This is a genomic window from Lewinella cohaerens DSM 23179, assembly GCF_000379805.1.
GTDB classification, from domain to species: domain Bacteria; phylum Bacteroidota; class Bacteroidia; order Chitinophagales; family Saprospiraceae; genus Lewinella; species Lewinella cohaerens.
Genome location: NZ_KB903551.1, coordinates 1 through 96,823 on the forward strand (window position 1 = coordinate 1; position 96,823 = coordinate 96,823).

Genomic DNA, 96,823 nt, shown 5'->3' on the forward strand with positions numbered 1-96,823 from the left:
GGATTCGAAGTATACCAGAATACGCCTAACCCATTTGCTGCAGAGACCATGATTGGTTTCAACTTGCCAACAGATGAGGAAGCAACAGTAACGATCAGCGACGCAAGTGGCCGTGTACTCACAGTAGTACGTGGTGATTACGCAGCTGGTTACAACACNATCAACCTGACCAAGGAGATGATCCAAGGTGCAACAGGTGTGTTGACTTACACGGTAACTGCCGGTGAGTTCACTGCTACCAAGAAGATGATTGCTGTAAAATAATGATTGTGGATAAGGCGTATTCTTACGTCTCCGCAAACGTTGTTACAACAACATAAATAACGAGAGGGCTCCGGAATTTCCGGGGCCCTCTCTGTGTTATAGATACTAGAAGTATTTATTTAAGATGGAATACCTTTACCACTATATTCTTGGAGAAGGTCGATGTGTTTTCGATAAAATCATTAAAAACCATGAAGGCAACCTACGAAACTTTAATTTATCCCGAACTTGATAAGGTAAGACAGGCTGTTAGGCGATTAATGAACCTTGGAGAGAAGGAAATTACAGATATATTAAATGCGCTAGCTGATTTGTCAGAGGAAGAGACCCCCTTTTTACTCAAGGCCAATCAAGAGGATTTGGATCGGATGTCAAAAGAGGATCCTAAGTATGATAGGTTATTATTGACAGCGTCAAGGGTAGCAGCTATTGCCACTGATTTACGTAAAGTAGCCAGTTTACCATCTCCTTTAGGCAACCTTCTGGAGGAACGTATAGTGGAATCGGGATTGGCCTTGAAGAGAATTAGTGTACCCTTGGGCGTTGTGGGGATTATTTTTGAATCTCGCCCAAATGTAACTTTTGATGTCTTTTCCTTGTGTTTGAAATCAGGAAACGGAGTCGTCTTAAAAGGCAGTCGAGATGCCCATAGCTCGAACTTGGCAATTTTACAACTCATCAAAACGGTTTTAGCACCTTACGGGATAGAGGATTGTTGCTATCTTGCTCCAAGTGAACGGGAAGCATTACCCTCGATTTTGCAGGCTGATAAATATATTGATGTGGTCATTCCTCGTGGAAGTCAGGGCTTAATTAAGTTCGTTAGAGAAAACGCCAGGGTTCCTGTGATCGAAACAGGAGCTGGAATAGTTCATACATATCTGGATAAAACAGCGGATATTACCAAGGCAAAAGGCATTGTTACAAATGCAAAGGCACGTAGAGTGTCTGTTTGTAATGCACTTGATTGTTTATTGATTCATGAAGAGGTTGCGGAGCAATTACCATTTATCGTATCTGATCTTGGCAGCTTGTATGAGTGCAAGATTTTAGCGGATGAACAGGCTTATACGCTATTGATGGGCGCTTATCCAAAAGAGTTGTTATTTGCAGCTAATGCGGATAGTTTTGGAACGGAATTTTTAAGCATGCAACTTGCAATCAAAGTAGTTACAGATATAGAGGAAGCACTTGACCATATTGCAAAATACAGTTCCAAACATAGTGAAGCAATTGTTGGAGAAGACAACGCTACCTGCGATTATTTCCTCAAACAGGTAGATGCCGCAGTGGTATATGCAAATACAACTACCGCTTTCACTGATGGAGCACAGTTTGGAATGGGAGCAGAAATAGGCATTAGTACCCAAAAATTACATGCAAGAGGTCCAATGGCCTTAAGAGAATTGACTTCTTACAAATGGATTGTAAAAGGAGATGGCCAGATTAGAGAGTGATTTTCAGTAAACAACGCTGAAGAGCATTCCGCCAGTGTGGGATTTTAAGCCCACTGACTTGTTTGATTTTCGCTTTGTTAAGCACACTATAATGTGGACGTTGAGCAGGGGTTGGATACTCCCGGCTTTCAATAGGATCGACGTCGCATGATATTCCTGCAAGTTCAAAAATGGCAAGTGCAAAATCATACCAGCTACAAACACCCTCGTTGCTATAATGAAAAATGCCAGCCAGTTGATGAAGTTCTAATAAGCCACTTTCAACCTTTTCAATCAACTGTAAGGTAAATAACGCTAAGTCATAAGCGTAGGTAGGCGTTCCAACTTGGTCGAATACAACCCGTAATTCGGGACGTTCCTGACCCAGTCGGAGCATTGTTTTAACAAAATTATGCCCATAGCTACTATAGACCCATGAGGTCCGAATAATGGTAGCTACAGGAAGGATTTTACTTATTTTTTGATCACCGGCTAACTTCGAGGCTGCGTAAACACCTCTGGGGTGAGTGGGATCATTCTCTTTGAGTGGGCGATCAATTCCAGATTGGTAGACATAATCTGTACTATAGTGAACTAAGTGGGTATTATAAATCTTGCAAATAACCGCTAGTTCCTCCGCAGCGACGGCATTGATAGCAAAGGCATTCTCTTGCTCTTGCTCAGCAAGGTCTACAGCAGTGTATGCAGCAGTATTCAAACAATATTGTGGATGGTGAACAGTAAAAAAAGCCTCCACTTGTTCTGTGTTAGTAATATCTAGTTCTTGCCGGGTAGGCAATAGGAAGTCCCACTGCGGGAAAATAGCAGCTAAAGAAGCAAACTCTTTTCCGAGTTGACCGCCAGCACCAGTAATTAGGAGCTTAGGCATAGCTCAATAATTTTAAATGTACATAAGTAACGCACAAGATAGAGCTACAGAGAGTATTGAGCGATAAATTAACCAGCTATCTACTTCTTTGAGGAAATAAGAGTTGTTAAGAGACTAGCCCCATGATATTTTGTAGCAATGCTTCGGGCGAGCTGTTTTTTTCAAATTCCAGATCTTCCTCATCGGTTGAAGGAATTCCAGATTCTTTTACAATCAAGCGGTTACTGACGATTTGATAATCAGCAGGATCGTATTGATAGATACTCCATTGTCCCCATTGGTACTCAAGTGCGGTGAGGTTTTCAACCCAGTCACCTGAATTGAGGTAGGTAATTGGATGGCCATGAGCGTTGGTGGTTCTCATTTGGGGTAGGTGTATGTGTCCACAGATAACGTAGTCGTATTTTTGCTGGCCAGCTAGATCAATAGCTGTTTCCTCAAAGTCACTGATAAAACTGACGGCCTTTTTTACGCGTTGTTTAGCCTCTTTGGCTAAAGACATTGGCTGAAGACCAAAGACTTTACGGATTTTGTTGACAAAACGATTAAAGACAATAAGGTAATCGTAGCTTTTTCCGCCTAGCTTTGCAATAAAAGGGGAATAACGGACGGATAGATCAAAGATGTCACCATGAAAGATCCAGGCACGTTTGTCTTTTAATTGGAGAACCAACTTATCGCGTAAATGAATGTTACCAGTAGAGAAATCTGAGTAACGGCGCAGTATATCATCATGGTTGCCTGTAATGTAATAGACTTTTGTGCCTTTGGCTGCCATTTTTAATATACGCTGAATAACTTGCATGTGTTCCTTTGGAAAATAACGTTTCCTGAATTGCCAGATATCAATGAAATCTCCATTGATGACAAGGGTTTTCGGGCGAATACTTTTTAGGTAGGTAAGTAATTCCTTGGCGTGGCAGCCATAAGTGCCCAAGTGGACGTCAGAAATAACAACAATATCTGGCTCGCGCTTCATGGCGGGGTGGGCTTTGTTTTGATGCTGCAATTTCCTCAGATGGTGTGAAGTAGACATGAAGAAACGGTTATCTTTAATTTAATTTTGAGGTGTTTTATAATTCTTTATAAACGGAAGAGGATTAAATATTTTTTGAAGAGCTGATGATCAAAATTGCGTATTCCCCGATCTATAAGTACCAGTTGCCCGAAGGGCACCGATTTCCGATGGCCAAATATGAGTTGTTACCAGAGCAGTTGTTGTATGAAGGGACGGTAACGGAAGAACAGTTCTTTTCACCTGAGCGGTTATCTGAGGAAGTATTGCTTTGGACGCATACCAAAGCGTATTGGCAAAAACTTCGGGAACAAAAGCTAAATAGAAAGGAGGAGCGGGCTATTGGTTTTCCAATGAGGCTAGATTTGATTGAACGAGGTCGGCATATCTCGCAGGGAACGATTCAGTGTGCGCAGTATGCTCGTAGAAATGGCGTTGCACTAAATATAGCAGGAGGTACACACCATGCTTTTGCTGATAGGGGAGAAGGCTTTTGTGTTTTTAATGATTTTGCTATTGCTGCCAATTATTTGTTAAGAAACAAAGAGTCGGAACGCATCTTAATTGTCGATCTTGATGTCCATCAGGGGAATGGCACTGCCCGGATATTTAAAGATGATCCCCGTGTTTTTACCTTTAGCATGCACGGAGAACGAAACTATCCACTGAGGAAAGAACATTCCGATTTAGATATAGGCCTTCCTGATAAAACAGAAGGAGATGTGTATTTACAAAGATTGGAAGCGACGTTGCCTGATTTATTGAAGGATCATCAGCCAGATATGGTCTTTTACCTTGCGGGGGTAGATGTTTTGGCTACGGATCGTTTGGGGCGTTTGAGCCTGAGCTTACAAGCTTGTAAACAAAGAGATCAATATGTTTTTGAAACTTGTTATGCGGCTCGACTACCAGTTGCGGTCAGTATGGGAGGTGGTTATTCTCAGCGGATAGCTCAGATCATTGAAGCTCATGCAAATACCTATAGGGCGGCAAGTGATGTGTTTGGTTAGAAATATTGTCCAAGGCCTACTACAATTCCGTTGGTGCCAATAGGGTGAAGACCATAACCATAATCAACCCTTAGCACAGCCTGTTGCGACTTAGGAGAAATAATACGCAGCCCTCCACCCATGAAATACTTCAGGTTTTCTTGTTCCAAGATATCGTTGATCCCTCCCCCTGGGTTTCTCCAACTCCCAATATCCATAAATGCTACGGCCTGTAGGCTAAGCCAAGGCTTTTTGAATAATAAGTACCGGTATTCTAAATTAAAAACCACTGCAGCGGTACCCCTGTCAACACGGTTACCTGATCCACGGATATTTACTCGACTGTCAACTACAAATGGAGCAAAGGGAGTGTTTTTATTGGTTGAATATCCTAACGAAATACGGGTTGCAAACAGCCCTTTTTCGGCTACTGGATGATATCTTCTCCAAATTACTCTTAGTAAATAAAAAGGGAGGGACTCTTCTGGTTGTAAAACAATTTCACTGGATAAAGTGAGGTCGAAACCGGAGGTCTGGTAAAGGTCGTAGTGTAATTTTCGTAAATGGTATCCTAAACGGATTAATTGTTTTTGCTCGGTACGTGCTTCAGGCCCAGGAGTCTGCTCTGTATTCACCTTGGCATAATCTTCCTGGAAATAAGTATACCCGAATTGAATATCTTCTTCCGGGTTGAAGAAGTACCTCCAGTTTGCACCCAAATTGTGGTTGTCATAAAGGTAATCAATCTGTTCGTCGCCAAAATAGAGAGGTTCTTGGCTAGCATATCGTTCCAATTGGAGGCCAAAACCCCAGTTGTGATGACGGAAATAGTTTTGCCTATAGGCTATTTTACCACCAAGGCGGCCATCAACTTGTCGAGTCAGAAGGGTAACTGTATTGCCTTTTCCACGCCAATTTTGATCTTCGTAACCAAGTTCCCACCAGAAATTGTCTTCAAGCCCTCCAAGTAAAGCGATTGGGTATCGGGTAATCCCCTCGCGGAGTTCAATCACAATGTGAATACCATTCGGAAGGGTATCTAATGAATAACTCGCATGAAAAATACCCGCAGAATTAGATAATCTTCGCAAATCGGCAGAAAGTACCTCTAGTTGTAAGGGCTCACCTGGTTGTAGTAAGGTGAGCCGCTGTAAAGCCTCTATTTTACTCCGCTTTAATCCAGTATAAGTTATAGAGGCAACTTCTTGAGAGAAAACAAAATTACTTATTGATAAAAAAACTAATAGTAATAGGCGCATGAAAGGTTTTGATGGAGTTCCTTAAGAAACGCTAGGCCAAAGAATCTATTTCTCTATTAAAAGACAGAAACCCTAAGCCCAAAGTTCATGGTAGAAGCTGATCCATTGGTATCAAGGATAAATTGATTGCGAAATTGGGTATACAGGAGCTCTACTTCTAGTTTAGGGGTGATTTGATATTTTGCACCAACTCCTGCTTGATAGAAATAGTCAAACTCATCTTGCCAATAAGGTGAGAAAGATCCTAGCGAGTAAATGGTCGTTTTGCTATTTGGAAAGTAACTGAAAATTAGTTGAACAGGAGTAGAAAATCGATTAATANGCCCGTCTTCCTTTTTGCCAATATCTTCAAGGAGAATATCCAATTCTGTGAAAAAAGAAAAATTATCGCCTAATGAAAAGTCGTTGAAAATTTGGGTAAACCAAGTATCACCATTAAAGTCGATGAACGGCCGTTCAGCATTGCCTGCCAAATCCTCTCCAACTGCAAACCAGTAGGTAGATTGAATAGATAAATTAGGAAGTGCTACAAATGGAGCATATCTAATTTTAGGGCCAACACCAGTAAGTCCTTGTCTTGTACTTGAAGTTTGTTCCAGGTTGAAGACGTCAAAGCGAGAAATACTTTTTGGGCCAAAGCTTACTTGCCGATAACGAAGATCGAAACCAGCATTAAATCGATTATTGAGACCATAGAGCACGCTCAAGTTTTGGGTGAAAAAGGTAGCTTGGTCAGTAGGTGGGCCGTCGCCATTCCCTGTGATTTGGTTGTAGAGATTGGTAAAACCTTTTATTTCAAAACTCCCCTTTGGAATAGATGCACTGACAACATAGCGAGCTGCATTATTACCTCCGGGAGATAGCGTGGTAGGAGCTTCTCCGGAGTCTTGGGGACTTGGCGTTTGATTTAAAGTCCAGTCATAATTGTAAAAACGGACAGTAGATTTGGACAAGGGGCTGCTGCGGTAACGATTGATGAAATCTACTGCACTGTTTTTATTACCACCAAAATCTTTAGCATACCATTCGAATATTTGAGATAAAGCGACTTCTTCTCCGTCAACTTTGATAAATTCTTCATCGTTGAGTGCTAAACGTGTCTGCTGTTCGAGTTGGTTCTCCAAGGTATTGGGGAGGTAGGCACGATTGATAATAGGTGGGCAATCTAAAGCACCACAAACAAGCACAAAGTGAAAGCGTGAGTCTTGGTAAGTACCTAGCAGTTTATCTTTTTCCAGTTCATTGAGTGTAATCTGTTCACCCGCGATGGTGTACTTCTGACGCTCAAAGAAACCGCTTACTTTTAATGGAGAAGAAATAGGGTAGTTATCTATGACTTGCCCAATTACAAGAATGTTATAGGTATTGATGTAAAAGGCCTTCAGGGTACTATCGTCGGCATTGCTTAGGTTAGTATTAGCTATTTTCTGGCGAAGGTTATTTAGTGCGATAGGGTTTTGGTGAATATTTTGATAGTCAACAAGACCATTAATGACATTCGCCTGAAAAAATACATCAGCATCAGTGAAAAAGGAACTTACTTGAGCTTGAACAACAAAGCTGCTACCTAAAAAGAGTAGAATGTGAAAATTATTGAGAAGTCTCATATCAGAAGTATTTTTAGGCTTTATTTCAACAGGAGACTTGCTCATCTACATTGGTAGGCATTCTCGTTATTGACGATGAAATACTAACAACATGTAATGTGGATGGATGACTAGTTGATTGTCGAATCACGGACGTTCATCCAGATCGCACTTGAAAAAAGAAGAATATAAAAGTAGATAGAAGAATATCAATCTTAATAATAGCAAGAGCGCATTTGCTTAAAACAAAAAAAGTCATCCGCAGTACGGATGACTTTTTACTTATAATCCCATGAACATATCCAAAATAAGTAGCTCTTTTGAAAAAAAGAGGTCAGAAATTTTGCTGAACGATATCAGCGGACTATCTTCGTCCTCATAATCAGTCGAAAAACACGTACATAACCTTAACAAATTGTAATCTCACGACTGACTGAGTATAATCCCATGAATAACGACCTTTCGAAGGTGAGGAGAGCAATTCCTCACCTTTTTTTATTCTATAGTTAAAGGATTTAATCTGAGTAGCTGTAGTCCGTCCTGACAAAAGTTGTTGCCAGGACGTCCCACCACCAACAAATTATAATCCCATGAACATGTCAAATTTGAAATCGCAAAGGTTGCTTTCAATCTCTTTGCTTTGTTTGTGTGGGCCTTTCCTCCCGATCACATTACAAATATGGGGTAAAGATGGAGGGGGAACAAAGACAAAAAAGGTAATTTGTGAATTTTTTTTCAGGAATAATTAAATGTAAAGTGTTTGTTGTTAGTGGATTGTGTGTGTTTAAAGTGAATTTTATTTTTTTTGTACACTGCTGATAAGGCCAAAAAAAAGATGATTTTTCGCGTATTTTTTTTCTGAGTACTACAAAAAAAAGAAAAAGCCCTGCTGAAAATGTTTTCAGCAGGGCTTTTTATCAGTATGCTCAAGAAGTGTTTTACTCTTCTTCTTTCATTAAATCATTAAAGTCTTCTTTCAGGTCATCAACCTTCTCGTCAATTTTAGCCGAAACGACTTCTGCTACGGCTTTAACCGTATCAACAACATCTTCGAGAGATTCCCCAATGGTTGTGCCAATAGCATCAAGCAATGACTCCTCAGGAGCAGGAGGTGTCTCCACTTTAGGAGGTGTTTCTGCTTCAAGGCTATCTTTTTCAGGCGAAGGTTCGGCAACCTTTTTCTTACCTCCTTTTTGCTCATTGATGGCTTGAGCAGCGTTTGCCAATTGATCGCCGCTTTCCTGTTCGAGTTTTTCTTGTTGCTGACGAATGTCTTCGGCAATCTTTTCCTTGGCCTTGGCTTCTGCCTCCCGGCGTGCAGCTTCTTCCTGGCGTTTTGCCTGGCGTTGTGCTTCGCGAGATTTTTCCTTTTCTATTTTATCTTCCAGCTGGACCTTGGTCTTCATCATGTCTTCGTACTTCTCCTTTTTGGAGTTGACACGCTGTTCGATCATTTGAATTTTTGCCTGCCGAATCTGGGCTTCTAGTTGGCCATCTGTGCGATCAATTTTACGGGCCTGGAAAGCAAGATCGTCTTCATCTCGCTTGATAGACCTTTCCATCTTTTCAATAGCATTGAGTAGGCCATTGTAGCGGCTGGTGATTCGATTAAGCGGTGAGTTTCCACCACCTGAGCCTCCATCGCCACGGTCACCAAAACGTTTTTCTTTTACGTCTTTAAATGCATTATCAATACGCTGCCACAACTTATTACGATGTTCTTTGGTAAAAGTGGTGCCGCGTAGGTCTTTTTGTAAGCGCTTAAGCTCGTCAAAGATTTTATTGAGGTGTGTATTTTCTTTAATGCGCTTCTCTACATCTTCAATTGTTTCGCTAAAGCGCTGCATGTTTTCCTTAGAGCTTTCGCGAAACTGATCATCCATCTTACTACGTAGGGCCTTCAAGGTATCGAATGCCTTGTTGGTGCGCGCCTTGATTTCATCAGCGTGCTCTCTGAGTAAAGTCCGATCGCGCATTTGCTGCTGGACTTTACCCCAGAAGTTTTTCAAATTGCCCCATAGTTCTTTATCGTAATCCTTAAGGCTCGCTAGCTTTTCCTCAAGTTCTTTAAGCTCATTACGGTATGCGTCACTTAGCTTAGAGGAAAGTACAACGAAATGCCATTCCGTTTGCGCTCGTTGAATAAGGTCGGTCCTTTCTACTTTAATCTCTTCGGGGAGAATACTTTCCGTAATAGATAACTCGCGAGAAAAGGTCTGGTGACCTTCCGGGAAAATGACAGGTTCTTCCTTGTCATTGCGCCAGTTATCCATCATTTGCTGGTAGAAGTCATCCGTAGCCAGGGCTTCGGGAAAGGTGTAAATGATCACCTTGTTTTCATCAATCTTCAATTCGAGGGCTACGAGAATGCGTTCATCGGCAGCATCCGTTCCCCAAAGTACAATCTTATTTCTCATTACTTACGTGCTTGTTCACTGGTGTTAATGACAGTGATTTCGTGCAAAAAGAGACAGGATTACCTGCCCTTGTATTCCTATGTGCTGGTTAGCATATACTTAAGAGGATGCCGAACCTGCAAAGCAAAAGTAGGAAATTCTTACTATAGATAGGCTACCTCTCAAATTCGATTTGTTTGAGATACAACGCTATAGGCTAATCAGAACTCTTTAAGGCAAAGATTTCTAATATGAACTACTTCGGGAAGTTAGTGCTCATAGCACTACTGGGGCTGCCTATTGCTTTGAGTGCACAAGATGTCTTGGTCTATGAATTGGCTGATATTCAGGTGTATGGCTGTGAAAGAACCGCGCCAGCAATCGTTCGCCAAATGAGCGGTTTGAGGGCGGGGGATAAAATTCAACTTCCTGGAAGTACAATACCTCAGGCTGTACGCAGATTATTACAGCAACAGCTCTTTAGTGATGTCCAAATAGTTCAAGAAAAAACAGAGATGGATTTGGTTTGGCTTTCTATTACGGTGGAAGAGGCTCCACTGCTGGAAGCCGTTACCGTAAGTGGGCTTTCTCGCCGGGAAAACGAGGAATGGGTGGAATGGCTGAAGCTGCAGCACCCGCTTAAGACGTCTTGGTTGCCCGCTGGAGAAGCACAGCTTAAAAGTGCTATTTGCCAACGTTTAGAAGAGGAGGGCTATGCTCCCGAAGGCTATGTGCTGACGAGCGGTATAACAGCAGGTGGTATAGCGTTGGTCGTACAGTTTGATAAACCCCAAAAGCAAAAGCTCGTAGATATTCACTGGGATGGTGTGAGCCAGCAGCAAATCAAAGGTTTGAATAAAGCCATTGGGGTAAGCCGGTGGCGGAAAACGGTTTTCTCTTCTGTAGAGCAAGCTCGCATCCGGTCTGCAGTACTGCATTATTACCGTGATCAAGGTTATGTGGATGCCGCAATCACACAAGACAGTAGCTGGCAAAATGAGCGTCAGCAGTGGCATTGGCAGCTGAAAATTGAAGAAGGTGTACCTTATTATATAGGAACAATTGGCTGGAAAGGTGCTCATCGTTACGATACTTCTTTGTTGGCACAGGTATTGGAAATCGAAGCGGGCGACCCATACAGCCCTTCTTTTTTGGATAAAAAACTACATTTTGATCCGGAAAATGGTGATCTCAGTGGCTTGTATATGGATAATGGCCACTTGTTTTTTAAAGCAGAAGCCATTGTCACCAGCCTACGGGACCACACCGTGGATATTGAAATTCAACTCCAGGAGGGGCCTGTTGCTATTATCAGTGAAGTTAACATAACTGGCAACGAGCGTACCAATGAGCATGTGATTCGCCGAGAGCTGCGTACCCAGCCTGGTGAGCCTTTTAGTCGTGAGGAGGTTTTGCGCTCCCAACGAGCGCTCATCAACCTGGGCTACTTTAAGCTAGAAACCATGGGGATTCGTACGGATGTGGATCCGGAATCTGGTATGGTTGCAATTACTTACGATGTAGAGGAAGATCGCAATGACAAGTTCGAGTTGGCTGCAAGCCTCAATCCTGGCAGTGACAATGGTGTAGGTATGGTGGGAACCTTAGGGTTTACCTTCAATAATTTTTCACTTCGGCAATTGTTAGCTGGTGACTGGCGCTCGGCTCATGGTGATGGGCAACAACTTAGCATTCGGGCACAATCCAGTGGTTTGGGTTTTCAATCTTACAACCTCAGCTTTTTAGAGCCGTGGTTCAAGGGCAAGCCTCAGTCCTTGGGTTTCAGTGTGTTTCATCAGCGTTTTGCCGAACAGGATAGCCTGGAGAATTGGGAAACCTTGTCGGTGACGGGCGCCAATTTGCGTTTGGGACAACGACTCCCGTGGGGGAATGGCGGCTGGACACTCAATAGTGAATTAGGCTACCAATACATCCGCCTAGATAATTTGCTAAGTATTGATTTGGACGACGGTACTGCATTGAGTTCGGGGAAGTTTCAAAATATTTATACCCAGCTAAAATTGGCTTACCGCAACATCAATGATCCTTTCTTTCCACGCCAAGGTGGAAGTTTCGAGGCCTCTGGCCAATGGACGCCACCGTGGCAACGAACATTCGATAGAGAAGGCAATGAACAGTTTAGCCGTTTGGCTTACCATAAATACCGGATCCAAGGCGAGAAGTATTTTCCTTTAGGGCGCAAAGCCGTACTAAAGACAAGTGCCAAAATGGGGTGGCTGATGAATTACCGTGCCAACCAATCTACTTCTCCTTTTGAGCGCTTTGAACTTGGAGGAAATGGTATGACGGGTAGTCAACAGGCCGCTTTTGTCGGGAACGATCTATTGTCATTGCGCGGTTATGACCTCAATGATATTCCCGGTAGTGTTGGTGGGGGAGGCGCGGCCTTTAGCAAATTTACGGCTGAGGTTCGCTATCCGCTGTTTAATAGTGGCGCGGCGCGAGGATATGTACTTGGGTTCGCAGAAGCTGGCAACAGTTGGAAATCTGTTCAGGATTTTAATCCTTTTGATCTTTATCGTTCTGCGGGGCTAGGGGTACGTTTTCAGCTCCCTATGTTTGGCACCATTGGTTTTGATTATGGGCTAGGTTTCGATCAGCCGGGGTTCCAGTTGAAAGAATGGCAGCAGTATGGGACTTTTAACTTGATTCTGGGCTTTGAACCGGAGTAAGGTTTGTTTATTGTTTAATCCCTTAAGCCCGTTAATCATAAATGAGAATATTTCATGCCATTTCCAAACGACGGGAACGCTTATTTAATAGCCATATACTTGTTATATAGGTGTTAAATGAGCGCAGAAATCAATAGCATTTCAGCAGTTCATTTTACTTTAGTATCATGAAAAGTAAATGGATAACACTCGTTTTTGTGGTTTTGGTTTTTTCCACCCTTGGTTTTTCTCAAGAGGAGCGCAGTAGTACCTTTAGCTACGAGGTTAATAGGGTATACCCCTATCTTTCTGTGACCAGTGAAGAACTCAAAGAGGCTACTACTATTGTAGACCTTGATCACCGTTACAAACCATCGTGGGTAAAAGAATATATCTCTGTCGAGGTATCCGCTACTTGCCAAGGGCAGTTGCGTAAAGTGGTAGGCAAAAATGATCAGCTTACACCAGCACAAAAAAACATCTTGAATACGGCCGATGCCGGTACGGACATTTTCGTGAAGGTGATTTATCTCCCTCAAAATTCATTAGCTTATAATGAAGAAAAAGAAATGGAGATTGTGTTTACGGTAGATCCTGATACCGAAGCACACTATGCTAGCGGGCAGGAGCAATTGATGCTGTACTTAAAAGAAAATGTCATTGATAATATTCCGGTGGGGAGCTTCAAAGGTTACGATTTAGCAGCCATCAAATTTACCATTACAGAAGAAGGTGAAATTACCAATGCGCATATCTTCGAGAGCGCGAAGGATGATGAAATTGATGCATTGTTATTAACTGCAATCAACCGTATGCCTTGTTGGGAGCCTGCTGTTTACGCGGATGGCACCAAGGTGAAACAAGAATTTGCTTTTACGGTCGGGAATATGGAAAATTGTATGGTCCATCTTTTAAGGATTCGTCAGGAGCACTAACTTTTTGTGATTGATGCTTGTCCTTTGGGCAGCTGGCATCGCTCGTAGGCTCGCCACCGCGCTATCCACTCTTTCCACACCCCGCTTGGGCGGGGAATGCGGAACCGTTCCTATCACTGCTGCTGCTCTCGATTTTCAATCGGGATGCGCCGTGCTTCGCTATTCGCTACGCACCTTTAAAACAGTAAATGACGAGGATTAATCCCGCCCAAACTCTGCGGGCCCTAACTGCAGGGTGTTTCGGTAAATAGTCTCCATAGAGATATGGGTATCAAGGGTGTGGATATAGATTTCCTTATCCAGCCCAATGGTCGTTACCATCTTCCAGGAAGATTGATCTTCTCTGTACAGAATATCTACAACCGGCTTTTTAGAATCTATAAGGACGTATTCCTGAAAGGAAGGCAAAGAGCAATATTTGTGAAACTTGTCCCCACGGTCATAGCGTTCCGTAGATTTTGAAAGCACCTCGACGATCAAAATGGGGTTGGTGACCGCATGAGGGTCCACTTCCGAAATCTCGACTTCTCCGCAAACGATCATTCCGTCTGGGTAAACAAAAGAATTGGAAGCATCGACATAAACACGAACTTCACTGTTAATCGGGATGCAAGCAAGCTTTTTCTTATCAATAGCATTACCCAAGGCAATATTAGCATTCGAACCAATAATTCCATGATCAATAGTGCCACTACTCATGCCTACGATCCGCCCATTAAAGAATTCACTCTTTTCCAGAGCATTCTCCTCTATCTCAAGATATTCCTGGATAGTATACTCGTTAATTTTTTTAGCCATGATTAGGNACTAATTGTTGTAAATGTACTGCAATTAGCAACATTAATCAAGCTACTCTTTTTTAGGTAAGTCCTTTAGTAGGGCCTTTGCTTCCTCAGTTGGATAGGCACCATCGGCAACGATTTTCTCTAGCTTCTGGCGAGCTTCATAAACGTTATTAAATTCTACGTAATTCATCACCAGGTACCAGTTGCTGATCTCAAAGGCTTTGCCCATAGAAGACTGAATGCGCTGGAAGGTGTTGAAAGCGTCGAAATTTTTATTGGCCATCAATTGCGAGATACCGTGGTACAGTTGGATATAACCGGCTTGCTCTAGCGATCGTGCATTGTTGGGGAAAAGGTCAATAGCCTCCTCGTAGCGGCCGGCATTATAAGCTTCCATTGCAACTAAAATAGCCGAATCCTTTTCGTTTTGAGAAATTGCTGTCAATTCATCAGGATAAGCCTTGAGGTAGCGTTCCAGCAGGTGCCCCAAAGGCTTTTCAGAATGGTCAACAGTACTTGCTCCCGTGGCAGAACTGCCATCGTTTTTACAGGCTGTTGTGATAGTAAGGAGGCTCAGCGCTAAGAGCGCGAGCAGGGAAAAACGGTATATAGAATTCATAATAAAGATCATTTTCCGCAAAATTAATCCTAATCCGTTAATTAGCAAGTATCCGAGATGATTGTCAAAAGACTTACCTTGGTGCTAATGAGAAGGTATGCATTCATTTTAGGGCTACTATTGGGCAGTATCTCCAATACGGCAACACTAACGGGGCAAGGTCTGGATACGGACCTTGAGGTCTATGAGTTTTCTGATGGGCTCAGTCATCGTAATGTTTTTAAGATTCTTCAGGATACTACTGGCATGATCTGGCTGGCGACGATCAATGGCCTCAATAGTTTTGATGGTTATGCCTTTCGTACCTACAACCCTGGTTCTGTACAAGGAAAGTTGCCTGTTGAAATGGTGGCGGATATGGTGTTGGGGCCAGATCAAAATTTTATCCTTGCCAGTCCGGATTTTCTTACCTCCTTTGTGCCAGAAGAACGTAAAGCACTTGCCCAACAGATCAAGCCGGGGGAGCTGGTTCGTAGAGAATCGCTAGCTCCTCATAACCTGTGTTTTGTTGAGGATCAACTTTGGTGTACCGTTTATGACGAAAAAAATGGGCAAAACTGGTTAGCACGGCAGCAGCCGAATGGTTTAGAGCTGCTCCGTAGGTTGCCAGGGTCAGGAACCCAAAGAGCGATGGCTTCGTGGCAAGGCCAGCTCGTAATGGCCAATAGCGACAATAAACTGGATGTTTTGGCCAGTGATGGCACCCTGCTACGTACCCTGGAGATAGGTGGAGGCACTAGCCAGATTGCGGCGCTGTATGTGCATGGCGAAAAACTATGGGTTTTATTAGAAGATGGTCGGATTTATATCCAAGCCAGTGGGGAAGATGCTGCGGTGCGCTGGGGTACATTGCCCTTTACACATAGTGAAGCGCAACTAGGAGCACTGCTTGTAGAAGAGGATCAGGATGTATGGGTAGGAGGCTTTGGTACGCTTTGGTACTATGATCATTGGAAAAAGAGTTGGGTCGATTACGATCAGGCTATTCGACAGGAATTAAAGAATACTTGTACTTATCGTCAAGTTTACCAGGATTACTCTGGTGCAATTTGGTTGGCTACCGACTTTGGTGCGCTGAAGATTACGCAATCGGATCGCTTATTCGATCATTATCTCAGTGGAGGAAGTGAATATTGTAGCAATGTTTATTGCAGTATTCGTGGGATGACCGAAGATGAAGCCGGGAATATTTATATCTCTTACTATAACTCGCTGCACGTACTAGATCCGGAGGCCCAGGTATTGCGACCACTTTTCCCTAGGCAGGATTATTTTAATTATCCTTTTGGGATCGCCTACGCAAAGGGGGCACTTTTTACCGGCAATGGTATTCGCATTGATCTTGATAATTTGGAAACAGACACCCTTTTTGCTGGTAGCCGCGAAGACCGGGGGGCTGTTTTGGTTGATCCACAGGGAGATGTTTGGATAGGTTATGATCAGCAACTTTATCGCTACAACGAGGTGACGCAAAAGGCGGAGGCGGTTTTTATCAATGATAGTTTGCCCATCAGTGGAACGATTTCCCATTTGTATCAGTCACCTGAAAAGGACCGTATTTGGATTGCTACGCTGGATAATGGACTTTACAGCTGGGATCCGGGAGATGATGCTCCCAATGTTCATTATTCTACAGCACAAAATAGCCCTGTGATTTTGCCACATCAGCAAATCAACGCAGTACTTTCCCTAAAAGAAGGAGAGTTGTGGCTGGGTACTGCTCGAGGGCTGGCGAAGTTGAATGTTAATACCAATAAGTTACAAACGTTTACCCAACAGGAAGGCTTACCTAATGATTTTATCAATGGTGTTTTGTCGGAAGGAGATAGTTGTTTGTGGGTGAGTACAGATAATGGCTTGAGTAGGATCAACGTAAGAAACGGCCGAATTTTTAATTTTTCTGTTGCGGATGGCCTTTCTGCAAATGAGTTTAACCGAGCCTCGTTTTTCAAGGCAAAAAATGGGCGGTTTTATTTTGGAGGACTTAATGGTGTCAATACTTTTTTGCCAGATGAACGCTACCGGGCACAAAAAGATGCTCGCCGCTCGCTGGCACTCGTGCTCACCAGTTTTAGTTATTTGGATGGGCAGGGAGACAGTCTACGTACGTTTATCCGGCAACAACAAAACGGTATAGCACCTTTTACCCTTACGCATCGTGACCGAATGTTTACCGCAGAGTTTGCGCTGATGGATTATCGCAACCCTGCCGAGAATACTTTTCAGTATTACCTGGAGGGTTACGACGAGGAGTGGTCTAGCCCCAGCAATCTCCCAATGGTACGTTTTTCTGATCTTAAACCGGGCAACTATACCTTGCACGTTCGTGCTCGCAGTGGGCGGGAGGCTTGGGGGACACAGGAGATTATGGTTCCAATACTTATTCAGCCTGCACTTTATCAGCGGTTATGGTTTTGGCCCTTGTTGATTTTATTGGGTATCGTTCTTGCGGGAGGTTTGATGCAATACCGGGTCTATGCCTTGCAAAAAAGACGAGAAGAGTTGGAGGCGGAGGTTGCTAATCGTACCCAGGAACTAGAAGCCGAAAAAGAGAAAAGTGAAGAACTTTTACTAAATATTCTACCCGCAGAATTGGCTCAAGAACTGAAAGAAAATGGCTTTGCCAAGGCCAAGCGACATGAGCGAGTGACTGTTATGTTTAGCGATTTTAAGGGTTTTACAGCTATATCTGAACAATTGGAACCTGAAGAGCTAGTCGCAGAGATTGATCTTTGTTTTAGGGCTTTCGATGAAATAACGGAGCGACATGGATTAGAAAAGATCAAAACGATTGGTGATGCTTATTTAATGGTGGGCGGTATTAGCCAGAAAGCCGAAGATCAGGCTCGACGGGTCGTCATGGCTGCGCTGGAGATACAGGAATTTATGAAAGCTATCGCAGTAGAGCGAAGGTTGCACAACCGCCATTTTTTTGAGGCCCGAATTGGTATACACACTGGCCCATTGGTAGCAGGTATCGTGGGCATCAAAAAATTTGCCTACGACATTTGGGGAGATACCGTCAATATTGCTTCTCGTATGGAAACCAATGGCCTGGTAGGGGAGGTGAATCTTTCTGAAGCAACTTATAAGCTGGTAAAAGAGGATTTTCGCTGTAAGCCGTATGGCCAGTATTCTGAAAATACGACTGAACTGAAAATGTTTTTAGTAGAAGAGTACACGAGATAGGTTTTGTTCTAAAAATAAAATTAACAAACAAATGTTGTTTTAATTCCGTAACTTGCTACTAGTTATGGGTAACTAACTAGTATTGGTACCTGATAAACACTAATATTCTTTTATCAAAACCACTTGTTTATGAAAGTTTTAAAAACCTTAGGCCTTGTAGTTCTAGGCTTGTTGGCTATTGTCGCCTTGTTGGGACTGATTGCGCCCAATCAGGTTGTTATCAGCCGTTCCACGACGATTAATGCAGACCCTGCGACAGTTTATCAAGTTGTCAGTGAATTGCCTAGCTGGGAACGTTGGTCGCCCTGGCAGCGGCGTGATGCGACCATCAAAAATGAATATAGCGAAACCAAAGCTGGTGCCGGTGCCTATTACACCTGGACGAGTGAAGATAGTGGTGCCGGACAATTAACGATTACCGATGCCTGGGGCCCTGATAGCTTACACACTTTAATAGAATTTGATGGACAAGGGAATACCAATTCCAACTGGTATTTTAAACCAGCGGATAAAGGCACAGAAGTCACTTGGACTTTTGATTCCAAATTCCCTTTCCCATTCAATGCTATGCTCCTTTTTCAGGATTTTGAAGGGATGATTAGCAAGGACTATGAGGAAGGCTTGGCTTTTCTGAAAGAAGAAGTAGAAAGCATTTTACCCGCCGGACCAGATCTTACTATCCAGGAAGTTGATTTCCCAGCTACGCATTATCTCGTTAAACGAGCTACCGTTGCGATGAAAGATATGGGAGCGCATTTTCAGGAAGTAATGCCTGCAGTAGGGATGGCTTTTGGCGAGAGTGGAGTAGCGATGGCAGGTACACCTACTGGTTTGTTCTATACCTGGGATGAAGAAACACAAACATCAGATGTAGCTATAGGTATTCCTGCCGCTAGCGGTGCAACGATAGAAGGCCTTACTTCAATAGAGATTCCCGCCGGTCGTGCCCTTCAAATTAATTATGTCGGCCCTTATGAAGGAACGGGTGCTGCGCATGAGGCAATTGCAGCTTACATAGAAGCAAATGGCTTAATTGGTAAAGAGCCAGCAATTGAAAGATACATGGGTGATCCTGGCCCTGATACGGAAACAGACCCCAATAAATGGATGACGCAAGTCTTGTATATGTTGGACAAATAGAACAGTTTTGGTATTACGCTGAAAAGGTCCGAAAATGCTCACCTCATTACTAAAGAGGGAGCATTTTCGGGCTTCTTTTTTTAATAAGTTTGGCTAAAGCCAAGCTAAAAGTTTTGCCGACTTATGAACCATGAATTGTTTGAGCCGATTCCTTTAGACGAAAAGGCCAAAGTCTATGTTTCCAACACCGTTCCTCAATTCAATTTACCGTATGAAGCCTTTTTGCAACTTTGGGAAAGGCATCCGCCATCCTACCATCGGTTGATGATGCATGGTAAAGAGGTGCTTACGCCACGTTGGCAACAGGCTTATGGCAAAAATTACCGGTATACGGGATCTAAAAATAACGCGCTTGCAATTGGTCAGGATTTGAAGGGATACCTTGATTGGGCTTGTGAGCATATTGATCCGCGACTAAATGGTTTATTACTAAACTGGTACGATGGTCAACAAAACCATTATATTGGAGCACACCGCGACGACACTCGTGACTTGATGACCGGTAGCCCCATTGTCACGATTTCGCTAGGGCAAGAACGTGTTTTTAGGCTACGCCCACACGGCAGAAAAGGGTTTAAGGATTTTACGGTTAGAAATGGAGAAGTAATTGTTATTCCCTGGGAGACAAATCTTAGCTGGACGCACGAGGTTCCGGCTTTTAAGAAATACAATGGGAAAAGAATATCTATTACGATGCGGGCTTTTAAGTAATTAAGGTTATTAATTGAGAATGATATCTAGCTATGGGTAAAGTACTATTATTAAGTCTGGCGCTGATATACAGCTGTTCTTTTCTGAAAACAGCTACTGGTCCAGCTTATAAAGTGATTGAAGATGTCCATGTTGTTGATGTTGTCAATGGCGAATTGCTGAAGTCTCAAACGGTTGTTCTCAAAGATTCACTCATCCATTTTATAGGAAACGAATGGTTAGCACCCTCCAATGCCCAGATTGCTACTGTTGATGGTAGCGGTAAATACCTGATGCCCGGAATGTGGGATATGCACTTTCACCTTGCCTGGGATGCAGGCAATGATTCCCTTTTATTCGATGTTTTATTAGCACATGGAATTACAGGGGTGCGCGATATGGGGGGAGAATTAGCTATTCAGCAAGGAATGAAGCAAAAGGTTGCAATAGACCCAACGCGAGGGCCAGCGATATTTGGTGCTGGTCCTATACTGGATGGTAATCCGCCGGTGATGTACGATTTTACAATCCCGATAGATGGGACCTCTACGCCCATTGAATTTTTATTGGATAGCTTGGTAGCGGCGGGCTCCGATTTTTTTAAGACTTATTCCCTGATACAGGAGCCTGTAGTAGAGGCCATTGCCGCTTACGCAGATGAACACCAACTATCTTTTGCCGGGCACTTATCTGAATATATAGCACCTGAAAGGTCTATTCAGTTAGGCCAAAAAAGTATTGAGCACCTTAACCGCTTGGACGAGATTTGGCAAGCTGATACTGCTCGTATTATCCGTATTGCTGAGCTTATGAAAGGAGAGGGCTCTTGGCTATGTCCAACCCTTTTGATTTATGCGTTGAAAGCCGAGATGCGAGACAGTGCGCTGGTTCAGCCAGCTTACGAGCCATTTATCCATCCTTTTTTGCAGCAAGAATGGCAAAGCAGCCGAGCCCGTCGATTAGGCAAGAATACCCAGGCCGATTGGGAGGTACAGGAGCGCCTTTTCGAGCAACAAAAAGCACTGGTTGGTTTCCTGCACCAGCAAGGTGTTAGCATATTGGCAGGGACTGATTTTGCGGGGATGCCCTACGTGTATCCTGGTGTTGGGCTTCAGCAAGAGTTGCAGCTCCTCCACGATGCAGGCCTCAGTAATGCCGAAGTATTGGCCACCGCGACTATTAATCCGGCTCTTTTTATGGGGACCCAGGATATGTCTGGTACCGTAGCCGTTGGAAAGTATGCGGATTTATTGCTGCTTCGGGAAAATCCGTTGGAAGATATTAAGGCAGTAGCGCAGATCGATCAGGTGTTTCGGATGGGGAGAGGTGTGATTCCGGTAAATCGGAATGAGCACTCTCGTGAATAAAGATTGGCTTGCATCTTACCGGAAAAAGAACTTAACTTTAATAATTTTCCCTCGCTCGGCCGCGCTAGCTATCCTACGAATGGTAGCTAGCGCGGTTTCTCAACTTCAAGTTATGAAATTACAAAATGCCTTACTTTGCGTCTTACTAATTATAGTAGGGGATACTTTTACCTTATTTGCTCAAACGACTTTCAGTAAGCTGTATTCGACTACCGAAGCGTTAAGAGATCATTCCCAAGGAATGGTAGTAACTAGTAATAGTATCATAGTTAACGCTAAACAAAGTTGTTGGGAAACTGATAACGTTTTTCCTTCGTGTACAATTATTAATCAGTTTACTTATGAAGGAGAATTAGTACGGACCGTGACACTTGATACCCTTTTTCCGGAAGGAGCCAATCGACTGGTCTTCTACGATGATAAGTATTATCTCACAGGCCATCGCCATGGAGATGAAACTAATAGACCTACTTTACTATATGTGTTTGACGAAGATTTTAATCTTCTCAATGGCTTGGACGTGCCCAGTTTTAATCTTGGTGATCCAAATAGCGAAGGAATTATCGCGGGAGAAGAATTTCTTTACCTGTACGGTAATATACGTTTACCAGATATTACCCAAAGTCGTGCTCAAATAATCAAGCTAAATCGGAACACACTAGGAATAATTTGGGAACGCCTATTACCGCACGAACACAATCGAAATTACCTCTACGATCTCCAATTCACCCCCGAAGGCGATCTCGCAGTCCTACGTGAACGCTCGAACGGCCCCGGCGACGGGGGCGACCTCGGCCTGGACCTCCTCTTGCTGGATACCGCCGGGAATATTTTACAAAATCGCTTTTTAGGAGATGATAATATAAGTCGATTCCAAAGTCTTCACGTAGATGAGCAGGGCAATTTCTATTATGGTTCCCTACTCCTACCCGACGAGGAAATACTCGAATCAATGGGCGTGGTCAACCAGCTCAACCCTACGCTGGACAGTATACTTTGGAGTTATCGGCTGCCCGTCAATCGATTTGCTCTGGGGCGTCAGTATCAGGTTCGCGACATCCAACAGGCCGCTAACGGTGATTTGCTGGTCTGCGGTACGACTTGGGAGTTCAGTGGCGGTAATTATCAAAGTAATCATCAAACCTATCACGGCTACATCGCGCGCATCAGTCCGCAGGGCGAAAAGCGCTGGGTGCGGGTGTACCAGCACCCCAGCTACGCCGAACCCACCGATTCGCTGGGGCGCTACCGGCCTTCGTTTCTGAACAAAGTAGCCGAGACCGCCACTGGTGAGATCGTCGCGGCGGGCCACGTATGGTACGACGATCGGCAGGTCCAGGCCATCCCCGAAGCGGCGGCGGCCAGTCATCTGTGGCTGCTGTCGGTGGACGCGGACGGCTGCGTAGCCGGCGAGGAATGCAAGGAGCGCGTCCTGCTGGACAGCATCGGTCCGCCCGACCTGAGCCTGCACATCGGTGCCCGCTGGACGTACGAGGAGGTCGACGACGGCTACCGCGTGGTGCCCGCCGTGTACGAAATCGTGGACACTACGGTCCTCAACGACACTACCGCTTTCGTGGTCGAAAAAGTTGAGGGGGGCGCTGAAATAGGGCAACTCACCTACGTACACGTACGAGCGGACAGTGTTTACCACTATAACGCAATAGAGGACCGTTTCGAGTTGCGCTTTGTCTACGAGTCGCCTACCACCGAGTCGGATTTGCTCGACTTTACCGTCAACTACGAAGCCCCTTGGCACGGCCCGTGCGCTCCGGGCCCGGACCTTGCCCAGGTCTACGTCGACTCCCTGACGCTACGCAACATCGACGGCTATGCTTTTCCGATCCAAAACCTGCGCGTGGCCAACAACGGTTCGTTCGTACACGATCTGACTGGCAGGGTGTACACCGGCATCGGCAACGACAAGAGTTTTCGTTTGGGACTAGGTTACGGTCTGTGCGACTTCCCCTGGTACACTACCAAACTACGATGCTTCGAAGCCAACGGTCTGACGCACAACTTCGTGGACTATTCCTGTGATTCTACCTGGCTGGTTTCCAGTACCGAGGATTTGACTTTTGATACGCCGGTAGAGGTGTTTCCCAATCCTAGTCGGGGAGAGATTCACTTACGTGGCTTACCCGACAGACCGGTCCCCTACGTAGTGTATGATTTGCAAGGTAGGCTCAGGCAAGATGGCATGCTGCGGGATAATCAACTTAGGCTGGACACCCCGGGAGTCTACTTTTTGTACTTGACCGTACGGGATAAAGTGGTCGTTAGGAAATTGGTGATATTTTAAATTATAGTTCGTCAAGGTAGGATTTGTGAGAATTTAAAGACGCTATTTTTTCCATTCGCAAGGCGAAACCTCGAAGAAGCCGCGAAGCGAAACGCAGGCAATGTAGCGTGTTGGCGAGGCTTTTCAACGCAGCGAAGGGGGAAAAGAGCAGGTCAAAAATCACAAATCCTGCCTTGGAGAACTATTACGCAAGAAAACAACACGGTGCCCGTTACCACCCCCTCAACCCATCCATCCATTTCCACGGCATCAAATCTGTGATCAACAGCCGGAAAGCGAGTCGTTCCCCCAAGCCTCCTTGTTCTTTGAGGGGATTGATGATTTCCGGGGAACCGAAAAGAGGAGCATAGATGCCAACTTTGCCATCCAACCATTCGAGGGCCAGCCCGCCTGTCCAGAGAAATTTGTTTTCATCACCATTGAAGGTGGGGGCTACGTAGCTGCCAGCATCCAGATAAGGGCGCAGTGGTAACCAGCTCGGCGTAAAGGGGAGATCTATCGAAGTATTTACGCTGATCATTCTTTTGTTGCTACGTCCTACCTGGAAAGCAGTGGGGACGGGTGCGCGAAACCCACCTGCTCGCAAGCCAAGTTGCTGAGAGGTCAACCCATCGGTAGTAGTACGCCCCAGGTAAGCATTGTCAAATCGGTAATCATCGGTACCGCGATCAAAAAGACTGAAAGCCTGTGCAGGCGTGTAGGTCGTTGTTTGCAAGGAATTGCTCAAGAAGAAACCGGCGAACAAGCGCCAGTGGAATGCTTTTTGAGCCTGGTATAGAAACTTTCCCTTTCCCTCGAAGAGAAGCTTGTTGTGCATCTGGTTCCGACTGAAATCATCGGTGTAGTTGGCGTGTTCGTAGGTCAGGCGAAGATGGGCCGGGCTCAGTACCCAGTCGCGGTCCATTTCGAAACTAACCTGATAAATGTCCTGAAGTTGATCTTTGGTGCCTAGAAAGTCTCCTTCAATACTGAAATTTAGTTCTTCGGTGTTGATATATAAGCCTCTGGTGGTGAGGCTAGGCACCCACTTGCTGTTGGGCAATTCATGAAAGGTCAATGAAAATCCAGCAGTTCCGCGCTGAAAGGAAAGGGGTAATTCCTCCGGCTCATAGGTCGCGAAATGAAAACTACGGAGATTGCCAAAAAGCTTTATTTCCCTGAAGGTGCTATTTGCAGCTTGTTTGATCCTTACTTGTAGGCCCAGCATACCGTTGAGGGTTTTGCTTTCAAAACCATAGAAAGGGGCAGCTACCCATTCAATCGTTTGAGGAATGATGCCCCTATTATGTAAAACGACTCCTGGCAATAACCCATCGTCCTCGTTGTAACCAAGTAATGGGAAAGCAAAAAGTGTAGACTTGGTGTCGTTCTTGATACCGGTGAGCAAGCGGAGCTGAGGCGGTGCCAGCTTTCCCCAACCTTTCTGCCAGTCATTGTTTTGGCGATAGGATTCGAGGCTGTGGTGTGCTGGGTCAATGAGTAGCTGGGTGTATTTCTTGTTGGCTAAGCCTATTTGCTTATTGCCGATAAATCCAGGATGCCAGTTTAAGGTAGTATCACCATTGCTATCAATGGTTTGCAAGGCGAAAGGGCCGGCGATATTGCCCTTGTTGGTTAGGTTTAATTGTGGTTGCTCCCCTTGGTCTAACTTTTTGAGCTCGTAATCTTGTTGTTCTACAGACTGCATAAAGCCTTGGAATAACCAGCTAAGATCATCGTCGCCTTCTTTTTCAAGTGTCGCTTGCACATCCTGCGGACCAGGGTGCTTGAACTGCCATTCACGGAAGTAAGCTTGCATAGCTTGATCAAACCGATATTTTCCCCAGTAACCTTCGAGTTGGCGCAAAGCTTTGGCTGGGGTGCCGTAAGAACCTACCCAATAGTTGTAGAATTCCAGTTGCTCGGAGGGCGTGTCAGGAGCTTGGGTAAGCCGTTGGCAGGCATAATAGCGGTAGCCGATTTCGTCGAGATCAGTGGGTATGTTGTCGCTCATTGCTTTAGGGAGGAGCGTATCAGGCCCGTAATATTGATGGTCATAACGATGGTCGTAATAAGAGTTGAAACCTTCGTCCATCCAGGAGTGGGTACGTTCGTTACTGGCCAAGATGCCGTAAAACCAGTTGTGGCCTACCTCATGAGTGATGACATTGTCAAGTGCCCTGCCGTCGGCGGCAAGTCCGATCACGGTAATCATTGGGTATTCCATCCCGCCACCGGCACTTAGCGCACTTTGTACAGCGGTGACTTGTGGATAAAGGTAGGAGCCAATATGTTGACTATAAAAAGCCGTTGAGCGTTTGAGATACTCAAGGGAGTTTTGCCATAGATGGGCCTGTTCGTCAGTGAAAAAAGACCAGACTTTTATGGGCTGTGTCTTGCCGATGACGGTAACACTGTCGTGTAAAACATGGAAGCGCTTGTCTGCAAACCAGGCAAAATCGTGGACCCAATCGGCTTCATAATGGAGCGTTTTTTGTTCGGGTACACTTGCAGGGAAAGCTGGCGAAGTATAAACTGCAGGGTCATTGTCGGACCAGCTTTTCTGGGCAGTTGCCCGCGCTCTGTCGAGTAACCAAGCTTGTTCTTCCTTGGTTTGGAGTTCTCCCGTAGCTCCCACGAGGTAGTTAGCCGGAAGGGTGAGGGAAACATCATAGGAGCCAAACTCACTGTAATATTCACCGTAGTCGAGGTAGGCCATAGGATGCCAGCCATCACGGTCGTAGACGGCGGGTTTGGGGTACCATTGTGTGACTTGGTAAGACTGCCCTACATGCCCAAGCCGGGAAAACGAAGCGGGAAATTGGAGCCTAAACGGTGATTGGATGCGAATATGACCTTTGGGCGGAAGCGGTTCGTTAAGTACTACTTTAACCACATCGGGGCCAAGTTCGGTAGGGAGTACAGCCAGTGGTATACTGTGGTTAGTGAATTCCAAGCTGTCAATAAAGCCCAAGTCTTCTTCTGGTGCGAAATAAAAATCGACGGAGCCACTGGCCAATTCTTGTTGGGCAAAAGCCGTGCTTCGGTTTTGGTAGGCATTGGGCCAAAGGTGCAGATAAATAAAAGTAAGTGTGTCGGGAGAGTTGTTGTGATAGTCCATCGCCCATTGCCCTTTGAGTTGGTGAAGTTGATCATCTAGCTGCACCTGGATCGAAAAATTTACTTCTTGTTGGAAGTAATCATCTTGCCCCAGAAGAGGGGAAGTAGAAACGAGTAAGAGGCAAATGCTCAGGTGTGCTGAGATTGTAGTTTTGGTGAAAATGGGTAAGCTCATGAGGAGGAATAGCTTTTGACTGTACCAGGTGTGAAGCGATACTGTCATAGATGCACTTCTATTAGGTGGTATAGATAATCAAACTAAATTAGGGCTGTAATATAATAAGGTATTGTCTAAGTAAGAATACCCTGACAATCAGTTGCTGCTTAATTTAGTGGGTGTAAAACCATAGATATTGGAGGTTTTAGGAGTTGATTTATAAAAAGAGGCAGATTTAAGTGTTAAACACTTGTATCCTAAACGCCTAAATATTTTGTTATTAACAGTCAAAGCCTTTTCTTTGCATGGATTTTTCAGGGCGAGGTCGTATCTTTGCCCTCCTGCTTTTAAAGCAGGGTGTTTAAATAACTGATTACTAGGCTTTTATCTTTGTGCCCGTTTTATTGGGTACAGGCTCAAAATGCTGCAAAATTGACGATAGATGGCACTGATTGGTAAAATCAGAAATAATTCCTGGATACTGATCGTAGCGGTTGGCCTCGGTTTGGGCGGCTTCCTGGTCATGGATATGGTAAGCGCAGGACAAGGTCCTGGAGGGGGATTATCTCAACTCGTAGTGGGTAAAGTGAATGGTGAAAAGATTCGCCGGACGGAATTTGAACGCATCAATAGTTTGCGTTTCAATGGTTCTACACTTCCTAGCTACCAGAATAGAAATACATTATGGGACTGGTTTGTAGAAGATCAGCTTCTCAGAGACGAAGCAGAAGCAATTGGCTTGGGCATTAGTGAAGCTGAAGTTGCTGAACTTGAATTTGGTGCTAATCCTAGCCCAATCATTCGTCGTAACTTCCCTAATCCTCAGCAGCCCGGCGCGATCAACCGCCAGCAACTGGATTATTTCAAAGGCTTGATTGATGGCGGTACACTTCGTGACGAAATCGAGCAAGGGCGTATGAGTCCGCAATTCCCAGAGTTCTGGCGTATGCAGCGGGACATGATCAAAAAAGATCGCTTGCAAACCAAATTGCAAGCATTGGTTCAGAAGGGCATGTATACGCCTAACTGGATGGCTGAAATGGGTTATAATGAGCAGAACCAGAATGTAGATTTTGTCTACGTGAAAGTTCCTTATGATCAGATTCCTAATAGCGATGTAGCTATTTCTGACAGTGATCTGAGCAGCTACCTCAATGCCAATGCCGCTCGTTATGAGCGTAAGCAGGAAGAGCGAGTGCTCGATTACGTTGTTTTCGACGTGCTGCCTACCGCTGCTGACTCTGCGGCTATTCGTACCAAGATGGCAGAATTGATTCCTGAGTTCAGAAACGCTACAGACGGTGATTCTACTTTTGTACTGCGGTACGAAGGTGTTATTACACCAGCTTATGCTTCTAAAGATGATCTGAGCACAGATATTGCTGACACGGTAATGAACTTGCCAGTTGGTAGTGTTTACGGACCTTACGTAGAAAGCGGTGAATTCCGTTTACTAAAAGTAATTGACCGGGTTGTAATGGCGGATTCTGCTGATACCCGTCACATTTTATTGAGTGCTACTACTCCTGACCAGTTTGCTACTGCTGGAGCTCGTGCTGATAGTATTATCAATGTATTGAATGCCGGAACTACTGCGTTTGATTCACTGGTAGTGGCATTTAGCGAAGATCCAGGTAGTGTAAGCAATGGTGGTAAATACGAAGGCGTAACGCCTAACCAGTTTGTACCTGAATTTAATCGGGTACTCTTTATCACTGGTGTGCCTGGACAGCTTTATAAAGTACGAACTGCTTATGGTATCCATATCGTAGAAGTACTAAGCCGTACTGCTGCGACCACTGAGCGTGCGAATGTTGCCTTCATCCGTGAAGCCATCGTACCTAGCAAAGAAACGCAAGACAATGTGTTTCAGGATGCTTCTCAGTTTATTGCCAACAATCGTTCATTGGATGATATGAAGGCTGCTGCACAAGAAGCAGGTAACCTACGTGTTGTATCTACGCCTACTTTCAATAAGAATGCTTTTACCTTGGGTGATCTAGGGTTTAGTAATGATACCAAGGATGCTATTTGTTGGGCATTTTCAGCTGATCCTGGCGATGTTTCCCCTAGTGTTTACAGCTTTACTGACCAAGTTCGTTACTATGACAACAAGTATGTTGTAGTTGGTTTGCAGGACATCATGGAGCCAGGTACACCAAGTGTTGACGAAATTCGTACAGAACTAGAAGCTGAAGTATTGGCTGCTAAGAAGACCGAAATGGTTGCTAGCCAAACTCAGGGAATGGACCTACGTGCAATAGCAGGTAAGTATGGTACAAAAGTAGATACTATTCAGCGTGCTGCCTTTAGCCGGCCTTCTATGCCTGGTTTGGGATCTGAGCCTAAAGTAGTTGCTACTGCTGTTGGTTTGGGACAAGGACAAACTTCGGCTCCTATTCAGGGTGCAGGAGGGGTGTTTGTACTACAAGTAACCAATAAGCCAGCTGTTGGTCAGGCGACTAATCTGCCTCAGATTCGTCAGCAAATGAGCCGCACTGCTCAAGGTACTGTCGCTAGTTCCTTTATTTCTTTGTTCCGCGAAAGCGCAGACGTAGAAGATAATCGTGCTACTTACGAATGTAACTAAGTTACTCTCTTAGTAGCTTTTTTAAGGAAGGAGAACCTTTCTTAGCTATCCTCCCGAACTTTACCATCGTGTAAAGTTCGGGAGGATTTTTTTTGATAGTGTTTGAAGGAGCGTATCGGGCGACTTCTCCTGAGTAGTATTCGTCGTCGATGCGGTGATTGATCCCACTAGTGAGAAGCCACCTCCAACCACCCTCGACGCTGCGCATCGGTCCCGCCAGCGGGACACATAGCGGGCCGTGGCCCGAGAAGTGCGGAAGCAGTGTATTTGCTCAACGTTATGTTACTCGATGTCGATGGAGCTTACTAGTGCGCAGGCCAGTAGGCCGGAGCGCGGGGCGCGGAGCGACCAAGGACAAGCTGGCGTAGAGGTAGTGCGTAGCGCAGCAAAGCACTAAGAACGGAGCAAGCGGTAGCGCGCGCAGCGCCGCTATGGCCCATAAAGAAGCTGTAGGTCGGAAGTGTTGAGTTGAAAACCATCAACCAACAACCTGACTAACTCTCATACCGCTTCATCCGGCGACGAATAACAGGGTAGCTGAATACCGCAAGTAGGATGATGACTACGCCCCAGTAAAAGCCAGGCTCGAGGTCTTCTTGCTCATTGAGGAGAAGCCAAGCGAGAATGATGCCGTAGACGGGCTCGAGGTTGACGGTGAGGTTGGCTGCAAAGGCCGAAAGGTGGCGTAGGGCACGTAAGCTAAGGGTGTAGGCGAGGTTGGTGCAAAGGAAGGCCAGAATGAGGATGTAAAACCAGTCGCTGCTCGTAGCGGGCCACCAAGTGCCTATGTCGCGTCCGGTAATGAGAAAAACACCAAGGACTGCGCTAAGGAATAGCCATGCGCTGCCCAGTTCTACGAAGGTAACCCGGCTGGGGTGGACATCGGCGAGGTATTTTTTGTTGAAGGTAGCGAAAGTGGCGGCGAGGAAAGCGGAAGTTAGTCCGGCAATAACACCCCATATCATGCCTGGCTCGATGTTGTTGACGACAAGAATCATGCCTGGGATGATAAGCAAGCCGAGGGCCATCTCGTACCAGCGGAAAGGCCGTTTGACGATGAGTGGTTCCAGGAAAGCCGTAAAAAAAGAGGTAGTGGCCATGCAGATGAGGCAGATCGAAGCGTTGGAAAGCTTGATGGCACCGTAAAAAGTGAGCCAATGTAAAGCTACTAAAACACCGATACCCATAAAACGCAAAAGCAGGGGCTGCCCCAAATCACGGAGCAGATGCTGAGGCTTAACAAAGGGTAATAAGCTGCCGCTAGTGAGCAGTACGCGCCACCAAACAAGCACCAATGCTGTGAGTTGAATAAGATCACCGAGAATGGCCGTTAGGCCAAACAGCAAAACAGCAAGGTGTAATTCTAAATAAGCACGCCGTTCTTCTGTAAGCATAGCGGAAAGCCTTATCTTTGTAATCTGCAAAAGTGCACATTCTGGTGGAATTTTAGCGAACTTATTATTTCTAGCTAATAAAAATCTTTCTGGGAAGTTTTTTGTTTTAACAGACTTAAAGCAAGATGCTTTTGGAAAATCATAAAAAATAATATAATCATGGCTGTAAAAGCAGGTGACAAAGCGCCCACATTTACTCTTGTTTCAGACACGTTGAAAGAAGTTTCTCTTAGCGATTACGCAGGCAAGAACGTTGTGTTGTTATTCTTTCCGATGGCTTTTACCAGCGTTTGCACGGAAGAGTTGTGTATGATGCGTGATGATATAGCCACGTACAATAACCTGGATGCGGATATTCTGGCGGTATCGGTAGATTCTCCGTTTACACTGGGCCGCTTTAAGGCGGATCAGTCGCTAAACTTCCCACTCTTATCGGATTTTAATAAAGAGGTGTCTCGTAATTACGGCGCGCTTTATGAGGAATTTGTGTTGGGGCTGAGAGGTGTATCCAAGCGGTCGGCTTTTGTAATAGATAAAGAAGGAACTGTTAGCTATGCCGAGGTGTTGGAGAATGCCGGTGAGGTGCCTGATTTTGCGGCGATTCGCAAAGCATTGGCGTAGTTAATCAATTTGTAGGTTGATCTACTTGTTGTGCAGAAAAATTAAATAATGTATTTGCTATGTTGTTCTCGAATGAAGTAGAAGAGCTGGAAGAAGTCTTGGTAGAAGATGAAGTAGAGGATACGGGAACCGGAGAGCCGGCTCAACTGATCGTCTATAATGATGACCACAATTCGTTTGATTGGGTTATCAAGTGTTTTGTCGATGTACTAGGTCATGCTTCCTCCCAAGCTGAGCAGTTGGCGCTCATTATCCATACCAAGGGTAAGGCCAATGTCAAGAATGGTCCAAAGCGAGTATTGAAGCCACAGAAAGATGCGCTCACCGAACGTGGGCTTTCAGCGGTGATCGAGGAAGCTAAGTAAAGCGAGATGCCTGTATATTGGTTGCCAGAAGATGAACTTAGATTTCCTCACCCTAACGAATCTAGTCCGGATGGGCTATTAGCGGTGGGGGGAGATTTAAGTCCAGAGCGCCTACTATTGGCGTATAGTTGGGGCATCTTTCCCTGGTATTCTGCGGACGATCCTATTCTGTGGTGGAGCCCAGACCCTCGTTTCGTACTTTTTCCAAATGACCTGAAGGTGAGTAAGAGTATGCGCCCTTACTTTAATCAACAAAAATATCGAGTTACTTACGATACCTCTTTTTCAGAAGTGATCAAGGCCTGTAGTGCTATCCCCCGTGATGGGCAGGTGAGTACGTGGATCACTCCGGAAATGATCCAGGCTTATGAGCTACTACATAAGCTGGGGTACGCCCATTCTGTAGAGGTATGGCAAGATGATATGTTGGTTGGTGGTTTGTATGGAATTGCGATGGGAAAAGTGTTCTTTGGAGAGTCGATGTTTGCTAAAGCGACCAATGCTTCCAAGTTTGGCTTTATCACTTTGGTTCGAGACCTGAAGGGGAAAGGATATCAACTTGTTGATTGTCAGCAAGAAACAAGGCATCTTGCGAGTATGGGAGCGCAAAGAATGAAGAGAAGCGAATTTCTGGAACGGCTAGAAAAGAACAGGACGCTTCCGCTGAGCGCGGGAAATTGGAAGGAAGGTGTTTTTTGACGCTTGTTTGTTTTTTTTATTTTAAAAACTTTTAGTATATTTGTTCTTCTTGAGTATATTGACAATTACTCAAACAATCAGCGGTTATTACCCCCTGCGGTCAACAGGGAAATTCAGAGGTCTTTTTTGCGTATTGCTTGGCTGTTACCTACGATGGTAGCAGATGATGTCGCACGCCCTGGATGGCCGATTGGCCAAGGGTGGACTTGGCGGTCCGGCAGCTGGGAGGGCCCTCCCACTTGAGGGTGTTATGCCCCATTCTCTCCTGCTCGTCCTATTTCCTTTTTATCCGAATATTAGCCCTTGCCCCTCCATAAAAGCCCTATCTTGGTGCGCTGACTAATATCCTTTTGAATAATGACGATTGATTTCTCGAAGCTGGCTGATGAAGTTGGTACAATTGCCCGTGCAGCTGGTGCTGCTATTCTGGAAGTATATGCTGATAACGATAATTTTGGTATTGAGCACAAAGCGGATAATAGTCCGCTTACACGTGCCGATCAAGCGGCAAACGCCGTTATTATGGCCGGGCTAGAGCAGCTCGATTTTCAGGCCCCTATTGTTTCTGAAGAGAACAAGGAAGTGCCTTACAGCGTGCGTAAAGACTTTGATTACTTTTGGCTGGTTGATCCGCTGGATGGGACTAAAGAGTTTATTAAGCGTAATGGCGAGTTTACCGTTAACATTGCATTGGTACAGGCTGGACGGGTTGTTTTTGGCGTTGTCTACGTACCGGTTACTGCCGAGTTGTATTGGGCGGCTAAAGGGTATGGTGCATTTGCTGTAGCTGGTGCCAACGAAGCGCGAATCACTGCTGCCTCATTTACAATGGCCGATACGGGGCTCAAAGTAGTGGCTAGCCGAAGCCACTTAAACGAGGGGACCCAAGCTTTTGTGGATGCTTTAGAGGTGCCAGAATTGGTAAGTAAAGGTTCCTCCCTCAAGTTGTTGCTGGTTGCTTCAGGAGCAGCTCACCTTTATCCACGTTTAGCACCAACAATGGAATGGGACACTGCCGCAGCACAGATTATTGCAGAAGAAGCTGGCGGTAAGGTTGTACAAGCAGAAACAGGCGAGCCTGTCGTTTATAATAAAGAGAATTTACTCAACCCTCATTTTATTGTTTATGGACAAGTGAGGGATTAGCCAATACCGTAAAAAGGAAATCTAAAAAAACAGAAGCTGTGGCCCGTTCGTTATCGGTTATTATTACAACTTACAACGAAGCAGATAATATTGCTCGTTGCCTGGAGAGTATCCTTGAACTTGCCAATGATATATTGGTTGTGGATAGCTTTAGCACCGACAAGACTGTGGAAATAGCACGTCGTTATCCAGTGCGTGTTTTGGAGCGCAAATACCTAGGGCCCGCAAATCAAAAAAATTGGGCGATCCCCCAGGCCAAACATCAGTGGGTATTGCTACTTGATGCCGACGAGATGGCTACTCCCGCGCTTTGTGCGGAAATAAAAAGACTGCTAGTCGCTGACCAAGCACCTGCTGCTGATGCCTATTGGATTGGTAGGGATAATTATTTCCTGAATCAGCAAATACGATTTAGTGGCTGGCAAGGTGATCGGGTTATTCGGTTTTTTCACCGCGACCGGGCACGCTACAATGAATTACAGGTACACGAAGAGATCGCTACAGATGGAATTACGGTCGGTAGTTTAAATGAGCGACTAGATCATTATACTTTCCGTAGCCTGGATCACTATTTAGATAAAACGCGCCGTTATGCTCATTGGTCGGCGCAGGACCACTCTAAAAGAACTGCCCGGGTTGGGTATTTCCATCTTTTGGGGAAGCCATTTTTTCGATTTTTTAAACATTTCGTCCTTCAGCAGGGCTTCCGGGATGGTAAAGTCGGCCTGATGGTGAGCGCAATTATGGCTTGGGGGGTCTTTTTACGCTATGCTTTTTTGCTGGAGCAGCAAAAAAATAAATGAGACCTAGGCGAGCTTGTCGAGTAACCATTCCCGTTCTGCTATATGGGCAGTTGTCTTTATTCGGTTTCTAATTTTGGTAATTCTATCATCATTTCCAAGTGTTTTGGGATGAGCAATTTGTCGTAAAATATCAATAAAACTGTTGTTAAGTGTTTTGGGCTTAATGGGGAGTTGATTTTGAGATAAGCGGAAGATGTACACCTTAAACGCTTCCATTTTGGCATCAAGTAAAACGGATTGTTGTTCATAATAAATCATGATCTCCAGACGTCGGGCGGCGAGTTTATAATAAATGTTATGGTAGGTGTCATCTAAAAAAGAAAGGGCTTCTTCTAGGTTACCCTGGTAAAAGGAGAGTAAGGCTTGGTTGAATCTATAGGCATTTGGCGCTGAAGCTAGGTCTAAAATTCGACTTTTATTGGCTTTTAGCAATTGAGTGACCCACTCAAAGGCTTTCATTCTCAAGCCAATCGTCACCATGTTAAGGAGTGTTTGCGAATGTATTTTTCCATCAAAATGGAGGTATCCTGCTGCGAGATGTGCTTGATAGAGATGAAAAGAAATACTAAGATAGGCCTGCTCACCATGATTGTAACGTCCTGTAGCAAAGATGCGAAGCAGTGTCTGTAAGGCCTTTACTTTTTTCTCTTCCATCAGGTGACTATGAAGCTGCAATTGGTGCGCTACTTCTTGAAAGAGTTCTAGCTTGGCTTCATGATAGTTGAGTAAGAAAAGTAGAGCATGGTAGTAAACACCGTGAACAGGATACTTGCCAAAATCAAGCGTTGCAATATCATTTAATAAGCCTTCTATCGGCAGGAGTATTTCTGTTGTTTCAGCGTTTGTATGGATGCTTTGGGCTTTCTGCCAAACAACTTGTTCAAGTTTAGATAAAAGATACCACTCATCCAGTTTTTGCTCTGTCTCGTGGAGGTACCAAGTTGATTTTTTTAGTGAGGTAGAGCTAAAATGGGTGAACCAAGCTTCTGCAAGCTGTAGATGTTCCCAGTAAAAAGCCTTGCCTTTGCTACTTTCTTTACTGAGCTGTTTTCCTGCAGTGTTTAGCTTCTGAGCTGCTAGCACTTTAAGCCCTCTCGCTTCGAATGCTGCTGCCAATAACCGCTGTTGAGTAGCTTTATTGGGAGGTATTTGTTGCTGATGGATAAAAAAGGCTTCTATTAGTCGCATCAGCCTACTCATCAACTTTGGTAGTTGCTTTACGTTGTTCTCTCTTGTTTCTGGATAGATTTTTTTTGCAATTAAAGCCTTGTCTAGGTATTGAGCATTGAAATCAGGCTGTGCGAGGTGAAGCAATTCGATGAGGCGTTGTACTTTTTCGGCCTCCCGTCCAGAAATATAGTAAGGAGAGGAGGCCATCAGCCGAATGGCAGCCCAATCATCGTCGGAAAAAGTCTTTAATATTTGAATTAATTTGCTGTCTTGCATTTTGCTCTTTGGAAAAAAGTGCGAAAAATGTAATAGGATAAGGAAGTCATCTTTCTCATCTTTAACGATTACAACATACAAATTTACTATAATGAACAACAAGTTAAACCTTCTGCGCGGGAGCCTACTGGGCTGTTTGCTAATATTTTCTATCCTACTGTCAGCACAACCGATTTCTCTAGTGGATAGCAATAATATTGATGATTTTCTTGAGGATATGGACATCTATTTTGGTGATATTATGGAGGTCAGTGAAGCTGATATAGAGCAGTTTTTGGATCCTTTTATTAACCTCACTACAACTATAAGCTGCACTCCCCCAGCTGTAGAAGTAACCAGTCAAGATGATCTGCAGATCAGTTTTTCCTGGCCAGGAGGAAGTACTAATGTTTATAGAGTCGGGTATTTAAACCTTATGACAGGAGAGAATGGAACAGCTGCTGTAAACCCAAATGATTACACATTCAATGTGCCTAATGGACTCTATGCTTTTGTTTTTCAGCGTGCTTGTGGTCAAGGAATTTACAGTAAAGCAAATATTATTATCTATGATAAGGTGATAGCTAAAGTTAATGAGGATATGGATTGTAATTGTGATTATGCGGAATACGTACAGAATAATGAAATCAATGCATATGATTTAAGTGAGGTAGAGGAATTTAGTGTTTTTATTATGGAGGAAAACATAGAAGGTGTTTACCATAAACTACATTATAAAAAGTCCTGCTCTAGCTGTAACGTGTTCTATATTAATCCAAACTGCCTAGGTAATGGTGGGGTTGTTGGCCAGAACATAAGCTATGTTGGTGATGAAATTGCAACTGTAGTCATCAACTTTGTAGGGAATGGGAATGGGCTTGTAGTTGATATAGCCAGTGGGTATTTCGCTAATTTAGGGGTTTGTGGGAAGAAAAAATTACGGTACACTATTTCTCCTTCTGAACTGCAAATTATTCCAATCAGCTCTGGGCGCTATCAAGTGAAAAGTCAAGTGTTAAAGGGGAACTTAGCCGAAACTTTTGAGGTCATAAACCAGGCTGGTCAAGTGCTACAACGATGGACAGCAACGGTAGGGGATTTTCCATTGGAACAGGAAGTGAACTTACAATCGTACCCTGCTGGGATGTACTTTCTAAGCGTAAGTAGCCAAGCCGGTAGGAAAGTCTATAAATTAATAAAAACATAAACAACTCGTGGCTATATGGNGAGACTGTAATGGCATGTTATTAGCAAGGAAAATAAAAATTTGTTCATTATAGTTTCGCCAATTAATTGGCTAACACGCAGGCACAGCATCTTATTGGTGCTGTGCTTTTTTCGTTTTAGGTTATTGGGTAGGGGGTAATCATTTACTTTCTTTTATTCGGGTATTTGTATTTCGAAAATGAAATTTTCCATCAAGCTATAAGAATTTAGGCGAAGAAATGTAATACTAATTCTGTTGGTTGTGCTGCTAAATTTAGGCTGTTGTTAGTGAAGAGATATTACTCGAGGAGTATCAATTCCTAACCTGATTTTAGTTGTTTTAAAACCAAAAGAATAAATTATGAAAAACATTTTATGGTACCTTATATTACTTTCTTGCTCACAGTTAAATGCCCAAGTAAACCTGATACTGAATCCAAATTTTGAACAAGGGAGTGTACCAAATGCTGCTGGACAGATTGATTATGCGACTTATTGGAGTGATGGGTGTGGTGTACAGAGCTTTAATGGTCTTCCGGTCATTACCTCTGATTTGTATGATGCGGCAATAGAAAATGGTGGTCCAATGTGCCGTTTTGATGTACCCGTAAATAGGCACCACACGAATTTGCCCGGTAAAATAGGGAATCGTTATGCCGGGTTTATTTCTGGAGGCCCTAATACTCCTGGAGAACCCTTGAATGATTATGGCGAAGCAATACGTGGAACATTTTCACAAGCACTAGCTGCCTCGTGTACTTACAATTTCAAAATGCATATCGCTAATGCCGAAAGGAGAATTTATAATCCTGGAAATGGACTAGGTACTGGGAACTGTGATGAAACTTCTACCCCCTACATTGTAGATCCCGGAAAAATTGTAGAAGTTGTATTACGTAAAGACGACGATTGTGACCTGGAGAAAGTGGTCCTAACTTTCAATCTTAATGATAGTCAGTCATGGTCTGCCTACGAAGGTTCTTTTAGCTTAAACCAACAAGATGCTGCCGAAGGGTATAATCGTTTCGAAGTAAGAAGGGCCTTTACCTCAAATGACCTAAGGATTGCCTTTGATGCCTTTAGTTTATATGTTGATCCTGATGCGCTGGATTTGATACCCTCAATCAGTGGTGATGATAATTTTTGTAGTGGTGATCCACTGACCTTTATCGGTGATGAGGGCCCAGGTACCCCAAATGTACACATGTGGGAAATTGCAGAGTCGGATGAGTTTGGCAATTTAATCGCAGGGGGCTTTACTTGGAACACATGGATTACCGGTGCTCCCGGGACTTATACTTTTCCTTCAAATTTAAACCTTGTTTGCAATAGGTACTACCGTGTAGCTATGGTCTTGGTTAATGATTGTTACGATTGGATCGGGACAACCAAGGTCATTAGGATCAATTGTAATCCCAAAGTGCCGAAATCTGCCAACTACAGAATTTGTGAAGGGGACTGTATTACGCTTGCTGATGGAGTGTTGTCGCTTCCTAACTACGAATACCATTGGTACTCCAACCATCAAGAAATCAACAATGGGAATCAATTACCCCTAACGGTTTGTCCAGATGAACCTACGGTCTATACCTTGATCGTGGTAGACCAGACTACTGGCTGTTCATCAGTTGCTAATTTTCAAATTGGACTTGAGTACGTGGGGCCAGACTGGAGCCACAGTGAGAACACCTCCAATAACAATTACTACACGATTACTGCTGTTGCAAACAACTTGAATACCAGTGGTATACCTGGATTTGGATATGCTTGGAAAATAGAAAAGCTAGACCAAAATCAGGATCCAGTATGCCAACAATACAATGCTTCTTGCTGGTGGACTCATCCCGCACCTACCAATTTTAGAAGTTTTAATGGAATTGACTGTTCCATAGATTGTAACTTTAACCAACCGGGTAAATTCCAATATGACACTTACTATAGAATCACGCGAGGTACATGGTCAGACAATTGTCGGTGGCGGCAACAAAGTAAAATTTTCTACACGAGTGGTACTAGAGCAGGAAATGGCCAACGAGCAGTGATTGTAGAAGAGGTACAATTACCTAGTTTGGAAGCAGAAATGAAAAATAGCAGAAGTGAAGTTGCTCTTCCTGTGGCGCTTGCAGGTCTAGAGGTTTACCCAAACCCTAACGATGGAATGCAAATAAATATCAATGCAAGCCATTTAGCAATGGGCGAAGGCACTGCTTTATTGACTTTATTTTCACTTGATGGTCGATTGCTATTTGAAAAGCAGGTTGAGGTTAGTAATAACGAGATAAAGGCTAACTTGAATTTAGCTAATGAAGTTCCAGGAGGTGTCTATTTTTTACGAATGATGACGCAAAAGGATACTAGATCGCAGCGTATAATTATCCGCTAATAAAAAATCAAACTAATTATCAATGGCACAGCATCCTCCAAGGTGCTGTGCCAATTTTATAACTGATCGTCTACTTCTTTAAGCTCTGCCTCATTGTAGTCTCCAAACCATTGATGAAGGCGGCCTCGGGCCTTTTGTCGTACATCTTGGTTGATGTAAGCAGCAATCGTCACCAGACCGAACGCCAAAACGCCCAAGTCATCGGTATAGCCAAGGATCGGCGTAAGGTCAGGAATAAGGTCAATCGGTGCTAAAAAATAGCCGAGCACCCCAAGTATGATACTTCGCGCATAGAACGGGGTTTCCTTTCGGCGATAGGCATAAAAAAGGAGAAGCGCCGAATAAACAATCTTTACTCCCGCATTTCGGGCTTGGCTTTTTAGTTTAGCCCAAAAGCGCTCGTCAGAGAAATAGCGCTGGTATTTTTTTATCGTTTTTTTCATTGTATCAGAATGTGCTGTCAATATAACACCTTTAGTGGATGATTAGGTCATTTATTAGACAGATACCCCCCTTTTGTACGATCTAAAAAAGCCATCAAAGTACTTGGACTTTGATGGCTTACTAGTATAAATTATCCTCTTTTTGAGGAAGTAGTGTTTTGGAAATACAACAGTGGATAAGTCTTAAAAATCGTCAGAAAACCCTCCCATCCGGAAGGTGATGGTTCCTAGCGGACTGCTAAAGTCATCGTTGTCTAACTCTTGTAGGCGAGTAGCACCATTAACCCAGCGGTATCCTCCTGTGAAGGTCATTTTTAGCCATTCCGTAAGGTTAACTTCAAAGCCTAATTCGGGGGTAAGAACGAAAACGCGGTCGGTGAAAATATTGTCTTTGTCTTGCCGCAGTCGGGCTTTACCCCAGCCTATCTTAGCACTCCCGTAGAAGTGGATAAGCTTGTCGGATTTTGGTACAATCCCCATCCACAGGCCGCCATGACCAAACTTGAGGTCGTATTCGCCAGCGTCGTCACCTTGGGTAATCGTATGCACCGGGTAGCTGGTGCCCATGCCGTAGCCACCAATAAAAACGGGCGACATAATCAGGGCACCGCCGCCGCCTACATCGGCACCAACTTCGCCATTAATGGAACCTGTTTCGATGATAACCGCTCCAAAGGCACCCGTTACATCCAGGTTGTTGAAAAGGGTTTCCTGTGCGCCTAGCTGACCAATGAGGAGCAGGCCAAATACAAGTGGTAAAATTTTTCGCATTGCTGTTTTGTTGTCGGTGATCTCCGGGGTATTCCCGAAGTAAATGTTGCTTTCCTTGGAAAGATGTGAGAAACAATGCTTTCCCCCTACTCGGATCTTGTTTTTTTCAAAACGAAACACGCTAATAAAGGTTGGGCTTTCGGCAGGATACCGAAAGCCCAGATTACTCATCGTTTTCCAACATAAATCAATAGAGTGTGCTACATGCCCTTCTCTAGCTAGGCAGCTTCCGCAAAAGCACCATAAACGGCAATGAGCTGCTCAATGGTTATTGGCTGACTGACATGGAGAACACGGCGAGCTTTGGTATAGCCATTGGGCTTCAATTCGAAAATGGTGACCAAGGCCATCGTTGGGTCAGAAGAGGGTTGTAAACGGATGCGGAGTCTTTCGTTATAAGCCTCCACCATGCCGCGAGAGAGTTTACGCGTTTTCATAGGTGTGGGGGTATTAGACTACCGTTTTCTTTGAGTGCTAACTCAAAGAAAATCAGTTAATAAGGTTCGGGTAGAGATACAAGATTATGACTGTTAAAATTCCCGAATAGTGTTTTTTTTTGAAAAAATGTAACGATTATTGCCGTCGTTCCATTAATGTCAGGAACAGAGAAAGAGAATTCCAAAACACCCAATGACCATCAGTTGGTGGTTGTTAAAAATGAATTTAGATGCAATTGAGTAAAGTTTTATTTATGAGTTTTATTTGCCTTCTACTGAGTGTGGCTGGCAATGCCCAGGAGCGGGTAAAAAATCGTGCAGAAGACAAAGCTAACCAGCGCGTAGATCAGAAAGTAGACCAGGCAGTAGATAAGGCCGCTGATGCGATTGAAGGTCTGTTTCGTCGTAAAAAGAAGGATGAACCAGAAACCGAAACACCAACGGAAGAGGGCGAAGTACTGGAGGACAGTACGCCCGATGCTAATGCCAGTGAAGGGGGCTTTTCTGGTATCAGTTTTGGTGGCGAATTCGAGTCCTACCAGAATCCTATAAAAATGAATATGTCGATGGATATGGTCAGTACTAACAAGCGAGGCAAAGTGCAAAACCTTACCATGCACTATACATTCGATACATGGGCTACCGGTATGGAAATGATCTCCGAAGATGGCACCACCCGTATTTTGATGGATAACAAGGAGGGTAAAATGACCATGATTACCGAAGACGATGGCAAAACCCAGGGCATCCTCATGCGTCAACCTAGGGTAGACTACAGTGATTTTGTGCCTGATGAAAGTGAATTTACCATCACCGACCTCGGCAATACCAAGGTCATTAATGGCTACAATTGCAAAGAGTATCTCATCGAGCACGAAGAAGGTACCACTAATGCCTGGCTAACCACCGATCTGGAAGTTGATCGTGATGCTATCATGCGTGCAATGTCTGCGCAGATGCGCCAGAAAAGGAACAGTAATTTTTCTACAAGTGTATTCGCTGTCGAAGGCTTCCCTATCGAGAGTAACACTGTTTCAGAAAACGGGAAAGAAACCGTCAAAATGACGTACTACAACCTGAAATTTGGCGATGATGTAAACATGGATGTTTTTGACACCAGCGGTATAGAGATTCTGAATATGGGCTTTTAGTACAAGACCTTATTTTACTTCAAGCAAGCCCCCTAGAGAGATTACCTTTCTTGGGGGTTTGCTCTTTTATCATTCTTTTTGGGGCAGGCCCGCCACTCGTTCCGGGGCCGGCCGGGCTATCCGCTCTCATGCCTGCTGCGCATGGCATACCGCTTCTATCCCTGCCTGTGCTCGTTCCTGCGCCGGGCTCCAAGCTACGCTTTACGCCTACACGCCGAATATTAATTCCTATTAGATGAGAGTCCGAATGAATCAAAGCGGAGGGCTATACTTCCACGCCCGCAAAATAATCTAACCAACAACTATTAACCAATCTAAAATCGCCCACCCCGTTCGGCGTAGATTGTATCTACGTCGTGTACCTCCCCCCTCTTTGATGGCCTAAAATCGCGCACTCCTACCGTCCGATATCAAACAGGTAGTGGATTTGTTTATTTATAAGCATTTGATTTTCATTGTTTTAGTTTTTTGGCATGTCCTTGGCACTATGATGGTCAAACAGTAGCCATTACCATGGATAGAGATATCGACGAAAAGAGCATTCAAAAAAATCGCCGTAAAGGCTGGGGGCGTATTGCTTTGGTAATACTGGTGCTCTTGGCCGGGTTGTGGGGTTTTCGAGCCTTGTTAAAGCCCAGCGCCAAAGCTTCCGATTTTCGTTTGGCGAATATCGAACGTGGCGCTTTGGAGAGCACCATTACTGCTTCGGGGCGGGTAATTCCCTCCTTTGAGCAGCAGATCAACGCCCCGATAGCTACGGATATCACCAAAATTCACCTCCGCACCGGTACCGAGGTCAAGCCTGGCGACCTTATTCTTGAACTCAACCGCTCTTTTATTGAACTTGATGTAGCTGCTCGCCGAAGTCGCTTGGATTTGCGCCGCAACTCCATCGATTTATTACAACTAGAGCTGGATCGTGATTTGCAGGAATTGGAATACAATGACCAAATCAAAGGTTTGGAAGTAGCTGCTGCTAAATCCCAACTCGCTGATGCCCGCCGCTTGGAAAAAATTGGTGGTGCTACTGCCGAAGAAGCAGAGGCTGCTGTCACCCAATTAGAGATTTTGCAACTGGAAAAAGCAAAGCTCGAAAATGAGCTTAATTTCCGCAGGAAAAGCCTGGCAGGTCGCCGTCGCGAGGTAGTTCTTGAAGCCAATATTGAAGAACAGGAATTGCAAGAGATGGTCAATAAAATGGCCCTCACCGAAGTTCGTGCCCCTGGCCCTGGCGTCATTACCTGGGTCAATGAAAACATTGGAGAACAGGTGCCTGAAGGAAATCCGCTGGTACGTGTTGCCGACTTGCGCAGCTTTCAGATCGAGGGCAGTTGCTCCGATCGTTATGCAGATCGTATTGCGGTTGGCCAGCCGGTGAGGGTACGTCTCAGCGGGGAGCAGGTCAACGGCCAGATCATTAATATCCTTCCCGCTGTTGCCAACAATACGGTAGAGTTTGTTGTCAGCCTTGAGGTTCCCGATCACCCTCAATTGCGGCCGAATATGCGGCTCGAAATCTACATCGTCACCGACGGTAAAGCCGATGTGCTGAAGGTTCGCCAAGGTCCCGTATTTAAAGGTGGACTCCGCCAGCCCATTTTTGTGATGCGGGGAGAGGAAGCCGTAAAAGTAGAGGTTCGTACCGGTATCAGTAGTGGTGATTACATCGAATTACTGACCGACGAGCTTAAAGTCGGTGATCGAGTCATTATCAGTGACACCCATGATTTTGAACACCTGAATAGTATGAAGTTGGAATAAAGTAGGGTTCGCGCAAGAGCGCGCTAAAGCACGCGAAACCTAATAATTGTTCTCAAAAGAAATCAACGATGAAATTTTTGTCACCAATAATATCGGTTGCTTTTTTGCTTCTTACGACTTCTGCCTATGCACAGGCCGTAGATTCTCTATCGCTGGATGAATTTCTGAGCCTTGCCCAAAGCCAGTCGTTGCGGAAACAGGCCGCCGAACGTGATCAGCAATTGGCCAAGCTGGATTACCAAATTTTCAGGGCCGACCTCAAGCCTCAGCTTACCCTCAACGCCAACATACCGAACTACCTGAAAACCTTCAGCGAGATCACCCAGCCTGATGGTACGATCCGCTTTGAAGAAGTCCAAAACAATAACTCTGCATTAGGGCTGGACCTACGCCAGCGGATAGCCGCTACGGGGGGACAGCTGTTTTTGCAAACCAACCTCCAAAGATTTGACGATTTTGAATCTGACTTCAGTATTTACAATGGCCTCCCTTTTCGAGTGGGTATTATTCAACCCGTATTTGCTTACAATCCGTTCAAGTGGGAACGGCAGCTAGCACCGTTGCGTGTCGCTGAAGCGGAAGCCAATTACCAGCTCGACTTGGAGATCATTCGCGAAGAAGTCACCCAACTGTTTTTTGATTTGCTAATGGCAGGGCAGGAGAGTCGCATTGCGGATACCAACTTTGTAGCCAACGAACGGCTTTACGCTATCGCGGAAGAACGTTACGAATTAGGTAAAATTAGCCGCCGCGACCTCCTGCAACTTGAACTGGAGAAAGTATCAGCCCAGCGTGCCCAAATCAATGCAGGCCAAGCGGTACGCCAAACGTCTGCGGCTGTTGCTATTTATTTGGGCCAACTGCCCGACGAGCATCATTACCGTGCCAGCAACCCCGAAGCGGAAGCTGCCCTGGAAATTACCGATGAACAAGCACTGGCATGGGCTCGTGCCAAACGCCCCGAGTGGTTGGCTTTCCAACGCCGTTTGCTGGAAGCTCGGCAGGCCAGCGACCAAGCACGCCGCGAGGGTGGCCCTGAGTTATCATTGGTAGGTGCCATAGGCCGAGTAAGAAGTGGTACAGAGCTATCGACTATTTATCAGGATGCTTTACCGGAAGCTTTCCTGGAGTTGCAAATCAGCGTTCCTATCCTGGATGGTGGCCGCCGCCGGCATCAGCGGGAGCGTGCCGAAGTGCTACAATCTTTTGCGGAAGTATCCATTGAACGCGAGCAACTGACACTAGAGAACGACGTTCGTACGAGCGTCCAGCAATTTCTAAGTTTACAAGAAGAACTGGAACTGGCTACTCGCTTGCGCGAATTAGCTGCCGAACGCTTCCGGATTACGACCGAAAGTTACATTCTGGGAGCAATTCCACTCTCGGACCTGACCCTTGCCCAACGCGAGAAAGACCAGGCTGCCCGTACTTACTCCGATACCCAACGCGCCTACTGGTTGGCTTATGCCAGTCTGCGGCAGTTGACATTGGAAAATATATAAGAGGTACTAGGTACTTTGTATAGGGTATAGAGGTTTTTGATAACCCTAGATTCAAGAATATACCAAGTACTGTTTACCTAAAGAATCACGATAAACCAACTGTTCCTTCAAAAATAGACTTGTTATGCTGGGTCAGGTCGGTGGGGAAATCGATGCATTATCGACCACGCGAAGTCTTTTTTGAGGAGCTTAGCCTTAGCTAAGCGACTCAAAAAAGGCACAGTGTGGGAAGATAAGGCGCGATTTAACCTCGATATGATCCCAGCATAACAAGTCTAAAAAAAACCTTCCTAATATGCTGAATTTGGAAAACATCAGTAAAGTCTACCGTACTGATACGATCGAAACGCTGGCGTTGAATACCATCAACATGAAGATCGAAAAAGGAGAATTTCTTTCTATCATGGGCCCTTCTGGTTGTGGTAAAAGCACCCTGCTCAATATCATGGGTCTCATCGACGAGCCTAGTGAAGGCAGAGTTGTTGTTGCAAACCAGACTGTCGCCGATTACAACAGTAAAGCGACGGCACGTTTCCGTAACGAGCATCTGGGCTTTATCTTTCAAAGTTTCCACCTGATAAATGACCTCTCTGTTTTAGACAATGTAGAGTTGCCTCTTCTTTACCGTAAGGTGAGCAGCAAAGAACGCCGCCGCTTGGCTGAGGAAGCACTGGAACAAGTAGGTCTTCACAATAGAATGCGCCACTTCCCGAGCCAGCTTTCGGGAGGGCAGAAGCAGCGAGTAGCGATTGCGCGTGCCATCGTTGGCCGACCAGAGATCATTCTCGCCGATGAGCCTACCGGTAACTTGGATAGTGTGATGGGTAATGAAATTATGGATATTCTCCTCCGGCTCAATGAACAGGAGGGAACCACTATTGTAATGGTCACCCATGATGAACGCATGGCTCAACGCACACACCGGTTGGTGCGCCTTTTTGATGGCAGCCAGGTGCAATGAGGCAAAGCCTCACGTACATCGTACCAGGTACTTAGTACTAGGTATTTGATGACGTAAAGTCGGATGTTTGCTATTTTATAAAACTGTACCAAGTACCAAGTACTCTGTACCCAGTACCTTAAATAAAATGCTTAGAAATTACTTCAAATTGGCGCTCAAAGTATTGGGGCGCAATAAATTTTTCACGGGCATCAGCCTGTTTGGCATCAGCTTTACGCTGTTGATTCTTATGGTGATTACGGCTTTTTACGATGCAGAATTTGGTAAAAATCCACCCTTGTCGGAAAAAGGAGAAATGGTGATCGTCAATCGGCTACAGAAGGAGTTGGTTCGTCCCGATACTACTTGGACGATAGACTCTACACTAATGGATGGCTTGATGGCTTATGACTCGACTTACGAGATTGGAGAAGCAGTGAACAGTACCTCTGTTTCCAACCCTAGTTTTAAATTTCTGGATGACCATCTTCGCGGTCTGGATGGCGTTCGTAAATATACGTTCTTTAGTCCGGGGCACGATTTTAATGTCTTTTTAGAAAACCGAAAACTATCGGTGGCTGCTATTTATACCGATGCTCCTTACTGGGAAATCTTCGACTTTAACTTTATAACTGGTGCACCTTTTGGGGCAACTCATCTACGTGATGCTAGTCAGGTAGCGGTGATGACCAGAAAATTAGCCCGAGAATATTTTGGCGATGAAGAAAAAGCGATCAACCAAGAAATCGAAATTGGAAATCGCAGTTATCGCGTTATTGGCTTGGTCGAGAAAGCATCTACCACGAGCCCAATGGTGGCCGCTGATATCTTTCTTCCTGTATCTACCATGGAGGATCAAGATCTTGAGGGCCGGGGTTTTCTAGGGAACTGCAATGCTGTTTATTTAGCCGAAAACGCCCGACAAATGCCGCTAATTAAATCGGAGCTCTCCAGTAGAGTTGCCGCAGTAGCGATGCCTAATCCAGAGGAATATAATCGCATGGAAATCATTCCTGTCAATTTTGGGGAGTGGTATGCCAGTGAACTCATCGATCAGGATGATCCAGCAAAAGGGTTACAGCAGATTCGCCTGGTTTTCGGTTTGTTACTGTTGTTTTTCGTGCTATTGCCTACCCTTAATTTGATCAATATGAATCTGAGCAGGATCATGGAACGTGAGGCCGAGATAGGGGTGCGGAAAGCTTTTGGTGCGTATTCCGGGACGATTCTTTACCAGTTCGTTTTCGAAAATATTATCATCACGTTTATCGGTGGAATTATCGGAATGATACTGGCCGTAGTGGTCTTGTATCTGATCAACGACAGTCAGGTACTCCCCGAACTTACCTTAGGTTTTAACCTGAGGGTATTTGCTTACAGCATCCTTATCTGTCTTTGTTTTGGGATTGTTTCGGGCCTGCTACCTGCTTGGAAGGTATCGCGTTTACAAATTGCGGACGTTTTAAAAAGTAACCAATTATGATCAAGCATATTCTTACCCTGGTTTGGAATAAAAAGCGCAATAATGTGCTGATGCTCTTGGAGATATTCGTAGCGTTTTTGATTCTCTTTGCAGTTTTTACGTTTACGATATATTACCTCCGTATTTATCAATCTCCACTTGGTTTTGAAACCGAAGATACCCTGTTGGTCAATTTAGCGATGGACCAAGAAATGGACTCCCTAGCCTTGTTGGAAATGCGGCAGCAATTGCGTCGAGAAATTGAAAGCTACCCGGAAGTGGAAGCAATGTCATTTCTCTCTGGAATCACGCCTTTTTCTGGTTCGATGTGGTCGTGGGGAAATGATGATAATGGCTTTTACATGCAAACAGCCATCTTTCCTACCGATGAATACTACCAGAAAACCGCTGATATTGAACTGGCAGAGGGGCGATGGTTTGAGGAAGAAGACTATACAGGAACTTACCCTCCAGTCATTATCAATCAAAAGTTGAAGGATACTTACTACCCGGACAAACCTGTTTTGGATTCTCTGTTTACGCTTGATGGCGAAAATAAGATTGTAGGTGTCGCGAAGCATTTTAAGTACCAAGACGAGTTTTCCGAAGAAATCCCTTTAACTTTTCTACTTCGGCCTCTTCATCACAATGATTTGAATAGTATCCAAATAAGGCTTTTACCCAACACTCCTGCTGAGTTTGAAGCGAAACTGAATGAAGGCCTGGCGCGTATTACCAAGCGTCGTGATTTTGTCATTCTTTCGCTGGATGCTCGTCGCGAGCGTACCAGTCGCCTGACGTGGATACCCCTCATTGCGGGCCTGTCCATCTGTGGATTTTTGATTTTAAACATTGCCCTTGGCCTCTTTGGGGTACTTTATTATAGCATCAATAAACGTCGGGCAGAGATAGGTTTGCGCCGTGCGCTGGGAGCAACTAAAGGAGAAATTACCAGCCAATTTACACTAGAAGTATTCCTGGTCGCTTTTGCGGGAATGCTCTTGGCTGCGGTTTTGGCTGTTCAGTTCCCATTATTGAATATCGTCGAAATACCGGCAAATAATTTCTACTGGTCGATTTTGGCTACCATGTTACTAATCAGCTTGGTCGTATTGGGATGCGCCGTTACGCCCAGCCGGCAGGCTGCAGGCATCCATCCGGCACAAGCACTGCATGAGGAATAGTAGCAGGGTGTAAGGGTGTAAAAGTCGGGTAGGTGTAAAGATTTTCACCAACAACCTTCAACTAACGACAATCAACAAACAAACAAACTCTTACACCTTTATACCCTTACACTTTTACACCATGAAAACCTTACCTTCACTCCATGGAACCACTGATCCTGATAATAGATGATGATGATGCAGTATGCGCCGCTTTGCGGGTGGTCATGCGGCGTGCTGGCTTTCGTGCGGAAAGTGTGCAACTGTTTCGCACGGCTCCCCAGCGGGTAAACGAGCTGCAACCGGATGTGGTACTATTGGATATGAACTTTACGGTGGATACCTCTGGTCGTCAGGGCTTGTCGCTGCTCAAGGAGTTGTTGGCTGCACATCCTCGCTTGCCTGTCATTTTGCTCACGGGGTGGGCAACGGTGCAGTTGGCGGTAGAAGGGATGAAGCTGGGCGCGCGCGATTTTATGGCCAAGCCCTGGGACAACAAGGATTTGATTCGTTCCATCCGAGGAATTTTGGCGCAAGCAGGTTCCCGAACTGGATCGGACAAATTGCTGGATTTTGATCATATCATCGGTAGAGACCCCGCATTGTTGGAGGTCTTGGATACGGCTCGCCAAATAGCACCCACCAATGCCAGTGTACTCATCACCGGAGAAAGTGGAACAGGCAAAGAACTGATTGCTGAGGCCATTCACGCTGGTAGCAAGCGTGCTGACGAGGCTTTTGTTAAAGTAAATTTGGGCGGCATCCCTGTTTCTCTTTTTGAAAGCGAAATGTTTGGCCACGTCAAAGGGGCTTTTACGGATGCCCGAACAGACCGACAAGGCCGATTTGCGTTTGCCAACGGAGGAACTATTTTTCTTGATGAAATAGGAGATTTACCAGCGGCTAATCAGGTGAAATTGCTGCGCGTACTCCAGGAACAGACGTTTGAAGTACTGGGGAGTAACCAGCAGCAGCGGGTAGATGTACGGGTGATCTCTGCTACCAACAAGCAGTTGGATAACTTGGTGCGGCAAGGTAGTTTTCGCGAAGATCTTCTCTATCGAATCAATCTGATTACATTGCATTTGCCACCGCTACGGCAACGCCCTGGAGATATCCCTTTACTCGTTGAACATTTTCTCCAACGGCTGGAGCAAACCTATGAACGCAGTGGCCTAGAATTGGCTGCGAGCGCTAGGGAGTGGCTGAAACGACAGGCTTTTCCTGGAAATATTAGGCAGTTGAAAAACGTAGTGGAGCGTACGGTTTTGCTTGCCAAAACGAACCTCCTTACCGCAGAAAATTTTGCGAGGCACCTCTCCTCTAACAGTGAAACTTCCGGAGAGATTTCCTTTTTGAGTGGCGATATTTCCTTGGAGGAAATGGAATTGACGGCTATAAAGAGAGCTTTGTCTATTCATGAAAATAATATTACGGCTGCGGCCAAATCATTAGGTATTACACGCTCGGCCCTTTACCGACGGTTGCAAAAATTCGGCATCGATCATGCGTCTTAGGTTCTATTATTGGGGGCTGGTCATCGTTTGGCATTCACTATTATTGGTAGCGGCCTATTTTCTATTGCACGAAACCTATTATTGGTTTATGCTAGCGCAGTTGGGGGTGCTTTTATCCCTCGTATTTGCTTATCGAGTGTATCGGCATTTTCGCCGACCTCTGGATTTGATCAACGGAGGGAAAAGTGCTTTACAAGATCGTGATTTTAGTGTCAAATACCGGCTCACCGGCGCTCGCGAAGTAGACGCGCTGGTAGCAACCTACAACAATATGATTGATACCCTGCGGGAGGAACGAACCTTGCTACAGGAGCAGCACTATTTTTTGCGCAAGCTTATCGAGGCCTCCCCAAGTGGCATTCTGATCATGGATCACGATGGGAATATCACGGAAAGCAATCCGGCTGCTCGCCAAATCATTGGTTTTGATCCAAGTAGTAGCGACGAGAAACACCCCTTGTTGAGTGCTGCTTTCAATTTAACTATGGGCGACTCTTTACCCATTATCATCGACGGTACCAGTCATTACCGTCTGGAAGCGAGTGCTTTTATTGATCGAGGTTTTCAACGGAAATTTGTGCAGATTCAGACCCTTACCGGGGAAATACTGGCAGCAGAAAAGCGAGCTTATGGCAAAGTCATACGGATGATGGCCCATGAGGTGAATAACAGCATCGGTGCTATCAATGCCCTGCTAGATACCCTTACTGTTTCGGAAGAGGAGATTGACGAACAGTGGGTGGAAGATGTTCGCGAAAGCTTGCCCATTGCTAGCAAGCGGAATCACCAGTTGAATGTTTTTATGCGCAACTTCGCCGATGTCGTCCGCCTGCCAGATCCTCAGCGAGAGCGCGTCGACCTCAGTAAGATGTTGCCTCAAATTGCGACGCTCTTTCAGGCTCAGGCCCAGCAGCAAAATACCAGTTTCCGACTGGGCTACCTTGCTGGCAGGGCGCTGGAGTTGCCTTTGTTGAAGCCGGAAAAGGGAAGTGGGGAATCGGAAGTAATTCCTGTCTCACAGTTTATCTCTGCTGATTCCAATCAGTTGGAACAAGTTTTGGTGAATGTGGTAAAGAATGCCCTTGAAAGCGTGGGCCTAGATGGAGAGGTTCAACTGATCTTGACCGAACGGCCCCGCCAAATCATTATCGCCGACAATGGGCCAGGGTTAAGTGAAGAAGCCGCCGCTGGCATCTTTACCCCATTTTTTACCTCCAAACCCAACGGGCAAGGTATTGGGTTGACCCTGGTACGCGAAATTTTGACCAATCACGATTATCAATTTTCGTTGGCTACCGACGAAGATGGCTGGACGCGGTTCATTATCACCTTGTAGAGACGTTGCACTGCAACGTCTCCCCACCAACATCCGTGTTGCCCCGCACCTACTCGATCCCAAAAAAAAACAGTGCGAAAGGCAGCGCCTGGAGCCCGAGGCCCGGTAGGGACTAAGGACGAGGTGGCGTAGAGGTAGTGCGTCGCGAAGCAAGCACTAGGAACGGAGCAACCGGTAGCCAGCGCAGCGCTGCTACGGCCCCAAGAAGTAAAGACCCAGTACCAAAAGTCGGAAGTGGGAAGTATTTTTCGCACCTCGCACCTCGCACCCCGCACCCCAAAAAAATCAAAACGGCGACTGATACGCTGGCTCACTCATCATGACTTCATCGGTGAGGGTATGGAGGAAGTTGATGAGGTCCATCTTGTCTTGGGGAGTAAGAAAAAGCCCCGATTCTCTGGTATTTTCCACCGTAGGATCGACAGTAGAAGAGTATTTGATGCCCGCATTGTAATGATCGATCACCTCTTCCAGCGTTTGAAAACGGCCATCGTGCATGTAAGGCGCAGTGATAGCTACGTTGCGCAGGCTGGGGACTTTAAATTTGGCCCGGTCCGCAGGATTCTGGGTGACATTTTCTCGGCCAAGGTCTGTGAAGTCGGCATCCGAATCTAAGCCATTGTTCATGTACTGGTCGTTTTCGAAATTCTTTCCACTGTGACAGTGGGTACAATCTGCCCCTGAAAAATCAGGGAAGAAAGGATTATACTCGGTTTCAAAGAGTATTCGGCCTCGTTCTTCACTTTCGCTGAGTTCTACTTCTCCGGCTAGGTAGCGGTCATATTTAGATTGATTGGAAACAATACTGAGCATGAATTGCTCTAGTGCAAGGGCCAGTTTTTCTTCTGTAATCTCTTCGCTGTCATAGGCACGAACAAACTGGTCGCGGTACATNTTGCTGTCGCTCAATTTGGTGATGACATTTTCCAGCGTTTCATTCATTTCGAGTGGGTCCTGGATAGGCATTAAGGCTTGGTCCCGGAGGAGGTTCGCGCGGCCATCCCAGAAAAATTCATTGGTATGCCAGGCCATGTTGAATACGGGCATGGCTTGCCGATTTCCAGGTAAGCCTTCTACCCCAATCGAAAAGCGATTGGGGTCCGAAAAGCCGTCGGTCTGTAAGTGGCAGGAGGCACAAGCCTGACTACCATCTTTACTGAGCATGGTTTCGTGAAAGAGCATACGTCCAAGTAGTACTTTCTGTTCCGTCAGTTGATTGTCTTCCGGAAGTCGAGGCACGGGCAGGCTACCATAGGTGAGCACATAAGGAGTGTCATCATAGACAGGAGGTACTTCTACCGGGGCGTCATCATCATCACAAGCAAGGAGCATCAAGGTGGCAAAAAGACTGAAGAGAAGTAAGTATCTAAGAGACATGAGGCTTTGTTTAATTATTTTTAAAAATTGGGTTTTCGGTAAAAAACGAGTCGCTCAGGCTTTGCAAAAAGGCCACCAAATCTTCTTTTTCCTGTTCATTGAGCAAAAGTGGCTGTACAAGTGGACTTTTATTGGGATGATCCTTTCCTCCGGAATTATAATGATCAATGACGGCTTCCAGGGTCGCTAGTGAACCATCGTGCATATAGGGTGCTGTTAAATCTATGTTTCGGAGGCTAGGCACTTTGTAAGTGGCGCGATCTTGTTCTTCTCCCGTTAGCCGGAAACGGCCGAGGTCTTCATAGTTGGTGTACAAACCATTGTTGGCAAAGGCGTAGTTGGTAAAATTAAAGCCAGCGTGGCAACTGCTGCACTGTGTGCGGTCGCTAAAGAACAACTCCTTGCCGCGCAGTACGCTGGGAGAAAGGTTCTTTTCGCCTCGTTCATATTGGTCGTAGGCGCTATTTCCACTGATCAAACTCCGTTCGAAACAAGCCAGTGCGCGAGTGATTACATAAGGGTCGGGCTCGCGCTCGTAGGCATCGAGCGCCATTTGGTAATAGGTGCTGTCGGCGCGTAGCCGTTCGGCAATCAAGAGAATATTAAAGTCGAATTCATTGTGCTCCTGAATGGGAACCAGCACCTGCATTTCCAAGGTCGGCACTCCTCCTTCTCTGGTATAGTAAGGGTGGTAAGCAACATTGGCTAAACTGGGTGAATTACGCGTGCCCGGCCGCTGGGCTACCCCCGGACTGAAGGCTTTATCATCACTGAAAGCCAATTCAGGCTTATGGCAAGAGGCACAACTTATCGAAGCATCAACCGACATGATGGGATCGAAAAAAAGCTGCTTTCCCAATTGCCAGCGCGCTTCCGTAAAAGCGTTGTCTTCCGGATAAGGGATGTCGGGAAAACCTTCCGGCACTTCCATCAATAGCGGAAAAGGCATCAACGGAGCAGCCTCCTCCGGCTGGCAAGCAACCAAAAGGCAAACGGCTAACAAGCCTAATAGGGAGGTAGAGAATGTTCTTGTTAAACTGATATTCACATCGAAATACTAATGTCCAAAATATTGAACCATATAAGGAATATAAGGTCATTCAAGTGCCTTTAAAAGGAGTACTTATAATTTCTAATATTTCCTTATATGGTTCGAAAAAAATCTGGTCGGTATTATTGAATCACCAACCTTTCCGTCATCACCACCTTGCCGTTTTGCTGCAAGCTGAGGAAGTAAAGCCCGGCTGTTTTCAATCCGAGATCAATTTCATTGTTGCTGTGTACTTGTGCCATTTGACGAACAAGCTGGCCTTGAGCATTGGTAACTTGAAGCTGGTAAACCTCGTCGGTATCAGTAGCGATAAAGATATTGGCAGCCTTGGTCGTACCAGGGTTAGGGTACACCTTGAATGCATTGATGGCTAAGGCTTCTTCGTTGCTATTTATTAATGCAGAGGGAGTGAATACATAGTCTCGGAAATTGTGTAAAGATACAACAGCTAACCCGTAACCACCGTGGATAAGGGGGCCACTGTCGAGGTCGATATCTTCCACCGCACGAACGTAATTTGCATCCAAATCAATGGTAAGCTCATCGCCTGTAATGGCCAAGTCCAGGGGTACTTCTGTTTGGAAGTAGTTGTCATCATCCAGTGGGTGCAATTCCCAAGTCTGGTTAAGTGCACTACCGCTACGGCCCTCAAAAGCTCCAAAACGATAGCCCGATACCCAGCCCCAGTGCATAGATGGGTTCTGGGGAGCGAGTGGGTGAGAACTGTGGTAAATGGTAGGGTCTAAATGATTTTTAGCTTCGTCTACTCCAATATGGAAACGAATAGCTTCGATGTTAGTGATGTCCAAATTGCCCAGGAATTCAGAGGTCTCTTCGGTAGCATCTACCAGCATGTATAGATCTTCGATCATAGTTTCCTGACCATCATCATGGATCAACGAGATTTCCGCAATGTAGTAATCCAGACGTGAGTAATAAAAGGTACTGCCAATGTTATTAGTAGCGCTGGTTTCCATGGCAAACGCCTCATCACCAAGTTTGTGGTGAATGTTGAGGGTTACGTTGATCTGTGCCTGTGTCATCAGACTGGCTAGTAGGAAAACGAAAAGTAGATGTGTCTTCATGAAAGTTACTTTTATTCTTTAGATTAAATATTAACAAATTTAGGTAATTTATTGTAGAGCAGGCTAGTTGGGTTCCTGTATTTATGTAAGTTGCCTACCAAACTATCAAGAAGCTGCAAATGTTTAAATGTTAGACACTTGTAAGTTTGCTCAAAAAGGACTTACCTTTGCCGTCAATTATTTTCTCAACTTAGGAGGAATAAAGTTTTCCTAAATCAATAGCCATTTTGCTTCGTAAAGTATTCCATATCCTCTTGGCCGTTTTGGTGTTCGTCAGCTCTTCCGGGCTGGTGTTCAGTAAGCATTATTGCCAGGGAGTATTGAAGAATACCTCGCTTTTTGCGGAAGCTGCTCCTTGCCATGGTGTCAGCAAAGCGGCAAAATGCCCCCGTCATGCTCCTGCTCAGGAGGATGGGCTGGATAAAAAAGATTGCTGCGATACGCAAACGGATTTTTTGAAGGTAGAGGACGCTCAGTTATCTACCCTTGCTGATCTTTTGATTGTTGATACACCGGCATTTCTTGCCGTTTTATTCTTCTTCCTTCCTTTTGAGGTCATTGCTGCGGATACTAAAACCCGCCACGATCTTCACTACAAACCCCCGCTGCTCGTTTGCGACCTCTCTGTGAGTTTGCAAACTTTCCTTTGTTAGATTTCTCTTTCGTTTTATGACTACTACTGGTATCAATGGATGCTGTAGTAGGTGTCTTTTTTGAATTCAAAGGCATTTGCCTTTCTATTCAATCTCCGTGTCTCCGCGTCTCCGCGGCTATACAAAAGAGAAACTATGTTAGCGAGCTATATTCGTTTTTTTCTAGAGAATAAACTAGTGGCCTACCTCCTGCTCCTGCTATTTGTAGGTTGGGGGTTGGTGACTGCACCTTTCGATTTTGGGTTTGATTTTCTTCCCCGCGATCCGGTAGCGGTAGATGCTATTCCGGACATTGGCGAAAACCAGCAAATTGTCTTTACCCAGTGGCCGGGGCGTTCGCCACAGGATGTGGAAGACCAGATTTCTTACCCTTTGACCACTGCGCTCTTGGGCGTGCCTGGCGTGAAGAGTGTACGTAGTAATTCCATGTTTGGCTTCTCTAGCATCTATCTCATTTTTGAAGAAGACATTGAGTTTTACTGGAGCCGTAGCCGCATTTTGGAGAAACTGAACTCCCTGCCAGCCAATACCTTGCCGGATGGAGTGCAACCCGCGCTTGGCCCCGACGCTACGGCCCTTGGCCAAATCTATTGGTATACGCTCGAAGGCCGTGATAAAGACGGAAAACCCACCGGCGGCTGGGACCCGCAGGAGTTGCGGACCATCCAGGATTTCTATGTACGCTACGGCTTGTCGGCCTCAGAGGGAGTAGCAGAGGTAGCTTCCATCGGTGGGTTCGTCAAAGAGTACCAAATTGATGTAGACCCCGAGGCGATGAAGGTCTACGGCGTCACCCTCGATCAGGTGATGCTGGCCGTCAAGGGCAGCAATATTGATATTGGTGCCCAAACCATTGAGATCAACCTGGCGGAGTATTTTGTCCGTGGCCTGGGGTACGTCAAGAGTATTGAAGACATTGAGCAGGCCGTGGTGGTCGTGAACGATAATATTCCGCTGCGGGTAGGCGATGTGGCCCATGTAAGTCTGGGGCCAGCTACCCGCCGTGGCGTACTCGACAAATCGGGTGCCGATGCCGTGGGTGGGGTAGTGGTCGCCCGCTACGGTGCCAACCCGCTAGAAGTTATTCAGAATGTAAAAGCTAAAATTGCCGAACTAGAGCCGGGCCTGCCCTCCAAAACCCTCGCCGATGGGACCTTCTCGCAGGTGAAGCTAGTCCCTTTTTACGACCGTACCCAACTCATCAACGAGACCATCGGTACGCTGGAGGAAGCCCTCTCGCTGGAGATATTAATTACCATCATGGTGGTCATATTGATGTTGCTCAACCTGAAGTCGTCGCTGCTGATTTCCGGAACTTTGCCAGTAGCGGTACTGATGTGCTTTATTGCGATGCGTTACTTTGGGGTAGATGCTAATATTGTGGCCCTTTCGGGAATTGCGATCGCCATTGGTACCATGGTAGATATGGGCATTGTGCTGACAGAAAGTATGGTCAAACGCGTAGAAGAAGCCCCTCCTGACGAGAGCCTGCTCACCAGTATTTACGAAGCTACGGTAGAGGTAGCGTCAGCGGTTATTACTGCGGTAGCTACTACGGTTATCAGTTTTCTCCCTGTTTTCACAATGGAAGCTGCTGAGGGAAAGCTCTTTCGACCGCTGGCTTTTACCAAGACGTTTGCGCTGGTAGCGTCGATAATTGTGGCCATTACCATCATTCCGGCTTTGGCCCACAGTGTTTTTTCGATCAAGTTACGCCGCCGGAGTATTACGCTGGTGGGCAATGCACTGGCTGTTGTGAGCGGCTTGGTGGTTGCGTTTGTTTATGGTGCTTTTCCCGGTACGGTGTTGGCGCTCGTTGGGTTGGCCGGTTTAGGGTCGCTTTGGGTACGCGAGTGGGGGAGTAGCCGCCAAGAGACGCTATTATCTTGGGCCACCAATATCACCTATGCCCTTTTGGTCACCTGGCTACTAACCACGGTATGGATGCCGCTGGGCGTTACGAAAAGCAACCTGACCAATTTCCTCTTCGTGGTGTCGATGGCGGGTGGCCTGATTGGTGTCTTTTACGTTGTCATCTATTTTTACGAAAGTATACTCCGCTTTTTACTCCGGTTCAAAGTGCTTTTTTTGCTAATTGTGGGGCTGATTGTTTGGCAGGGATTCCGGGTTTTTCAAACGACTGGGGAAGAGTTTATGCCGGCGCTCAACGAAGGTTCTTTCCTCCTGATGCCCACAGCCATGCCACATGCCGGGATGCAGGAGAATATCAAAAACCTCCGCTTGCTGGACATGAGCGTGACCGCTATTCCTGAGGTGTATTCCGTAGTTGGGAAAGCGGGCCGTGTCAACAGTCCACTTGACCCTGCACCGATGTCGATGTATGAGAATATAATTTTGTACAAATCTGAATACAAAACAGACGAAGCGGGTCACCGACTACGCTTTCGCGTAAAAAAAGGGGAGTACGTTCGCGATGATCAAGGAGAATTGATTCCTGATGAAAAAGGCCAATACTTCCGCCAGTGGCGCGATCATATCAAAAGTCCAGATGATATTTGGGAGGAGATTGTCAAGTCGACCCGGTTGCCGGGCGTTACTTCTGCCCCTAAACTCCAGCCGATTGAAACGCGGCTAATCATGCTGCAAACAGGTATGCGCGCGCCAATGGGCATCAAGGTGCAAGGGCCAGATTTAGCTACCATTGAGGCCTTTGGTTTGGAATTGGAAAAATACCTCAAAGACGTTGACGGTGTCAAGGATGCGGCGGTTTTTGCAGATCGTATCGTAGGCAAACCTTACCTCTTGCTGGATATCGACCGCGAAACGATCAGCCGTTATGGGCTCACTATCGACAAGGTTCAGCAGCACATTCAGGCAGCGGTGGGAGGTATGAAGATGACCTCCACGGTGGAAGGGCGCGAACGCTACGCCATTCGTATTCGTTACCCCCGCGAGTTTAGAAACGACCCGGAAGCGCTCAAGCGGATTTATATCCCTACGCCTCAGGGCCAGCAGATCCCGCTTGGGGATTTGGTGGAAGTGAGGTATGAGGCTGGTGCTCAATCAATCAAAAGCGAAGACGGTTTCCTCCTCGGCTACGTTCTTTTTGATCGCGAAGGCGATTACTCGGAAGTGGAGGTTGTGGATAATGCGCAACAGTATTTGCAACAGCTCATTGAGGGTGGAGAACTGGTGGTTCCTGCTGGGGTCAGCTACCGTTTTGCAGGCAATTACGAGCAGCAGGTTCGTGCCAGTAAGCGCCTGAGCCTGGTAGTGCCCATTGCGCTGGCGATCATTTTCCTGATTCTTTATTTTCAGTTCAGCTCGGCGAGTGTTTCGCTGATGGTCTTCAGTGGGGTGTTTATTGCTTTTGCGGGCGGTTTTCTGATGATAGGTTTGTACGATACCAGCTGGTTCTTGAATTTCGAGCTGTTTGGTACCAATTTTCGTGATCTCTTTCAGGTGCAAACCATCAACTTGAGCGTAGCCGTTTGGGTGGGCTTCCTGGCCCTCTTCGGTATCGCTACCGACGATGGGGTACTGGTCGCAACCTTTTTGCAAGACAGCTTCAAAAAGAATGAACCTACTACGATAGAAGAAGTCAGAGATGCAGTAGTAGAGGGCGGCCTACGCCGGGTACGCCCCGCTATGATGACAACTGCGACCACCATCTTGGCCCTACTCCCGATCCTGACCTCCACCGGCCGTGGATCGGATATTATGCTACCAATGGCTATTCCTTCCTTCGGAGGGATGAGCTTGCAAATGATAACGATGTTTACAGTACCCGTCCTCTTCGCACTACGCGAGGAGTGGCGGGTGAGGAAAAAAGGATGGAACACAGATCAAACGGATCAGACGGATTGACGCAGGTTTTTAAAAAAAGAAAAACCGTGTAAACTCAGAGGAGCGGAGTGACGATCACCGAAGGTAATCCTGTTAAATCCGTTAAACCCGCGTTCTATCCCACAAAAAAAAACAATCATGAATAAAATGTTTTTCATCCTTCTTTTTCTAACCACCAGCCTGCATGCGCAGTCGCTGGAAGCTTTGGTGGAAGAGGTGTTGGCTAACAACCCCGCCTTGAAAGCGCTGGAGAGTGAGTATTTTGCAGCCCTTGAGCGCGCACCCCAAGTCAGTTCACTTCCTGATACGGAGCTAGGTTTGGGAGGTTTTCCGCTGCCGGTAGAAACCCGTTTAGGGCCACAAGCCCTACGAGTGAGTGCTACCCAGATGTTTCCCTGGTTCGGTACATTGGCCCAAAAGGAAAAGGTAGAAATAGCCAAGGCTAAAGCTGCTTACGAACGTATCGACGCAGAAGCGCTCAACCTGCTTTTCGAATTGCGGCAAGCTTATCTCCAACTTTATGAAATACAGCACAGCCAAACCATCATTCAGGAAAATCTAAAGCTTCTTGATGCCTTGGAACAACTGGCCTTGGCGAAAGTAGAAAGTGGCCGCGCGACGCTGGCTGATGTGCTACGTGTACAATTGAAAAAGGAAGAACTGCAACAACAACTGGCCTTGCTGGCCGAAGCAGAGGTGAGCCCTACGGTCACTATCAACCAATTGCGCCAGCGGGGTTTGCGGGAGTCATTGCTACTGGCTGATAATCTGACATTTACAGAACTACCTTTCCGGCAAGACTCCATCGAAGCCTACCTCCGCCAGTACCATCCCCAGTTGCGAATGTTGCAGCAGCAGCAAGAGGTTGCCCGGCAAATGATTGCGCTCAACGACCTGAATACCAAGCCTTCTTTCGGTATCGGTGTTGATTACATTATGGTCAACGAGCGAGACAATGCGGTTATTACGAACAATGGTCGCGATATTATACAGCTGCGCGCGACCGTCAAGGTGCCGCTTTTTAGGGAGCAGTACCGCGCCCGTGAACGCGAAGAGCAGTTCCGCATCCAGGGATTTGCTCAACAAGAAGAAAATACCCTTAGCCGGATGCTGGCCATGGTGGAACAGGCCTACAGTACCCACCGTTCTGCAATGTTACAAAAGGCTTTTCTGGAACAACAGATTAGCCTGACCGAAACCACCTTGCAGATTCTCGAAGACCAATACAGTGCCCAGGGCGGCGGTTTTTCGGAGCTGTTGCGGCTGGAGCAGGACCTTATCCGCTATCGCTTGCAATTATTAAAAGCCAGTGTGCAGACGCACTTGGCAAAAAGTAAAATTGAGCAATTCGTTGCTGCGCAATACTAATAACCATGAATCAACAAAGCAATAAAAAATGGCTATTTGGCTTCGCAGGCATCCTCTTGGGAGCTTTGCTGAGCGTAGCGATTATGAGTTTTTGGACAACAGCTCCAGTGGCTGCTCATGATCACGGCGCCAGCACCGCCAGCAGTAGTAGTGATGCTATCTGGACCTGTTCCATGCACCCTCAAATTCGACAAAGTGAACCCGGCGACTGTGCGATCTGTGGCATGGACCTCATCCAATTGGAGGAAAATACCTCCAACGATCCGCTGGTGTTGCAGATGACGGAGGAGGCGATCCGCTTGATGGATATCCAGACGACCGTGGTTGGGGTTTCCGGTAGTGTCGACAGCAAAACGTTGCGCCTGTCGGGGACGGTGCAGGTCGACGAACGCTTGGCCTCTTCTCAGGTCGCTCATGTGCCGGGGCGTATCGAGAAACTGTACGTCACTTTTACCGGAGAACAAGTGACCAAAGGACAAAAACTGGCAGACCTTTATGTGCCCGAATTGATTACCGCCCAACGAGAGCTGCTCGAAGCCCGCAAGATGGTCGATGTTAGTCCGGGGTTACTTACCGCTGCGCGTAATAAACTCCGTTACTGGAAAGTACCAGAAGCGACGATTACGCGCATTGAAGAGGAAGGAACAATCCAGGAAACGTTTACCGTACTAGCGGACGAAAGCGGTATTGTGACCAATAAGATGGTAGCTGTAGGGGATTACGTCCGCCAAGGAGAACCTCTTTTTGCGTTGGTCAATCTCAGCAAAGTATGGGTACTCTTTGAGGCTTACGAGGACGACCTGGCGCATCTCAAATTAGGAGATCGCATTGAATTCACTACCCCAGCGATTCCCAACCGCACCTTCAACGCTCGGATCACTTTTATCGACCCTGTCATCAATCCTCGCAGGCGTACGGCATCTTTACGAACGGAAGTAGACAATCAACAACGGCTGCTCAAGCCAGAGATGCTGGTGTACGGAAACTTGCTGCAGACGGTTAGTGCCAGCACCGCTTTAATGATCCCCAAGTCGGCTGTACTCTGGACGGGCCCACGCTCGGTGGTGTACGTCAAAATGCAGGATGCTGAGGTGCCTTCCTTCCAGTATCGGGAAGTAGAAATTGGCGAGGCAGCAGGTGGTTTTTATCCGGTCATAAGTGGCTTGGCCAGCGGCGAAGAGGTGGTCACTTATGGTGGTTTTGCGATTGATGCTGCAGCGCAGTTGAATAACCAGGCGAGTATGATGAACCAAGAGGTGACACTCAAAAAGGACGCTTCTGTAGTAACAGTATTGCCAGATTATGCAACACTTTCTCCGGCAGCTTTCAAGCAGCAACTGGCGGATGTGGTAAGTGCTTATCTACTTTTAAAAGATGCACTGGTAGCCTCGGATGTGACGTCAGCTGAAACTGCTGCACAAGAGATGCGCCTGGCACTGAATAAGGTCGATATGGCCTTGTTGAAAGGGGATGCACACCTGTATTGGATGGAACAATTAAAAGCCCTGCAAGCGCACAGTGAAAAAATAACGACGAGTACGGACCTCGAAGTTCAACGGCAGCAATTTGATTTTCTTTCGCAATCGCTTATTCAGGCAGTCAAGGTTTTTGGAACGTATATGGATACCCTGTATGTCCAACACTGCCCTATGGCCTTCGATGACAATGGTGCCGATTGGCTAAGTGCAGAGAATAAAGTGCTGAACCCTTATTTTGGCGAGGCCATGCTACGTTGTGGCATTATTGAAGAAACAATTGTAAGTAGTGAGACGAATTAAACGGCCATACTCCCTTATGCAAAATCAAATAACCAGTATTATTAACTTTTTATAAATTCGAAGAAATGAAAAATGTACAATTGCTAATGTTTTTAGTAGCCTTTATTGGCTCAAGTGCCTTGTTTACAGCCTGTGGAAGCCATAGTCACGATCACGGCGATGATACAGAGCAGCAAGGAAAAGAGTATACCTCAGCCTACATCTGTCCCATGAATTGTAGTGGTTCCGGCAGTGAAGAGCCAGGAACGTGCCCCGTGTGTAAAATGGATTACGTCAAGAACGAGAATGCCAAGGAAGAAGGGCATTCTCACGATGATCATGAAGGGCACGACCACGACGGTCATGATCACAGTGATCACGATGGGCACAACCATTAATATTTATTAGACCAGAAGCACGTCTGCTTTTGGCTTTTTCTTAATCCTTAGAGCTTGCTTGGGACTGTTTCACCGTAGGAACAAGTCCCAGCTATGCTCTTAAATCAGTAAAATGAATAAATTAATTTTTACACTTCTATTATCCCTGATGATGTTGGGTGGTATTTCTGCTCAGGTCATTTTTGAGGAAGACTTTGAAGGAGGGGCTTTTCCCGACGGTTGGACTATTACAACAAGCGCTAACGACGGAGGTTGGCTAGTGGGAACTGCTGCTGCATTATCGAGTCAAACGTTCCCTATCGAAAGCAATGGTTCAAGTCGAATTATTGCGACCAATGATGATGGATGCAATTGTGACAAAAGCGATGAATACCTGATTATGCCACCACAAGACCTTAGTGGTTTGAGTAGCGTGATCGTCAGCTTTGATGCTTTTTATACTGACCAGGCCTACCAGGGAGACCAGGAGGATGCTACGATTGAAGTGTCCTTAGATGGCGGTGCCAACTGGACAGTGCTGGAAGACCTGCATGGCCATGGTAGCTGGGATCGTCACAGCGTTGACCTAAGTGCTTATGCTGGAGAAGAAAATGTGCTCGTTGGCTTTCGTTATGATGATAATGGTGGCTGGCTTTACGGTTTTGCTATCGATAATGTTAAGATAGAGGTACCTCNCGCTTTGGAGGTTTCGCTAGTCGAATTAGACAGTAGATTGTTTGGCGAAGTAGATAGGGCGATTGCTATTGGTGGAACCCTTTACAATATTGGTGCGAATCCAATCACCACGCTAGAGGTTAGTTACACCATTGATGGAGGTACTCCGATTGTCGAAGTATTGGAAGACTTGGATATCGCTGCGTTCAGTTACTACTATTTTACGCTGGGTACTCCCTGGATACCTGCTAACCCTGGTGTTTTTGAAGTGGCAGTATCCATTGTTTCAGTCAATATGACCAACGACGGGGACCAGACGAACAATGCTTTGTCTTTTGATTCAGAAATATTTGACTTGGTAGTTCCTCCTAATAAAATCGACGAATTTGCGGCAGCTCCTGCTGTTATTTCAGAGGTAGAAGGTGCAGCAAGCTCCCTTGACAAGCCTACGGATTTGGACTTCTTTCCTATTCTGGGAAAGGATGAGCTATGGGTGATTAACCAACGCGTAGAAAATAGCGGTGGAAGCACCATGACGATGACAGGAAGTACCTCTGAGACCCCTACTTTTGAAGAGAAAGTAGATGGCAACGCCTGGCACTTTATGTCCTTGCCTACGGGTATTGCTTTTAGTGATGATAACTTCAATTTCGCTAGCTCCGCAGGTGTACAGGATGCCAATCACGGTGGTGGGACCTTTACAGGACCAACACTTTGGTCGAGTGACCCTGAAATCTATGCCCAGCCTTCCGGCGGAAATGGTAGCCACTTGGATATGCTACACAGTAGCCCTTTCTCTATGGGAATTGCTCACGAGGTAAATAACGTATTCTGGGTGTATGATAATTGGAACAAAGATATTGTTCGTTACGATTTTGTTGATGATCATGGCCCTGGCAACGATGACCATTCTGATGGATTGGTGTATCGCTACAAGGGAATTGGCATTACAGCAGATAGCGATATTCCCAACCATTTGGTATTGGATAAAGCTACGGGCTGGCTGTATTTTGTAGACAATGGTAATGATCGCGTGATGCGCCTGGATATCAATTCAGGAACAGGCTCGATTAATCTTGCCGAAATCAATGAGCCACTGACGGAACACCTGAGTATTACAGGTTTTACCGTAGAAACAATCATTGACAGTGGACTGGAAGCTCCTTGTGGAATTGAAATTTACGAAGGCGTGCTTTACGTTGGTGATTACGGTACGGGCGATATTGTTGCCTATGACATGGCAAATGATTTTGCGGAAATTACGCGTATCGTTACGGGGGAGATAGGCATGACGGGTATCAAGATAGGCCCTGATGGCAATTTATGGTTCGTCAACAGAACGCAAAATACCCTCAAAATTGCTATGCCTGGTGACATCTCCAGTACCAACGAAGCCGGATTTGACTTTGATGTCAATATCAGCCCTAATCCTACAGCTGACGTAATAACGGTTACTGTTCCTACACGAGACGATTACCAGGAAGCAATGATTTCTGTGATCAGCGTGACCGGAAAAGTATTGATCCCCGCAGCATCTTTGCAAAGTACTCAGACCCTTGATTTGGCGACTTTGCCAGATGGTATCTACCTTGTCCGGATTAGTGGAAGTGGTTACCAAATGCACGAGAAGGTTATTCTCCAGCGGTAATCCAAAGTTCAGGTCAAGTAAAAAGGCCTTGGATAAGAAAAGAGCGTGCCGGGTTTTTCTTTTATGAAATTTCCTGACACGCTCTTATTTTTCGGTGATACCAATAGGTATTGATGTTCGACCTCATCCGAGGTCGTTCCAATCCCTATAAACATTGTTCTACCAATCTATGACCTCTCCCAGGTCAAGGCGGAACGCATGGATGTGTCCCAACCGTAGGACTTTAGTTCGAGCGTTAGTGCTTGCGATTTTTGCCGGACTGAATACCTTTATACATTCGATGAAACGATTCCATATCGTTCCTACTTTAAGCGAAATACTACGAATCATGCTAAGAACCATTATTTATACTTGTTTCAGTCTATTGCTTTGGGGCTGTGGGGCTGAACCAAGGGGGCACGAAAAAGCTACCCCTGTCATTCAAGACATCGCTACCCCTTGCAAGGAAGGAGGCGAAGGCCGTCTGTTTACCTCTACAAGCGGCGAAGTATATCTCTCTTGGGTAGAATTCCTCAATGACAGCACCGACGCCCTGCGCTTCGCGCGCCTAGAAAATGGACAATGGACTGAACCTCAAACAATAGCACAGGGTTCCGACTGGTTCGTCAATTGGGCTGACTTCCCTTCATTGGTGACGTATGCTGGCGATGACCAAAAAATGGTCGCCCACTGGCTGCAAAAACGTGCCGAAGGGACCTACGATTATGATGTTCGGCTGTCACAGTCACAAGATGGCGGACAGACCTGGTCGCCTTCCTTAATTCCGCACCGCGATAGCATTGCTGCCGAACACGGTTTTGTGAGTATGCTGCCAATTGCTAAACAGCAAGTATTCGTGACTTGGCTGGATGGCCGCAATACCAAAGGCGAGGAACACGCTGCCCCTGCGGATGATCACGGCCATGGCCACGGTGGTGCGATGACGCTTCGTGCGGCAGTCGTTGACCCAACGGGAACACTAAGCCAGGAGGCGGAATTAGACGCCCGTGTTTGTGACTGTTGCCAGACCAGTGCGGCACTCACTCCCAACGGCCCCATCGTTGCTTACCGAGATCGTTCAGAAGAGGAAATACGGGATATTTATGTTGTCAGGCAAGTAGGAGGGAAGTGGCAATCGCCCGCTGCTGTCCATGATGATAATTGGGAGATTGCGGGTTGCCCGGTCAACGGCCCGGTCATCAAAGCCCAAGGCGAAAACGTAGCCGTAGCTTGGTTTACTGCACCCGAAGGGAAAGGAGAGGTAAGAATGGCTTTCTCTACCGATCAGGGAGCCAGCTTTGGTGCGCCTGTTCGAATGGATGATGGATTACCAATCGGGCGAGTAGGCTTAGTTTTTACGGAAGAAGATGAGCTGATCATCACCTGGCTTGAACAGGTCGAAGAGGCGGCCGAAATCCGCCTGGCGCGTGTAAACCTCAATGGCGAAAAGCAAGAAGAATTGGTACTAGCCGAGGTGGAAGCATCCCGGCAGAGTGGTTTCCCGGTGATCACCATGCAAGATGATAAAGTCTACTATGCTTATACCCACGTAGACAGCCTCACACGGGTGGTTTCAGGCGTCGTATCTTGGTAAATCAAAGAGCGTGAGTTTCTCTGTTCTTGGCACTGTTAGCAGATTGCGTTTATTAGAAATGAAACAAGTCTATCAATAAAAAGTCAAATGAAATTCCAAAGCAAAGTGTGTACGTTAAAATCTGGCAAACAAATTACCGTCAGAGTTCCTGAAGACAAAGAAGCCGAAGGTTTGATGGATCTAAAAAGAGGCTACATTGAAAATACGTCTACATTGCCTTGGACGTTGGAAGAGTATCCCAAGGATATAAGACATGAATTAGATATAATTGAAGAGTACAGAGAAAGCCCAAACGGCATTTTACTTGTTGCCGAATACGATGGAGAACTTATTGGTAATTTAGATATAACAGGAAACAAGCGATTAAAAATGGCTCATACAGGAATGGTAGGTATGGGGATAAAAGAAAATTGGCGGAACCAGGGCCTCGGCAAAGCGTTAATGGAATCTGCTATTGAATGGGCAAAAAACAACACAGAACTTGAAATTCTTTGGCTTGATGTATACGCTTCCAATGAATTAGGCTACCACCTCTACAAAAACACAGGTTTTGAAGTGAGCGGAATAATTAAGGGCTTTTTCAAAGAAGAAAACGGCTACATGGACAAAATACAAATGTATCAACGCATAAAGTAAAGCGGGATTGATCCCGCTGTCCATTAGAGGCACTACCCGCCGCGGGATAAATCCCGCGCTACGGAACCCCACGCCCCCAATAACGAAGAAAAAATACTTCTATGCTCTTATATGGTTCCAAGAAATGCCCCTTGCTCGTTTATTTTTAGCATCAGCCAACGCTGGTCAAAAGTGGTTTTAGAGGAAGCCGTTATTTTGTCTTTCAATGCTACCAGTAATCGGAGGTATTTCGTATCAGAGACGATAGCTTTTCTCTCCCGAATTTTAGCCAGCTGGCGCAGAAAGCGAATGAAAACCAGCAACTGATCGGAGTGTAAGCCCGATTTTTTGGTTCGCAAAAGAAATAAACGAAAACTATTGAGCGCGGCATCCAGTAGCATCCATTCTGCTAGTTCGTAATAAATTTTGAGTTGAATGATTTTAGTCTTTGCCTGGTATTGTACGCTGGTGAAATTGACCTTCTGCATAATTCCCAGCGAGGAAGAATAGTCCTTCTCATGGTAGAGGATATTCATGGAATTGAAGAAGTAGGCATTTTTTTGTACCTCAGGAGCAAGAAATCTTTTGAAATCTTCGGCAAATTCTTTAGCCCAGGCGAATTCCTTTTCCAGACAAGCAAGAGAGATAACATTGTTGTAAGTGACCTGCTTGATTTGGCCATTTTTGAGGATGTGCTTTTTCTGGATAATGAATTGATAAATGCGTAAAGTTTCACGTTGAAAGTACTTGTCACCAGTATTCGTTTTGCGGACGCAAAAATTTATGATACTTCGGTAAGCGTTGAACAAGTCTCTCTCTTCCCATTGGTCTGTATGGTCATAGAAGACCTGTTTTAACTGCTGATAGGCAGCTTCTCTTTCCTGTCCCCAAATTACCTTTAGGTTATAATAGTAGAGTTTAATGACGGGGATTTTCAATAATTCGGGCCACTGGTTAGTCAGCTGGTCGTGTATTCTAATGACCACTTTAGTGTCGATGGTTGTTTGAGTAGTTTGCGCTATTTGAACGAGCGTACAAGCATACTCCAGGCTGTTTTTGAAATACGTTTGTGTTGTTAGTTGAATGTTTTCCAAAAGTAATTCACTGGGGATTTCTCTTTCTAAATCATCCAGCCAATGTATTTGTTGCTCGTTTATTTTTTGCTGCCGTTCTGCCTGTGTCTCGGATATCTTTTGATACTCCTGAGCAAACCAGTCGTGCATGCTATAGCCTAGCATGTTCTTCAAGGTCAACTCTTTAGCAAGAGGTGATTCCTCCAGCTGGTGGTGCAGGACAAAACGCCGCAATAATGCCATAAGCTTGGTCATCAAAGCATTTATCTTGCTTTCATTGTAGACTTTATCACGGAATAATGCCCGACTAATATCTTGCTTGGTTGTTGTGCCCCAATTACAGCACGGAGGGCCAAGTAGGTAGGTGGCTAAGTCTGCCGTAAGCTGGTGTGTATTAAAGTACGGAGAGCTTACAAATAGCAGAAATTGCTGCTGATTCTTCGTGTTTAGGCGACTAAGTTGGCGAGCAAGTTTGCTTTTTTGAAGTGTTTTCAAAATATTTTTACACTTGATTTTTTTTATTAGAAGCTATAATACAGCTTTTTACATATTTGTAAATATTTTCTGAGGAAATAAAATTTATAATTTTGTATTTTTTTGCCGGCTTCAGTACCGTGATCTTTGCCAAGGCGATTAGGTAATAAACCTATCGTCTTGAAAATGTTCACAATTGAAGCTATTGTTATGAATAAGATTTTTACGCTAACTTTTCTACTCGGGTGCCTGGTCTTTAGTGCGAATGCCCAAGACGGCGGACTTGACTCTACTTTTGCCCAAACGGGTGTGCTACTACTGGATTTTATCGAAGCTAATGAAACAGCAAACGATGTGGAAATTCAGGAAGATGGCAAAATTGTAGTCCTTGCCTCGGGGTCTTATGGCTCAAATAACCTCAATGTAGAGATGGTACGCCTGTTAGAAGACGGCACTATTGATTCTACTTTTGCCAACAACGGCTACTTCTTCGTTGATAACCCTGCTGGATCTGATATCCCTTACGACTTGGATATTCAGAACGATGGCAGCTTTTTGATTGCTGGTGATTATGCCAATACCATCAACGATCTAAGCATGGCGGTGTATAAAGTAACTGCCGAAGGTGTACTGGATTCTATGTTTGGTACAAATGGTATTGCCACGCTTCCTATTGATACCATGCAGGATTATGCCCGTACATTGGAGGTCGCTGCTGATGGTTCGATTTTCATAGGAGGTGTGAGCCAGATCCCTGGATTCGCCTCTTTCTATCGTTCGGTTGTTGGAAAATTTACGGCTACTGGCGTAGTGGACAGCACTTTTGGTATCAATGGTGCTTTCGTATGGAATACGGATTCAATCACTACGGATATTCGTAGCATGGAGATTTTACCCGACGGGCATCTACTCGTTTCTGGTCGCGCTAAGCCTGCCGGAACAGATCGTATTTCTCTTTACAAAGTACTCAGTGATGGTAGCGGCTTAGATACAAGCTTCGGTACCGATGGTGCAGTGCTGGCACCTTACGAGGGTACTGGCTTTGATTTGGCCATCCATCCTAATGGAAATATCTTGATTACGGGACAAAACCGTACCAACATGGGTGACAATCTCGTGCTCGCTGCTTATGACCAAAATGGCGCACCAGTGGCTGATTTTGGTACCAATGGTGTTTCTTTTGTAGATGCTGATATTAACGATAGAGGGTTTTCAATTTTGGTGCAGCCTGACGGTAAAATCATCGCCAGCGGTGAAAGCGGTGGTACCTTCTTTCAGGGTGGACCGCGCCAGTTTATGGCGGCTCGTTTTGATGCAATGGGAGTACCTGATTCTACCTGGGGAGAGAATGGTGTCGTGAGAACCTTAACCTCTACCTTGTTTGCCTTTTCCAATGGTAGTGTTTTACAGCCGGATGGCAAGTTGGTTTTAGTTGGAGCTTCGGCGACCCCAACAACTCAGAATGACTTGACAGTTGTTCGCTACAATAACTTTATTGATGCTGATATGGATGGCTTCAGCATTGCTGATGATTGTGATGATAACAACTCGGCCATCAACCCTGATGCGGAAGAGATTCCAAACAATGACGTTGACGAAAACTGTGATGATATCATCTTGATCATCGACGCCGATATGGATGGTTTCAACTCTGATGAAGATTGTGACGATACCGATCCTCTTATCAACCCTGATGCGGAAGAGATTCCAAACAATGACGTTGACGAAAATTGTGATGACGAAATCTTGATCATCGACGCTGATATGGATGGTTTCAACTCTGACGAAGATTGTGACGATACCGACCCTCTTATCAACCCTGATGCGGAAGAAATTCCTAATAACGATGTTGACGAAAATTGTGATGATATCATCTTGGTAGGTGTACAGGAAACGGAAATTTCCAGCCAGTTTTTGGTGTACCCTAACCCTGCCGGTGAATTCGTTTACCTAAAGTACGAAGCAGAAGGTCAGCAGCCACAACAGGCTGTGTTGACTAACGTGACAGGACAGGTACTACAAGTAATAAATCTGGAATTCAACAACCATATTACTCGCCTGGACCTTGCAAATTTACCGCAAGGCATTTTGATCTTAACCATCCAAACGGAAGCCGGCACGGCTATCAAGCGGATTGTTAAGCAATAACTTCCCCCCGAAAGAAGGTGAGTAAGTCTATTTCCGGGTGATCGTAACAAATACGTACCTGGCAGAGGTCTTTTTATAAAAACGAATAAGATGCGAATTACTGTTTCCTGCTTTTTGTTACTCTTGCTTGTAGGAGGTTCCAATGCCCTCTCTGCGCAGAACTTGATTGCTGATCCGGGGTTTGAAATTTGGGATCCAAGCAGTAATAATTCGCCTCCGGGAACACTGAGTGGCCTCACCCACTGGTACGAAGCCAATGGCACACCAGATCATCACCATGTAGACATTGAGTTTGGTAGTAACCTGACCTTGCTCAACCCTTGCCCCCAAGGGGAAGGAGACAGTACTTGCGGTATGCCTTATGAAGGCGGCGGTGTGCTTGGAGCCTATAAAGGCAACGGTGCCGACGGTACAAGAGAATGGGCAGGCACCCAATTGTTGGAGCCGCTGGTACCCGGAGATTGTTATGAAATCTCTTTCTGGATTAATAATAAGAAAGATAACCCTGATAACCTGTTCGAAACCAACCAATGGGGCGTCTTTTTTTCGGATACACCAACGCCATTTTTCAATGCTAACCTTGCAGACTATTCGCTAATGGCCGACCAGTGGGTAGCAACAGAAATGGTCATTGGTGACACCATCTGGCACCAGGTGCAATTCACTTACACCGCACCCGAGGCCTACGAATACCTTTACATTGGCTACATGGGTAATGTCTCTAACTCGACCTTTACGGTAGCCAATGACAATTTCATGTTGGGCTTTTATGTGTGGATCGACCAGGTGGTGGTTGAGCGCGTAAATGTAGAAGTGCCGGAGGATATGACCATTTGTCCGGGAGAAAGTATCACCCTGGATTTTGTTTCTAATTATTCGCTCAGCTGGACAGATGGAACAACTTCTGATACCACTCGTTCCGTCACGGTCAGCCCTACCGAGAGCGTTACCTATTACGTAGAAGCAATCGGTAATCAGGGGTGTACCAAGTTGGACGCTGTACAAATTACCGTACTGGAGCCCCCTTTACTGGATCATCCCGACGTTTTGTGTACCGCCAGTACACCGATAACCGTGGGGCCCAATACCGAAAACGGCACTTGGTCTGGGGCCGGGATTACCAATAATACAACGGGGCTATTCGATCCTAGTCTTAGCGGTGCAGGAACTTTTGAATTGAATTTTTCTGATGCGGGTGACTGCACAAATGATTATGCTGTCTTGGTAGAGGTAGCGGAATTGCCTGCCAGTGAGTTGGTACTGGACGAGCCCGCGGGCTGTGCGCCTCACACCATCACTTTTACAGACCTCGCGGCGCCCGCCTCTGCCGAGTACGAGTGGACTTTTGGAGATGGAACGGTAACGTCGACAGCAAGCCCAACGATTGATCACACCTATCAAACCGAAGGTGATTATCTCTCTGGCGTGACGATCATTTACGCAGCAAACTGCCAGACGACAGTTGATATCAGCACCCCCATTCAAATTTTCGAACAGCCTGAGGCCAGTTTTACCTACGACCCCAGAGGCGTGAATACGCTGAATAACGATGTTACCTTCGAAAATACGAGTACAGGCCCCATTTACGAAACGGCATGGACATTTGGGGATAACACCAGCAGTATGCTCTTTAGTCCACTGCATACATTTACAGACGCCGGCGCTTACCTGGTAAATTTGCTAGTGGAAGGTCCTGGAAATTGTGTAGACAGTACTAGCCAGTTGGTTTTAGTAGAAAATGCAGTGCGCATATTTGTCCCCAACGTTTTCTCTCCGAATTTGGATGGCAGCAATGATGTTTTCAATATCGGTTTTGCGGGCAGTTTAAGTGACTATCAAATGCAAATCTTTGACCGTTGGGGTGGCTTGGTTTTTCAATCCAATAATCCCGATCAGGGCTGGAACGGCAAACGCCAAAACGGTGATCCTGCAGAGCAGAATGTTTATCTCTATCAAATAGAATACACACTTTTGCCTGCTACCGAATCTACCTCCGCTCTGCCGGAAGTGGTGAGTGGAGATGTTTTATTGCTGCGTTAGCTCGAAATTCAGGAAAGTAAAAATATTGCAAGCCCAAGGGTGGCAAAAATCAAAATCATTCTGAAAAGCCAGCCTGTCCATACATTTCTGGTTTGGTATTTCTTGTCGCTGAGTGTTTTGAAAGGTATTTTTCCGAAGTTGATAAGAAAGTAAAATATGGCTCCGAACCAGGCACTAAGCCCATATTCTGCTTCTGCATGATTGTGGGTTGCCATTGCATCTTTTATGTGGTCGTCTTCTTTGGGGTTTTCCATTGCTGCGGTTGTTTTTGTGTTATACTAAATATACATACCTCTTTTGAAAAGATTAAGGTATTAACTTGCCATGTGGGTTCAAAAATGCGTGAGCGATGTGTAAGGGTGGCCGACGAGCAGGAGGCCAGATAGCGATCCGATTTAATCGGAGAGCTAGCCGAGCGAGCAGCGAGCCCTGAAACGTAGCGACCACGAAGTGGGCACGCCCAATCATCCTTAATCACCGAACTACCATTAACCGTTTTGTCGGATAATCGGGATGATCAAAAATAAGGAAGTAAATACCCGCAGGAAATTGATCAACAGCAATGGCCGTGAGGCCCTCTGGCGACGTAGTGCCCTGTGCTTTTTGCCGCCCATTGATATCAAATAATTGGTAAGAGATGGGCCGTTGCGGTATAGGAGATAAGGCCAATTGAACACNTGTATGTGCGGGGTTAGGGAACAGTAATACTTCTGCCGAAAGGAGAGGTTGTGCCTTTTTAGTATTTACAAGAACTTCTCCTTCTGGATCAATATTGAGGTAAAGGGACTGTAGGTCATAAGATTGGAAGCGAGGTTGGTTATATCCCCAGGCAGCAATAGTGCCATCCTGCTGCCACGCAAGGTCTTCGATTTTTTCTGAATTGCTATTGCCGTAGTTATTGACCCATATTAGATCTCCGCTTTCATTAACTTTAGTGAGCATCATATCAAAATAAAACTGAGTGCCTGCATAAACTTCACCGCCAATTAAGAAGCCATTGTCGGAGTCAGGAATAATACTATAGGCATAAGCTACAGGCTCCGCAATGTCAATAATAGGATTGTTTTCCCATAGGAAATCACCCGTAAGCGAGAATTTGATCAAGGTAGGAGTGGTCACATAATCTTCTACCGTTTCTCCCCACTGCGAATAACCGACTACCACTACGCCGCTGTTGTCAGAGGATAAAGCAATGTCTTCGACGTGGATGCCATTTTCACTCTGATAAGCCCCCGTGAACCCGATGTTGCCGTCGGGTTTTACTTGTTGGATATAAGTGTCTACATTGATCTCGGTGCTTTCATTGGTACCGGTAAATACGGCACTTCCATCTGGTAAAATGGTACCCGCCACTGGAATAAAGGCCGATCCTACAACAATATCGGTATTGCGCCACTCTTCCACCCCCTGATTATTCAACTTGATATAAATGGGGTCGGTGCCCATATTGTTGCTATTCCTGGAATAGCCAAACACGATGCCTCCACCATCGGGCGTGCCTAACAAGCCTGCAATACTAACTTCATTTTCTTCTCCTTGTGGGCGAAACTGGTTGTAACTCACGAGTTCCCCGTAGGCGTTCATCCGGCCATAAAAAGCATAGTTATCACTTAAGTAATAGAGCGGTACGCCAGGCAATCGACTATTGCCCGCTATCAGGCAGCCCCCATCTGATAGTGCGGCGATACCCGCAAGATTTAGCTGCCCGTCTACCTCTGGCACGATAGCCTCTTGCCAAACGGCTTCACCACCTGGGCGTGTTTTTACAATCAAACCTTTATATGCAGATCGATCGCCAAAACTGAGGGTGACAGCCCCCATAAATAAATAGCCGTCGTCGGCTACATCAATAATATTCGCAAAGTCCCAATTCTTAGGACTCCCATACTTGAGTATACCTTGCTGGTACTCGTAAAACGTATCAATGATCGCAGGGTAAAGGATAGAATAATTATTAAAATCTCGTTTTAATGGCGTCTTATATTTGCCATCAAAAAAGACTTCACCTGTTATATATAAAATACTTTCCTGCCCGGCATCAGGGGGAGTGTTGCTATAAGGCTGTATCCTGCCTTTAATTAAGGCTACCCCTCCAGGTGGGATATTCGCATTTTGCATCAAAAATCGCATTCCCAGAGGGGTAGCCGTGAGCTGAACAGGCGCATTGCCTCCTAGTATTTCCAGTGTAGACAGGTCAAGGGTCGGTTCGAATTCCAAATTGAGGAGGATATCTTGTATAGTGACTTCCGAAGGGTTGGTTGCGCGAACGGTAAACACGATTGGGGCTAAGCTGGTCGTAATATTGTAGAAGCCAATCCCCTCGTGTTCGATCTCAATTTTATTGATTTCTGCTGTTGTGCTCGATGGGTTTACTTCATCATGAGCAGCACCACGGTCCTCCAAATGATGAGCATTGTATTGGTGAATGCTGTAAAGGCCATTGCGCTTTTTGCCACAACCTTCCACCGCCTCACTGATGATTTGCTCGAATGGGTAGCCCTCCGCTTGCCGTACTTGTAGCCGCCAGGTTCTGCCATCAGCAGGAAGGGTGATGGGGTAGGTATCCGCACCATTACTGAAAATCGCTTCCTGATCACTGGCAATAAGGAGGTCATCTGCAAGAATGTCGTAGGTCGTAATAATAGTTTCTGCACTGGTTGTTCCTTCGTTCTTGATGATAAAATCAATGCTTTGCTCATTACAATTTTTGGTAATGGAAAAGATGGGCCCTGACCAATCTGCTGTACAAGAGCTGTCGATCAGTTGAGCAGTTACCGGGTGCGTGGCTCCTATGGCAGGGTCACAGCTTAAGCTTAAATCAACATAATGGCGGGTGCTTTGAAAAGGTGGAATGGGGGCAAGGTCAAAGGTTATCCAAGGTCCGTTTTCGGAGACCGGAGCCGATGCAATTTCCAGTTCATAATCATCATCAATGTGTACCCTCAGTTGTTGTGGCAGACTGGCCGTTGGGCTTTGGTTGGTGACTGTTAGCCAAAACCGACTGGTCTGGCATCGTACCACATCCGGCTGACTGATGTAAACGCTTAAAGGCTCGCAGGGAGCCTCTTCGGGCTGAACAAGAAAGGTAACTGTGGCTTCGGGGTTTTGTAGGCTGGTGGTTGCATTGATATTACTGTTGCAGATGGACCAGTTTGCCAATGCCGGAGGCTGGTGAAGCTGGAGGCTTGTTGTTCCGTATTCCGCGTAAAGCGAAAATAGCCCTGCTTGATCGCTGTTAATTATTTGGACTGCTTGGCCTTGGTCGGCCGAAATCATCCAGTTGGGGGCGGGTAAGTCAGCAGTACTCAGAGTACAGTCACCGTCAATATCTATAAAAACACTACCAGTTATTTTTGTTGGGAGAATATTCCCGTCAGCGGGGACACTACGCAAAAGGCCGTCTTCTGCACCCTCGTTTTGCCCCATTCCGGCAGCGAGCAACCCTCCATCCGCTTTTTCTACTACGCTGAGTAGTCGTTCATCATTGGAATTGAAGCGGTAGGTTTGTTTCCACTTCATGAGACCTCCAGGGGTGTAGCGTGCCAAAAGTCCGTGTTGGGTAATCACGGTATCGCTTACGCTCACTGTTTGATTTCCGCTCACAATCAGATCCCCATTTTCAGTAAGGTAGAGATCATGAGGAGCTTCGTCTAATGCAGTGATTGGGTAATTATAGTTTTCTAGGATTTCTCCATTCGCAGGCGCGAATTTCAATATTTGCAGGTCTTTGTACTGCTGGATAAATACTTTATTGGTGTGGGCGACCCAAAGGTTTCCTTCTTCATCCATGATAGCAGCCATTGGGTTTGGGCGAAAAGCCTCTACGTTTAAACTACTACTGTAAGCATTTTCAAACTCTGAAGGTAATATTTGCTGCCAAATAGTAGTACCAGCTTCATTGACTAAACGGATGAAAATTCTTCTGGAAAAGGCACCATTCATGCCTGTTCGTCCTACTATCAGCGCGCGATCATTGCCCACAGGGAAAATACGCTGTGGGTAGTCATAGACCCGAATGTCAATCAACCGCGACCACTGTACCTCACCATTGTTATTGATATAAGTAATGCGGCCAAGGGAAGAAGGCTCGTAATAACTGCTCAGCAGCATGCCATCCAGAAAAGGAATAATGTCAAAAATACCACTTGTGTTGTCGTAGTCGCGTCGCCACAGCAGGGTGCCGTCCAGGTTTGTCTTTATAAGGAGCCCAAAGTCATCATCAAAAAACTCATCGGTGATGGCTTCGCCAACAATAAACAGGGAGCCATCATGAAGGAGTAATCGGTTGCCAGATTCTAGGTAGCCCTCATTAGTTTGCGGGTAAGTTTGTACCCACAGTTGTTCCATTTGCTCATTGAAATAGTGTAGGCTGATGTGGCCATCAAAGGAACCCAAGGCATAAAAATTGCCTTCAGCGTCTGGTAGCAAGTGCGTGAAGTAATCATGTTGTTCAGGTTCCCCAAACAACTGTACATTGGATTGAGCGATCCCCAAAACAGGGAGGAGGATAAAGAGTAGCGTGATTTTTGGGGTCATAGCAGCGCGTTTTTGAGAGAGAGATGCTGCTAAAATAACCTTTTTTTCTCTAAATTAGCAACGCAAACCTGCTGTCATTGGGCACAAGGTTTGGCGGTCTACGTTCTCTCTAAAAACAACAATCAAATATGTTACGCGCATCTTTACTCCTTTCATTATTACTCTTTTTCGGTAGTCTATCGCTCTTGGAAGCCCAAGATTTTGCGGCTATCGACCAACACGCGATGAACTTCAAAGCCAGTGGTGACCTGTCTGCAACGACCCAACAACTGGTAGCTCCCTATACCACAGAACTGGAAAAAGCCAGAGCCATTTTTACTTATGTAGCCACTTCAATGAGCTACGATTGCAGAGAGTTTCACCGAAAACCAGAAGACAGAAAAGCACGTACCCGCTCCGAAATCTTAGAACGTGCTTTTGAGAAAAACCTTGGCGTTTGTGCAGGCTATGCCATCCTGTTTGATGAGATGTGTGAGGCCGCGGGCCTCAATGCCGAAGTCGTAGGCGGAACCTCCCGATCTGGTACACGCCGCTACAACCCAGCGCGGTTGCCCGAAAACCATGCCTGGAACGCTGTAGAGATTGATGGCAAATGGCACCTGTTGGATGCTACCTGGGCATCGGGGTATACTGACCCAGAGGCGAGTAAGTTTACGAGTTCTTTTGATGATAACCTCTTTATGCAAGCGCCTGAGGATTTCTTTCTGCGGCATTTTCCTGCCGATGAGCGCTGGCAGTTGCTGCCGGAAACACGCACGGCCGAAGAGTTTGTCAACCAACCCAATATTTTCCGTATCCCGCAAACGTGGGAGCTTTCAGACTTTTCACNAATAGAAGGTATCCTCCCCACCGGAGAAACGGCTTTAGTGTTTCGGATTCGCCTCACTGGGCCCGACAAAATGTTCCTCACCATGGGCAGCCGCCGCTATGAGATGGACCTGGATAAAGAAGGGTATTACTACTACCGTTTAGAGCGTGATGAGATACGGGGGCGCACTGTCACCCTCCGTGCATTGGAAGGCACCCGTATTCGGCCAGTGGTAGAATATCGTGTGGGAAGGTAAATGATGGTTGCTGCTTTGTAACCTAGAGTTTCTAACCCTGCTTTACAAAGCAGCAACCAGCCCGGTGCCGAAGAATGAAGGCATGGCTCACTATACCAAAGGGCTAACCTCTACCTGGTACCAGTAAGCACTTCGTCTTTTTGTAGATTAATCTATCTCCAAAGCTTCTTCAATACTCGCTTGCAAATCAAGCCAATGAGGATGGCTACCTGCTGTTAGCTTCTGTGTCATCGTCCGCTGGAGCTTTCGCAGCTCTGCCCGTGCGTAAGCCGAGATATCCGATTGCTTCACCTCCTTGTCTTCACTTTCTGTAAATTCAATAAGTTGTACCAGGTAGGTACGCTGGAGATTACGACGATAGGCATCCGGGATGTCATTGGTTCTTAACTCTGACATGATCCTTACCGTAAGGTCTTCAAATAGTTGGCCAAGTGCATAAGGATCACTCGTTCTGGCCTCATTCTCTATGACTCGGTGCAGGCGATCAACATCCATCAGCATATTCAATGCACTGGCTTGCAGGCGCTGTACTCTTTCGAGGGCACTATTAGGAGAGATACGACGAAGAATCGCTTCGTCAAGCAACCATTCCGGGGTGTTGAATATATTCTGGTTTAACCAAGCTACGGCTGAAGCTTGGCGTTTAGCAGGTACAACAGTATAGACCTCACCTTCCTGATCGGCAGTCTTGCGGTAGTCATATACACCGCCTACATTCGTAGCTACGTGGCGCGTATAACGGCCTAGCTGTGAATAGATATTACCATATAACTCTTCCAAGTCTTTAAAGGGCATACCTTCGATGTAAGACCATTCCCGTAATTCCGGGACGATGCGCTTGAGGTTGGCCAAGCCAAGGGTACTGGCTTGGATAGGGTCATCGCTCAGGTCTTCCGTTTGAGCGGAAGGGTCGTAGGTATTGCGCTTTTGGGAACCGTAACGGAAAAGAGGATTGCCCGCTCTTTCTTTTACCCAACTGTTGAGGATAGGACGCTCTGCCTCTGCATCAGCTGCTTCGGGAATCGGGCGGTATCCGTAGATGATTGACCACTCGTCGTAAGGGCCGATACGTGGATGCAAACCAGCACCTTCATCCTGAGGTTGGGCCACATAATTAAAGCGCGCATAGTCCATGATAGAAGGAGCAGTGCCCATGCGCTGGACGAAACCGGGCGCACGAAGACTGTCTACCGGATAAGCTACACTGGAGCCCATATTGTGCGGCAAACCCAGGGTGTGGCCTACCTCGTGGGCAGCCACAAAGCGAATCAATTCTCCCATAACCTCAGGCGCGAACTTTACACCACGAGCATCGGGATTGACGGCTGCCGTTTGCATCATGTACCAGTTGCGCAGGAGGTTCATTACGTTGTGGTACCAAAGTATGTCACTTTCCAAAATTTCACCAGTGCGAGGATCGTGTACGTGTGGTCCTTGTGCGTTTTGTATTTCAGTGGTAATGTAACGGATGACGCTGTAACGAACATCTTCAGGGTGCCATTCGGGGTCTTCTTCCGGCGCGGGGGCTCGCTTGCCTACAATAGCATTTTTAAAACCAGCCGCCTCAAATGTTTTTTGCCAATCATTGACCCCTTGAATAATATAGGGGGCCCATTCCTCTGGCGTTGCAGGGTCGATGTAGTAAACAATCTGCTTGACAGGCTCTACCAACTCTCCGCGTGCCCATGCTGCAGGATCTTTAGGCTCTAGCCGCCAACGGGTAATGTAGCGGCGGCTCTCGGCACGCTGTGCATCAAGGCTATAGTTGGTTTGCTCCAGCGAAAAGTACCCTACGCGTTCATCATAGAGCCTTGGTTGCATAGGCTTTTCTGGCAGACGAATAAAAGATTGATTCATCTCAATGGATAGGGTTTCCGTCAGTTGATTATCGGGAAGGTCTTTGCCGCCGTTATAGGTGAGGATATGACGCACTTCGGTATTCTCCGGGAAGCTTTTCATCCAGGAGATCATACTGCGGCCTTTGTCCAAAGCTTTTACCTTGAAACGTTCGCGCTCATTGGCTCGTAGGGCACCAATCATGGGGATGTCAGTGGTAAAGAGGCTATTGACTTCAAATACCACCGCGGTGCTGTCAGGGTTGTAAGTTGCAATAGGAAATACTTCTACGATAGGCTCAAAGTTGTTGTTTTTGACTGAACGGTAGACCGGATCTTCGAAATTGGCTACATCGTTGTAGCTAACAGAACGCAGTACCATCTGGTCGTCCTTTCGTTGCCAACGGATCACTTGTTGGGGGCGTGATTTCATACCTGCACCGCCAAAATTGAGCCCTTTGACGTGGCCGGAAATTCGGCTTACCACTAGGATTTCCTCCTCCAACATCGTGAAAGGAATCTCAAAATAATACTTGCTATCCACCTTGTGTACGGTGAAGAGGCCTTCGTCGGTCTGGGCATCAGCAGTGATGACTTCGTCGTAGGCTTTAGGGCTTTTTTTCTTGCTTTTAGCGGCTCCTTCTTCCTGGGCCGACAAATGGGTTCCCATGACGAAGATTCCCAAGAATAGGAGTATTAAGCTGTTTTTCATACTTAGCGATTTGATTACTTTGGTTGAACGATTTACACCTGAACAACTCTGAAGGAGCAAAATCGTTCACTCGTCACCAAGCTCACGCAATGAACTCCCTGGACTTTGCTGTGAAATGTTGTTAGCTGGTCGAGAGACCAGCAGAATACTGCATGTTAGTTAGGAAACTAACATGAGCGATTTTGTTTAGATGTTTTCATAAACCCTAACGCTCCTTGTAGTCCCCAGACTACAAGGATATATCCTGCTGGTCCCCCGACCAGCGAAAAGTATCAAGCAAGAAGCTGGCCAGGAGGCCAGCGAACTACCCCAAAGCTAAACCATAGAAGCCGAAATAATTTCTACCGGCAATAAGCCTTTACCTCCTGCGTAATCAATCGCGCTACTTGGGTAGTAATGATGCCTTTCAGTTACTAACCCGGCTCTAACGGGGTTTTCATGAATATAATTTATCTTTTGTAGACAATAGCTTAAGTTATTGATTTCCTTAGGGCAATTGTCCTGTTGCCAAAATTGATGGATACGATTTCTATCATTAAACTTAGCGTGATAGCTCATCACTTGTAGTAACCAATCTTTCCGACTTTCGGGTAGTTGCTTTATGCTTTTGATGATTTGGTTTGCTGTGAATTTTTTAAAATCTCTTAGTACATCTGAGAGTAAGTAGGGTGGGGCTGTTCGTGCAACTAAATGCAAGTGATTGCTCATGATAACCCACGCATTGATCGTCATTTTTCGCTGGATTTGGTAAAAGCACAAACTTTCTAAAATTATATCCCGATAGATAGCCCTGGAAAAGACATCAACCCAGCCGACAGTGGTAAGTGTTAGGAAATGAGGTTTGTGTTGATCATGGATTTTGTAAGGAGACATCTTTATCGGTTTAAATTATTATTGAATGATAAAATAGACATCTGCAATGTGCTACTTTAAAGTCCCAAAATCTGGGACTTTTGTTTTTTTGCTTGAAAAAAATGTAGGATAGGATGAAAGCTGGTCGGGAGACCAGCAGAATATTACCTGTTAGTTAGGAAACTAACAGGAGCGGGTAATTTTATTTAGGGACAAATTTTAATGCTTAAAGTATATTTTTTCAACCCTAAACCCTAACGCTCCTTGTAGTCCCCAGACTACAAGGATATATCCTGCTGGTCCCCCGACCAGCGAAAATCTACTGCTTCACCAACGGCAAAACCAGCTGTTGATCCTCATACCTCACCTGTAGCCAGTAAGCCCCTGCAGAGAGGTATTCCACCGGTAAATCCAAACGAGAAATACCTGTACGAATATCACCATTCCACTGGCTGATAATTTGCCCGGTAGGGTTACTGATGGTCAGTTCGAGACCTCGGTAGGACGCTTCACTTTCAATGATGAGTGCCGCTCTGGTATTTACGGGGTTGGGAACCAAGTTTATACTTACGGGGAGGTTACCCAAGAAGGAAGTACTGTTTTCATAATCGTAACGAACAGTGATGATTTCGGTCCAAATTTGTGCGCCTTCATTGTCGGTCACACGAGCCTGTAGGTCATAGTTGCCCCAGTTGGGCATCAGGTAAGGCATTTCATAAGGGGCCGTTAGATCACTGCCTAAAAAATCACTTCCCAGAAAAAAGTCGACCTGTACGATTTCTCCGTCGCTGTCATCTGCTTCTACGCGCATGACTTGTTGTAGGGGNCCTACACCAATGTAGAGCGTGTTGTTGGCCGGAAAGGCAACATTTGCTTGTGGTAGCGCATTAGCCACTAGTGTGATCTCATCCAGGAAGATGCTGTTGCCCTTATCACCGATACTTTCGATTTCCAGGATAAACTGCTGCCCCTCCCAAGGGGATAAATCAACGGATTCGGTACGCCAATCATTACAATTTGACGGTAGGAATCCTGGTATGTATTCGGCTACAGTTGACAATACATCCCCACCTTTGTTATAAATATTATGGTGCTGTCCTTGCTGATCTATCAGGTTGACCCTTAATTCATCAAAATGATGAGGGTGCCGCTGGGCGTAAGCTACTCCAAACTGAAGGCTTGTCTGAGTATATTCTCGCAGGTCGATGGCGGTGCGCAGGTATTCGCGGTTTAGTTTTCGTGGAGCTTCCCGGTGGGGTACTTCTAGGCATGGGCCATTACATCCGCCGTCGGCTCGCCAGCGCCATTGTACGGGAGCATTATCGGGGTTGATGATTTCCCAAGCAGTGAGGTCACCTTCTGTGAAACCCTCAAAAAAGGGGAGGAAAGCTTCTCTCACTCTGACATTGTTAGTGCGTAAGAGCGTGTCGGCTCCCAGCGGATTAGCCGCTACCAGGCGAACCAAATAATCACCAGGGGTATTGTACGTAACCGTCACTTCCTCGTCGTTCGACAATACGGGGTTTCCGCCGGGAAATGTCCAGTCCCAGGAAACGGGGCCTTCTTCGCAGTCATTGCTAAACAAGATACGGGTCCCTGGTGCCACTTCTCGCTCCGTTTGTACCCACTTGGCCACTGGTGCACTTGTCCAATCTTTTACTTGGAAATGGTAATATCCTATTGGGGCAGGCAATGGGCGCACTTGTCTTTTTCCATTGTTAGCAAACGCTTCAATGTAGTATTGTACCTCGCTGCCGGGAAGTGTTCCAGGGATTGCTGCCTGCCAAAGAGCGGGATCATCGAGGTTTCTGATCATCGGTACGGGCAGGAAAGTGGCTTCAGGCGAGGTTCTATAATAAAGGGTGGCAGTGGTAATACCCGTTTCATGGTAAATCCAGGCATCAACGGGATAGGAGTTCTGTACACCATAAACATCCCGTAGGCGAGGATGAGCAATCCATAGCGGGCGCTTCACCCCGATTAGTTTAGTGATACAATGCAGCGCTCCCAATTCATCAATAATCTCATTGCAGTTGATACCTTCCACGCGGTAGCCGGGAAAATAATCACGGTACAGCTGAAGGGCTACTTCATCCGAAGGCGCATCATAAATGGGCACCAGTATGGTTTTATTGATAAATACACTGTTGGTATAAGTACGGTAATCCGCAAACGGAGGGAATAGCCCGCCTTGCGGCGGCATAGGCAAACGCAAAATACGGTAGGGCTTGCCATAAGGCGTGCGGTAATGATTTCGTAGGTGCGACAGGTTTGCTTCTATAACCGGCCCGTCTGCCACTCCTGGTGGGTATTCACCGATGGCAATGGTCTCTTCATCCAGGGTACGCATGTGCATGTCCAGATGATGGATCGTATCAAAATTTAAACGGGAGAGAATGCGGTAATCTTCGATGCCGAAAAAAAGATGGGCATACTCGGCGATCTCTATGCCGGTTTTGCCGGAATTTTCTCGCAAAACCAAGTCACTGGAATAAGCGGTATTCACGCCATCTCGGAGGAAATTACCGCCGGAATGTGTCCAGTGATAGGGGGTTTCATCGGCATTATAGATCGGCGACCCGATATAGTCGGCTACTTCGTAAGGGATTTGATCGTCAAGGGGGCGATTAGGTCGATTGTACACGTAATCAGAAATCCCCCGCTGGTTGACTTTGTCCAGGTAAACGGTCCAAGGGCCATAGTCGCGTATCCAGACACTGTTGAAACCCGAGGGGACAAAACGGAGATTGCCCGTTGGAATTTGGGCTACAGCAAGATGAATACTAAGGGTGCTGAAATCCGGAGCGATAATATACACCAGGCATTCCTCTACGGCATAGCGAACAATCTGAGTAAGGATGCCTGTATAGTCATCATCCCAAGCGATCACCAGGCCTTCTACTTCTTCCCATTCGCCCATGGTCCGCACATTCTGTGGTGGTAGATTGGGCTGAATAAACTGCTGAAGAATATCGTCTTCAGGTGTTTCTTGATAATCAATTTGTGCCCGAAGCCCGCTTAGTGTAAGCAGACAGAACAGTAACATTACGTAGCGGAGCTGATAGAAAGCGTCCATAAGCAGAGGGGTTCAACAATCGAGTAGAATTCTAATAACTAAAACAATACACAGCAAAATATACTTCGCTGGCATCATAATCGCTACTAAATTACGAAAAACCGTTGACTTTTAGGAAGATAGGCCACCTTTCTCATAGATTTAATTGAACCATGTAAGAAATATAAGGGGTTATAAAAAAGGTACTTATAGGTTCTTATAATTCTTATATGGTTCAAAGAAAACCTCCCTTGGGTGCCCTTTGGTGGTTCAAAATCCTGCCCTATCTTACTCCTCAAATAAGCTCGCATCCAGCCCGGGAATCACCCGCAGCGCATTTTTGTAGTAGAGCTTTTTCAGTACCTCATCCGATAGATTCAGGCCATACATACGCCAGAAAGCATGGTAGCGCTTGTAGTAGGGGAAGTATTCATCATCGGATTCGAGTACCCGGAAATAAGTAGGGTATTCATTGGGTTTATAGGAATCTTTACCAAACAGTACACGATCCTGGTACTGCTCAAAGAAGCGGTTGGCCATGCGTGGTTGGCGACCTAATTCAGCGATAACGGCACCAATTTCTACCACCACATTGGGGTTGTCATCAAGGAATTGCCCCAGGCGTTCCAGGTCATTAGCATACCAGCTCATATGGGCACTGATAAAGGTAGTGCCACGGTGCTGGCGAAAAATATCGTGCGCTTCGCCGAGGATAGTCTCAAAAGGAGCAGGATTATCAGCGTCACGCTTGCGGTTGGGGCGCAACTTTAATTCGAGCCAGCGCTCGTTGTTTTCGTCATGTGGCTCCCAAAAAGAAGGAGGGTCGGCAGAGTGGATGATGACAGGAATCCCTAGTTCGCCACATTTGGCCCAGACCGGCGCGATACGAGGATCATTGATCCTGATGCGGTTACCATCCTTATCGGTATTGGTCATGCCCTGGCTCTTGTAGATCTTCAGACCACGAGCACCGATGCTCACATCAAATTCCAGTTGCTTGAGGGTGTTTTCCAACCAATCTTCTTCATCAATCGATCTAAGCTCAATATTGGTAAAACAAACGATTCTATTCTTATGCTCCGATGCATTGACATGATCCATAATGTCCTTCAGCGCCTGCCCACCACGACCACTCAGGTTGACGACGATTCCCATGTTCATGGTATCCATCTGCCGTATTAGTAAATCCAAATCCTGGGTAGCCATCCGCCAGTGGTGGCTATGCACGTCGATAAAAGGAAACTTGGCGTGCGTCACTTCCGTTTCCGGCACCACCAAAGTAGAGGGCGGATCATATTCTTCCCAATTCAGCATCAGGGAAGAATCAATGGGGGTACGCTGCGCTAGCAGGTTAATACTAGCGAGGCACAATAAGAGGGTAAGAAGACGAGTAGGGAACATAAATTTATACTTTGTGGCTAAAGTACAAATTTATGGATTAGAAATCTACACCAACACCATCTCCCCAGCCGCAATCGCCTGCTCAATAAACTGTGGCAAGATGCGGTTATAGGTATGCATAATCCGGCGCGGGTGGCGCATATCGGCCAGCATACGGTGGTATTTTTCAGCACCGTGCTCGGTGATGACGGCCTCACGGCGTTCGGGCTCGATGAAGTGAGCAATCATACCCTCAGGGTCGGCCTCAGGATGAAACTGTACACCGATCATTTCCGGCGAAAACCGGATGGCCATGATCGCTCTTTCGAGCGGTACGTGAGGGCGAATTTTTTCCAGCGCGAGAATGCTTGCGCCAAGCTCCTCAAAACGATCTTCATTGGGTTGGGTGACTTGGTAAAAGCGGAAATCTGCCGCCCAGAAGGGATTGTTTAAACCATCAAAAATATGCTCTTCTGCTCCGGCATCTGTCAGGTGTACCGGGAAGGTACCAAAAGACATGGTGCGCCGGTCGGTAACTTCTGCTAAGTTGAAAAAGTTAACCGCCATTTGATAGGAGTGGCAGATGAAAAAGACGGGCTTTTTTTCTGTCTGGTGCTGATTCCAAGTCCATACGGCCTGTAGCCAAGCGTAGTATTTGGCATCCCAATCGCCGTCGCCTTCCAATGGGTTTCCAGGGCCACCGGTAGAAAGGTAAAAATCGAAGCTCAAATCGGGTACTTCGGCTTTGCCGCGTACATCGAAAACTTCATAATCCACTTTACCAGCAAACTGCAAGACAATATCTTTGATACAGCGCATCCCCTGATTGGGAGCACCGTCATACATATCCAGAATAGCTAATCGAGCAACACTCATAATTCAACAATTTCAGTGCGTGTAGTTCATGGTTGCCATTATCTTCACTTTCTAGCGAAAATAGTGGCTTCTACCGATTTGGTAAAACCCGTTTCTTAAAGATGGCTTTAGGGAGGTTAAGGCAAGGTAAATTAAAAACAGTGATTAAGGGTAAAAGGTTGTTCAAGCAAAGGTCAGGAAAAAGCAGGTATTAATTTGAAAATCTTAGTTAGTCTATCCGACAATTAACGATTTGTATACCCGGCACTTAGTAACGGGTATATAAAGAGAATAGAGGAAACAACGGCTCTTTGTGAGCTGTCGCTTCCTCTATCGTAAGTGGCTTTTAGTTACTTCTTCTTCGCAGGAGTGCGCTTAGCTGCTGGCTTTGCGGCACGTTTAGCTGCGGGCTTCTTCGTTGCGGTAGCTGCTACATTGTTACGGATAAAGTTGCCCCAAGTGAGGTTGCTTTTTCCGTCTTTGTGCGCTTTTGCTTTTTCGATAGCGTAAGTAGCAGCAGTTTCTACTACCCATTCGAAGTTTTCGGCGCCTACAGAGCTAACTTCTGCATCCGGTGCTGGATTACAGAAGTCGATAGCGATAGGAATACCGTCACGAATAGCAAATTCTACGGTGTTGAAATCATAACCGAGGCCTCGGCAAATCGTCAGCACTAGCTCATGCATTTGCTGGCGTAGCTCGTCACTTACTTCGTGCTTGGCCGCATAGCGCAGGTGGTGAGGGTTGCGTGGTTCGTAATCCATAATCCGAACGTGTTCTCCACCAATACAGTAACAACGGAAGTAAGCATCAAACTTGATTTCTTCCTGGAGCATCATCACCAATTGCTCGGTTTCTCCGTGCTTCTCAAAAAACTCTTGGGCATTTTCCAAGCGATACACACTCTTCCAGCCACCACCCGCGTGAGGTTTCATGTAAGCTGGGAAGCCAATGTATTCGAAGATGCCTTCCCAGTCCATAGGGTAAGCCAGGTTAGAGAACGACTCGCCCGATGTATCATCAGGGTGCTGGTGAGAAGGTAGCAAAACCGTCTTTGGCACAGGCACGTCCATTTCTGTAACAGAAAGAACGTTATTGAAAAACTTTTCGTCAGCACTCCACCAGAAAGGGTTGTTGATTACCGCAGTTCCGGTAGCAGCTGCATTCTTAAGAAAGGCACGGTAAAAAGGTACATCTTGTGAAATACGGTCAATAATCACAGCGTAACCTGAAGGTTCACCTTGTACTACCTTGTCAATTTTTACTGCTTCCGCGACGATCCCTTTTTCTCCTTTGCTGTTGATACGCTCAATGAAAGCTTCAGGGAAGGAACGTTCTTTACCAAATAAAATACCGATCTTTTTCATATTGAAAAGTTGATTTCGAATTGTGTTCAAGCTCTTAAAACTAAGACTAAAGTAATGATTAGTTGCCTAACTGGAAATCAGTTCTTGCCTTGATCTCCAATCTGTAAACTACAACAAGCTGAGATAGTGAGGGAACATTTCCCGCCATAAGGGCCAGTCGTGTTTCTGCCAACCACGGACATCCAGCCAGTGGTCAATCCCTTTAGATTTCAATATTTCCGACATCTTGCGGTTGGCGTCCAGGCAAATATCCCAGTCCGAAGTACCCAAGACGATCTTCATACCCCATAATGCCGGATCATTGGCATTTTGCATAAAGTCGATAGGGTTATTGAAATAGGTATCCTGGTCGTAATAACCATCCATAAAGGTCTTGATGTCAAACGCACCACTCATGCTGAACATGTGGCTTACCTGATCGGGATGGCGAAAAGCGAAGTTAGCAGCATGATAACCGCCAAAGCTTGGTCCTGCTACCGCTACTTTATGTGTCCTCGTTTTCATCTGAAGCTGCGGCACCAATTCTTCGCTCAGGAAGCGATCGTACTGGATGTGGTTTTTAACCTTGTGCGCAGGATGAATATTTCGGTTATACCAACTGTCGGAGTTGATACTGTCAGGACAGTAGATTTGTACCAAGCCCTGTTCTACAAACCAGCGAGCAGATTCTACCAGTTTGAAGTCTTTATTTTCGTAGTAGCGCCCCATTGTAGTAGGAAACAAAACTACAGGGTAACCCCGGTCTCCGAATACCAGCATGTCGATATCACGGCCGAGATGATGAGAGTAAAATTGAATTAGTTTTTCCTGCACCGTAGAAGTATTTTAGGAAGTTCTCTGAAATTTTAGCAAAATTACTGCCTTTTAGCTTAGGTTACAAGCTATTTATTTGGTTTACAGTTGTTTAAAAAAGCATAAACCAAATAAAAAACAAGCAATTTTACGACTAATATACATTTATTCTTAATTGCCAGAATAGCACCACTTATTCTTCTCAAAAAAGATAGTTTAGTATTTGCATTTTTTTTCAATAATTCCCTTGTTCTTATGCCTGTCAGCGGTTTACGTGGATTTCTAGATGATTTTATGCAATGGTTACGGCAAATTCCGGTTTCCCGCAAACCTTTTATTGCCCATCATTTGGCTAGTGAATTCCTGGACAGAAAGGTCATTGTTGATGTGTATCATACCAATAAGTCAAAAAATCAACCGATCTTCTTTTTTCTTGATGGGCAAGATTTACGTACCATGCCGATTAGAGCAATGCAGCAGCAACTCTCGGATGAAGGTTATTCCTCTTTTACAGTAGTAGGCATTCATGCCAACGAAGCCCGTATGTGGGAATACGGCACAATCAGCCGTGCAGATTATGGTGATCGCGGGAATCGAGCACCCGAAACGGCACATTTCATCCTAGAGGAGTTGATTCCTTTTTTGCAAAAGCGATACTTCGTGAGCCAAGCTCCCAGCCAAAACCATGTTGGTGGGTTCTCCCTAGGAGCCTTGGTTGCCTTCGACATGGCCTGGCATTATCCCCAGCAATTTGGCACAGCAGGGATTTTTTCCGGCGCACTCTGGTGGCGCAGCCGCCCTTTCAATAAAAAGCTACCCGATGCTAATCGTATTTTGCACAACCAGGTCGCCGAGGCTAGCAGCCTGCCACCAGTACGCTACTGGTTCCAGGCCGGCACCAAAGACGAAGACGGTGACCGCAACCAAAACGGAATCATCGACGCTATTGATGATACCCTGCAATTGATGGACCTCCTCCGGCAGCAAGGCCAACCCGAAAGCGACCTCCATTACCTGGAGATCCCCGACGGTAGGCACGAACCTGCTACCTGGGCCGTAGCCATGCCCGATTTCTTTCGGTGGGCTTTGAGGAACGGGGCGGAAGGGTTTTAAAGGTGTAAGCGTAGGCTGTCCAATCTGGCTGGTAATTCAGGTTACGCGTGGCTTTAGCCCGCAAGGAGTTCTCTCCGTTCTAGGGGTGCGGGCTGAAGCCCGCGCAACCTGGCTGAGGGCAACTCTACCTGGCAATTTAGCCTGTCAAGAAAGCGCTAAAATCCGTCGCATCAGAAAAGCACCAGATTGGACACTCTAGGGTGTAAGCGTGTAAAGGTTTATTTGCATCCAGCAATCCAACCTGATTAACCCTTACACTTCAAAAAAGCCCAATTATCCGCCATTCGACAACTTACCTAACCAGAGATAGGTAAATTTGGCAGTAAATTTAATAGAATATCTTCTCATTATGGCCAGTACCAAAGTCTCCTTTACCAATAATACAGGGTACACCTTAGCTGCTCGTTTGGAACTTCCCGTGAACCAGCACCCGGTGGCTTTTGCGATTTTTGCGCACTGCTTTACGTGTAATAAAAATCTTACAGCAGTACGCAATATAAGTCGGGCACTCCACCAAGGGGGAATAGCCGTGTTACGCTTTGATTTCACCGGATTAGGAGACAGTGAAGGAGAGTTTGCGGATACCAATTTTACGTCCAATGTTGCTGATCTAGAGGCGGCGGCCGCTTTTCTGGAGGCACATTATCAGGCACCGTCCTTGCTTATTGGTCATTCCTTGGGTGGAGCCGCGGTTATTCATGTGGCTGATCGGTTACCTTCCGTGAAAGCCATTGTCACGATTGGTGCTCCGCATGACCCCGCTCACGTTAATCATCTTTTTGATGAAGAAGCCGAGCAAATTGTGAAAGAAGGAGCAGCAGAAGTCAATATAGGTGGACGCTCTTTCAAGGTGAAGCAGCAATTCCTGGAAGACATCAAAGCGCAGAGCCAGGAAGAGAAAATTAAGCAGCTCAATCGTGCGCTATTGATTTTACACTCGCCCCAGGATATGACTGTTCCTATCGAAAATGCCGCTAAAATATATCTGGAGGCTCGGCATCCCAAAAGTTTCGTTACCCTCGATGGTGCCGACCATTTGATGAGTCGCAAGGAAGATTCACACTATGCTGGGCAAATAATTGCGACCTGGGTACAACGCTATCTCGAAACTCCGGAAAAAGAAAAATTGGCCAGCGACCGCGATGTAGTGGTGCGTTTAGGGCAGGATGGATTTACCTCTGAAGTAATGGTGCGCCACCATAGCCTTACCGCTGATGAACCGATAGAAGTTGGAGGGAATGACTTTGGCCCAACCCCTTATGAATTACTCTCGGCCAGTCTTGGTGCCTGCACAGCGATGACGATGCAGATGTATGCTCGCCGTAAAAAGTGGGATCTTCAGGAAGTAAAAGTACACCTCAGTCATCGCAAAGACTATACCGAAGACATGAACAACCCGGAGCAAGGCCAAAGTAAAATCGACCATTTTGACCGCTTAATTGAAATGGAAGGCAGCCTCGATGATACCCAAAAAGCAAAGCTTATGGAAATTGCTGACAAATGCCCCGTCCATCGAACCCTTCACAGTGATGTAGTGGTGAAGACGGAATTAAAGGTTGGAAAAGTGTAAGGAGTAAAGGTGGGGCTCCCCCAAAAAAACAACTTTTTCGCACCAGGAGCCGGAAGTATTTGGTTTCTCCTACACCCTTACACCATTCCAACTAACCATCAACCATCAACCAAAAAATCACTCCAGCTTAAACCTCACTGGCAAATTGAACTGTACGCGAACAGGACGGCCTCGCTGCTTTCCAGGTGACCACTTAGGCGCACTGTCTGCCATCAATTGTACGACTCTTTGGGCTTCTGCGCCTAAGGTAGCTCCGGGATCACGTACCATTTCAATTTGACTCAGCGATCCATCTTTTTCGACAACAAACCGGATGACTGCGGTACCACTCACACCATTTTCCTTGGCAATAGCCGGGTATCGGACGTGCTGGCCAATGAATTGAATAAGGGCCCGGTCTGAGCATTGCCGCCTACTGGCTTCGTCTTCTAAGGCACCACAATCCCCAAATACAGGCATTTTTTCAGCAATGATGACTATGTCTGGTCCTTCGTCTTTAATCGGCGGTGGAGGTGGGATGTACTTGGGAGGCTCAGGCCGAGAAATGGTGTTAGGTGCCACAGGGGTATTGCCACGAACATCTCCACTACGAAAAGTAACGGTGTCGACCACAGGGTTAATAACGGCCTCGAATTTTGGTGGCGGCGGAGGTGGCGGTGGGGGAGGAGGATGCGTAGTGATAGGAGGGGCATTGTCTATTTCATCGTCCCACATTTCAATGGCACCAGTGATGGTGGCGTCGGGCGCTGTAAACTGTGTCCAGTTGAAGGCCAGAAAAGTGAAGGCCAGTGAGCAAACCAATCCCAGACGTAAAAATACAGGTTGATAACGGAAGACATCCACAGAGGAATATTTTGTTCGGGAACCTTGGCGATTCTCCTGCTTGCGATGGCGAAAAAGGTACCGCCCAAGAAAACCTAAGCTTAATAGCAGGAGTAGGATCATACCCGTTCCAAGCAGTACCTCGGTACCACTGAAATTAAAGTTCAGCATGATAAATGATTAATAAGTTAGAAATGAACAGAGATGTACGATAGTTACTCCTGCAGGGGATTCTTAAGTACAATTTAAAGATGCATCGTAAAAATATTTTGGTGTGTGCTTTTGTGAGGTAATTCCATAAGCCCTAGACGGTACTTTTAGCATTCTGCATCTTTCTACGGACTTTTGCCGACCCCAAAAGGCAGGAATCGCCTGAATTTGATCTAAGCCAAAAACCGTGGTGACTCCTGTTTTTTGAGTATATCTTTCAGCAATGAGACAATCACTTGGGAAAATGCAGGGATTTTCGTTTTTTTAGCAAAGCAAAACCCCATTAACATGAAAAGCTTTCTACAAACCGCTCTTTTTCTTTCTATTTGTTGTTGTACAACCATCGTAAATGCCCAGTGTTCATCAGGATTGAGTGAAGTGATCATCAATTTTGAGCCTGATGAAAACTACCTTCTGGACGATACACATTGGGAAATCTATGACGAGAATGGTATTCTTTTGGTTTCAACTAATGTGGATACTTCCTTTTGCCTGGCTTCGACAGGTTGCTATACTTTCACGATTTACGACGACTTTGGTGATGGGATGGCTGGAGGCCAAACAGGATACTATGGGCTTGCGTTTGCTGGGCAGCAAGTTGCTTCTGGCGTAAATTTTGGCTTTAGTCAAACGGCTTACTTTGGCGAAGGGTGCGAAGTAGGAAGCAGTTGTTTTTTTCCTGAAGATGCCTTGTTAGAGACGGTCTACACCGTTGGGGACGGAGAGCATTGGTATCGTTTTATACCAGACATTCAGGCAAGTTACACCATCAGTACCTGTGGTTTTGACAATGATTGCAATACCAGCATTTGGGTCTATGACCGTTGCCTAGGTTTGAGTGGTACGGATAGTCAAGAAGAAGCCATCCTGTTCAATGACGATGCTTGTGATGAGAACCAAGCCGAAATTACTGCTGTTTTTCATGCTGGTCAAACGTATTACCTGAGGCTTGGAGATCAGGGAGATGCGTGTACAGCAAGGTCTTTCGATTGGACAATTGTCTCCAATGGCGAGGTCTCAGGTTGTACAGACCCACTCTCTTGTAATTATGACCCCTTAGCAACAATAGACGATGGTAGCTGCTTGTATGGCCCTAATCCCAATTGCCCATCAGGGCCGGATTTGATCGTAAAACCAGGGGTCTTGGCGAATACCATTTATTCTACCTTGGTGCAAGGTTCAGATGGGTGCTACATTAGTGAAGGCTGTCTTCAGGGCTACGGCCTCCGGGAGGTGGTCAGGTTTACGACTCACATTCAGAATGTAGGCACGGAAGATTACGTCATCGGTGCACCAGACCCTAATAGCGGGCAGTTTGAATTTGATGATTGCCACGGCCACTGGCACCAAGAAGGATACGCAGAGTACCGGATGTATGATGAAAACGGTGTAGCACTACCTGTGGGTTTTAAAAACGGTTTTTGTGTACTGGATTTGGAATGTAATGGAGGCGGCACAGCTACTTACGGTTGCAGCTATATGGGGATTTCAGCGGGATGTGGAGATATTTACAGCTCGGGGCTCGCTTGCCAGTGGATTGATGTCACCGATCTCCCCGACGGGATTTATACCTTGGTCATTGTAGTAAACTGGGACCGTGACCCCGATCTGTTTGGTCGCGAAGAGGTAAGTTATGAGAATAACTGGGACCAGGTTTGTTTTGAACTTACCAGAAATTTAGCGGGGGCTCATTCCATCAATATTATCCCTGATTGCGAACCTTACGAAGATTGTACTGGCGTAGTACACGGTGATGCACAGCCTGATTGCTTCGGCAATTGTGATGGCGATGCTAGGTACGGTGATCTTAATGTAAACAGTATCTATGAGGTAGGAGACGTACTCTTATATCTTAATGGCATTCTTGATAATAACTTGCCTGTTTACAATTGTACAGACCTCACCAGCAATGATCAGGTGGATGTTGAAGATGCTGTTTGGCTGATGGACTGTATTTTGGTAGAAAACCAAGACGATGGCCATCAAAGCCACGCTCATTCCTGTCAGTTACCCACTATCGGTATTACTAATCCCAATCAATCGGCGGAATTTTCGCTCTTGTCTCACAATGAAGCAAGTCAGTACTTTTTGATTGGAATACGGAATCCATCTGCCGAGATCGTTGCTGCCCATTTGCAAATGGAGGGCTTGGTCGTTACAAATGTCGAAGTATTAGCAACTAATTATGACGCCTACACCTATCATCGGCCTGATGGGCAAGTCATGACTTTCTCGTACAACTTCAGCGCCATGCCAAGGAACCAAAATATTCAGCCTTTTATCCGGGTATATTATTCAGAGATCACGGGCGAAAATGTTTGCATAGGCAATATTTATACGTTGGTGAACAAATCTTTGGAACGAATAGGATCAAGTATCAGTACCCTCAATTGCTTAAGTGATCTGCTCCCGTGTTCTGAAGCGGAACCCGAAGACAGTGATAACGACGGCGTTTGTGATGATGTCGACATCTGTCCCGGAGGTGATGATACTATTGATAGTGATCAAGATGGGATGCCAGATTTTTGTGACTCCTGCCCCTATTCGGCAACAAATGATAGCGATAATGATGGTATTTGTGATGATCTAGATTTGTGTATTGGCCTAGACGATGATTCGTTTTGCCAATCCTTTAGGCTTCGTTTGAGTTTCGATAATTTTTCACAAGAAACACGTTGGGAAATCCGAGACGGCAACAACCAGATAGTAGAGATGCATGGATTCTACCCTGCTAGTAATGGAAATACGGTCATCAACGAAACCTTTTGCCTGGTAACAGGAACATATACCCTTACCGTCTACGATACTTATGGAGACGGTATGTGTTGTGGCTTTGGAGTAGGAGGTTACCAACTGATACAAGCAGATAATGGAGACGTAATTCTCGAAGGTGGAGATTTTGACCACGTAGAGAGTGGTAACTTCACGGCCACTTCTACGGGTTTTCCTGATGAAGATAATGATGGTGTATGTGATACAGCCGATATCTGTCCTGGTTTTGACGACCTAGCGGACGCTGATAACGATGGCACGCC

The 96,823-nt window shown here is 45.9% G+C and carries 67 protein-coding genes; 40 read left to right on the plus strand and 27 right to left on the minus strand.

What is annotated here, in order from left to right:
- Both A3EU_RS30850 and A3EU_RS0117000 read left to right on the plus strand, forming a co-directional pair.
- Window positions 1-264: T9SS type A sorting domain-containing protein (locus A3EU_RS30850; protein ID WP_044086144.1), on the plus strand; the 264-nt coding region annotated here is incomplete at its 5' end.
- 191 nt (window positions 265-455) lie between these two features.
- Window positions 456-1,721, plus strand: coding sequence for a glutamate-5-semialdehyde dehydrogenase (locus A3EU_RS0117000; protein ID WP_020537392.1), 1,266 nt, complete (start codon window positions 456-458; stop codon window positions 1,719-1,721).
- Here the strand turns inward: A3EU_RS0117000 and rfbD are convergent.
- A complete protein-coding gene (gene rfbD, locus A3EU_RS0117005) occupies window positions 1,711-2,589 on the minus strand; it encodes a dTDP-4-dehydrorhamnose reductase (RefSeq protein ID WP_020537393.1) in 879 nt (292 codons plus the stop codon). The two genes, A3EU_RS0117000 and rfbD, sit on opposite strands and share 11 nt — an antisense overlap.
- A 106-nt stretch (window positions 2,590-2,695) precedes the next feature.
- Window positions 2,696-3,568, minus strand: coding sequence for a UDP-2,3-diacylglucosamine diphosphatase (locus A3EU_RS0117010; protein ID WP_020537394.1), 873 nt, complete (start codon window positions 3,566-3,568; stop codon window positions 2,696-2,698).
- Between the two features lie 143 nt (window positions 3,569-3,711).
- Here A3EU_RS0117010 and A3EU_RS0117015 point away from each other — a divergent pair, with 143 nt between their 5' ends.
- Window positions 3,712-4,614: a histone deacetylase family protein gene (locus tag A3EU_RS0117015; protein ID WP_020537395.1), complete on the plus strand. Its 903-nt coding sequence runs from the start codon at window positions 3,712-3,714 to the stop codon at window positions 4,612-4,614.
- Here the strand turns inward: A3EU_RS0117015 and A3EU_RS33000 are convergent.
- From A3EU_RS33000 to A3EU_RS0117035, 3 genes are all read right to left on the minus strand, one after another.
- The gene (locus A3EU_RS33000; protein ID WP_020537396.1) at window positions 4,611-5,852 is read right to left on the minus strand and encodes a BamA/TamA family outer membrane protein; all 1,242 of its coding nucleotides are present in this window, start codon (window positions 5,850-5,852) and stop codon (window positions 4,611-4,613) included. The genes A3EU_RS0117015 and A3EU_RS33000 overlap by 4 nt on opposite strands.
- A 56-nt stretch (window positions 5,853-5,908) precedes the next feature.
- Window positions 5,909-7,504, minus strand: coding sequence for a DUF547 domain-containing protein (locus A3EU_RS33005; protein ID WP_425412700.1), 1,596 nt, complete (start codon window positions 7,502-7,504; stop codon window positions 5,909-5,911).
- Window positions 7,505-8,376: 872 nt separating this feature from the next.
- A complete protein-coding gene (locus tag A3EU_RS0117035) occupies window positions 8,377-9,855 on the minus strand; it encodes a coiled-coil domain-containing protein (protein WP_020537398.1) in 1,479 nt (492 codons plus the stop codon).
- A 230-nt stretch (window positions 9,856-10,085) separates the two neighbouring features.
- Between A3EU_RS0117035 and A3EU_RS0117040 the strand changes: the two genes are divergently transcribed.
- The gene (locus A3EU_RS0117040) at window positions 10,086-12,527 is read left to right on the plus strand and encodes a BamA/OMP85 family outer membrane protein (RefSeq protein WP_020537399.1); all 2,442 of its coding nucleotides are present in this window, start codon (window positions 10,086-10,088) and stop codon (window positions 12,525-12,527) included.
- A gap of 167 nt (window positions 12,528-12,694) precedes the next feature.
- Complete coding sequence (locus A3EU_RS0117045) at window positions 12,695-13,441, plus strand: energy transducer TonB family protein (RefSeq protein ID WP_020537400.1); 747 nt, start codon at window positions 12,695-12,697, stop codon at window positions 13,439-13,441.
- 198 nt (window positions 13,442-13,639) lie between these two features.
- Here the strand turns inward: A3EU_RS0117045 and A3EU_RS30865 are convergent, their stop codons facing one another.
- Both A3EU_RS30865 and A3EU_RS0117055 read right to left on the minus strand, forming a co-directional pair.
- Window positions 13,640-14,239, minus strand: coding sequence for a Uma2 family endonuclease (locus A3EU_RS30865; RefSeq protein ID WP_020537401.1), 600 nt, complete (start codon window positions 14,237-14,239; stop codon window positions 13,640-13,642).
- A gap of 51 nt (window positions 14,240-14,290) precedes the next feature.
- Complete coding sequence (locus tag A3EU_RS0117055) at window positions 14,291-14,845, minus strand: hypothetical protein (RefSeq protein WP_020537402.1); 555 nt, start codon at window positions 14,843-14,845, stop codon at window positions 14,291-14,293.
- An 87-nt stretch (window positions 14,846-14,932) separates the two neighbouring features.
- Here A3EU_RS0117055 and A3EU_RS33010 point away from each other — a divergent pair, with 87 nt between their 5' ends.
- The 5 genes from A3EU_RS33010 to A3EU_RS0117080 all read left to right on the plus strand — a co-directional run bounded on the left by A3EU_RS33010 (window position 14,933) and on the right by A3EU_RS0117080 (window position 23,533).
- Entirely contained in the window at window positions 14,933-18,034 is a 3,102-nt protein-coding gene (locus A3EU_RS33010) for an adenylate/guanylate cyclase domain-containing protein (protein WP_169433367.1), read from the plus strand.
- A gap of 129 nt (window positions 18,035-18,163) precedes the next feature.
- Window positions 18,164-19,174: an SRPBCC family protein gene (locus A3EU_RS33015; protein WP_020537404.1), complete on the plus strand. Its 1,011-nt coding sequence runs from the start codon at window positions 18,164-18,166 to the stop codon at window positions 19,172-19,174.
- Window positions 19,175-19,297: 123 nt separating this feature from the next.
- On the plus strand, window positions 19,298-19,885 hold the full coding sequence (locus A3EU_RS0117070; protein ID WP_020537405.1) for an alpha-ketoglutarate-dependent dioxygenase AlkB: 588 nt from the start codon (window positions 19,298-19,300) through the stop codon (window positions 19,883-19,885).
- A gap of 32 nt (window positions 19,886-19,917) precedes the next feature.
- Entirely contained in the window at window positions 19,918-21,231 is a 1,314-nt protein-coding gene (locus A3EU_RS0117075) for an amidohydrolase family protein (RefSeq protein ID WP_020537406.1), read from the plus strand.
- Window positions 21,232-21,343: 112 nt separating this feature from the next.
- Window positions 21,344-23,533, plus strand: a complete 2,190-nt coding sequence (locus A3EU_RS0117080) for a T9SS type A sorting domain-containing protein (protein ID WP_044086147.1) — start codon at window positions 21,344-21,346, stop codon at window positions 23,531-23,533.
- A 211-nt stretch (window positions 23,534-23,744) separates the two neighbouring features.
- Here the strand turns inward: A3EU_RS0117080 and A3EU_RS0117085 are convergent, their stop codons facing one another.
- Window positions 23,745-26,855 carry a M1 family metallopeptidase gene (locus A3EU_RS0117085; protein ID WP_156825801.1) on the minus strand — a complete coding sequence of 1,037 codons (3,111 nt, stop codon included), beginning with the start codon at window positions 26,853-26,855 and terminating at the stop codon, window positions 23,745-23,747.
- A gap of 376 nt (window positions 26,856-27,231) precedes the next feature.
- On the opposite strand from A3EU_RS0117085, the gene A3EU_RS0117090 reads away from it, so the two are divergent.
- The gene (locus A3EU_RS0117090) at window positions 27,232-29,379 is read left to right on the plus strand and encodes a peptidylprolyl isomerase (RefSeq protein ID WP_020537409.1); all 2,148 of its coding nucleotides are present in this window, start codon (window positions 27,232-27,234) and stop codon (window positions 29,377-29,379) included.
- A gap of 494 nt (window positions 29,380-29,873) precedes the next feature.
- Here the strand turns inward: A3EU_RS0117090 and A3EU_RS0117095 are convergent, their stop codons facing one another.
- Complete coding sequence (locus A3EU_RS0117095) at window positions 29,874-30,773, minus strand: DMT family transporter (RefSeq protein ID WP_020537410.1); 900 nt, start codon at window positions 30,771-30,773, stop codon at window positions 29,874-29,876.
- Between the two features lie 159 nt (window positions 30,774-30,932).
- Here A3EU_RS0117095 and A3EU_RS0117100 point away from each other — a divergent pair, with 159 nt between their 5' ends.
- From A3EU_RS0117100 to A3EU_RS0117125, 5 genes are all read left to right on the plus strand, one after another.
- On the plus strand, window positions 30,933-31,394 hold the full coding sequence (locus A3EU_RS0117100) for a redoxin domain-containing protein (RefSeq protein WP_020537411.1): 462 nt from the start codon (window positions 30,933-30,935) through the stop codon (window positions 31,392-31,394).
- 59 nt (window positions 31,395-31,453) lie between these two features.
- Entirely contained in the window at window positions 31,454-31,759 is a 306-nt protein-coding gene (locus tag A3EU_RS0117105; RefSeq protein WP_020537412.1) for an ATP-dependent Clp protease adaptor ClpS, read from the plus strand.
- A gap of 6 nt (window positions 31,760-31,765) precedes the next feature.
- A complete protein-coding gene (aat, locus tag A3EU_RS0117110; protein WP_020537413.1) occupies window positions 31,766-32,458 on the plus strand; it encodes a leucyl/phenylalanyl-tRNA--protein transferase in 693 nt (230 codons plus the stop codon).
- A gap of 357 nt (window positions 32,459-32,815) precedes the next feature.
- Window positions 32,816-33,604: a 3'(2'),5'-bisphosphate nucleotidase CysQ gene (cysQ, locus tag A3EU_RS0117120; protein ID WP_020537415.1), complete on the plus strand. Its 789-nt coding sequence runs from the start codon at window positions 32,816-32,818 to the stop codon at window positions 33,602-33,604.
- Window positions 33,605-33,642: 38 nt separating this feature from the next.
- Entirely contained in the window at window positions 33,643-34,407 is a 765-nt protein-coding gene (locus tag A3EU_RS0117125) for a glycosyltransferase family 2 protein (RefSeq protein ID WP_020537416.1), read from the plus strand.
- 3 nt (window positions 34,408-34,410) lie between these two features.
- On the opposite strand, the gene A3EU_RS0117130 is transcribed toward A3EU_RS0117125, so the two are convergent.
- Complete coding sequence (locus tag A3EU_RS0117130) at window positions 34,411-35,853, minus strand: hypothetical protein (RefSeq protein WP_156825802.1); 1,443 nt, start codon at window positions 35,851-35,853, stop codon at window positions 34,411-34,413.
- Between the two features lie 91 nt (window positions 35,854-35,944).
- Between A3EU_RS0117130 and A3EU_RS0117135 the strand changes: the two genes are divergently transcribed.
- A complete protein-coding gene (locus A3EU_RS0117135; protein WP_020537418.1) occupies window positions 35,945-37,039 on the plus strand; it encodes a T9SS type A sorting domain-containing protein in 1,095 nt (364 codons plus the stop codon).
- A gap of 360 nt (window positions 37,040-37,399) precedes the next feature.
- Complete coding sequence (locus A3EU_RS0117140) at window positions 37,400-39,421, plus strand: T9SS type A sorting domain-containing protein (RefSeq protein ID WP_020537419.1); 2,022 nt, start codon at window positions 37,400-37,402, stop codon at window positions 39,419-39,421.
- Between the two features lie 56 nt (window positions 39,422-39,477).
- Here A3EU_RS0117140 and A3EU_RS0117145 read toward each other — a convergent pair whose 3' ends face one another.
- The 3 genes from A3EU_RS0117145 to A3EU_RS0117155 all read right to left on the minus strand — a co-directional run bounded on the left by A3EU_RS0117145 (window position 39,478) and on the right by A3EU_RS0117155 (window position 41,072).
- Window positions 39,478-39,864 carry a YkvA family protein gene (locus A3EU_RS0117145; RefSeq protein WP_020537420.1) on the minus strand — a complete coding sequence of 129 codons (387 nt, stop codon included), beginning with the start codon at window positions 39,862-39,864 and terminating at the stop codon, window positions 39,478-39,480.
- 183 nt (window positions 39,865-40,047) lie between these two features.
- Entirely contained in the window at window positions 40,048-40,635 is a 588-nt protein-coding gene (locus A3EU_RS0117150) for a hypothetical protein (protein ID WP_026211442.1), read from the minus strand.
- Window positions 40,636-40,853: 218 nt separating this feature from the next.
- A complete protein-coding gene (locus A3EU_RS0117155; RefSeq protein WP_020537422.1) occupies window positions 40,854-41,072 on the minus strand; it encodes a hypothetical protein in 219 nt (72 codons plus the stop codon).
- 254 nt (window positions 41,073-41,326) lie between these two features.
- Between A3EU_RS0117155 and A3EU_RS0117160 the strand changes: the two genes are divergently transcribed.
- The 8 genes from A3EU_RS0117160 to A3EU_RS0117195 all read left to right on the plus strand — a co-directional run bounded on the left by A3EU_RS0117160 (window position 41,327) and on the right by A3EU_RS0117195 (window position 51,904).
- A complete protein-coding gene (locus tag A3EU_RS0117160; RefSeq protein ID WP_169433368.1) occupies window positions 41,327-42,223 on the plus strand; it encodes a DUF4412 domain-containing protein in 897 nt (298 codons plus the stop codon).
- A gap of 513 nt (window positions 42,224-42,736) precedes the next feature.
- Window positions 42,737-43,984, plus strand: coding sequence for an efflux RND transporter periplasmic adaptor subunit (locus tag A3EU_RS0117165; protein WP_020537424.1), 1,248 nt, complete (start codon window positions 42,737-42,739; stop codon window positions 43,982-43,984).
- A 68-nt stretch (window positions 43,985-44,052) separates the two neighbouring features.
- Window positions 44,053-45,486, plus strand: coding sequence for a TolC family protein (locus A3EU_RS0117170; protein ID WP_020537425.1), 1,434 nt, complete (start codon window positions 44,053-44,055; stop codon window positions 45,484-45,486).
- 295 nt (window positions 45,487-45,781) lie between these two features.
- Complete coding sequence (locus tag A3EU_RS0117175) at window positions 45,782-46,447, plus strand: ABC transporter ATP-binding protein (RefSeq protein WP_020537426.1); 666 nt, start codon at window positions 45,782-45,784, stop codon at window positions 46,445-46,447.
- A gap of 127 nt (window positions 46,448-46,574) precedes the next feature.
- The gene (locus A3EU_RS0117180; protein ID WP_020537427.1) at window positions 46,575-47,909 is read left to right on the plus strand and encodes an ABC transporter permease; all 1,335 of its coding nucleotides are present in this window, start codon (window positions 46,575-46,577) and stop codon (window positions 47,907-47,909) included.
- Window positions 47,906-49,072, plus strand: a complete 1,167-nt coding sequence (locus tag A3EU_RS0117185) for an ABC transporter permease (RefSeq protein ID WP_020537428.1) — start codon at window positions 47,906-47,908, stop codon at window positions 49,070-49,072. The genes A3EU_RS0117180 and A3EU_RS0117185 overlap by 4 nt, the downstream gene beginning before the upstream one ends.
- A 143-nt stretch (window positions 49,073-49,215) precedes the next feature.
- On the plus strand, window positions 49,216-50,568 hold the full coding sequence (locus A3EU_RS0117190) for a sigma-54-dependent transcriptional regulator (protein ID WP_020537429.1): 1,353 nt from the start codon (window positions 49,216-49,218) through the stop codon (window positions 50,566-50,568).
- Window positions 50,558-51,904, plus strand: a complete 1,347-nt coding sequence (locus tag A3EU_RS0117195) for a sensor histidine kinase (protein WP_020537430.1) — start codon at window positions 50,558-50,560, stop codon at window positions 51,902-51,904. Before A3EU_RS0117190 ends, A3EU_RS0117195 begins: the two co-directional genes overlap by 11 nt.
- A 285-nt stretch (window positions 51,905-52,189) precedes the next feature.
- Here the strand turns inward: A3EU_RS0117195 and A3EU_RS0117200 are convergent, their stop codons facing one another.
- The 3 genes from A3EU_RS0117200 to A3EU_RS0117210 form a co-directional block, all read right to left on the minus strand.
- A complete protein-coding gene (locus tag A3EU_RS0117200; RefSeq protein ID WP_020537431.1) occupies window positions 52,190-53,281 on the minus strand; it encodes a cytochrome-c peroxidase in 1,092 nt (363 codons plus the stop codon).
- 10 nt (window positions 53,282-53,291) lie between these two features.
- Window positions 53,292-54,329, minus strand: coding sequence for a cytochrome-c peroxidase (locus A3EU_RS0117205; RefSeq protein ID WP_211213946.1), 1,038 nt, complete (start codon window positions 54,327-54,329; stop codon window positions 53,292-53,294).
- Between the two features lie 125 nt (window positions 54,330-54,454).
- Window positions 54,455-55,417, minus strand: coding sequence for an MbnP family protein (locus A3EU_RS0117210; protein ID WP_020537433.1), 963 nt, complete (start codon window positions 55,415-55,417; stop codon window positions 54,455-54,457).
- Between the two features lie 227 nt (window positions 55,418-55,644).
- Here A3EU_RS0117210 and A3EU_RS0117215 point away from each other — a divergent pair, with 227 nt between their 5' ends.
- The 8 genes from A3EU_RS0117215 to A3EU_RS0117250 all read left to right on the plus strand — a co-directional run bounded on the left by A3EU_RS0117215 (window position 55,645) and on the right by A3EU_RS0117250 (window position 67,911).
- Complete coding sequence (locus tag A3EU_RS0117215; protein ID WP_020537434.1) at window positions 55,645-56,070, plus strand: HYC_CC_PP family protein; 426 nt, start codon at window positions 55,645-55,647, stop codon at window positions 56,068-56,070.
- Between the two features lie 135 nt (window positions 56,071-56,205).
- Window positions 56,206-59,898 carry an efflux RND transporter permease subunit gene (locus A3EU_RS0117220; protein WP_020537435.1) on the plus strand — a complete coding sequence of 1,231 codons (3,693 nt, stop codon included), beginning with the start codon at window positions 56,206-56,208 and terminating at the stop codon, window positions 59,896-59,898.
- 117 nt (window positions 59,899-60,015) lie between these two features.
- Window positions 60,016-61,245 (plus strand): TolC family protein, encoded by a 1,230-nt coding sequence (locus A3EU_RS33020; RefSeq protein WP_020537436.1) that lies wholly within the window; start codon window positions 60,016-60,018, stop codon window positions 61,243-61,245.
- A 5-nt stretch (window positions 61,246-61,250) separates the two neighbouring features.
- Complete coding sequence (locus A3EU_RS0117230; protein WP_020537437.1) at window positions 61,251-63,023, plus strand: efflux RND transporter periplasmic adaptor subunit; 1,773 nt, start codon at window positions 61,251-61,253, stop codon at window positions 63,021-63,023.
- Window positions 63,024-63,088: 65 nt separating this feature from the next.
- Window positions 63,089-63,400 (plus strand): heavy metal-binding domain-containing protein, encoded by a 312-nt coding sequence (locus tag A3EU_RS0117235; protein ID WP_020537438.1) that lies wholly within the window; start codon window positions 63,089-63,091, stop codon window positions 63,398-63,400.
- A 151-nt stretch (window positions 63,401-63,551) separates the two neighbouring features.
- The gene (locus A3EU_RS33025) at window positions 63,552-65,702 is read left to right on the plus strand and encodes a T9SS-dependent choice-of-anchor J family protein (RefSeq protein ID WP_052331316.1); all 2,151 of its coding nucleotides are present in this window, start codon (window positions 63,552-63,554) and stop codon (window positions 65,700-65,702) included.
- A 328-nt stretch (window positions 65,703-66,030) separates the two neighbouring features.
- Window positions 66,031-67,275, plus strand: a complete 1,245-nt coding sequence (locus tag A3EU_RS30895; protein WP_020537441.1) for a sialidase family protein — start codon at window positions 66,031-66,033, stop codon at window positions 67,273-67,275.
- An 87-nt stretch (window positions 67,276-67,362) separates the two neighbouring features.
- Window positions 67,363-67,911, plus strand: coding sequence for a GNAT family N-acetyltransferase (locus tag A3EU_RS0117250; RefSeq protein ID WP_020537442.1), 549 nt, complete (start codon window positions 67,363-67,365; stop codon window positions 67,909-67,911).
- Window positions 67,912-68,018: 107 nt separating this feature from the next.
- Here A3EU_RS0117250 and A3EU_RS0117255 read toward each other — a convergent pair whose 3' ends face one another.
- The gene (locus tag A3EU_RS0117255) at window positions 68,019-69,458 is read right to left on the minus strand and encodes a hypothetical protein (protein ID WP_020537443.1); all 1,440 of its coding nucleotides are present in this window, start codon (window positions 69,456-69,458) and stop codon (window positions 68,019-68,021) included.
- Between the two features lie 189 nt (window positions 69,459-69,647).
- Between A3EU_RS0117255 and A3EU_RS0117260 the strand changes: the two genes are divergently transcribed.
- Window positions 69,648-71,585 (plus strand): MopE-related protein, encoded by a 1,938-nt coding sequence (locus tag A3EU_RS0117260; RefSeq protein WP_169433369.1) that lies wholly within the window; start codon window positions 69,648-69,650, stop codon window positions 71,583-71,585.
- A 90-nt stretch (window positions 71,586-71,675) separates the two neighbouring features.
- Window positions 71,676-73,625 (plus strand): T9SS type B sorting domain-containing protein, encoded by a 1,950-nt coding sequence (locus A3EU_RS0117265; protein WP_020537445.1) that lies wholly within the window; start codon window positions 71,676-71,678, stop codon window positions 73,623-73,625.
- A gap of 8 nt (window positions 73,626-73,633) precedes the next feature.
- Here the strand turns inward: A3EU_RS0117265 and A3EU_RS0117270 are convergent, their stop codons facing one another.
- Window positions 73,634-73,879, minus strand: a complete 246-nt coding sequence (locus tag A3EU_RS0117270; RefSeq protein ID WP_020537446.1) for a hypothetical protein — start codon at window positions 73,877-73,879, stop codon at window positions 73,634-73,636.
- 220 nt (window positions 73,880-74,099) lie between these two features.
- A complete protein-coding gene (locus A3EU_RS0117275; protein WP_020537447.1) occupies window positions 74,100-78,161 on the minus strand; it encodes a T9SS type A sorting domain-containing protein in 4,062 nt (1,353 codons plus the stop codon).
- A 224-nt stretch (window positions 78,162-78,385) separates the two neighbouring features.
- Between A3EU_RS0117275 and A3EU_RS0117280 the strand changes: the two genes are divergently transcribed.
- On the plus strand, window positions 78,386-79,225 hold the full coding sequence (locus A3EU_RS0117280) for a transglutaminase domain-containing protein (RefSeq protein ID WP_425412701.1): 840 nt from the start codon (window positions 78,386-78,388) through the stop codon (window positions 79,223-79,225).
- 147 nt (window positions 79,226-79,372) lie between these two features.
- Here the strand turns inward: A3EU_RS0117280 and A3EU_RS0117285 are convergent, their stop codons facing one another.
- From A3EU_RS0117285 to A3EU_RS0117315, 7 genes are all read right to left on the minus strand, one after another.
- Window positions 79,373-81,772: a zinc-dependent metalloprotease gene (locus A3EU_RS0117285; RefSeq protein WP_156825803.1), complete on the minus strand. Its 2,400-nt coding sequence runs from the start codon at window positions 81,770-81,772 to the stop codon at window positions 79,373-79,375.
- A 315-nt stretch (window positions 81,773-82,087) separates the two neighbouring features.
- On the minus strand, window positions 82,088-82,645 hold the full coding sequence (locus A3EU_RS0117290) for an REP-associated tyrosine transposase (RefSeq protein ID WP_020537450.1): 558 nt from the start codon (window positions 82,643-82,645) through the stop codon (window positions 82,088-82,090).
- 298 nt (window positions 82,646-82,943) lie between these two features.
- Window positions 82,944-85,700: an agmatine deiminase family protein gene (locus A3EU_RS0117295; protein WP_020537451.1), complete on the minus strand. Its 2,757-nt coding sequence runs from the start codon at window positions 85,698-85,700 to the stop codon at window positions 82,944-82,946.
- 267 nt (window positions 85,701-85,967) lie between these two features.
- A complete protein-coding gene (locus tag A3EU_RS0117300) occupies window positions 85,968-87,080 on the minus strand; it encodes an amidohydrolase family protein (RefSeq protein ID WP_020537452.1) in 1,113 nt (370 codons plus the stop codon).
- 45 nt (window positions 87,081-87,125) lie between these two features.
- On the minus strand, window positions 87,126-87,935 hold the full coding sequence (locus tag A3EU_RS0117305; RefSeq protein ID WP_020537453.1) for a type 1 glutamine amidotransferase: 810 nt from the start codon (window positions 87,933-87,935) through the stop codon (window positions 87,126-87,128).
- 329 nt (window positions 87,936-88,264) lie between these two features.
- Window positions 88,265-89,281, minus strand: a complete 1,017-nt coding sequence (locus tag A3EU_RS0117310; RefSeq protein ID WP_020537454.1) for an ATP-grasp domain-containing protein — start codon at window positions 89,279-89,281, stop codon at window positions 88,265-88,267.
- Window positions 89,282-89,389: 108 nt separating this feature from the next.
- Window positions 89,390-90,094 carry an esterase family protein gene (locus A3EU_RS0117315; RefSeq protein WP_020537455.1) on the minus strand — a complete coding sequence of 235 codons (705 nt, stop codon included), beginning with the start codon at window positions 90,092-90,094 and terminating at the stop codon, window positions 89,390-89,392.
- 234 nt (window positions 90,095-90,328) lie between these two features.
- On the opposite strand from A3EU_RS0117315, the gene A3EU_RS30900 reads away from it, so the two are divergent.
- Together A3EU_RS30900 and A3EU_RS0117325 are read left to right on the plus strand one after the other, a co-directional pair.
- Window positions 90,329-91,186, plus strand: coding sequence for an alpha/beta hydrolase (locus A3EU_RS30900; protein ID WP_020537456.1), 858 nt, complete (start codon window positions 90,329-90,331; stop codon window positions 91,184-91,186).
- Window positions 91,187-91,535: 349 nt separating this feature from the next.
- Window positions 91,536-92,756: a bifunctional alpha/beta hydrolase/OsmC family protein gene (locus A3EU_RS0117325; RefSeq protein ID WP_020537457.1), complete on the plus strand. Its 1,221-nt coding sequence runs from the start codon at window positions 91,536-91,538 to the stop codon at window positions 92,754-92,756.
- Between the two features lie 117 nt (window positions 92,757-92,873).
- On the opposite strand, the gene A3EU_RS0117330 is transcribed toward A3EU_RS0117325, so the two are convergent.
- Window positions 92,874-93,749, minus strand: a complete 876-nt coding sequence (locus A3EU_RS0117330; RefSeq protein WP_020537458.1) for an energy transducer TonB — start codon at window positions 93,747-93,749, stop codon at window positions 92,874-92,876.
- Window positions 93,750-94,076: 327 nt separating this feature from the next.
- On the opposite strand from A3EU_RS0117330, the gene A3EU_RS33030 reads away from it, so the two are divergent.
- Window positions 94,077-96,823 (plus strand): lysyl oxidase family protein (locus A3EU_RS33030; RefSeq protein WP_245569371.1); only part of this gene is annotated, 2,747 nt, incomplete at its 3' end.

Coding starts and splice junctions, on each gene's coding strand:
- A3EU_RS0117000 (WP_020537392.1), top strand. CDS start 456: ATGAAGGCAACCTACGAAACTTTAATTTATCCCGAACTTGATAAGGTA.
- rfbD (WP_020537393.1), bottom strand. CDS start 2,589: ATGCCTAAGCTCCTAATTACTGGTGCTGGCGGTCAACTCGGAAAAGAG.
- A3EU_RS0117010 (WP_020537394.1), bottom strand. CDS start 3,568: ATGAAGCGCGAGCCAGATATTGTTGTTATTTCTGACGTCCACTTGGGC.
- A3EU_RS0117015 (WP_020537395.1), top strand. CDS start 3,712: ATGATCAAAATTGCGTATTCCCCGATCTATAAGTACCAGTTGCCCGAA.
- A3EU_RS33000 (WP_020537396.1), bottom strand. CDS start 5,852: ATGCGCCTATTACTATTAGTTTTTTTATCAATAAGTAATTTTGTTTTC.
- A3EU_RS0117035 (WP_020537398.1), bottom strand. CDS start 9,855: ATGAGAAATAAGATTGTACTTTGGGGAACGGATGCTGCCGATGAACGC.
- A3EU_RS0117040 (WP_020537399.1), top strand. CDS start 10,086: ATGAACTACTTCGGGAAGTTAGTGCTCATAGCACTACTGGGGCTGCCT.
- A3EU_RS0117045 (WP_020537400.1), top strand. CDS start 12,695: ATGAAAAGTAAATGGATAACACTCGTTTTTGTGGTTTTGGTTTTTTCC.
- A3EU_RS30865 (WP_020537401.1), bottom strand. CDS start 14,239: ATGGCTAAAAAAATTAACGAGTATACTATCCAGGAATATCTTGAGATA.
- A3EU_RS0117055 (WP_020537402.1), bottom strand. CDS start 14,845: ATGAATTCTATATACCGTTTTTCCCTGCTCGCGCTCTTAGCGCTGAGC.
- A3EU_RS33010 (WP_169433367.1), top strand. CDS start 14,933: ATGAGAAGGTATGCATTCATTTTAGGGCTACTATTGGGCAGTATCTCC.
- A3EU_RS33015 (WP_020537404.1), top strand. CDS start 18,164: ATGAAAGTTTTAAAAACCTTAGGCCTTGTAGTTCTAGGCTTGTTGGCT.
- A3EU_RS0117070 (WP_020537405.1), top strand. CDS start 19,298: ATGAACCATGAATTGTTTGAGCCGATTCCTTTAGACGAAAAGGCCAAA.
- A3EU_RS0117075 (WP_020537406.1), top strand. CDS start 19,918: ATGGGTAAAGTACTATTATTAAGTCTGGCGCTGATATACAGCTGTTCT.
- A3EU_RS0117080 (WP_044086147.1), top strand. CDS start 21,344: ATGAAATTACAAAATGCCTTACTTTGCGTCTTACTAATTATAGTAGGG.
- A3EU_RS0117085 (WP_156825801.1), bottom strand. CDS start 26,855: ATGACAGTATCGCTTCACACCTGGTACAGTCAAAAGCTATTCCTCCTC.
- A3EU_RS0117090 (WP_020537409.1), top strand. CDS start 27,232: ATGGCACTGATTGGTAAAATCAGAAATAATTCCTGGATACTGATCGTA.
- A3EU_RS0117095 (WP_020537410.1), bottom strand. CDS start 30,773: ATGCTTACAGAAGAACGGCGTGCTTATTTAGAATTACACCTTGCTGTT.
- A3EU_RS0117100 (WP_020537411.1), top strand. CDS start 30,933: ATGGCTGTAAAAGCAGGTGACAAAGCGCCCACATTTACTCTTGTTTCA.
- A3EU_RS0117105 (WP_020537412.1), top strand. CDS start 31,454: ATGTTGTTCTCGAATGAAGTAGAAGAGCTGGAAGAAGTCTTGGTAGAA.
- aat (WP_020537413.1), top strand. CDS start 31,766: ATGCCTGTATATTGGTTGCCAGAAGATGAACTTAGATTTCCTCACCCT.
- cysQ (WP_020537415.1), top strand. CDS start 32,816: ATGACGATTGATTTCTCGAAGCTGGCTGATGAAGTTGGTACAATTGCC.
- A3EU_RS0117130 (WP_156825802.1), bottom strand. CDS start 35,853: ATGCAAGACAGCAAATTAATTCAAATATTAAAGACTTTTTCCGACGAT.
- A3EU_RS0117135 (WP_020537418.1), top strand. CDS start 35,945: ATGAACAACAAGTTAAACCTTCTGCGCGGGAGCCTACTGGGCTGTTTG.
- A3EU_RS0117140 (WP_020537419.1), top strand. CDS start 37,400: ATGAAAAACATTTTATGGTACCTTATATTACTTTCTTGCTCACAGTTA.
- A3EU_RS0117145 (WP_020537420.1), bottom strand. CDS start 39,864: ATGAAAAAAACGATAAAAAAATACCAGCGCTATTTCTCTGACGAGCGC.
- A3EU_RS0117150 (WP_026211442.1), bottom strand. CDS start 40,635: ATGCGAAAAATTTTACCACTTGTATTTGGCCTGCTCCTCATTGGTCAG.
- A3EU_RS0117155 (WP_020537422.1), bottom strand. CDS start 41,072: ATGAAAACGCGTAAACTCTCTCGCGGCATGGTGGAGGCTTATAACGAA.
- A3EU_RS0117160 (WP_169433368.1), top strand. CDS start 41,327: ATGAGTTTTATTTGCCTTCTACTGAGTGTGGCTGGCAATGCCCAGGAG.
- A3EU_RS0117165 (WP_020537424.1), top strand. CDS start 42,737: ATGGATAGAGATATCGACGAAAAGAGCATTCAAAAAAATCGCCGTAAA.
- A3EU_RS0117170 (WP_020537425.1), top strand. CDS start 44,053: ATGAAATTTTTGTCACCAATAATATCGGTTGCTTTTTTGCTTCTTACG.
- A3EU_RS0117175 (WP_020537426.1), top strand. CDS start 45,782: ATGCTGAATTTGGAAAACATCAGTAAAGTCTACCGTACTGATACGATC.
- A3EU_RS0117180 (WP_020537427.1), top strand. CDS start 46,575: ATGCTTAGAAATTACTTCAAATTGGCGCTCAAAGTATTGGGGCGCAAT.
- A3EU_RS0117185 (WP_020537428.1), top strand. CDS start 47,906: ATGATCAAGCATATTCTTACCCTGGTTTGGAATAAAAAGCGCAATAAT.
- A3EU_RS0117190 (WP_020537429.1), top strand. CDS start 49,216: ATGGAACCACTGATCCTGATAATAGATGATGATGATGCAGTATGCGCC.
- A3EU_RS0117195 (WP_020537430.1), top strand. CDS start 50,558: ATGCGTCTTAGGTTCTATTATTGGGGGCTGGTCATCGTTTGGCATTCA.
- A3EU_RS0117210 (WP_020537433.1), bottom strand. CDS start 55,417: ATGAAGACACATCTACTTTTCGTTTTCCTACTAGCCAGTCTGATGACA.
- A3EU_RS0117220 (WP_020537435.1), top strand. CDS start 56,206: ATGTTAGCGAGCTATATTCGTTTTTTTCTAGAGAATAAACTAGTGGCC.
- A3EU_RS33020 (WP_020537436.1), top strand. CDS start 60,016: ATGAATAAAATGTTTTTCATCCTTCTTTTTCTAACCACCAGCCTGCAT.
- A3EU_RS0117230 (WP_020537437.1), top strand. CDS start 61,251: ATGAATCAACAAAGCAATAAAAAATGGCTATTTGGCTTCGCAGGCATC.
- A3EU_RS0117235 (WP_020537438.1), top strand. CDS start 63,089: ATGAAAAATGTACAATTGCTAATGTTTTTAGTAGCCTTTATTGGCTCA.
- A3EU_RS30895 (WP_020537441.1), top strand. CDS start 66,031: ATGCTAAGAACCATTATTTATACTTGTTTCAGTCTATTGCTTTGGGGC.
- A3EU_RS0117250 (WP_020537442.1), top strand. CDS start 67,363: ATGAAATTCCAAAGCAAAGTGTGTACGTTAAAATCTGGCAAACAAATT.
- A3EU_RS0117260 (WP_169433369.1), top strand. CDS start 69,648: ATGAATAAGATTTTTACGCTAACTTTTCTACTCGGGTGCCTGGTCTTT.
- A3EU_RS0117265 (WP_020537445.1), top strand. CDS start 71,676: ATGCGAATTACTGTTTCCTGCTTTTTGTTACTCTTGCTTGTAGGAGGT.
- A3EU_RS0117270 (WP_020537446.1), bottom strand. CDS start 73,879: ATGGAAAACCCCAAAGAAGACGACCACATAAAAGATGCAATGGCAACC.
- A3EU_RS0117285 (WP_156825803.1), bottom strand. CDS start 81,772: ATGAAAAACAGCTTAATACTCCTATTCTTGGGAATCTTCGTCATGGGA.
- A3EU_RS0117290 (WP_020537450.1), bottom strand. CDS start 82,645: ATGTCTCCTTACAAAATCCATGATCAACACAAACCTCATTTCCTAACA.
- A3EU_RS0117300 (WP_020537452.1), bottom strand. CDS start 87,080: ATGTTCCCTACTCGTCTTCTTACCCTCTTATTGTGCCTCGCTAGTATT.
- A3EU_RS0117305 (WP_020537453.1), bottom strand. CDS start 87,935: ATGAGTGTTGCTCGATTAGCTATTCTGGATATGTATGACGGTGCTCCC.
- A3EU_RS0117310 (WP_020537454.1), bottom strand. CDS start 89,281: ATGAAAAAGATCGGTATTTTATTTGGTAAAGAACGTTCCTTCCCTGAA.
- A3EU_RS30900 (WP_020537456.1), top strand. CDS start 90,329: ATGCCTGTCAGCGGTTTACGTGGATTTCTAGATGATTTTATGCAATGG.
- A3EU_RS0117325 (WP_020537457.1), top strand. CDS start 91,536: ATGGCCAGTACCAAAGTCTCCTTTACCAATAATACAGGGTACACCTTA.
- A3EU_RS0117330 (WP_020537458.1), bottom strand. CDS start 93,749: ATGCTGAACTTTAATTTCAGTGGTACCGAGGTACTGCTTGGAACGGGT.